General features: G+C 63.3%; 109 protein-coding genes, 1 other RNA gene and 1 riboswitch (2 of these 111 running past the window's edge). Of the genes, 68 read left to right on the plus strand and 42 right to left on the minus strand.

All coding sequences use genetic code 11. The annotated features are described in order from the left end of the window. From uca to epmB, 7 genes are all read right to left on the minus strand, one after another. On the minus strand, positions 1-614 hold the 5' end (the start) of the coding sequence (gene uca / locus RN347_RS06800) for an urea carboxylase (protein WP_311960652.1). It extends 3,010 nt beyond the left edge of the window; 614 of the gene's 3,624 nt are visible here — the first part of the coding sequence; it begins with the start codon at positions 612-614; its stop codon lies beyond the left edge, outside the window. A 77-nt stretch (positions 615-691) separates the two neighbouring features. Continuing rightward, entirely contained in the window at positions 692-1,333 is a 642-nt protein-coding gene (locus RN347_RS06805; protein WP_263584368.1) for an urea amidolyase associated protein UAAP2, read from the minus strand. A gap of 10 nt (positions 1,334-1,343) precedes the next feature. Beyond that, complete coding sequence (locus tag RN347_RS06810) at positions 1,344-2,066, minus strand: urea amidolyase associated protein UAAP1 (protein ID WP_311960653.1); 723 nt, start codon at positions 2,064-2,066, stop codon at positions 1,344-1,346. After that, a complete protein-coding gene (locus RN347_RS06815) occupies positions 2,063-2,857 on the minus strand; it encodes an ABC transporter ATP-binding protein (protein WP_263584366.1) in 795 nt (264 codons plus the stop codon). The genes RN347_RS06810 and RN347_RS06815 overlap by 4 nt, the downstream gene beginning before the upstream one ends. Further along, positions 2,854-3,681, minus strand: a complete 828-nt coding sequence (locus tag RN347_RS06820; RefSeq protein ID WP_263584365.1) for an ABC transporter permease — start codon at positions 3,679-3,681, stop codon at positions 2,854-2,856. Before RN347_RS06820 ends, RN347_RS06815 begins: the two co-directional genes overlap by 4 nt. A gap of 77 nt (positions 3,682-3,758) precedes the next feature. Next, positions 3,759-4,808 carry a putative urea ABC transporter substrate-binding protein gene (locus RN347_RS06825; RefSeq protein ID WP_263584364.1) on the minus strand — a complete coding sequence of 350 codons (1,050 nt, stop codon included), beginning with the start codon at positions 4,806-4,808 and terminating at the stop codon, positions 3,759-3,761. A gap of 126 nt (positions 4,809-4,934) precedes the next feature. Next, positions 4,935-5,051, minus strand: a riboswitch (guanidine-I (ykkC/yxkD leader). Between the two features lie 216 nt (positions 5,052-5,267). Beyond that, a complete protein-coding gene (gene epmB, locus RN347_RS06830) occupies positions 5,268-6,287 on the minus strand; it encodes an EF-P beta-lysylation protein EpmB (RefSeq protein WP_311960654.1) in 1,020 nt (339 codons plus the stop codon). A gap of 123 nt (positions 6,288-6,410) precedes the next feature. On the opposite strand from epmB, the gene efp reads away from it, so the two are divergent. Further along, positions 6,411-6,977: an elongation factor P gene (gene efp, locus RN347_RS06835; RefSeq protein ID WP_263584362.1), complete on the plus strand. Its 567-nt coding sequence runs from the start codon at positions 6,411-6,413 to the stop codon at positions 6,975-6,977. A gap of 83 nt (positions 6,978-7,060) precedes the next feature. Beyond that, positions 7,061-8,041 (plus strand): EF-P lysine aminoacylase EpmA, encoded by a 981-nt coding sequence (gene epmA, locus RN347_RS06840; RefSeq protein ID WP_311960655.1) that lies wholly within the window; start codon positions 7,061-7,063, stop codon positions 8,039-8,041. Positions 8,042-8,045: 4 nt separating this feature from the next. Here epmA and RN347_RS06845 read toward each other — a convergent pair whose 3' ends face one another. Further along, the gene (locus RN347_RS06845; RefSeq protein WP_311960656.1) at positions 8,046-9,596 is read right to left on the minus strand and encodes a DHA2 family efflux MFS transporter permease subunit; all 1,551 of its coding nucleotides are present in this window, start codon (positions 9,594-9,596) and stop codon (positions 8,046-8,048) included. Then, positions 9,593-10,756: an HlyD family secretion protein gene (locus tag RN347_RS06850; protein WP_311960657.1), complete on the minus strand. Its 1,164-nt coding sequence runs from the start codon at positions 10,754-10,756 to the stop codon at positions 9,593-9,595. Before RN347_RS06850 ends, RN347_RS06845 begins: the two co-directional genes overlap by 4 nt. 60 nt (positions 10,757-10,816) lie before the next feature. Between RN347_RS06850 and RN347_RS06855 the strand changes: the two genes are divergently transcribed. Then, on the plus strand, positions 10,817-11,572 hold the full coding sequence (locus tag RN347_RS06855; protein WP_263584358.1) for a TetR/AcrR family transcriptional regulator: 756 nt from the start codon (positions 10,817-10,819) through the stop codon (positions 11,570-11,572). Here RN347_RS06855 and asd read toward each other — a convergent pair. The 3 genes from asd to rsgA are packed head-to-tail and all read right to left on the minus strand — an operon-like array spanning position 11,562 to position 14,355. Then, positions 11,562-12,419: an archaetidylserine decarboxylase gene (asd, locus tag RN347_RS06860; protein ID WP_311960658.1), complete on the minus strand. Its 858-nt coding sequence runs from the start codon at positions 12,417-12,419 to the stop codon at positions 11,562-11,564. The genes RN347_RS06855 and asd overlap by 11 nt on opposite strands. Positions 12,420-12,468: 49 nt before the next feature. Next, positions 12,469-13,311 (minus strand): sulfurtransferase, encoded by an 843-nt coding sequence (locus RN347_RS06865; protein WP_263584356.1) that lies wholly within the window; start codon positions 13,309-13,311, stop codon positions 12,469-12,471. Between the two features lie 12 nt (positions 13,312-13,323). After that, the gene (rsgA, locus tag RN347_RS06870; RefSeq protein ID WP_263584355.1) at positions 13,324-14,355 is read right to left on the minus strand and encodes a small ribosomal subunit biogenesis GTPase RsgA; all 1,032 of its coding nucleotides are present in this window, start codon (positions 14,353-14,355) and stop codon (positions 13,324-13,326) included. Positions 14,356-14,449: 94 nt separating this feature from the next. On the opposite strand from rsgA, the gene orn reads away from it, so the two are divergent. After that, on the plus strand, positions 14,450-15,019 hold the full coding sequence (gene orn, locus RN347_RS06875; RefSeq protein WP_263584354.1) for an oligoribonuclease: 570 nt from the start codon (positions 14,450-14,452) through the stop codon (positions 15,017-15,019). A 1-nt stretch (position 15,020) separates the two neighbouring features. On the opposite strand, the gene queG is transcribed toward orn, so the two are convergent. Next, positions 15,021-16,127: a tRNA epoxyqueuosine(34) reductase QueG gene (gene queG / locus RN347_RS06880; RefSeq protein ID WP_263584353.1), complete on the minus strand. Its 1,107-nt coding sequence runs from the start codon at positions 16,125-16,127 to the stop codon at positions 15,021-15,023. Between the two features lie 177 nt (positions 16,128-16,304). Here queG and RN347_RS06885 point away from each other — a divergent pair, with 177 nt between their 5' ends. The 11 genes from RN347_RS06885 (at position 16,305) to RN347_RS06935 (ending at position 29,514) form a co-directional block, all read left to right on the plus strand. After that, on the plus strand, positions 16,305-17,822 hold the full coding sequence (locus RN347_RS06885; protein WP_311960659.1) for an NAD(P)H-hydrate dehydratase: 1,518 nt from the start codon (positions 16,305-16,307) through the stop codon (positions 17,820-17,822). A 9-nt stretch (positions 17,823-17,831) separates the two neighbouring features. Continuing rightward, entirely contained in the window at positions 17,832-18,290 is a 459-nt protein-coding gene (tsaE, locus tag RN347_RS06890) for a tRNA (adenosine(37)-N6)-threonylcarbamoyltransferase complex ATPase subunit type 1 TsaE (protein ID WP_311960660.1), read from the plus strand. A 31-nt stretch (positions 18,291-18,321) separates the two neighbouring features. Beyond that, positions 18,322-19,779 (plus strand): N-acetylmuramoyl-L-alanine amidase, encoded by a 1,458-nt coding sequence (locus tag RN347_RS06895; RefSeq protein WP_311960661.1) that lies wholly within the window; start codon positions 18,322-18,324, stop codon positions 19,777-19,779. 81 nt (positions 19,780-19,860) lie between these two features. Further along, positions 19,861-21,774 carry a DNA mismatch repair endonuclease MutL gene (mutL, locus tag RN347_RS06900; RefSeq protein WP_311960662.1) on the plus strand — a complete coding sequence of 638 codons (1,914 nt, stop codon included), beginning with the start codon at positions 19,861-19,863 and terminating at the stop codon, positions 21,772-21,774. 24 nt (positions 21,775-21,798) lie between these two features. Further along, on the plus strand, positions 21,799-22,737 hold the full coding sequence (gene miaA / locus RN347_RS06905; RefSeq protein WP_263584348.1) for a tRNA (adenosine(37)-N6)-dimethylallyltransferase MiaA: 939 nt from the start codon (positions 21,799-21,801) through the stop codon (positions 22,735-22,737). Between the two features lie 182 nt (positions 22,738-22,919). Continuing rightward, positions 22,920-23,168: an RNA chaperone Hfq gene (hfq, locus tag RN347_RS06910; protein WP_263584347.1), complete on the plus strand. Its 249-nt coding sequence runs from the start codon at positions 22,920-22,922 to the stop codon at positions 23,166-23,168. 33 nt (positions 23,169-23,201) lie between these two features. Further along, positions 23,202-24,512, plus strand: a complete 1,311-nt coding sequence (gene hflX, locus RN347_RS06915) for a ribosome rescue GTPase HflX (protein WP_311960663.1) — start codon at positions 23,202-23,204, stop codon at positions 24,510-24,512. Positions 24,513-24,632: 120 nt separating this feature from the next. Next, positions 24,633-25,916, plus strand: a complete 1,284-nt coding sequence (gene hflK / locus RN347_RS06920; protein WP_263584345.1) for an FtsH protease activity modulator HflK — start codon at positions 24,633-24,635, stop codon at positions 25,914-25,916. Then, positions 25,917-26,828, plus strand: a complete 912-nt coding sequence (gene hflC / locus RN347_RS06925) for a protease modulator HflC (RefSeq protein WP_263584344.1) — start codon at positions 25,917-25,919, stop codon at positions 26,826-26,828. It begins immediately after the preceding gene. 194 nt (positions 26,829-27,022) lie between these two features. Beyond that, the gene (locus RN347_RS06930; RefSeq protein WP_311960664.1) at positions 27,023-28,216 is read left to right on the plus strand and encodes an ATP phosphoribosyltransferase regulatory subunit; all 1,194 of its coding nucleotides are present in this window, start codon (positions 27,023-27,025) and stop codon (positions 28,214-28,216) included. Next, entirely contained in the window at positions 28,216-29,514 is a 1,299-nt protein-coding gene (locus RN347_RS06935) for an adenylosuccinate synthase (protein WP_263584342.1), read from the plus strand. The genes RN347_RS06930 and RN347_RS06935 overlap by 1 nt, the downstream gene beginning before the upstream one ends. Positions 29,515-29,621: 107 nt before the next feature. Here RN347_RS06935 and cobO read toward each other — a convergent pair whose 3' ends face one another. Next, a complete protein-coding gene (gene cobO / locus RN347_RS06940; protein WP_263584341.1) occupies positions 29,622-30,221 on the minus strand; it encodes a cob(I)yrinic acid a,c-diamide adenosyltransferase in 600 nt (199 codons plus the stop codon). Between the two features lie 172 nt (positions 30,222-30,393). On the opposite strand from cobO, the gene RN347_RS06945 reads away from it, so the two are divergent. The 4 genes from RN347_RS06945 to RN347_RS06960 all read left to right on the plus strand — a co-directional run bounded on the left by RN347_RS06945 (position 30,394) and on the right by RN347_RS06960 (position 36,096). Continuing rightward, the gene (locus RN347_RS06945) at positions 30,394-30,879 is read left to right on the plus strand and encodes a YajQ family cyclic di-GMP-binding protein (RefSeq protein WP_263584340.1); all 486 of its coding nucleotides are present in this window, start codon (positions 30,394-30,396) and stop codon (positions 30,877-30,879) included. A 144-nt stretch (positions 30,880-31,023) separates the two neighbouring features. Continuing rightward, entirely contained in the window at positions 31,024-33,654 is a 2,631-nt protein-coding gene (gene pepN, locus RN347_RS06950; RefSeq protein WP_311960665.1) for an aminopeptidase N, read from the plus strand. Positions 33,655-33,687: 33 nt separating this feature from the next. Continuing rightward, positions 33,688-34,647, plus strand: coding sequence for a lipid kinase YegS (yegS, locus tag RN347_RS06955; protein WP_311960829.1), 960 nt, complete (start codon positions 33,688-33,690; stop codon positions 34,645-34,647). Between the two features lie 60 nt (positions 34,648-34,707). Beyond that, positions 34,708-36,096: a hypothetical protein gene (locus RN347_RS06960; protein ID WP_311960666.1), complete on the plus strand. Its 1,389-nt coding sequence runs from the start codon at positions 34,708-34,710 to the stop codon at positions 36,094-36,096. A gap of 72 nt (positions 36,097-36,168) precedes the next feature. Here the strand turns inward: RN347_RS06960 and RN347_RS06965 are convergent, their stop codons facing one another. Next, positions 36,169-36,372 (minus strand): cold-shock protein, encoded by a 204-nt coding sequence (locus RN347_RS06965; RefSeq protein WP_252107491.1) that lies wholly within the window; start codon positions 36,370-36,372, stop codon positions 36,169-36,171. A gap of 130 nt (positions 36,373-36,502) precedes the next feature. On the opposite strand from RN347_RS06965, the gene RN347_RS06970 reads away from it, so the two are divergent. Beyond that, a complete protein-coding gene (locus tag RN347_RS06970) occupies positions 36,503-37,171 on the plus strand; it encodes a LysE family translocator (RefSeq protein WP_263584337.1) in 669 nt (222 codons plus the stop codon). Positions 37,172-37,190: 19 nt separating this feature from the next. On the opposite strand, the gene RN347_RS06975 is transcribed toward RN347_RS06970, so the two are convergent. After that, entirely contained in the window at positions 37,191-39,155 is a 1,965-nt protein-coding gene (locus RN347_RS06975; RefSeq protein ID WP_311960667.1) for a transglycosylase SLT domain-containing protein, read from the minus strand. Positions 39,156-39,290: 135 nt separating this feature from the next. Between RN347_RS06975 and RN347_RS06980 the strand changes: the two genes are divergently transcribed. The 4 genes from RN347_RS06980 (at position 39,291) to sixA (ending at position 43,354) form a co-directional block, all read left to right on the plus strand. After that, positions 39,291-39,623 carry a YkvA family protein gene (locus tag RN347_RS06980; RefSeq protein ID WP_263584335.1) on the plus strand — a complete coding sequence of 111 codons (333 nt, stop codon included), beginning with the start codon at positions 39,291-39,293 and terminating at the stop codon, positions 39,621-39,623. Between the two features lie 151 nt (positions 39,624-39,774). Continuing rightward, positions 39,775-41,679, plus strand: a complete 1,905-nt coding sequence (gene htpG, locus RN347_RS06985) for a molecular chaperone HtpG (RefSeq protein WP_311960668.1) — start codon at positions 39,775-39,777, stop codon at positions 41,677-41,679. Between the two features lie 135 nt (positions 41,680-41,814). Beyond that, positions 41,815-42,885 carry an NAD(P)H-dependent glycerol-3-phosphate dehydrogenase gene (locus tag RN347_RS06990; RefSeq protein ID WP_311960669.1) on the plus strand — a complete coding sequence of 357 codons (1,071 nt, stop codon included), beginning with the start codon at positions 41,815-41,817 and terminating at the stop codon, positions 42,883-42,885. Beyond that, positions 42,875-43,354 carry a phosphohistidine phosphatase SixA gene (sixA, locus tag RN347_RS06995; protein ID WP_311960670.1) on the plus strand — a complete coding sequence of 160 codons (480 nt, stop codon included), beginning with the start codon at positions 42,875-42,877 and terminating at the stop codon, positions 43,352-43,354. The genes RN347_RS06990 and sixA overlap by 11 nt, the downstream gene beginning before the upstream one ends. 78 nt (positions 43,355-43,432) lie before the next feature. On the opposite strand, the gene gatB is transcribed toward sixA, so the two are convergent. From gatB to gatC, 3 genes are read right to left on the minus strand one after another with little or no spacing between them, the layout of a single operon-like run. Further along, positions 43,433-44,887 (minus strand): Asp-tRNA(Asn)/Glu-tRNA(Gln) amidotransferase subunit GatB, encoded by a 1,455-nt coding sequence (gatB, locus tag RN347_RS07000; RefSeq protein WP_311960671.1) that lies wholly within the window; start codon positions 44,885-44,887, stop codon positions 43,433-43,435. Beyond that, on the minus strand, positions 44,887-46,347 hold the full coding sequence (gatA, locus tag RN347_RS07005) for an Asp-tRNA(Asn)/Glu-tRNA(Gln) amidotransferase subunit GatA (RefSeq protein WP_311960672.1): 1,461 nt from the start codon (positions 46,345-46,347) through the stop codon (positions 44,887-44,889). Before gatA ends, gatB begins: the two co-directional genes overlap by 1 nt. A gap of 59 nt (positions 46,348-46,406) precedes the next feature. After that, positions 46,407-46,694, minus strand: a complete 288-nt coding sequence (gene gatC / locus RN347_RS07010) for an Asp-tRNA(Asn)/Glu-tRNA(Gln) amidotransferase subunit GatC (RefSeq protein ID WP_263584329.1) — start codon at positions 46,692-46,694, stop codon at positions 46,407-46,409. Between the two features lie 226 nt (positions 46,695-46,920). On the opposite strand from gatC, the gene RN347_RS07015 reads away from it, so the two are divergent. Genes RN347_RS07015 through tldD form a run of 7 tightly spaced genes read left to right on the plus strand, consistent with a single transcriptional unit; the run spans position 46,921 to position 56,817 of the window. Continuing rightward, positions 46,921-47,958 carry a rod shape-determining protein gene (locus RN347_RS07015; protein ID WP_018915723.1) on the plus strand — a complete coding sequence of 346 codons (1,038 nt, stop codon included), beginning with the start codon at positions 46,921-46,923 and terminating at the stop codon, positions 47,956-47,958. Positions 47,959-47,981: 23 nt separating this feature from the next. Continuing rightward, positions 47,982-48,923 carry a rod shape-determining protein MreC gene (mreC, locus tag RN347_RS07020; protein ID WP_263584328.1) on the plus strand — a complete coding sequence of 314 codons (942 nt, stop codon included), beginning with the start codon at positions 47,982-47,984 and terminating at the stop codon, positions 48,921-48,923. Continuing rightward, positions 48,916-49,410: a rod shape-determining protein MreD gene (gene mreD, locus RN347_RS07025; RefSeq protein WP_263584327.1), complete on the plus strand. Its 495-nt coding sequence runs from the start codon at positions 48,916-48,918 to the stop codon at positions 49,408-49,410. Before mreC ends, mreD begins: the two co-directional genes overlap by 8 nt. Beyond that, positions 49,407-50,009, plus strand: a complete 603-nt coding sequence (locus RN347_RS07030; RefSeq protein ID WP_263584326.1) for a nucleoside triphosphate pyrophosphatase — start codon at positions 49,407-49,409, stop codon at positions 50,007-50,009. The genes mreD and RN347_RS07030 overlap by 4 nt, the downstream gene beginning before the upstream one ends. 54 nt (positions 50,010-50,063) lie before the next feature. Next, positions 50,064-51,527: a ribonuclease G gene (rng, locus tag RN347_RS07035; protein WP_263584325.1), complete on the plus strand. Its 1,464-nt coding sequence runs from the start codon at positions 50,064-50,066 to the stop codon at positions 51,525-51,527. Then, complete coding sequence (locus RN347_RS07040; RefSeq protein ID WP_311960673.1) at positions 51,527-55,366, plus strand: AsmA-like C-terminal region-containing protein; 3,840 nt, start codon at positions 51,527-51,529, stop codon at positions 55,364-55,366. Before rng ends, RN347_RS07040 begins: the two co-directional genes overlap by 1 nt. Further along, positions 55,366-56,817 (plus strand): metalloprotease TldD, encoded by a 1,452-nt coding sequence (gene tldD / locus RN347_RS07045; protein ID WP_311960674.1) that lies wholly within the window; start codon positions 55,366-55,368, stop codon positions 56,815-56,817. Before RN347_RS07040 ends, tldD begins: the two co-directional genes overlap by 1 nt. A 22-nt stretch (positions 56,818-56,839) precedes the next feature. Here tldD and yjgA read toward each other — a convergent pair whose 3' ends face one another. Further along, positions 56,840-57,370 carry a ribosome biogenesis factor YjgA gene (gene yjgA / locus RN347_RS07050; RefSeq protein WP_263584322.1) on the minus strand — a complete coding sequence of 177 codons (531 nt, stop codon included), beginning with the start codon at positions 57,368-57,370 and terminating at the stop codon, positions 56,840-56,842. Positions 57,371-57,463: 93 nt separating this feature from the next. On the opposite strand from yjgA, the gene pmbA reads away from it, so the two are divergent. Next, positions 57,464-58,804 (plus strand): metalloprotease PmbA, encoded by a 1,341-nt coding sequence (gene pmbA / locus RN347_RS07055; RefSeq protein WP_263584321.1) that lies wholly within the window; start codon positions 57,464-57,466, stop codon positions 58,802-58,804. 74 nt (positions 58,805-58,878) lie between these two features. On the opposite strand, the gene RN347_RS07060 is transcribed toward pmbA, so the two are convergent. From RN347_RS07060 to RN347_RS07110, 11 genes are all read right to left on the minus strand, one after another. Beyond that, on the minus strand, positions 58,879-59,418 hold the full coding sequence (locus RN347_RS07060; protein WP_311960675.1) for a hypothetical protein: 540 nt from the start codon (positions 59,416-59,418) through the stop codon (positions 58,879-58,881). Positions 59,419-59,490: 72 nt separating this feature from the next. Next, positions 59,491-59,760, minus strand: a complete 270-nt coding sequence (locus RN347_RS07065) for an HPr family phosphocarrier protein (RefSeq protein WP_263584319.1) — start codon at positions 59,758-59,760, stop codon at positions 59,491-59,493. 55 nt (positions 59,761-59,815) lie between these two features. After that, the gene (gene rapZ / locus RN347_RS07070) at positions 59,816-60,730 is read right to left on the minus strand and encodes an RNase adapter RapZ (protein ID WP_263584318.1); all 915 of its coding nucleotides are present in this window, start codon (positions 60,728-60,730) and stop codon (positions 59,816-59,818) included. A 96-nt stretch (positions 60,731-60,826) separates the two neighbouring features. Then, positions 60,827-61,297 carry a PTS sugar transporter subunit IIA gene (locus tag RN347_RS07075; RefSeq protein ID WP_263584317.1) on the minus strand — a complete coding sequence of 157 codons (471 nt, stop codon included), beginning with the start codon at positions 61,295-61,297 and terminating at the stop codon, positions 60,827-60,829. 4 nt (positions 61,298-61,301) lie between these two features. Continuing rightward, positions 61,302-61,610, minus strand: coding sequence for a ribosome hibernation-promoting factor, HPF/YfiA family (hpf, locus tag RN347_RS07080; protein ID WP_263584316.1), 309 nt, complete (start codon positions 61,608-61,610; stop codon positions 61,302-61,304). A gap of 81 nt (positions 61,611-61,691) precedes the next feature. After that, positions 61,692-63,104 (minus strand): RNA polymerase factor sigma-54, encoded by a 1,413-nt coding sequence (locus tag RN347_RS07085; protein WP_311960676.1) that lies wholly within the window; start codon positions 63,102-63,104, stop codon positions 61,692-61,694. A 105-nt stretch (positions 63,105-63,209) separates the two neighbouring features. Continuing rightward, complete coding sequence (gene lptB / locus RN347_RS07090) at positions 63,210-63,935, minus strand: LPS export ABC transporter ATP-binding protein (RefSeq protein WP_263587325.1); 726 nt, start codon at positions 63,933-63,935, stop codon at positions 63,210-63,212. A 34-nt stretch (positions 63,936-63,969) separates the two neighbouring features. Beyond that, positions 63,970-64,461, minus strand: a complete 492-nt coding sequence (gene lptA, locus RN347_RS07095) for a lipopolysaccharide transport periplasmic protein LptA (RefSeq protein WP_263584314.1) — start codon at positions 64,459-64,461, stop codon at positions 63,970-63,972. Between the two features lie 2 nt (positions 64,462-64,463). After that, the gene (gene lptC / locus RN347_RS07100) at positions 64,464-65,102 is read right to left on the minus strand and encodes an LPS export ABC transporter periplasmic protein LptC (protein ID WP_311960677.1); all 639 of its coding nucleotides are present in this window, start codon (positions 65,100-65,102) and stop codon (positions 64,464-64,466) included. A gap of 121 nt (positions 65,103-65,223) precedes the next feature. Continuing rightward, positions 65,224-65,754, minus strand: coding sequence for an HAD family hydrolase (locus tag RN347_RS07105; protein ID WP_263584312.1), 531 nt, complete (start codon positions 65,752-65,754; stop codon positions 65,224-65,226). Between the two features lie 36 nt (positions 65,755-65,790). After that, positions 65,791-66,777: a KpsF/GutQ family sugar-phosphate isomerase gene (locus RN347_RS07110; protein ID WP_311960678.1), complete on the minus strand. Its 987-nt coding sequence runs from the start codon at positions 66,775-66,777 to the stop codon at positions 65,791-65,793. A gap of 272 nt (positions 66,778-67,049) precedes the next feature. Between RN347_RS07110 and RN347_RS07115 the strand changes: the two genes are divergently transcribed. The 9 genes from RN347_RS07115 (at position 67,050) to hisD (ending at position 73,859) form a co-directional block, all read left to right on the plus strand. Beyond that, the gene (locus RN347_RS07115) at positions 67,050-67,871 is read left to right on the plus strand and encodes an ABC transporter ATP-binding protein (RefSeq protein WP_263584310.1); all 822 of its coding nucleotides are present in this window, start codon (positions 67,050-67,052) and stop codon (positions 67,869-67,871) included. Next, entirely contained in the window at positions 67,871-68,671 is an 801-nt protein-coding gene (gene mlaE / locus RN347_RS07120) for a lipid asymmetry maintenance ABC transporter permease subunit MlaE (protein WP_311960679.1), read from the plus strand. Before RN347_RS07115 ends, mlaE begins: the two co-directional genes overlap by 1 nt. Before the next feature lie 15 nt (positions 68,672-68,686). Beyond that, positions 68,687-69,151: an outer membrane lipid asymmetry maintenance protein MlaD gene (gene mlaD / locus RN347_RS07125; protein ID WP_311960680.1), complete on the plus strand. Its 465-nt coding sequence runs from the start codon at positions 68,687-68,689 to the stop codon at positions 69,149-69,151. Positions 69,152-69,228: 77 nt separating this feature from the next. Beyond that, complete coding sequence (locus tag RN347_RS07130; RefSeq protein ID WP_263584307.1) at positions 69,229-69,888, plus strand: phospholipid-binding protein MlaC; 660 nt, start codon at positions 69,229-69,231, stop codon at positions 69,886-69,888. After that, complete coding sequence (locus RN347_RS07135; RefSeq protein WP_263584306.1) at positions 69,885-70,223, plus strand: lipid asymmetry maintenance protein MlaB; 339 nt, start codon at positions 69,885-69,887, stop codon at positions 70,221-70,223. The genes RN347_RS07130 and RN347_RS07135 overlap by 4 nt, the downstream gene beginning before the upstream one ends. 103 nt (positions 70,224-70,326) lie before the next feature. After that, positions 70,327-70,578, plus strand: coding sequence for a BolA family protein (locus RN347_RS07140; protein WP_263584305.1), 252 nt, complete (start codon positions 70,327-70,329; stop codon positions 70,576-70,578). A 10-nt stretch (positions 70,579-70,588) separates the two neighbouring features. Continuing rightward, positions 70,589-71,851 (plus strand): UDP-N-acetylglucosamine 1-carboxyvinyltransferase, encoded by a 1,263-nt coding sequence (gene murA / locus RN347_RS07145; protein ID WP_263584304.1) that lies wholly within the window; start codon positions 70,589-70,591, stop codon positions 71,849-71,851. Positions 71,852-71,878: 27 nt separating this feature from the next. Continuing rightward, positions 71,879-72,535: an ATP phosphoribosyltransferase gene (gene hisG, locus RN347_RS07150; RefSeq protein WP_252107526.1), complete on the plus strand. Its 657-nt coding sequence runs from the start codon at positions 71,879-71,881 to the stop codon at positions 72,533-72,535. Between the two features lie 10 nt (positions 72,536-72,545). Beyond that, complete coding sequence (hisD, locus tag RN347_RS07155) at positions 72,546-73,859, plus strand: histidinol dehydrogenase (protein ID WP_311960681.1); 1,314 nt, start codon at positions 72,546-72,548, stop codon at positions 73,857-73,859. A gap of 54 nt (positions 73,860-73,913) precedes the next feature. On the opposite strand, the gene RN347_RS07160 is transcribed toward hisD, so the two are convergent. Then, complete coding sequence (locus RN347_RS07160) at positions 73,914-75,155, minus strand: Do family serine endopeptidase (RefSeq protein WP_311960682.1); 1,242 nt, start codon at positions 75,153-75,155, stop codon at positions 73,914-73,916. Positions 75,156-75,371: 216 nt separating this feature from the next. Between RN347_RS07160 and RN347_RS07165 the strand changes: the two genes are divergently transcribed. Beyond that, a complete protein-coding gene (locus tag RN347_RS07165) occupies positions 75,372-76,133 on the plus strand; it encodes a Nif3-like dinuclear metal center hexameric protein (protein ID WP_311960683.1) in 762 nt (253 codons plus the stop codon). 70 nt (positions 76,134-76,203) lie between these two features. On the opposite strand, the gene RN347_RS07170 is transcribed toward RN347_RS07165, so the two are convergent. Continuing rightward, on the minus strand, positions 76,204-76,719 hold the full coding sequence (locus RN347_RS07170) for a YhcB family protein (RefSeq protein ID WP_263584300.1): 516 nt from the start codon (positions 76,717-76,719) through the stop codon (positions 76,204-76,206). A 220-nt stretch (positions 76,720-76,939) separates the two neighbouring features. On the opposite strand from RN347_RS07170, the gene zapE reads away from it, so the two are divergent. The 5 genes from zapE to RN347_RS07195 all read left to right on the plus strand — a co-directional run bounded on the left by zapE (position 76,940) and on the right by RN347_RS07195 (position 80,536). Beyond that, a complete protein-coding gene (gene zapE / locus RN347_RS07175) occupies positions 76,940-78,121 on the plus strand; it encodes a cell division protein ZapE (RefSeq protein WP_263584299.1) in 1,182 nt (393 codons plus the stop codon). A gap of 227 nt (positions 78,122-78,348) precedes the next feature. Then, positions 78,349-78,777: a 50S ribosomal protein L13 gene (rplM, locus tag RN347_RS07180; protein ID WP_252107532.1), complete on the plus strand. Its 429-nt coding sequence runs from the start codon at positions 78,349-78,351 to the stop codon at positions 78,775-78,777. A 13-nt stretch (positions 78,778-78,790) separates the two neighbouring features. After that, a complete protein-coding gene (gene rpsI / locus RN347_RS07185; RefSeq protein ID WP_252107534.1) occupies positions 78,791-79,180 on the plus strand; it encodes a 30S ribosomal protein S9 in 390 nt (129 codons plus the stop codon). Between the two features lie 204 nt (positions 79,181-79,384). Beyond that, positions 79,385-80,011: a stringent starvation protein SspA gene (gene sspA, locus RN347_RS07190; RefSeq protein ID WP_263584298.1), complete on the plus strand. Its 627-nt coding sequence runs from the start codon at positions 79,385-79,387 to the stop codon at positions 80,009-80,011. 48 nt (positions 80,012-80,059) lie between these two features. Then, a complete protein-coding gene (locus tag RN347_RS07195) occupies positions 80,060-80,536 on the plus strand; it encodes a ClpXP protease specificity-enhancing factor (protein ID WP_263584297.1) in 477 nt (158 codons plus the stop codon). 98 nt (positions 80,537-80,634) lie between these two features. Here the strand turns inward: RN347_RS07195 and RN347_RS07200 are convergent, their stop codons facing one another. Genes RN347_RS07200 through RN347_RS07215 form a run of 4 tightly spaced genes read right to left on the minus strand, consistent with a single transcriptional unit; the run spans position 80,635 to position 83,732 of the window. Beyond that, positions 80,635-81,207, minus strand: coding sequence for a BON domain-containing protein (locus RN347_RS07200; RefSeq protein WP_263584296.1), 573 nt, complete (start codon positions 81,205-81,207; stop codon positions 80,635-80,637). 48 nt (positions 81,208-81,255) lie between these two features. Beyond that, on the minus strand, positions 81,256-81,849 hold the full coding sequence (locus RN347_RS07205; protein ID WP_252107541.1) for a phosphoheptose isomerase: 594 nt from the start codon (positions 81,847-81,849) through the stop codon (positions 81,256-81,258). 19 nt (positions 81,850-81,868) lie between these two features. Then, positions 81,869-82,240: a YraN family protein gene (locus tag RN347_RS07210; protein WP_263584295.1), complete on the minus strand. Its 372-nt coding sequence runs from the start codon at positions 82,238-82,240 to the stop codon at positions 81,869-81,871. Further along, positions 82,230-83,732 carry a penicillin-binding protein activator gene (locus RN347_RS07215; protein WP_311960684.1) on the minus strand — a complete coding sequence of 501 codons (1,503 nt, stop codon included), beginning with the start codon at positions 83,730-83,732 and terminating at the stop codon, positions 82,230-82,232. Before RN347_RS07215 ends, RN347_RS07210 begins: the two co-directional genes overlap by 11 nt. A 128-nt stretch (positions 83,733-83,860) precedes the next feature. Between RN347_RS07215 and rsmI the strand changes: the two genes are divergently transcribed. The 17 genes from rsmI (at position 83,861) to lpxC (ending at position 103,041) form a co-directional block, all read left to right on the plus strand. Next, positions 83,861-84,718: a 16S rRNA (cytidine(1402)-2'-O)-methyltransferase gene (gene rsmI / locus RN347_RS07220; protein WP_311960685.1), complete on the plus strand. Its 858-nt coding sequence runs from the start codon at positions 83,861-83,863 to the stop codon at positions 84,716-84,718. Positions 84,719-84,794: 76 nt separating this feature from the next. Further along, an RNA gene (gene rnpB, locus RN347_RS07225) (RNase P RNA component class A) lies at positions 84,795-85,142 on the plus strand. Positions 85,143-85,187: 45 nt separating this feature from the next. After that, positions 85,188-86,138, plus strand: a complete 951-nt coding sequence (gene rsmH, locus RN347_RS07230) for a 16S rRNA (cytosine(1402)-N(4))-methyltransferase RsmH (protein ID WP_311960686.1) — start codon at positions 85,188-85,190, stop codon at positions 86,136-86,138. Between the two features lie 2 nt (positions 86,139-86,140). Beyond that, entirely contained in the window at positions 86,141-86,473 is a 333-nt protein-coding gene (ftsL, locus tag RN347_RS07235) for a cell division protein FtsL (RefSeq protein ID WP_311960687.1), read from the plus strand. Beyond that, positions 86,470-88,176, plus strand: coding sequence for a penicillin-binding protein 2 (locus RN347_RS07240; protein ID WP_263584290.1), 1,707 nt, complete (start codon positions 86,470-86,472; stop codon positions 88,174-88,176). The genes ftsL and RN347_RS07240 overlap by 4 nt, the downstream gene beginning before the upstream one ends. Before the next feature lie 15 nt (positions 88,177-88,191). Continuing rightward, positions 88,192-89,685, plus strand: coding sequence for a UDP-N-acetylmuramoyl-L-alanyl-D-glutamate--2,6-diaminopimelate ligase (locus RN347_RS07245; RefSeq protein WP_311960688.1), 1,494 nt, complete (start codon positions 88,192-88,194; stop codon positions 89,683-89,685). Then, positions 89,685-91,028 (plus strand): UDP-N-acetylmuramoyl-tripeptide--D-alanyl-D-alanine ligase, encoded by a 1,344-nt coding sequence (gene murF, locus RN347_RS07250; protein ID WP_263584288.1) that lies wholly within the window; start codon positions 89,685-89,687, stop codon positions 91,026-91,028. The genes RN347_RS07245 and murF overlap by 1 nt, the downstream gene beginning before the upstream one ends. 19 nt (positions 91,029-91,047) lie before the next feature. Beyond that, positions 91,048-92,130, plus strand: coding sequence for a phospho-N-acetylmuramoyl-pentapeptide-transferase (mraY, locus tag RN347_RS07255; protein WP_263584287.1), 1,083 nt, complete (start codon positions 91,048-91,050; stop codon positions 92,128-92,130). Between the two features lie 33 nt (positions 92,131-92,163). Next, complete coding sequence (gene murD, locus RN347_RS07260; RefSeq protein WP_311960689.1) at positions 92,164-93,540, plus strand: UDP-N-acetylmuramoyl-L-alanine--D-glutamate ligase; 1,377 nt, start codon at positions 92,164-92,166, stop codon at positions 93,538-93,540. After that, positions 93,537-94,718, plus strand: a complete 1,182-nt coding sequence (ftsW, locus tag RN347_RS07265) for a putative lipid II flippase FtsW (protein WP_263584285.1) — start codon at positions 93,537-93,539, stop codon at positions 94,716-94,718. Before murD ends, ftsW begins: the two co-directional genes overlap by 4 nt. Before the next feature lie 14 nt (positions 94,719-94,732). Beyond that, positions 94,733-95,830: an undecaprenyldiphospho-muramoylpentapeptide beta-N-acetylglucosaminyltransferase gene (gene murG / locus RN347_RS07270; protein WP_409365774.1), complete on the plus strand. Its 1,098-nt coding sequence runs from the start codon at positions 94,733-94,735 to the stop codon at positions 95,828-95,830. 53 nt (positions 95,831-95,883) lie between these two features. Continuing rightward, a complete protein-coding gene (murC, locus tag RN347_RS07275) occupies positions 95,884-97,296 on the plus strand; it encodes a UDP-N-acetylmuramate--L-alanine ligase (RefSeq protein WP_311960831.1) in 1,413 nt (470 codons plus the stop codon). Then, on the plus strand, positions 97,293-98,222 hold the full coding sequence (locus RN347_RS07280; protein WP_263584283.1) for a D-alanine--D-alanine ligase: 930 nt from the start codon (positions 97,293-97,295) through the stop codon (positions 98,220-98,222). The genes murC and RN347_RS07280 overlap by 4 nt, the downstream gene beginning before the upstream one ends. A gap of 22 nt (positions 98,223-98,244) precedes the next feature. Then, positions 98,245-98,958 carry a cell division protein FtsQ/DivIB gene (locus tag RN347_RS07285; RefSeq protein ID WP_311960690.1) on the plus strand — a complete coding sequence of 238 codons (714 nt, stop codon included), beginning with the start codon at positions 98,245-98,247 and terminating at the stop codon, positions 98,956-98,958. A gap of 506 nt (positions 98,959-99,464) precedes the next feature. Beyond that, positions 99,465-100,754: a cell division protein FtsA gene (gene ftsA, locus RN347_RS07290; protein ID WP_263584281.1), complete on the plus strand. Its 1,290-nt coding sequence runs from the start codon at positions 99,465-99,467 to the stop codon at positions 100,752-100,754. A gap of 34 nt (positions 100,755-100,788) precedes the next feature. Further along, positions 100,789-101,964, plus strand: coding sequence for a cell division protein FtsZ (gene ftsZ, locus RN347_RS07295; protein ID WP_263584280.1), 1,176 nt, complete (start codon positions 100,789-100,791; stop codon positions 101,962-101,964). Positions 101,965-102,129: 165 nt separating this feature from the next. Then, on the plus strand, positions 102,130-103,041 hold the full coding sequence (gene lpxC, locus RN347_RS07300; RefSeq protein WP_311960691.1) for a UDP-3-O-acyl-N-acetylglucosamine deacetylase: 912 nt from the start codon (positions 102,130-102,132) through the stop codon (positions 103,039-103,041). Positions 103,042-103,160: 119 nt separating this feature from the next. Here lpxC and RN347_RS07305 read toward each other — a convergent pair whose 3' ends face one another. The 3 genes from RN347_RS07305 to RN347_RS07315 all read right to left on the minus strand — a co-directional run bounded on the left by RN347_RS07305 (position 103,161) and on the right by RN347_RS07315 (position 104,180). Continuing rightward, positions 103,161-103,631: a DciA family protein gene (locus RN347_RS07305; protein ID WP_311960692.1), complete on the minus strand. Its 471-nt coding sequence runs from the start codon at positions 103,629-103,631 to the stop codon at positions 103,161-103,163. A 77-nt stretch (positions 103,632-103,708) separates the two neighbouring features. Continuing rightward, a complete protein-coding gene (locus tag RN347_RS07310; protein ID WP_311960693.1) occupies positions 103,709-103,918 on the minus strand; it encodes a hypothetical protein in 210 nt (69 codons plus the stop codon). Between the two features lie 49 nt (positions 103,919-103,967). Next, positions 103,968-104,180, minus strand: coding sequence for a hypothetical protein (locus RN347_RS07315; protein ID WP_311960694.1), 213 nt, complete (start codon positions 104,178-104,180; stop codon positions 103,968-103,970). Between RN347_RS07315 and secA the strand changes: the two genes are divergently transcribed. The 3 genes from secA (at position 104,179) to RN347_RS07330 (ending at position 109,243) form a co-directional block, all read left to right on the plus strand. Next, positions 104,179-106,917, plus strand: a complete 2,739-nt coding sequence (gene secA / locus RN347_RS07320) for a preprotein translocase subunit SecA (protein WP_263584276.1) — start codon at positions 104,179-104,181, stop codon at positions 106,915-106,917. The two genes, RN347_RS07315 and secA, sit on opposite strands and share 2 nt — an antisense overlap. A 42-nt stretch (positions 106,918-106,959) precedes the next feature. Next, positions 106,960-108,177 (plus strand): bifunctional glutamate N-acetyltransferase/amino-acid acetyltransferase ArgJ, encoded by a 1,218-nt coding sequence (gene argJ / locus RN347_RS07325; protein ID WP_311960695.1) that lies wholly within the window; start codon positions 106,960-106,962, stop codon positions 108,175-108,177. Positions 108,178-108,295: 118 nt separating this feature from the next. Then, positions 108,296-109,243: a Nudix family hydrolase gene (locus RN347_RS07330; RefSeq protein WP_311960832.1), complete on the plus strand. Its 948-nt coding sequence runs from the start codon at positions 108,296-108,298 to the stop codon at positions 109,241-109,243. 85 nt (positions 109,244-109,328) lie between these two features. Here the strand turns inward: RN347_RS07330 and RN347_RS07335 are convergent, their stop codons facing one another. Together RN347_RS07335 and RN347_RS07340 are read right to left on the minus strand one after the other, a co-directional pair. Continuing rightward, positions 109,329-110,231 (minus strand): carbon-nitrogen hydrolase, encoded by a 903-nt coding sequence (locus RN347_RS07335; RefSeq protein WP_263584274.1) that lies wholly within the window; start codon positions 110,229-110,231, stop codon positions 109,329-109,331. Then, positions 110,228-111,298 carry an agmatine deiminase family protein gene (locus tag RN347_RS07340; protein ID WP_311960696.1) on the minus strand — a complete coding sequence of 357 codons (1,071 nt, stop codon included), beginning with the start codon at positions 111,296-111,298 and terminating at the stop codon, positions 110,228-110,230. The genes RN347_RS07335 and RN347_RS07340 overlap by 4 nt, the downstream gene beginning before the upstream one ends. 201 nt (positions 111,299-111,499) lie before the next feature. Between RN347_RS07340 and RN347_RS07345 the strand changes: the two genes are divergently transcribed. After that, positions 111,500-112,156 carry the 5' portion of a lipoprotein-releasing ABC transporter permease subunit gene (locus RN347_RS07345; protein WP_263584272.1) on the plus strand. The gene runs 585 nt beyond the window's last position, so 657 of the gene's 1,242 nt are visible here — the first part of the coding sequence; it begins with the start codon at positions 111,500-111,502; its stop codon lies off the right edge, out of view.

Consider the following 112,156-nt stretch of genomic DNA (forward strand, 5'->3'; position numbering starts at 1 on the left):
GCTTCCAGAAACACGCCGTCGTCGCCGAAGTTGCGCTCACCCAGCCCCTTGACCGACTCAAACGCGCGGGAGAGCTCGGCCGGGTCGCGGCAAACCTGCATGCCGATGCCGCCGCCGCCGGCGGTAGATTTGAGCATTACCGGGTAGCCGATACGCTCGGCGCTGGCGTGTGCCTCATCGAGACTTTTCAGAAGCTTTGATCCCGGCACCAGTGGTACGCCGGCGCGTTCGGCCAGCGCGCGCGCTTCGTGCTTCAAACCGAACTGGCGAATCTGCTCGGCGGTCGGGCCGAGAAACGTAATGCCTGCAGCGTCGCAGGCCTCGATAAAGCGGGTATTTTCGGATAAAAAACCGTAGCCCGGGTGCACCGCTTGGGCGCCGCTCTGGCGGGCGATGGCGATCAGTTTATCGATAGCGAGGTAGGTGTCGGTGGCGCCGCCTTCGCCGAGTGAATATGCCTCATCGGCCTGGTGGACGTACGGGGCATCGCGGTCGGCGTCGGCATATACGACGACGCTCTGGATACCGAGGCGGTGCAGCGTGCGCAAAAGCCGTGTCGCGATGGCGCCGCGGTTGGCGATCAAAACTTTGGTGAAAGAGGTGGCGTGTGTCATGGCGGCCTACCAGCAAGGCGGGTCGTCCCGCGTAAGTTCAGGCGATCCGGGGTCGTCCCCGGGCCTCTCGCTGCGTGTCAGTCTTCCCAGACGATCAGTTCGATCGGGGTAGGGTTGTAGCCGTTGCAGGGGTTGTTGAGCTGCGGGCAGTTGGAGACCAGTACGGTGACGTCCATATTGGCGACCATCTCGACGTACTTGCCCGGAGCGGAAATACCATCCTCGAAGGTCAGCCCACCGTCGGCGGTCACCGGCACGTTCATGAAGAAATTGATGTTGTGGGTGATGTCGCGCTTGGTGAGTCCGAACTCCGGATAGTTGGCGATCGCTTCCATCCAGTTATCGCGGCAGGAGTGCATATGGCGCTTCTCCAGGTCGTAGCGCACCGTGTTGCTTTCGCTCGAACAGGCGCCGCCCAGGGTGTCGTGGCGACCGCAAGTGTCGGCGGTGATGGTCAGCATCACGCGGCCCTCGCTTGAGATCAGACGCGAGCCGGTGGTGAGATAGACCGCCTGCTGTTCACGCACGGTGTCCATCGCGCTGTAGCGCTCTGCGCTGTCCTCGGCGCTGAAAAAGAGCGTGTCGGCGGCTTGGTTGCCTTCGAGATCCAGAATGCGCAGGGTCTGGCCGCGCTTGACGGTGCCGATGTAGTGGTCGCCGGCGTCGATCCGAGTGCGGCTGAGCGCAGTGTCTGGATTCAGGGGACTGTCGGTGATCATGGCGCTCTCCTTATAGGCCGAGATGATAAAGACGGTTGTTGGCGAACCCTCGAGCGTTTTCCGGGCGTGACTGGAAGCACGGGTCGTCGATCGTCGGCGCGGCGGCGGTATCGAGCGCGATATCGACGCCGCGATGCGGGTACTCCTTTGCCGGGTCGAGCGGGTGCGGGCAGGTGTGCAGCAGCACGAGGGTATCCATCTCAAAGCGCAGCGTCACGCGGCTGCCGGGCTGGCAGTGGCCGGACACGTAGCGGAGCCGGCCTTCGTTGTCGCTTTCCACCCGCGAGAAGAGGTTTAGGTTGGCCGCCATGTCGCGCCGGCCCAGCCCGTACTTGGCAAGCTCGACGAGAAAGGCATCCACACCTGTACGAGTCCACTGATTGCGCGCCTTCTGGTAACTTTGGTGTGCCCAGCCCTTGGCCTTCAGGTGTTGCGCCATCAGGTTGCCGCCGACGCTGTCATGCCAGCCCAGCTCGTCTTTCGTGATAGAGGCGAAGATGCGGCCCATGTCGGAGTAAAGGCAGTGGCCCTCGGTCAGCTTGAAGGTGTGCTGGCACTTCAGGGTGTCCGGCAGGTTCAGCCGTTCCAGCAGGTTTTCCGGGTTGTAGCACAGCAGGCCCACGTTCGTGTCGGCGTCGCGGGCGGTCAGCGTCAGCGTCGTGTAGCGGCGCACACGCAGCGACCAGTGATGCCCGCCGGGCAGATGGGTGGTGTAGGCGGGGTCGCTTGTCATAATAGAGTCTCCTCGATATGGGTTTTCACGCCACCTCGCGTCAGTGCCTCGGTAAGGGCCGTGGCCGGGCGCTCGCGCGATATCGGCAGGTCGTAGGTGATGGTGGCGCCATAGGCCTCTGGCGCCTGAGGGTCGTGGCGCGTCTTGTCGAAGACCCAGAGCCGCGTGCCCAGCTCGAAGGCCTCCTTGAGGTCGTGGGTGATCATGAAAATGGTCAGTTTCTGCTCCGCCCAGAGTTTGGTGATCAATGCATGCATGTCCTGGCGGATGCCCGGGTCGAGCGCACCGAAGGGTTCGTCGAGCAGCAGAATGCGCGGGCGCATCATCAGTGCCTGGGCGATCGCCAAGCGCTGTTGCATGCCGCCGGAGAGTTCGTGAGGATACTTGTTAAGAGCGTGGCTCAAGCCCACCTCATCGATCCGTGCGCGGGCGTTTTCGATGGCACGGCGCCGGGCGCGGCCGAAACTCTTGCCAAGCAGAGGCGAGGCCTCGAGCTCCTCGGCCATCATGACGTTACCCAGTACTGTCAAATGCGGAAAAACCGAGTACTTCTGGAACACCACGCCGCGGTCCGGGCCAGGCTCGTTGGGAATCGGGCAGCCATCGAGGGCAAGCTCGCCCTTCGAGGCATTTTCGGTGCCCAGCAGCATCTTGAGAAAGGTGGTCTTGCCACAGCCCGAGGCGCCTACCAGAGTGACGAATTCGCCTTCATCGACCTCGAAGTTGAGGTTCTCGAGCACCACGTGGTGCCCATAGTGTTTTTCCAGTCGCTTGGCGGTTAAAAGACTCATGACTTGTCTCCTTCACCGGCGTGGTACCACGGGAAAACGAGCCTTGAGGTCCATGCCAACAGCTGGTCGAGCACGAAGGCGAGCAGCGTGATCCAGGCGACATAAGGCAGGATGATGTCCATGGAGAGATAGCGGCGTACCAGGAAGATGCGATAGCCCAGCCCTTCCTGCGCGGCGATGGCTTCGGCGGCAATCAGAAACAGCCAGGCGGTGCCGAGCGCCAGGCGCGTGGCGTTGAGAAGCCGCGGTGTCAGCTGCGGCAGAAGAACGCGCAGCAGTACCTGCCAGGAGCTGGCGCCCAGGGTTTGGGCCTTGATCAGCTGTTCATCGGGCAGGCGCAGTGCGTGACCCTGCAGGTCGCGAATCAGAAAGGGCGTGACGCCGATCACGATGAGCGCGATCTTCGAGGCTTCACCGGTCCCGAAGGCGATGAACAGAATCGGCAAAATCGCCATGGGCGGAATCAGCGAAAGCACCGTGACTAGTGGCGAGAGTTTGGCGCGAAGGATCGGCAGCCCGCCGGTCAGAATGCCGATTAGAAGGCCCAGCAGCGCACTGATACCAACGCCGATCAGCAGTCGCTCGAGGCTTGCAAAGGTGTCGGTCCAGAGCGTGATCTCGCCGGTGCGGACGTTCTCGGCGCTCGCCAGGTGGTAGAAGGATTGGGCCATGGTGGCGGGTGCCGGCAGCAATCGATCATTGGGGTTATTCGCCAGGCGCTCGCTCGACAGGCTGATATAGAGCATGGCGAGCAGTGCAAAAGGCACCAGCCCCAGCAGCCAGCGGCCGCCTCGCGGAGGCGTTAAATTGATAAGGCGCTTCATGGCAGTGTCCGTCCAGGGGTGAGTCCAGAGTGGCGGCGGCTTTCAACCCGCCGCCGGGCGGTGCACGTCGGGGCGGCTCAGCGAGCGTCCATGTACGCCTGGGTGAAGGTGGGGTCGAAACGCAGTTGCACGTTGTTTTCATCGCCGAAGACGCCGCTGGGAGTTTCGATGCCGATGATGTCGTAGTCCGGCGCCATTTCGCCCAGCAGCCCGTGGCGGAAACTGAACTCGGCGACCCGCTCCATGTTCTCCAACAGCGCCGGGCTCTCCATCAGCTCGACCGCCTCGGCGGGGTCGGTGTAGAGGTAGGTAGCAGCGAGCTGTTCGCGGTAGCCGTCGAGATCGGTGCCCGCGGCATCGGCCATCGTCGAAAGGGCCGCTTCATCGCCCTGCTCAATGAGCCCCATGACCTCGTACCAGGCGCCGACCAGCGCATGGCCGAGTGCCGGGTTGTCGGCAAGCGTTTGAGTGTTGACCACCATTAGATCCAGGATCTCACCGGGAATTTCCGCCGAGGTATACACCACGCTGGCATCGTTCATGTCGGCGATGGTGCCGAGCTGCGGGTTCCAGGCGACCACCGCCTCGGTAGTCGCGCTGGCGAAGACGCCGACGATATCGGCATCGGCGGTGTTGACGGTTTCGATATCTCGCTCGGTCAGGCCTACACTTTCGAGCGCCCGGGCGAGGAAGTAGTGCGACACGCTGAACTGCACCAGATTAACCTGGCGGCCCTCGATATCGGCCAGGCTGTCGCTGCCCTTGAGCACGATGCCGTCGTTGCCGTCGGAGTAGTCGTTAACGATTAGGGCGGTGGAGTCCACGCCGCTGGCGGCGGGAAGGGTGAGGGCATCCATGTTGGTCATGGCACAGCCGTCAACATTGCCCGAGGTGTACTGATTGATCGATTCGACGTAGTCGTTGATCTGGACGACATCGATCGTAATGCCGTATTCATCCGCCCATTTATCGACGATGCCCTCGACATCGGCGTAGGCCCAAGGCATCCAGCCGGCGTAAATCGACCAGCAGACGCTGAAGCTATCGCGCTCCTGAGCTGCGGCAGGGGGAGAAACGGTGGAGAGCGCAAGTGTGGTCGCCAGCACGGCGGAGGGAAAAGCTGTCAAGCGCAGACGTTTTATGGGAAAAGGGTTTTTTACAGCAGAAGCGGCGGCGATTGAAACGTAGCGGGTCATGAGAGCCTCCAGCGGCTAAATAAAATATCGGGGGCATCGGCGCATTTCTGTGCCTTATCCTCCCGGGCTTTTATCCCGCCGTGTAACCCTGCGCTTGCAGGGTCGATCGCTCTCGGACCAGTCACACCGTCGGGGCGTATCTATGACGGTGCCGGAACCCTAGCGATCCATTGGAAACTCGATTGTGTGGCAGCTGGCTGCCGATACCCCGTATTCAACGCTAAATTCAATACAAGATGCCGGCCATCCTTTTTTTAATCCTTTTAATTCAGATGCTTGAGTTTAGGGTTGCGCTTGTCCTTGGAAGCACTACCCACGCGGTCGCGCTTTGCTGGTGCGTAAAAAAAACGACGGCGCTGTTTTGGTGCAGTCAAGAGCGCATGAAGCGCCTCAAAGCGGCGTCTTGCTCACTTCACCTGGCACCTCGCGAACGAGCCGTGGCATCAAAAAACCGGGTAGGTGGGCGCGCAGTTGAGCCACCAGCGCGCGCGCCTCGTCGTCCGGCACGTCGAAATGCGCCGCGCCTTGCACCGGGTCGAGCACGTGCAGGTAGTAGGGCAGTATGCCTGCCTCGAACAGTCGCTCGGAGAGCGCGGCCAGTACCGGAATATCGTCGTTGACGCCGCGTAGCAGTACGCTTTGATTCAAAAGCGTTACCCCGGCGCGCGTGAGCCGCTTGCAGGCGTCGATCACTGCTTGGTCAATCTCGTTGGCGTGGTTGATGTGCAGCACCATCACTTTTTGCAGGCGCGTGGTCGAGAGCCAAGCGAGCAGGGTGTCATCGATGCGGTCAGGGATCACCACTGGCAGGCGGGTGTGGACACGCAGGCGCTTGAGGTGCGGGATCGCCTCGAGCTCGCCGACAAGCCAGGCGAGCTGACGGTCGCTGGCCGCCAGCGGATCGCCGCCGGAGAGAATCGCCTCATGGATGCTGGCGTCCTGGCGCAGGTAGTCGAGCGCCTCCTGCCACTGAGCGCGAGAAGGGGAGTTCTCGGCGTAGGGGAAGTGGCGGCGAAAGCAGTAGCGGCAGTTGACCGCGCAGGCGGGGCTTGCGATCAAAAGCACTCGGCCCCGGTATTTATGGATCAAGCCGCGGGCGGGGCGGTGCTCGGCTTCCTCCAGCGGGTCCTGAACGAAACCCTCGAACATTCGCGTTTCGTCACCCAGTGGCAATACCTGGCGCAGCAGCGGGTCCGCCGGGGCATTATAGGCCATGCGCGAAAGATACGCCTCGGGCACGCGCACCTCGAACAGCGCGTGGCCCTGGCGGGCGCCGGCCAGCCACCGATCATCCAACCCCAGGCGCTCGAGCAGAACCCTGGGGTCGCGAATCGCGTGTGAGAGCTGGCGCTGCCAAAGGGGGCGGGCATTATCCTGGCCGTCGTCGGTGCGGGCGGTCGGGATCCTCATGTTCTCCTGCAAAAAAGTCCTCCTTCGGGTTATCATGCGCGCACTTGTTCAAGGCATCGCTAAAAAGGTGCCTAACCGCAGCGTCGATATGCGTTATTCAGCAACCGATTAGTGAGAGAGATCATGGCGAACTATTCTACCAACGAATTCAAGGGCGGTTTGAAAGTAATGCTCGACGGCGACCCGTGTTCGATCGTCGACAACGAACTGGTTAAGCCCGGCAAGGGCCAGGCGTTCAACCGCGTGAAGCTGCGTAACCTCATGACCGGCCGCGTCTGGGAGCGTACCTTCAAGTCCGGCGAATCGCTGGAAGGCGCCGACGTCATGGAACTCGAGATGGAGTATCTCTACACCGACGGCGACATGTGGCACTTCATGAAGACCGACGGCTCCTTCGAGCAGTACGCGGTCGAGAAAAAAGCGCTGGGCGACACGGCCAAATGGTTGAAAGAGCAGGTGGCTTATACCGTTACCTTGTGGAATGACAAAGCGATTGCCGTATCGGCCCCCAATTTTATCGAGCTCGAAGTCGTCGAGACCGACCCGGGCCTGAAGGGCGACACCGCCCAGGGCGGTTCCAAGCCGGCCACGCTCTCCTCGGGTGCCGTGGTGCGCGTACCGCTGTTCATCAACCAGGGCGAAGTGTTGAAAGTCGATACCCGCTCCGGCGAGTACGTCTCGCGCGCGTGATGTTACCCGGCTCGTCGTCCATTCGCCGAGCCCCACCTTGAAGCCACGCCGATGCGTGGCTTTTATTTTTTAAGGATACGGCAATGGCCATCGAGTGGCGCCCCAGCGCGGAGATCGAAACGCTCAAGGCGCGTGCGCGCCTGCTGACCCGAGTACGCGCCTTCTTTGCCGAGCGCGGCGTGCTGGAGGTAGAGACGCCCGTACTCGGTCAGGGCGGCAGCACCGACGTGCATCTGGCGTCGCTTTCGACCCGCGCGCTGACCGGCATGGAGTCGCGCACGCTCTGGCTCCAAACCTCGCCGGAGTTTCACATGAAGCGGCTTTTGGCCGCGGGAAGCGGGCCGATCTTTCAGTTGGCGCGAAGCTTTCGCGATGGCGAGGTGGGCGCACGCCATAACGTCGAGTTCACCATGCTCGAGTGGTACCGCCCGGGTTTCACCCTGGTCGATTTGATCGAGGAAACGACCGCGCTGATCAAGGCGCTGCTGCACGCACCCAACCTGCCACTTGCACGTTACGGCTACCGCGCGCTGTTCCAGCGTCACCTTGGCCTGGACCCGTTCACCGCGCCGCTCGATGGGCTGCGCCGGCTGGCCGAGCAGCGCGGCCACATGCCGGCGGGGCATCTGGCGGCAGAGCCACGCGATACGTGTCTGGATCTACTGATGAGCGTGGTGATCGAGCCGACGCTTGGTCGTGACGAAATCAGCGTGGTGATGGACTACCCGGCAAGCCAGGCGGCCCTGGCCCGCCGCCACCAGGATGATGACGGCGAGTGGGTCGCCTCGCGCTTCGAGCTCTACGTAGAGGGCCTGGAGCTTGCCAACGGCTACGACGAGCTGACGGACGCCTCTGAGCAACGCGCGCGATTTATCGAGGATAACGCCGCGCGCGAGCGACTCGGCCTTGCGCCGGTGGCCATCGACGAGCGGCTTCTAGCCGCGCTCGAACACGGCATGCCCGAAGGCGCTGGCGTAGCGCTGGGCATCGACCGGCTGATTCAGCTGGCGCTTGGCAAGCACCGCCTGGAAGAGGTGCTCGCGTTCGCCACGCCCCGCTGCTGAAAGTTCAGGCGCGGATGCGCTTGAGCAGAAATACCAGCGGTACCGTGACGATGTAGACAAGCCCCAGCCAGGTGAAGATGTCGTTGAAGGCGAGCACCTGGGCCTGCTGGGAGACGCGCTGAGCGATCAGTCCGATGGCCGCCTGGTGGGCATCGGCGACGGCGCCCGAGAGCATCGCCTCGTATTTGGCGATTTCGGCCACGACCACCTCGCGGCTGGTATCGATGGCCGGAATCAGCTGATTCCAGTGAAAGTCCTCGCGAATGTCGCGCACCGTATCCATGAGCGCCAGCCCCACGGCGCCGCCGAGGTTGCGCATCACGTTGAACAGCCCGCTGGCGTTGCCGACTTCCTGGGCCGGCAGCGTGCCGAGCGCAATGCGTGAGGCGGGAATGATGCACATGATCAGCCCCATGCCGCGCACGATCTGCGGCAGGCAGAACTGCCAAAAGCCGGACTCCACGGTGAGGTTCGCATTCATCATCGTGCCGACGCCGACCAGCAGAAAGCCCGCGAACAGCAACAAGCGCAGGTCCAGATGGTTGGTGGCCTTACCGACCAGCGGCGCGCAGAAGAACATCGTCACCCCGGTGACGAACATCACCTGGCCGATCTGCAGGCTCGAATAGCCGCGCACGTAGCCGAAGAACAGCGGCATGATGTAGACCAGCCCGTAAAGCGCGATGCCGATGATAAAGCCCATGCCCGCGCCAATGGCGAAGTTGCGGTTGGCGAAGGCGCGCAGGTCGACGATCGGGTGCGCGCTTCTCAGCGTTCGAGTAAAGAACCAGACGCCCGTGACCAAACAGAGCAGGCTGAACAGGACGATCTCGTGGCTGGCGAACCAGTCCTCGCCCGGGCCCTCTTCCAGCACGAACTCCAGTGAGCCGAGAAACAGCGCGATCAGGGCAAGCCCGATCACGTCGAGCCGGCGTGCAAGCGCGTGATTGGGCTTGTCGATATCCAGAAAATTCCAGGCCGCCCAGCACACCAGAATGCCGGGAATCACGTTGGCCAGAAACAGCCAGTGCCAGCTCTGGGTTTCAGTGATGTAGCCGCCGATGGTCGGGCCGATCGATGGCGCCATGGTCACCACCATGCCGATCACCGCCTGCACGCTGCCCATCACCCGCCGCGGGAAGATCGAGAAACTGATCGCTTGGGTGATCGGGATCATCGCCCCGCCCATGAAGCCCTGAATGGCGCGCAGCACGATCAGCTGCTCGATGGAGCCTGCCAGCGCGCAGCCCAGGCTTGCCAGGGTAAATCCCGCACAGGAGAGGGTGAAGGCGACCCGCGTGGAGAGAATGCGCATCAGCATGCCGGACAGCGGAATCATCACGATCTCGGCAATCAGATACGAAGTCTGCACCCAGGAGATCTGATCCTGGCTCGCCGAGAGCCCGGACTGGATCTCGGTGAGCGAACTGGCGACGATCTGGATATCCAGAATCGCCATGAACATGCCGAATACCGCGGCGATGAAGCCGATACGCTGCGGCCAGGGCGGCATGTCGCTGACGCCCTGGCGGCCTGGTGGGGAGGTCGTGCTCATGGTGTCGCTTGAACGTCGGACGGGGCGTTGGTTTTTCGATCGTCGCGCTCGGGATCAAGGTCACGCGTGTCGATCTCGGGCACCACAGAAAGGCCGGCACGTAAAAGGCCGAGTGACTCACGAGGCCCGGTCACGCGAATGCGCACCGGCACGCGCTGCACGATCTTGTTGAAGTTGCCGGTGGCGTTGTCCTGAGGCAGCAGGCTGAATTCGGTGCCGGTGGCCGGCGACAGGCTCTCGACCACGCCTTCGAAGGTGATGTCCGGGTAGGCGTCCAGATGAACGGCGGCAGGTTGGCCCAGGCGGATGCGCTCGAGCTGGGTCTCCTTGTAGTTGGCGCTGACGTAGGCCGACTCGATGGGCACGAGCTGCATCAGCGTCAGCGACGGCTGTGCAAGCGCGCCGGTTTTGACCCGCAGGTTGCCGATGACGCCGTCGCGCGGGGCGGTGAGGCGGGTCTTGTCGAGCTGGTGCTGGGCGTAGGCCAGATCGGCGGCGGCGGCCTCCTGGCTTGCCTCGGCGCGGGTAACGTCGCTTTCGGCCACCGCCAGCTGGCGCTCGGCGGAAACGACGGCGGCGCGGCGGCTGGCCAGGTTGGCCTCGGCCACGCGCAGCGCGCTCTCGTCGTCCTCGCGCTGTTGGCGCGAACCGTAGTTGTTGGCGGCCAGCGACGACGAGCGCGCAAGGTGCGAGCGCGCACGGTCGACGTCGGCCTGGGCGGCATCCACCTGAGTGCGCGCCTGGTCGATGGCGGCTTGCTGCAGCGCCACCTGGCGCTGGGATTGGGCAAACGACGCCGCGGCCACGGCCTGCTGCGCTCGGGCCTGGTTGAGCTGGTCGCGGTAGCTGGCATCGTCGAGCTGCACGAGCAGATCGCCCTGCTCAACGGCCTGGTTCTCGATCACCGCCACATCGACCACCCGCGCCGAAAGCTCCGCGCTCACTGCGACGCTGTCGGTGCGTATGTAAGCGTTGTCGGTGTCGATCATGAACCGGCCCACCTGCCACCAGCCGACGAGCCACCAGCCCAACGCGACCAGCGCGATCAGGCCGATGACCAACAAGAGCCATTGTCGCCCGCGCTTTTTAGGTTTGGCCTGCGCGGTAGGCGCACCGTGGGAAAGGTTGGCGGTATCGCCTTGAACGTCGCCCTGAGCCATGGCTACTCCTGAGTTGGAACGTTTCGGCCGCGTGCCGAAAGGATAAGGATCAATAGTGTAATGAATGCTACACTACATATCCAGCGCTGCGAGATCAGCGCAGTTTTTTTGTCGGTGGCGCCGGGTAGCTTTAATGTGCCGACCAGGCGTCGCGAAAAGAACAAGTCGATGGGAGCGGAAAGGACAGTGGAAGCAGAGGAAAATAGTGATGCCCGGATCCCCCGGGGCGTAGCACGACGTGAGCGGCTGTTGGATGCGGCAAGAGACGTGTTTCTGGAACAGGGGTATGCCGGGGCTAGCGTGAACGACGTGGTGGCCCGCGCCGGCGGGTCGCTCGCCACGCTCTACAAGCAGTTCGGCAGCAAGGAGGGGCTATTCACCGCGGCGATGGAGCGCCATATCGAGACCGCCTGGGCGGTGATCGAGGCGGGGCGGCGCGACCGCCAGGCGCCGGAGCAGGTCCTTTTTGAACTTGGCCGGCGCATGCTGATGCTGGTGTTCGACCCCGGCGTCATTCGGCTGATGCGCGGGCTTGCGTTCGAGGCCGAGCGCGCCCCGGCGCTTGGCGAGCTGTTTCTCGTACGCGGCCCGGACCGTACCCGCGAGGCGCTGGCGGACTATCTAAGTGATCAGGTTGAGCAGGGGAGGTTGGCACTCGAGGCGCCCCGGGAGGCGGCGGGCATTTTCATGGGCATGTTAATGGGCGAGTGGCACATCAATGCGCTGCTCGGCCGGGACCTGGCCATCGACGAGGCGCGCTGCAACGCCCGGGCCCGACACTGCGCAGCGATCTTTCTGGAGGGTGTCAGGCGCTGACCGGCGTGATAGCGGGCGTATCGGCCAAACGCTGGCCCATCTGGACCGGTGTCTCCGGCGCCAGGTCGTCGAAATCGACCGGCTTCTCGAAGCACATCACCACCGTCGAGCCCAGCTTGAACCGCCCCATCTCCTCGCCGCGCTCGAGGGTGATCGGTTGCTCGAAGCGGGTGCGCTGCGGCGTGCCTGCCAGCGGCGTGATCTGGCCCGCCCACACGGTTTCGATCGCGGCCACCACCATCGCGCCGACCAGCACCATCGAAAACGCCCCCTGGGGGCTATCGAAAATGCACACCAGCCGCTCGTTGCGGGCAAACAGATTCGGCACATGGCGAGCCGTGGCCTGATTGACCGAAAAGATGCGCCCGGGCACGTAGATCATCTCGCGAAGCGTGCCGGTCAGGGGCATGTGCACGCGGTGATAGTCGCTTGGCGACAGATACACCGTGGCGAAGCTTCCGCCCATGAACTCTTCGGCAAGTACCGCGTCGCCGCCCAGAAGCGTCTGTGCCGAATAGGTGTGGCCCTTGGCCTGCAAAAGCTGGCCAGCCTGTATCCGCCCGTGGCGCGAAAGCGCGCCGTCCGCAGGGCTCAAGAGGCCGTCACCGAGCGGACGGGCATCCGCTTTGAGCGCGCGGGTAAAGAACGCGTTGAAGTGGGGGTAGGCCGTCGGGTCGGGTTCCAGGGCCTGGCTCATGTCGACGTTGAAGCGCTTGATGAACGCCTTGATCAGCGCGTTCTTGAGCCAGGGCGTTTCGCTTTGGGCGAAGGCGCCGGTCAGCCGCGAGATCGCGTGGTGCGGAAGCGGGTACTGAAGCAGCGAAAAAGCTTTTTGAGATAGCGTCACGTGGCGTTCTTTTCGTCAGAGGATCAAACATCCCGGCGCGGGGCGGGCACTACTTTTCGATCGGCGTGTCGTCGCGGTTGCCCCATTCGCCCCAGGAGCCGGCATAGCCGCGAATGTTGAACCCGAGCGCTTTGCCGACCAGCCAGGTAAAACTGCTGCGGTGGTGGCTCTGGCAGTGGGTGGCGATCTCCATGTCCGGGGTCAGACCCATCGCCTCGAGCTCGGTGACAAGCTCGGCGTAGTCGCGAATGCGAAGCGCGCGTTTTCGGTCCATGGCGTCGACCCAGTCCATGTTCACCGCGCCCGGAATGTGGCCCAGGTGCTTGTTGTTGCCTTTTTCGCCGTCGTACTCGCCCCTGGAGCGCGCGTCCCACACCGCAAAATTTCGATCCTCGAGCTTGCCCTTGATCTCGTCACAGGTGATCAGCACCTGCGGATTGAGAATCTCGGCGTGGTACTCGGAAGGCGTGGGGAGAGTCTGCTGCTGGCTCTCATCGAGGCCTTCGTCGCGCCAGGCGTGAATACCGCCGTTCAAGTACGAGTAGCGGGTGTGGCCGATGAGCTCCAGCGTCCAGAGAAGCCTCGCCGCCCAGCCGCCGCCTTCGTCGTCGTAGGCGATTACGTGGGTATCGCGGGTCAGGCCCAGGGCGCTGAACAGCTGTGAGAGAAAGCCCACGTCCGGCACGTCGTTGGGCACCGGGCCCTCGCCGCGCAGCAGGTAACGAAAGTCGAGATACACCGCGCCCGGCACGTGGCCCTGGCGGTAGCTGTCCGGGTTGGCCGGCACGTCGATGATCAAAAGCCCGGGGGCGTCCAGTTTGGCCGCAAGCTCTCCTGGCTCGACGATCAAGGGCAACACGTTGGCTTCGCTGGATGGGTGTTCAGCACTCATGAACCGCTCCTGTCATTGGGCGCCTGGGGCGCTTAGGCTATCGAGTATGCGCCGGTAGCTGGCAAAACGTTCAGGATGAATCTTGCCTGCCTCGACGGCGTCAAGTAAAGCGCAGCCAGGCTCCTGGCGATGGCGACAGTCGCGAAAGCGGCAGTGGCCGATAAAGGGATGAAACTCGATGAAGCCGTCGGTCACTTCCTGCTCGCTCAGGTGAACGAGCCCGAACTCGCGAATGCCGGGCGAGTCGATCAGCTCGCCATCCTCCACCTCACGGGCGTTCATGGTGTAGAGCCTGGCGGTAGTGGTGGTGTGCGTGCCCTTGCGCGAATCCTCCGAGAGCGCGCCGATCCTGAGCGACTCCTCGGGCAGCAGCAAATCGATCAACGATGACTTGCCTACGCCGCTCTGGCCGACGAACACCGAGGTGCGGCCATTGAGCTGTTCGCGAAGCGCACTCAGGCCTTCGTCCGTGGCCGTCGTGGTGCGTACCACCGGGTAGCCAAGGCCTGCGTAGCGCTCCAGCAGCGCGCCGAGCTCGCCGCCGTCATCGGGTAAAAGGTCGGTCTTGTTGAGCACCAGCACCGGCGCGATGCCGGTCGCCTCGGCGGCGACCAGGTAGCGGTCGATCAGATTGGGGTGAGGGGCGGGCTCGACGGCGAAAACGATCAAAATCTGGTCGATGTTGGCCGCCACCGGCTTCAAGAGCCCGCGGGCGTCCGGGCGCTTGAGCACGCTCTCAGGCTCTACGCGGGCGACCACCACGCCGGAGCCCTCCTGGCCGGCGCGCCAGATCACCCGGTCGCCGGTGACCAGACCTTCGAGATTGGCGCGCAGGTGGCAGCGCACCGGGGTGCCTTCGGCATCGCGGACCTCGAGCGTGCGACCGAAGTGCGCCATCACGCGCCCGGGCTGCTCGGCGCCGTATTCGCCGGCGGCGAGCTTTTCGCTATCGTCGGTTTCGCGCTTTTGCGCCCGGTTGGCGCGCTCGGCCTGGATCTTCTCGACCCGCCAGCGCTGCTGGCGGCTTAATTTACGTTTGCTCATGACCACCTGATGATCGGTACAATGGCGTTAGTGTACCTGTTAACGTGGCGCGGGTAACGACCCCGCCGCCCTGATCCCCGCTTTGGAGAACACCATGCCTGACACGACTGCCCCGCGCCGCGACCTGCTCGTCTGGATCGACCTGGAAATGACCGGACTCGACCCGAACAAGGAGCGCATCATCGAGGTCGCCACGCTCGTCACCGACGCTGACCTGAACGTGGTCGCCGAAGGCCCGGTGATCGCGGTGAATCAGAGTGATCGCCTGCTCGCCGGCATGGACGACTGGAACCAGAAAACCCACGGCGAGTCCGGCCTCGTCTCCCGGGTCAAGGCAAGCCAGGTGGATACCGCCCAGGCCGAGCGCGAGACGCTGGCGTTTTTAAGCCGCTATGTCGAACCCGGCACCTCGCCGATGTGTGGCAACAGCATCCACCAGGACCGGCGCTTTCTGGAACGCGAAATGCCTTCGCTCTGGGCGTTTTTCCACTACCGCAACCTGGACGTCTCTACCGTGAAGGAGCTGGCCAAGCGCTGGAACCCGAAGGCGCTCGAAGGGTTTGGCAAGAAGAACGTACACCTGGCGATGGATGACATCAAGGAGTCGATCGCCGAGCTTGCCCACTACCGCAAGACGTTCTTGAAAGCCGACGCCGGGCAGTAATCTAGACGGCGGAGGCGATGCGCGCGCCGCGCTTTTGTCGCTGCTCGGCGAGCGCCCAGGCGACGTGCTCGCGCACGAGCGCGCTTGGGTAGGCGCGCCGGGCCCTGAGCGCGGCTTCCACCTCACGGCTCCAGGGGGCGTTACCCAGCCCCACCGCCAGGTTTCTCAGCCAGCGCTCGAAGCCGATGCGGCGAATGGCACTGCCGGCGGTCTTGTCGAGAAACTCCTCTTCGCTCCAGGCGAACAGCGAGATCAGCGAGGCGCGGTCCAGGTCGTGGCGGGGGGCGAAGTCCTCCTCCGCGCTCGCCCTGGTAAAGCGGGTGAAAGGGCAGACCAGCTGGCAGTCGTCGCAGCCGTAGACCCGGTTGCCCATTGCGCGGCGAAACTCGAGCGGGATCGCGCCGTGAAGCTCGATGGTCAGATACGAGATGCACTTGTTGGCGTCGATGATCTTGTCATCGACGATGGCGCCGGTAGGGCAGGCCGTCTGGCAGGCGTTGCAGCGCCCGCAGTGCTCGGTGTCGAAAGGCGCATCGACCGGCAGCGGCAGATCCGTGTAGAGCTCGCCAAGAAAAAACAGCGACCCGGCTTTCGGGTTCAACAGCATGGCGTTCTTGCCGAACCAGCCAAGCCCCGCCTTCTGCGCCAATGCCCGCTCCATCACCGGCGCCGAGTCGACGAACGCCCGGTAGCCAAACGCGCCCACCTCCTGCTCGATCTTCTTGGCAAGCGTGGCCAGGCGCTTTCTGATCAGCTTGTGGTAATCGCGGCCCAAAGCGTAGCGCGAGACGTAGGCAAGCCGACCCTGGCCGAGCACCCTGGTGGTTTCGACCTCCGGCGGCAGGTAGTCCATGCGCGCGCTGATCACCCGTCGGGTGCCGGGTTCGAGCTCGGCGGGGCGGGTACGCTTGGTGCCGTGTTTGGCCATGTAGGCCATTTCGCCCTGATAGCCGTTATCGAGCCAGGCCTCGAGATGCGCTTCGTGCTCGCCAAGGTCGGTATCGGTGATGCCGATCTGCTGAAAGCCGAGCTCGCGCCCCCAGGTCTTGATCAGCGACGCCAGACGTTCGAGTTCATCGACAGAGAGTGAAGCGGTGGGTGTCGCCATGGTGGATCAACATAGATGAGTGTGGCAGGTGAATGAAACGGCAAAGCACGGGCGCGCTATGCTACCCCATAAGTCGTTTTGACGACACGGCCATGCGTTTCGATCCATACTGTGTCGATCAATACTGTGGGCCAGACCCCGTTCACCGACCCTTTACCGATAGCATAAGGAGCTTTCGTGTCGATTTCAGGCCAGACGCTCAACCCCGCGCTTACCGTCGAGGCCCTGCGCCCGCTTTACAAGGCCGCCCAGGTGCGCGAGCTCGACCGGCGCACCATCGCCGCCGGCATCGAAAGCTTTGCGCTAATGCAGCGCGCCGCTTCCAGCGCCTGGCACAGCTTTCGCTCGCGCTGGCCCCAGGCGAAAAGCGTCACCGTGGTGTGCGGCAGCGGTAATAACGGCGGCGACGGCCACGTGCTCGCGGCGCTTGCCATGCAGGCCGGGCTCAAGGTGCAGCGCATATCGACCCGCGCACTCGAGTCGCTTGAAAACGACGTTGTCCGCGCCGCCGAGCTTGCCAGCGCCGCCGGTGTAGGCTTTGAGCGCTACCGCGAAGGCATGGCGCTGACCGGCGAGGTGATCGTCGATGCGCTGTTCGGCACCGGGCTTTCGCGTCCGGTCGAAGGCGAGGCGCGCGCGGTGATCGACGACATCAATCGCGCAGGGCAACCGGTACTGGCGCTGGACGTGCCGTCGGGCATCGCGGCGGATACCGGCGCGGTACAGGGCGCCGCGGTGCACGCCCACTGCACGGTGACGTTCATCGGCGACAAGATCGGCCTTCACACCGGCGATGCGCCGGGCTACACCGGCGAAATCGATTTTCGCGCGCTCGGGGTCAAGGCCCAGGCCTTTTTCGATATCGTGCCCGCCGCCTGGCGCCTGGACGAGAGCTGGCTGGCGCCGGCCTTCGCGCCCCGGCCCCGCGCCGGGCACAAGGGCGCTTTCGGCCACGTCCTGGTGATGGGCGGCGCGCCGGGCTTTGGCGGCGCTGCGCTTTTGGCCTCCCAGGCGGCGGCGCGGCTGGGCGCCGGCAAGGTCAGTCTGGCCACCGCCGCCGAGCACGTTAGCGCAAGCCTGACGTGCTGCCCGGAGGTCATGGCCCGCAGCGTGACCGGCGGCGCCGATGCCCTCGCGTTTGCGGGTATGGCGGACGTCATCGTGGTTGGCCCGGGAATGGGCGAGGGCGCCTGGGGGCAGGCGGTGCTGCAGGCTGCGCTCAAGACGGATGCGCCGTTGGTCGTCGATGCCGATGCGCTCAACGTGTTGGCGGCGCGTTGGCCGGGGCTTTCTCGCGACAACTGGGTGCTCACACCGCATCCGGGCGAGGCGGCAAGGCTTTTGGGCTGCTCCACCGCTGAGGTGCAGGCCAACCGGCCGGCGGCTGCCCGCGCGCTGCAGCGAAGCCGGGGCGGAATCGTGGTGCTCAAGGGCGCGGGTAGCCTGATCGCGGGGCCTGGGGGCCTGGTGGTGTGCCCGTTCGGCAACCCCGGTATGGCCTGTGGCGGCATGGGCGATGTGCTCAGCGGCATGCTCGGCACGCTCGTCGCCCAGTTCGACGATCTCGAGCTTGCGACGCGCCTGGGCGTCATGGTGCACGCACTGGCCGGCGACGCGGCGGCAAAAGAGCACGGCGAGCGTGGCTTGCTGGCAAGCGATCTGGCATCCTATGCACGCATTTTGATCAACCCGTGAAGGCCTTCCATGCAGGTGCAGTTGAATGACGAAAACGCCCATGTCGCCTTTGGCGAGGCGCTGGGGCGCGCGCTCGAAGGGCGCGGACGGGTGTATCTCGAAGGCGAGCTGGGCGCGGGGAAAACCACACTCACCCGCGGCATCCTGCGCGCCTATGGCCATCAGGGCGCGGTGAAAAGCCCGACCTACACGCTGGTCGAACCCTACGAGTTCGGCGACCGGCGCGTGTATCATCTCGATTTGTACCGTCTTGGCGACCCCGAAGAGCTCGAGTTCATCGGCGGTCGCGACATTTTAAGTGACGAGGCGCTCTGTTTGATCGAGTGGCCCAGCCGCGGCGCCGGCTGGCTGCCCGGCGCCGACGTGCACATCGAATTGAGCGTGGCCGCCCAGGGACGAACGGCCACGCTGACGGCAAAGAGCCCGTGGGGCGAGCAGGTGCTCGCCAACGTGAAGGCGTTTACGTGATAAACCGCAAAAGTGGTGTGAATCAATGGAAATGAGTAGCCCATTCAAACGTCTGCTCAAGGCAACCGTGCTCGGTACTTTGGCGCTATCGGCGTCCCTTCAGGCCGCGACGGTCGAAAGCATGCGCCTGTGGGCGGCGCCGGACCACGCGCGGCTGGTGTTCGATCTCTCCGGCGCCGCCAGCGCCGACGTCTTTTCGCTGGACAACCCGTCACGGCTGGTCATCGATATCGACGACACTCAGCTTGACACCGACGCCTCGACGCTGCCGCTTAATGACAGCGCCATCGATGCGGTACGTACGGGAAGGCTCGACGGCGGCGGGCTGCGCGTCGTGCTCGAGCTCAACCGCGCGATCACCCCGCGCCACTTCATGCTGGCGCCGAACGATCAGTACGGCCACCGGCTGGTGGTGGATCTGGAGTACCCCGGCGAAAGCGCGGTCGAAAACCCCATCGACCCGATCGAGGCGATGATCCGCGAACAGGAGATCCAGGCTCAGCGCGCCACCGCTCAGGCCCAGGCGATCGCACCGCCGGATGCGCCGGTGGCCGAGCGCGCCCCCACGGCGGTCCAGCCCGCCCAGCCCCATCCGCGTCGCGACATCATCATTGCTGTCGATGCCGGTCACGGGGGCGAAGATCCGGGGGCGATCGGCCCCAGCGGCACCCGCGAAAAGGACGTCGTACTCGATATTGCCAAGCGCCTGGCTGCAGACATCAATGCAACCCAGGGCTTCAAGGCGGTCCTGACCCGCGATAGCGACTACTACATCGGCCTGCGTCAGCGCACCCAGCTCGCCCGCGAGCAGAAAGCGGATTTCTTCGTGTCGATTCACGCCGACGCCTTTTCCAGCCCGCGCCCTCAGGGAAGTTCGGTATTTGCGCTGTCGCAGCGCGGCGCGACCTCGGAAACCGCCCAGTGGCTTGCCGACAGCGAAAACCGCTCGGACCTGATCGGCGGGGTGGACGGGTCGCTGTCGCTGCGCGACAAGGACCAGGTGCTGCGCGGGGTGCTGTTGGATCTGACCATGACCGCAACACTCAACGACTCGCTCGCCATCGGTGGTGAGGTGCTCGACCGGCTCGGGCGGATCAACCGGCTGCACAAGTCGCGCGTCGAGCAGGCAGGCTTTATGGTGCTGAAGTCGCCGGACATCCCGTCGCTTCTGATCGAGACTGGCTTCATCTCCAACCCGGACGAGGAGCGAAAGCTACGCGATCCGACCTACCAGCACACGCTGGCCCAGGCGATCTTTGGCGGCCTGCGCGCCCACTTCGAGCGCAACCCGCCGCCGGCGAGTCTGCTTGCCTGGCAGCGCGACAACCAGCGCGCGCCGACCGGCAACGAGTACCGCATTCAGTCCGGCGATACGCTCTCGACGATCGCGCTTCGCCACGGCGTGCCGGTGAACCAGCTCCGTCAGGTCAACGACCTGAATGGCGACGTCATCCGCGTGGGCCAGGTGCTGCGCATTCCCGGCTCCTGAGAACCTGGCTTGAGAAAATGCAGTGAGAGCGTAAGTTGAGAGCCTGGCGTGAAAACCAGGCTTGAGAACGTGAGGTGATGAGTGTCTGAACAAGGTCGAACCCCGCGGATCCACGTGCTCGACCCGCGGCTTGCCAACCAGATCGCCGCGGGCGAGGTGGTCGAGCGGCCGTCGTCGGTGACCAAGGAACTGATGGAAAACGCCATCGACGCGGGCAGCCGACGCATCGAAATCGAGATCGAGCAGGGCGGCACGCGCCTGGTGCGCGTGCGTGACGACGGCATCGGCATCGGCGAGGAGGATCTGCCGCTGGCGCTGGCCCGTCACGCGACCAGCAAGATCGAGAGCCTCGAGGATCTGGAGGGCGTGAGTTCGCTCGGCTTTCGCGGTGAGGCGCTGGCCTCGATCAGCTCGGTGTCGCGCCTCGAGCTCGTCTCCAACGCCAGCGACGACCCGACCCGCGGCTTTCGCGTCGTCGCCGAAGGGCGCGGCATGGAGGCGCGAGTCGCCCCGGCGCCGCACCCCAAGGGCACCAGCGTGGCGGTGCGCGATCTGTTCTTCAATACCCCCGCCCGGCGCAAGTTTCTGCGCACCGAAAAGACCGAGTTCGCCCACGTCGAGGAGGCGTTTCGCCGCCAGGCGCTGTCGCGCTACGACGTCACCTGGGTGCTGCGGCACAATCAAAAAACCGTCCATCAGCTGCCCGCCGGCGACTCCGCCGCCGCACGGGAGCGGCGCATCGCTTCGCTTCTGGGCAAGAATTTCATCGAGCACGCCCGCTATATCGAACGCGAGGCGGGCGGGCTCAAGATGAGTGGATGGGTGGGGCTGCCCACGCATTCGCGCGCCCAGGCGGATCAGCAGTACTTTTTCGTCAACGGGCGGGTAGTGCGCGACCGGCTGGTGGCCCACGCGGTGCGCCAGGCCTACCGCGACGTGCTCTACAACGGCCGCCACCCGGTGTTCGTGCTCTATCTCGAGCTCGACCCGGACGTGGTCGACGTCAACGTCCATCCGACCAAGTACGAAGTGCGTTTTCGCGACTCGCGCATGGTGCACGACTTTCTCTACTCGAGCCTGCACCACTGCCTGGCGGCTTCGAAGCCCTTTGATGCCAGCGCCGAGGGCGACGAGCCGCCGGCGCCTGAGGCGTCGCCAACGGCCGACGGTAATGCCGCCGCGCCAGATGAGCCCACGCCGCGCTGGCAGCAGCAGGGCATGGCGCTCGGCGAGGGCCCCGCGCGCCACCCCGGCGCCGAGCGCGTGCGCCGCTTCATGCAGGGCTATCAGGCGCTGCACCCGGATCACGAAGAGAGCCTGCTCACGCCGCAGCCGTCTCCCGAGCAGCGCTCTGACTCTTATCAGGTGCGCGAAGCGCCGGTGGCGATGCCGGAGAGCGACCCGACCAGTGCGCCGCCGCTCGGTTTCGCGCTGGGCCAGCTTCACGGTATCTACATTCTGGCTCAGAACGCTCACGGACTGGTGCTGGTGGACATGCACGCCGCCCACGAGCGCATCGTCTATGAGCGCATGAAAGTCCAGATGGCCCGCCAGGGGGTGGATACACAGCCGCTGCTGGTGCCGGTGTCGCTCGCCGCCAGTGGTCAGGAGGTGGCCACCGCGGAGAGCGAGCACGAGGCGATTGCCGCGCTGGGCCTGGAGCTCGACATCGCAGGCCCGGAGACGCTTCTGGTACGCAGCTTGCCGGCACTGCTGAGCGGCGCCGACCCGGAAGGACTGATTCGCGAAGTGCTCGAGGAGCTTTCGAGTTTTGGCCAGAGCCACCAGGTCGAGGCGCGGCTGCACGCGCTTTTATCCACCATGGCCTGCCACGGCAGCGTGCGCGCCAATCGCCGGCTGACCCTCGATGAAATGAACGCGCTGCTGCGCGACATGGAGCGCACCGAACGAAGCGATCAGTGCAATCACGGCCGGCCCACTTGGACACAAATGAGCATGAAGGCGCTGGACAAGCTCTTTTTACGCGGCCAGTAGCCCTCGATACGGAGTCTTTCGGCCATGGTCGACACACGCCCTTTGGCGATTTTTTTGATGGGCCCGACCGCGGCGGGCAAGACCGACACCGCGATCGCTCTACACGAGCGCCTGGGCTGCGAGCTGATCAGCGTCGACTCGGCCATGGTCTATCGCGGCATGGACATCGGCAGCGCCAAACCGAGTCAGCAGGAGCTTGCTCGTGCGCCGCACCGCCTGATCGATATCCGCGAACCGGAAGCGCCCTATTCGGCGGGGGATTTTCGCGACGACGCCCTGAATGAGATGCGACAAATTACCGCGGCGGGGCGCGTGCCGCTGCTGGTCGGCGGCACCATGCTCTACTACAAGCGCCTATTTGAAGGCGTCGCGGATCTGCCCGCCGCGGATGAAACCGTGCGCCGGGAGCTGGACGCGCAGCGCGAGGCGCTGGGTTTGAGCGGCCTTCATGCGATGCTTGAAAAGGTCGACCCGGTCTCCGCCCAGCGCATTCACCCCAACGACCCTCAGAGGCTGTTGCGTGCGCTGGAGGTGCACCGCATTACCGGTCGGCCCATGAGCGCGCTCTGGGCCGAGCAGCGCGTCGAAAACTTTCCATACCGCGTGGTGTCGATAGGTCTCGCGCCCGCCGAGCGCCGCGTTCTGCACGAGCGAATCGCGCGGCGTTTTGAAACAATGTTGTCCGAGGGCTTGATAGACGAGGTGGCCGCCCTCAGAAAGCGAGGTACCTTACACAAGGACCTGCCGGCCATGAAGAGCGTCGGTTACCGGCAGGCCTGGGAGCACCTGGAAGGTGAATACGACGAGCATACGCTTTGCGAGCGCGGCATCATTGCTACTCGCCAGCTCGCTAAACGTCAGCTAACCTGGTTGAGAAGCTGGCCGTCACTTCACTGGATCGATTCAAGCGCTTTGGGTCTTGACGATAAGGTGCTGAAAATCGTGCGCGAAAGCGGTGCTTAGCGTAAGATAGTGTTTTCGTGAGCGCGTTTTTAAAAGCCCTCGACGACATTCGTAACGCCTGGTTTTAATACCCGGTTGTAGCATTTAGTGGTAACACCCAGCCTTTCGGGCAATAAGATTGCGGTAGCGCCCCTGGCGCGCCATTTAACAACCCACTCCAGACAGTTTTAGGGAGAAGCAGCATGTCCAAAGGGCAGTCCCTCCAGGATCCGTACCTGAATATCTTGCGCAAGGAACGTATTCCGGTTTCTATTTTTCTGGTCAACGGTATCAAGCTTCAGGGCCAGATCGAATCCTTCGATCAGTTCGTGATCCTTTTGCGTAATACCGTGAGCCAGATGGTTTACAAACACGCTATTTCCACCGTGGTGCCGTCGCGCAACGTACGTTTGCCGGCCCAGGACCCGGCCGCTCCTGAAGCGGACCTCTAAGCGGTGGATAGCCTGAAAGACATGAGGTATTGATTGTTTTTTGAACGCCCAGACGCCGGTGAAACGGCGGTGCTTGTTCACGTTGACTTTTACGATGAACAGGCCAGAGAAGACCCGGGTGAGTTCCTCGAGCTTGTACGCTCTGCCGGAGCCGAACCCGCGACACTGCTGACGGCCAGCCGGCAGCGTCCTGACCCGCGCACGTTCATCGGGTCGGGCAAGCTCGACGAACTAAGAGCCTTGCTCGCCGCCCATGAGGCGGAGATTGTGATCTTCAATCACAGCCTGGGTCCCTCGCAAGAGCGTAACCTCGAGCACGAGCTCAAGTGCCGCGTGCTCGATCGCACGGGTTTGATTCTCGATATCTTCGCTCAACGAGCCCGTACCCACGAAGGTAAGCTGCAAGTCGAGCTTGCCCAGCTTGAATACATGTCCACGCGCCTGGTGCGCGGCTGGACCCACCTCGAGCGCCAGAAAGGCGGTATCGGTCTTCGCGGACCGGGTGAAACCCAGCTCGAAACCGACCGCCGCCTGCTGCGAGGTCGTATCAAGGCGATTCACAAGCGCCTTGACAAGGTGCGCAGCCAGCGCGAACAGAACCGCCGCGCGCGCTCTCGCGCCGAGATTCACAGCGTTTCGCTGGTCGGCTATACCAACGCCGGCAAGTCAACGCTTTTCAACGTGCTCACCGATGCTAAGGTGTACGCCGCCGATCAGCTTTTCGCCACGCTCGATCCCACCCTGCGCCGTTTGGAAATCGACGACGTCGGGCCGATCGTGATGGCCGATACCGTCGGCTTCATTCGTCATTTGCCGCACAAGCTGGTCGAGGCGTTTCAGGCAACGCTCCAGGAAGCCGCCGAAGCATCACTTTTGATTCACGTGATCGATGCGGCGGATCCGGATCGCGAGCTCAACGTCGAGCAGGTGGACCGCGTGCTCAAGGAGATCGGCGCCGACGACGTGCCGGTGCTCAAGGTGATGAACAAGATCGACCGCTTCGACAGCGCCCCGCGCATCGAGCGCGACGATAGCGGGCGCCCGGAAGTGGTTTGGCTCTCCGCGCAAAATGGCCAGGGTCTCGATCTTTTGCACGAAGCGCTCTCACAGCGCCTGGCCGACGACGTCATCGGATTTTCGCTGACGCTCTCACCGGAGCAGGGTAAGCTTCGAGCGGGCCTTCACGAGCTCAACGCCGTGCGCGAAGAAGCGTTTGATGAGAACGGCCGCTCGGTGTTGGATGTTCGCCTGCCCAGGCGCGATTTCAATCAGCTAATGGCTCAGCTTGGTGAGCGTGCCAATACCTACTTGCCCGAGTCGCTACAAGTGACCGATGAGTGGTAGCGTATCGATAGACGCCACGCAAACGGCACAAGGATTTTTTAAAGCAATAATATTATAAGCACGGCGGCCTCGCTCTCACGCGGGGCCGCGTGCAGGTGAACACCTTAGTGGAGACGAAGTATGGCCTGGAATGAGCCTGGTGGTGGCAACCAGCATGACCCCTGGAGTGGCGGTGGCCGACGCGGTGGCAAGGATGACCGTGGCCCGAACGGGGGAAGTAACGGCGGCAATAATGGGGGCAACAACGGCGGCAACAATAACGGCGGAAACAATCAGGGACCGCCGGATTTGGACGAGGCGCTGAAGAAGTTCCAGCAAAAGCTCAACGGCATGCTCGGCGGTAGCGGCAAGAAAAGCGGCAACGGCGGCGGCCAAAGCGGCGGCGGCAAGCCGCGCAACTCCTTCGCGCTGCCGGGGCTGTTGATCGTACTTGCACTGGCGATTTGGGCGGCCATGGGGTTTTATCTCGTGGATCAGTCCGAGCGCGGCGTCGTGCTTCGCTTTGGTGAGTACCAGGGCATCGTCGAGCCGGGCCTGCAGTGGAACCCGCCCTTGATCGACGACGTGCGTATGGTCAACGTGACCCGCGTGCGTTCGGTATCGCAAACCCAGTCGATGTTGACCCGCGACGAGAACATCGTCGAGGTCGAGATATCCGCTCAGTATCAGGTCTCCAACCCGCGTGATTTCGTGCTCAACGTGCGTAACCCGTCGCTTTCGATCGAAAACGCGCTGGATTCCTCGCTGCGTCACGTCGTGGGCGGTACCGACATGATCGATATCCTGACCTCGGGCCGTGAGATTCTCGGCAGCTCCGTGGCTAGCCGCCTGCAAACCTATCTGGACGCCTACGGTGCCGGTATTCGTCTGCAGACCATCAACATCGAATCGACCTCCGCACCGGCGCCGGTCATCGACGCCTTCGACGACGTCATTCGTGCCCGCGAGGATCGCCAGCGTACGATCAACGAAGGCATGGCCTATGCCAACGCCATTATCCCGGCGGCTCAGGGTCAGGCACAGCGTATCGTCGAGCAGGGCCAGGGCTACCGTGAATCCGTGGTCGCCGAAGCCCAGGGTCAGGCGAACCGCTTCACCGCACTGGTAGGCGAGTATCGGAATGCCCCCGAGATCATGCGTGAGCGTATGTATCTGGACACTCTCGAAGAGGTCTACGGCAACACGCCCAAGGTGCTTTTGGACGTCAGCGACAATGCGCCCTTGATGTACCTGCCGCTGGATCAGCTGCGTAGTGGCAGCGGCGGTGGCAACCGTGCCGCCAGCACCTCGAACCAGAACGATGAACAGATCGACCCGTCGGTGCTCGAAACCCTGCGCAACACTCAGGGCAGCAGCAACAGTTCGTCGTCTAACAATGGCACCATTCGCAGGGAGGGCCGCTAAATGATTAACAACCGATCCCTGCTGATCGTCGGTGGCCTGGCCGCCATCGCCTGGCTTGCCAGTAATACCCTCTACGTAGTGGACGAGACCGAACGTGCGGTGAAGCTGCGCTTTGGTGAGGTCGTCGAGGAGAACATTCAGCCTGGCCTGCACGCGAAAATGCCGATCGCCCAGACGATCCGCAAGTTCGATACCCGGCTTTTGACGCTGGACACCGATACCAGCCGCTACCTGACTCTCGAGCAGAAGGCGGTCATCGTCGACTCCTACGTCAAGTGGCAGGTGGTCAATCCGACCCGCTACTACGAGGCCACCGCCGGCGATGAGATGATGGCGATTCGCCTGATCCAGCCCCGCGTGGACGAGAGCCTGCGTAACGAGTTTGGCCGACTGAACCTTCAGGAAATCATCGCCGAGCGCCGTGATGACCTGATGATCGGTCCGACCGAAGAGCTCGACAACCTCATGCGTGAAGAGCTGGGCGTGGCGATACGCGACATTCGCATCAAGCGAATCGATCTGCCCGACGACGTTTCCGCGGCGGTTTTCCAGCGCATGCGCTCCGAGCGCGAGCGCGAGGCCCGCGAGTGGCGCGCTCAGGGCCAGGAAGAGGCGGAGCGTATTCGCGCCAACGCCGACCGCCGCCGTCAGGTACTGCTCGCTCAGGCCAACGAGCGCGCCGAAACCCTGCGCGGTGAAGGCGATGCGGAAGCCGCGGCGATCTTCTCCCAGGCGTACGGTCAGGACCAGGAGTTCTTCTCCTTCTGGCGCAGTCTGGACGCCTACCGCACGAGCTTCGCCGACGATGGCAACATGCTGGTGCTGGAGCCGGATAGCGACTTCTTCCGCTACCTGCGAAGCCCCGACCAGGACAATGGCGCAAGCCAAAACGCCGGTGCGGGCGACGAATAAGCGTTGGGGGTCGAGCCTCGCCGGCGGATAGTCGGCGGGGTTCACCTGACCGCCAAACGTGGTAGACTTAATTGAACCGGGCGTTCGCCCGGTTTTTTTGTGGCCCTCGTTTGGCGCGGGTGCGTTTTTGGCCAGGGTGCCAACGACGATTTCATCGAGTCCCGGGGCCTTCATCGTCTTGCAGGATTGTTCACATGACCATCGCTGACCGCTGGCTGCTGCCCGACGGCATGGATGAGGTGCTACCGCCTCAGGCAAGCCGTATGGAAGAGCTGCGCCGTACGCTGCTGGATCTCTATTACGTCTGGGGCTACGACCAGGTGATGCCGCCGCCCGTCGAGTTTCTGGACTCGCTGCTGACCGGCACCGGCACCGAGCTCGATCTGCAAACCTTCAAACTGACCGACCAGCTCACCGGGCGCATGATGGGCGCCTCCGCCGACGTGACCCCGCAGGTCGCGCGCATGGACGCCCATTCGCTCAAGCGTCAGGGCCCGGTACGCCTTTGCTACTGCACCAACGTGCTACGCGCCAAGGCCGACCAGCATCAGGGCGGGCGCAGCCCGGTTCAGGTCGGCGTCGAGCTCTTCGGCCACGCCGGGCTCGAGGCGGATAGCGAGATCATCCGGCTGGCACTGGCGAGTCTTTCCGCCGCCGGGGCGAGTGAGATCCACCTGGCACTGGGCCATATCGGCATCTTTCGCGCGCTGGTCGAGGCTGCTGCCCTCGACCGCGACCAGGAGAGCGCGATCTTCGACGCTCTGGCGCTCAAGTCCCCAGGCGAGCTTTCGCGTCAGGTGAGTGCTCACGTCAAGGACCCGGTGCTTTCCGACATGTTTTTGGCGCTGGGCGAGCTTCACGGCGACGCCACGATCCTGGCCGATGCCCGCGAGCGCTTTGCCGGTGCCCCGGCGTCGGTCGCCGCCGCGCTCGATCAGCTCGAAGCGCTCAACCGGACGGTGCTTGCCCACTTCGATGTGGCGCTCTATTTCGATCTGGCGGAACTCAGGGGCTACCAGTACCATACCGGCATGATGTTTGCCGCCTACGTGCCCGGCTACGGCCACGCTCTGGCCAAGGGCGGGCGCTACGATGACACCGGCCGCGCCTTCGGCCGGGCCCGCCCGGCGACCGGCTTTTCGATGGATTTAAAGCAGCTGGCCTCGCTTGCCTCGGCCGCGAAGGAGCCGGGGTTGATCTGGGCGCCGTCAACGGACGACGAGGCGCTACAAGCGGCGATCGAGTCGCTTCGCCAGCAGGGCGAGCGGGTGATTCAAGCGCTGCCCGGGCAGCGCAGTGAACCGGCGGAGCACGATTGTGATCGCCGCCTCGAGTTTATCGACGGTCGTTGGCAGACAACGGCCCTGACACAAGAGACGAGTGCATAATGGGTAAGAATGTCGTAGTCCTGGGCACCCAGTGGGGTGACGAAGGCAAGGGTAAGATCGTGGACCTGCTGACCGAGTCGGCAGCGGCGGTCGTGCGCTTTCAGGGCGGCCACAACGCCGGCCATACGCTGGTCATCGACGGTGAAAAAACCGTCCTGCACCTGATTCCCTCCGGCGTGCTGCGCCCGGGCAAGACCTGCATCATCGGTAACGGCGTGGTGCTATCGCCGGAAGCGCTGATCAAGGAGATCCGCGAGCTCGAGGACAAGGGCGTGCCGGTGCGCGAGCGCCTGCGCCTATCACCGGCCTGCCCCTTGATCCTGCCCTACCACGTGCGCCTGGATCAGGCCCGCGAAAAGGCTCGGGGCGTGGCCAAGATCGGCACCACCGGCCGCGGCATCGGCCCGGCGTATGAGGACAAGGTGGCGCGTCGCGGCCTGCGTCTGGGCGACATGCTCCACCGCGAGCGTTTCGCCTCGAAACTCGGCGAAGTGCTCGATTACCACAACTTCGTGCTGGTGAACTACCACGGTGAAGCGCCGGTCGATTTCCAGGAAGTGCTCGACAGCGCCATGCAGATGGCCGACGAGCTGCGCCCGATGGTCGGCGACACCGTGAGCCAGGTCCACGATCTGCGCAAGGCCGGCGAGAACATACTGTTCGAAGGCGCCCAGGGCTCGCTTCTGGACATCGACCACGGCACCTACCCGTACGTGACCAGCTCCAACACCACCGCCGGCGGCACCGCTACCGGCTCCGGCGTTGGCCCGCTGTATCTCGACTACGTGCTGGGCATCACCAAGGCTTACACCACCCGCGTTGGCTCCGGCCCGTTCCCGACCGAGCTTTTTGACGATCACGGCCGGCATCTTGCCGAGCGCGGCCACGAGTTCGGCGCCACCACCGGCCGGGCGCGCCGCTGCGGCTGGTTCGACGCCGTCGCGCTTCGCCACGCGGTGCAGATCAACTCCGTCTCCGGCATCTGCCTGACCAAGCTCGACGTGCTCGACGGGCTCGAGAACATCCGCGTCTGCGTGGGCTATCGCAGCAAGGATGGCGACGTGCTGGAAAATCCGGTCGATTCCGAAGGCTACGAAGCCGTCGAGCCGGTCTACTTCGATCTGCCGGGCTGGAAGGAGTCGACCCTCGGCGCCAAGAAGGTCGAGGATCTCCCGGCCAACGCGCGGGCTTATATCAGCTATTTGGAAGAGCAGGTGGGCACCAGCATCGACATCATCTCGACCGGCCCGGACCGTAACGAGACCATCGTGCTGCGTAATCCGTTCGATGAGCAGTAACGTCTAAAGCGACGCGCTGAGAAACGCGGGCCCGCCGGGCCCGCTCGAAAACGCCGCCGGTTTTCCGGCGGCGTTTTGCGTTAAGCCGATGAGTCCGACTCAAGGACTCAAAAATCGATGCCGCGGCGCGCTTTCAGGCCGTTATTGAAGGCGTGGCGGGTTTCCTGCATCTCGGTGACGGTGTCCGCCATGGCCACCAGCTCCCGGTGGGCGTTGCGCCCGGTGATGATCACGGTCTGCTCACGGGGGCGATTCTCGAGCGCCTTCTTGACCCGCCCGATCTCCAGATAGCCGAATTTGAGCATGTAGGTGATCTCGTCGAGCACGACGAGGTAGGTCTCGGGGTCGGCCAGCATTTTTTCGGCCTCTTCCCACACTTCAAGGCATGCCTGCGTGTCGGTGTCGCGGTTCTGGGTCTCCCAGGTGAAGCCGGTCGCCATGATGGCGACACGGAGGTTCGGGTCGTCCTCCAGCCGGTTGCGCTCGCCGCACTCCCAGAGCCCCTTGATGAACTGCACCACACCCACCTTGTAGCCGTAGCCCAGCGCCCGGGTCACCGTGCCCCAGGCGGCGGTGGTCTTGCCCTTGCCGTTACCGGTGTTGACCAGAATCAACCCCCGCTCCTCATCGGCGCTGGCCACTTTCTCATCCACGCGGGCCTTGAGTTTCTCCATCGACGCCTTGTGGCGGCTTTCGCGATCGCTCATGTTCGTTTCCTTCGATAGTCAGGCTCGCTCAGGGTAATGGATCGCGGCGGCGTTGGGTATGGCGGTCGCTGCGGCGGTAAGTGTATCGCGGCGAATGGATCACGACCGGCGTATCGCAACCGGCGTCTGGCTGCTCTAGAATGGCGGGCAACCTCTTGTTAAGGAACGCACCATGCCCTCATTTGATATCGTCTCCGAATTCGATCGCCACGAAGCGGCCAACGCGGTGGATCAGGCCAACCGCGAAGTGGGCTCGCGCTTCGACTTCAAGGGGGTCGACGCAAGCTTTGCCCTGGAAGGGGACAACGTGGCGCTGGAGGCCGAAGTGGATTTCCAGCTCAAGCAGATGCTCGACGTACTGCGCGCCCGCCTGATCGCTCGCGGCATCGATGCCCGCTGCATGGAAGAGAAAGACCCGGTGCTCTCCGGCGTCAAGGCGCGTCAGGAAGTGGCGCTCAAGCAGGGCCTGGACGCGGCGCAAACCAAGGATATCGTCAAGCGCATCAAGGCCAGCAAGCTCAAGGTGCAGGCGCAGATCCAGGGCGAAAAAGTGCGCGTCACCGGTAAAAAGCGCGACGACCTGCAGGCCGTCATGGCGCTGTTGCGTGGCGAAGAGGGCCCGGACCTGCCGCTTCAGTTCGACAACTTCCGCGACTAGGGCCCATGAGAGAGGGCTTGTAAGTCCCGACCCGTGCAATTGATTCGCGTCCGGGTCGACCGAGCCGCGCCAACACGAAAGCGCGTCTCGTCTATACTGGATGTTCCAAAAACAGCGATGTGACCCAGCAAGGAGCTATGCAACATGTCCGATCCGCAGCCGGTTTATCTAAGCGACTACCAGCCGCCCGATTACAGCGTGACCCACACCGAGCTGACGTTCGATCTTGACCCTGCTGCTACCCGTGTCAAAGCCCGTCTTTTTATCGAGCGAAGCGCCACCGCCGCTGACAGCGCGCCGCTGGTGCTCGACGGTGAACACCTCAAGCTGATTTCAATGTCGCTCGACGACCGCGTCCTTGCGCCTGACGACTACGCGCTGACTGACGAAACACTCACCATCGCTCAGGTGCCAGCGCAGTTTTGTCTACAAAGCGAGGTCGAGATCGACCCGCAAAGCAATACCGCACTCGAAGGGCTCTACCAGTCCAGCGGCATGTACTGCACCCAGTGTGAAGCCCAGGGCTTTCGCCGAATTACCTTTTACCCGGACCGCCCGGACGTCATGGCCACGTTCAAGGTCACCGTCATCGGCGATGAAACCCGCGAGCCGGTACTGCTTGCCAACGGCAACCCGGTCGAGAAGGGCACTTGTGAAGGCGGGCGCCACTTCGCGGTGTGGGAAGATCCGCACCCCAAGCCGAGCTATCTGTTCGCGCTGGTCGCCGGCGACCTGCACAAGGTGAGCGACAGCTTCACCACCCTGAGCGGCCGTGAAGTGGCCCTCGAGATCTGGGTGGAAGAGGAGAACCTGAACAAGACCGAGCACGCGATGGCCTCCCTGAAGCGCGCCATGGCCTGGGACGAGCAGGCCTACGGGCGCGAGTACGACCTGGATCTGTTCATGATCGTGGCGGTGAACGATTTCAACATGGGCGCGATGGAGAACAAGGGGCTCAATATCTTCAACTCGGCGGCGGTGCTGACCCACCCGGACACCGCCACCGACGCAACCTTTCAAACCGTCGAAAGCATCGTCGCCCACGAGTATTTTCACAACTGGTCCGGCAACCGGGTCACCTGCCGCGACTGGTTTCAGCTCTCGCTCAAGGAGGGTTTCACCGTCTTTCGCGACCAGTGCTTCTCCGCGGACACCAATTCCGCGCCGGTCAAGCGCATTCAGGACGTGTCGTTTTTCCGCACCGCCCAGTTCGCCGAAGACGCCGGCCCCACCGCCCACCCGGTGCGCCCGGACCACTATATCGAGATCACCAACTTCTACACCCTGACGATCTACGAGAAGGGCGCGGAAGTAGTGCGCATGCTGTGTAACCTGATCGGTGAAGAGACGTTTCGCCAGGGCGCGGACCTCTACTTCGAGCGCTTTGACGGCCAGGCCGCCACCATCGAGGATTTCGTCGGCTGCATGGCCGAGGTCTCCGGCCAGGATCTTTCGCAGTTCATGCGCTGGTACGGCCAGGCGGGCACGCCGGAAATCGATGCCTTCGGCGAGTACGACTACGTTCACGGCGAGTACCACCTCACGCTTCGCCAGCGCACGCCGGCAACGCCTGGCCAGACCGACAAACAGCCGCTGCACATTCCGGTGCTGATGGGCCTGGTCGGCACCAAGTCCGGCCAGGATCTGACGCTGACTCTGAACGGTGAGTCGCTTGGCAAGCAGGGCGTGGTGCACTTGACCGAAAACGAGCAGACGTTCGTCTTCGAACACGTGGCCGAGGCGCCGGTGCCGTCGCTTTTACGCAACTTCTCCGCGCCGGTGACGCTGCACTACCCCTACTCCCGCGAGGATCTGGCATTTTTGCTGACCCACGACAGCGACGGCTTCAACCGTTGGGACGCCGGCCAGCGCCTGTCGATGCTGGCGCTGGACGACTTGATCGCCGCGCATCGAAACGGTGTCGAGAAGGTCATGGATACGCGGGTGGTCGAGGCGTTTCGCGCGCTGTTGACCGAGGAGCAAAACGACAAGGCGGTGCTGGCCGAGATGCTCACACTGCCTACCGAAGCCTATATCGCCGAGCAGCAGCGCATCGTCGATGTCGACGCCATCCATAACGCCCGCGAATTCATGCGCCAGTCGCTGGCGCTGGCGCTTCGCGACGAGTTCATCGCCACGTATGAAGCGAACACCCAGGACGAGCCCTACGCGCCGACGCCGGAGCAGATCGCCACGCGCAGTCTGAAGAACGTCGCGCTTGCCTACCTGATGTCGATCGAGGACGAGAAGGGCGTCGCGCTCTGCCTGGCGCAGTTCGAGGCGGGGCTCAATATGACCGATGTGCGCCAGGCCCTGACGCTTTTGGTACACAGCGACCGCGACGATCTGGCGACACCGGCACTCAAGGCGTTCGGCGAGCAGTGGGCGCACGATTCGCTGGTGATGGATCAGTGGTTCACGGTGCAAGTGACGCGCCCGCAGTCCGATGTGCTCGAGCGCGTGCGTTATTTGATGGATCACCCGGCGTTTTCGATCAAAAATCCCAACAAGGTGCGCGCGCTGATCGGCGCGTTTACCCAGAACCGGATCAACTTCCACCGTCTCGACGGCCAGGGGTACCGGCTTTTGGCCGACGTAGTCATCGAGCTCAACCGCCTGAATCCGGAAATCGCCGCGCGTTTGATCACGCCGCTGACGCGCTGGCAGCGTTTTGATGAGCCACGCAAGGTGCTGATGCGCGACGAGCTCAAACGAATCAGCAGGGAGCCGCTCTCCTCCAACGTGTTCGAAGTGGTGGAGAAGGCACTGGCCTGAAAGGGCGAACCAACCATGGAAAGGAAACCGCCGGTGACAGACTCGCAAAAGCGTTACTTACTGATCGTGAACGGTAAATCCTCGGGTGATCCGATGCTTCGCGAGGCGGTCCTGGCCGAGCGGAAGGCGGGAAAAGAGATCACGGTGCGCGCGACCTGGGAAGGCGGTGACGCCGCCGAGTTCGCCGAAAAAGCCGTCGATGACGGTATGACTCACGTGATCGCCGCCGGCGGCGACGGTACGGTCAACGAGGTGGTCAACGGGCTGATGCGCGTGGCTCACGACCGTCGCCCGGCGCTGGGCATCGTGCCGATGGGCAGCGCCAACGACTTCGCCACCTCCGTGGGGCTGCCGTTGGAACCGGGGCCGGCGCTGTCGGCGGCGCTCTCTTTTGAGGGGGCACCGATCGACGTGGTGCGCATGACCGCCGGGCAGGGCAGCGAGGCGGACGTTAGCTACTATATCAACATGACCACCGGCGGCTTCGGCGCCGAAATCACCTCCACCACGCCCAAGATGCTCAAGCGCATGCTGGGAGGCGGGGCCTACTCGCTGATGGGGGCGCTCAAAGCCTGGCGCCACCAGAGCTATCGCGGCACGCTGCACTGGCAGGAGCACGAGCAGAGCGAGTCGCTTTTGCTGTTGGCCCTGGGTAACGGCCGCCAGTCCGGCGGTGGCCAGGTGTTGGCCCCGCGCGCCAGACTTGATGACGGCCGCCTCGACGTGCTGCTGGTCAAGGATTTTTCATCGGTATGGGAGCTGCCCACGCTGATCGGCGAGCTGCAGAATTTTCCCGCCGAGGGGCGCTACGTACGCTACTTTACCGCGACGAAGCTCACGGTGACGACCAGAGCCGACGATGCGCCCTGGCCCTTGACGCTGGACGGCGAGGCCCGCCACCACGAGCGCTTTAGCGTCGAGGTCGTGCCGCTGGCGCTCAGCGTTCTATTACCCGAGGGCTGCACGCTGCTGTCCGCCAATGATCATCCCTGATAACCCATATTGAGCCATCAATAGCGCCATTACACATGGCCACCAAAGGAGAGTCGCCCGATGGTAAATCGCTTGTGGATTCCGCTGCTGGCAAGTCTGGCGCTCGTGCTGAGCGCCTGCGGTGATAGCCAGGAAGAGCCGACCGTCGAGCCGGAATCGACGGACAGTGCCGTCTCCGATGATGAGGTCATCGACAACGAAGAGGCCCCCTTGGCCGCCGAGAACGCCGCCGACATGCCCGATGCCGGTGAAATGGAGGACGACGTCGAAGCGCGCCAGGCCGCTGAGGAGCTCGAACAGGCCGAGGCGCTCGACGCTGAAGGCGCCGAGTCGACGGTCGGCGAAGAGGTGCAGGCCGGTGAAGATACCCTGGCTGCCGACCCGGAAGAGGCGCTCGATGAAGAGAGCGCCATGCCAGGTGAAACCACCCGCTCCGATGTCGATGAAGTGATCGCCGAAACCGAGCGCCGCTTCGAGGAGGCGCAGCGCCAGCTCGAGCAGCAGTTCCAGGAGGTCGAGAACCAGACGCCGGAACTCGACCCCGCGGAGAGTGAAAGCTTCTCCAGCGACTGGGAAGTCGAAAGTAGCCTGCCCGAAAGCGAGCGCCAGAACGAGAACCTGGACGCGACGGATGTCGATGCCCTGATCGAGGATACCGAGCGGCGCTTCGAAGAGGCGCAGCAGCGTCTGAACGAGCAGTTCCAGGAGATGGAGCGCGAGCGTAGCACCGGCGCAACGAACGCCGCGGCGCTGGGCACAAGCGCCCACCAGCCCGGCAGCGGAAGCTCGATGCTCAGTACCGCCGCGATCGCCGGCGCCGCGGCGGTAGCCACCGCGCTCATCGCCAACCGTGGCGGCAACGATAACGATGACGAAGACCGATCCGCCGCGCAACAAAGCGCTGCTCAGAGCGACGTTTCCGAGCAGAGTGTTGATCCGTCATCCAGCGCCTCGATGAGCGATAGCGCAGGGAGCACCAACGCCGACGCAGCGCCTTCGAGCGAGACGGCAAGCGGTGCCGCTCAGCCCGGGCCAGCCGCTACTCCCCAGGAAGCGACGGCGGCCCCGGGCGGCGATACCAGCGCCGGCGATGAGCAGGGTGCTTCCGCTTCGCCCGGCGACGTCACGGCGCAAGCGCCTGCCAATGACGACGGTACCGAGGCGTCGCAAAACGCAACCGCGGCCGAGACTGAAGAAGCCGCCGCCGCGCCGGGTGGCGAAAGCGTAGAGGAGGCTGACGCAGCGAGCGACGACGCTTCGATCGATCAGCGCGCCAATGACGAGAGCGACAATGGCTCGAGTGCTGCTACAGAGGAGCCCGGCGCGCTGGAATCAAACGGAACCGGCGAAGTAGAAGGTGACGAAGTAAACGACGCCGACGCTGAAAATGACGAGGCGCCGCTCGACGAGCAGGAGCGCGATCTCGATGAGCTGAACGCCGCGCAGTGACCCGGCGGCACTTTAGTCGATGTTCAGGCAATAAAAAGGCCCGCCAGGCGGGCCTTTATCTTCGCGCGCCGATCAGGAAACGCGAATGTTGGAAGCCTGAAGGCCTTTCTTACCTTGCGTGACTTCAAAAGTGACTTTTTGACCGTCCTGCAGGGTCTTGAAGCCTTCAGCCTGAATTTCTGAGAAGTGCGCAAAAAGGTCGTCGCCGCCGTCATCCGGAGAGATGAAGCCATAACCTTTCGTGTCGTTGAACCACTTGACGGTACCAGTTGCCATCTTTCGTTTCCTTAACGAGCTTTTAATAATAGATAGGCGCTTTTAGCGCCTACAAAAACACTTTAGAAGTAAAAAAAGGGGGCGTCCAGTGACGACGTCAGGATTCTTTTAACGCAAAGAGCGCCGCTTTATGAGCCCTATTACGCTGGTAGATGCCCAGTTCATTCCCTTTCTGATCGCGATCACGCTGCTCTCGATCACCCCCGGCGTGGACACGCTGCTGGTGATTCGCAATACCGCTCGCGGCGGCGTGCGCGACGGCGTCGTCACCAGCCTTGCGATCTGCTGCGGACTGTTCGTGCACGCCACGATTTCCGCGCTGGGTATCTCGCTCATTCTGTTGCAGTCCGCGATGGCGTTCAATCTGCTCAAGCTCGCCGGGGCTGGATATCTGGTGTGGCTGGGCATCACCAGCCTGCTGGCCGCCAGGCGCGGCGTGGCGTTGCCCGTCGGCGCGCTCGACCAGCCGCACTCGCCGCTGCACTCGCCGGTGCCGCTGTGGAGGCCGATTCGCGAAGGGCTCTTGTCCAACGTGCTCAACCCCAAAACGGTGGTGTTCTACATGGCGTTTTTACCGCAGTTCATCGCCCCCACCGAGCCCGTGCTTTTGAAGTCGCTGTGGCTCGCCGGCGTGCATTTCGTGATTGCCAATGTCTGGCAAATTGGCGTGGTGCTGCTGGTGGGAAGTGCCGGGCGATGGCTGGCCAGCGCTCGCTTTGCGCGAGTGCTCAACGCCACGACTGGCGCGGTGCTGGTGCTCTTCGGCCTGCGCCTGGCGCTCGAGCAGCGCCCGGTCTAGCCGGGCGCTGAGGGTGTGGCTAGCGAAGCGTGAGCAGGGCGCGGTCGTAGCGACTCTGCTGCTCGTTATCGCTCAAGAGCGTCACGCCTTGGCTGTCGCCGCCCCGGGCCAGGCTTTCGAAGATCACCCGATAGCTCAGCACCGCCTGGACGTAGTCGCGGGTTTCGCGAAACGGAATGCTCTCAACGAACAGGTCGAACGACTCCATGCCGCTGCCCAGCCACTGGTCGACCCGGCCGGGGCCGGCGTTGTAGGCCGCCGTCGCCGCCAGGCGGTTGCCGCGATAGCGGTCGAGCTTTTCACGAATATAGGTGCTGCCCAGTCGAATGTTGAGCTCCGGGTCGAGCACCCCGTAAGGCCCCGGGTCGGCCAGGCCCAGCTGGCGGGCCACCTGGGCGGCGGTGCCCGGCATCAGCTGCATCAAGCCGCGGGCACCGGCGGGCGAGAGCGCCACCGGATTGTAGGCGCTTTCGCGACGGGTAATCGCCATTAAAAGGTAAGGGTCGACCCCGGTCTGATTGCCCCAGCGCAGGAAGCTTTCACGGTAGGCCGGCGGGAAGCGCCACTCCAGCGCATCCCACATCTCGCCGGCGATGGTGGTTTGCACCAGCCGCGCGTACCACTGACGCTGGGCGGCGTAGTCTGCCAGCGCCCGGGCCTCCAGCGGGGGCAAGGTGCGCGCGGCGTAAAGCCACTCGCTGTTGGCCAGGCCGTCTTCACCGATACGCAGCAGTGCCTCGGTGCGCTGCACCACCGGAAGGTTTGCGGTGCGCTCGCGCGACACCTCGTCGAAGTAGCTGACCTCGTTGTTCAACCGGTAGGGAATGCCGAGCTTCTCCGCGGCGGCGAAGCCGTAAAAACTGCGGTCCAGCGCTGCCTCGCGATAGCGCGCCTCGGCGGCGTCCCGGTTACCCAACTGCTCGTTGGCCCGAGCCAGCCAGTACTGCCAGCGGCTGCTCTCCTGCTGGGTCGGCGGCATCTGGGCGATCCAGCGCATGACGTCCTGCCACTGGCGATCTTCGAGCGCGCGGCGCACGCGGAGCTCGAGCACTCGCTCGCTGCCAAGCGAAGGCAGCACGCTATCCACCCAGCCAAGCGCGCCGGGTACGCTTCGAACCAGCGCATAAAAGGCGAGTTCTTCCTCGATGACGCGCTGCGCGTCGCTATCGAGCGCCAGCCGGGGCGACAGGCTCTGCCAGGCGCTCAGCGCGGCGGGGGTGTTTTCCTGGGTGTAGCGCTGCATGCCGGCCTGATAGAACGCCGCGCTTGCCGCGCACTGTGGGCCCAAACACGCCGGCGCCTGGGCAATCATCGAGGCGCTGCGGTGGGTGGCCTCCACGGTGTCGATGGCGCTTTGCCACTGCCCGCCGAGCAGGCCGGAAAGGTAGTTCGAAAGTCCGGTGTCACCGGCCTGCCAAGCCAGCATCTTGCGTTCCCACACCGCGCGGTCATCGATCGTACCGTCGGCGCGCAGGCGGTTGAAGAGCGTGTCGCAGGCGTTGGGCTGGGAGCTGCCGGTGCGCCAGAGATCGAGCCCTGCGGCGCGCGCCTCCAAAGGCGCCCGGTCCAGCAGTGCCGTGTAGTAGTAGCATTGGCGGGCGGTGCCGTCCGGCACGCCGTCGGCGATAGCCAACAGGTCGTTGTAACGCCCGGCGTAGCCGTAATTGGCGATTGCCTGGCCGCGCATCCACTCGGAAAGTGGCGAATCGCTGTAGCGCTGGAGAAAGTCCTGAACCTCGCCGGAAGAGACGTTGGGAAGACGCCCGCGCAGGCGATGATACTCGACGTAGCCTTCGAGCACGTGGCCGGCGATGGCGCGCTCGTCGACGCGCTGCCACTGCTGGTCGCGGGCAGCGTTGAGTGCCGCGCTCATTTGGGCGTCCGTTGCCGCCAGGCTCGGCGTGGCAACTCCCTGGGCGGCTAAACCGACGAGCGCGGCGACGCCCAGCGCTTTAAGGCGAAAACGTAATCGCAAAACCGGCATGGCTTCCTCTCTTTAAACGGGTGGCGCTGACTGCTGGGGTATTGAGCGTCTATAGTGGACCATAACGGCGCCGCTTGCCCCTACAATTGGGGGACTTGACGCGTTGACCTGCATTTTTCACAAGGACGAATACTCATGGCACGATGGATGAAAGGGTGGTGGCTTGGGCGCTTGAAAGGCCGTGTTGGGGCGTTCAAGCGTATCGCGCGGGCGTTGAAACTGTTTTTCCCCATGACGCGCGATGTCGTGAGCGGCCGCTACCGTCCGGTGCCCTGGTCGGCGTTTGGCATGATGGCGCTGGCGCTTGGCTATCTGATCATGCCCTTCGATTTGATTCCGGACTTTCTCTTTCTCATCGGCGTCGTCGATGACGCGCTGATCATTGGCTGGCTTCTGGATCGCATCGACCGGCGTTTGATTGGCTATCGGGCGTGGAAGTACGGCGACCCGGAACCGCTGGACACCTGATCCTTGAACCTGAGCCTTGAACCCCGGGCCCTTGCTCGGTATCACCGTGTTCTTGAAATCATTCGGCCTGGCCCCATATTGACGTTCACACGAACGTTTCGCGCTAAAAAAGCGCATTGGTAACGCAGCAATAGGCAATTGAGGGCTACGCATGAGCACGGCAACCCACGAAGAAACGCTTGGTTTTCAAACGGAAGTCAAACAGCTTCTGAACCTGATGATCAACTCCCTGTACTCCAACCGGGAGATCTTTCTCCGCGAGCTGATCTCCAACGCTGCGGATGCCTGCGACAAGCTTCGCTACGCCGCGCTCGATAGCGACGCGCTGTACGAAGGCGACAGCGACCTGCGTATCGAAATCGAGCACGATGCCGCCGCCAACACCGTGACGCTGCGCGACAACGGCATCGGTATGAACCGCGACGACGTGATTTCCAATTTGGGCACCATCGCGCGCTCCGGTACCGCCGAGTTCATGCAACAGCTCACCGGCGAGCAGCAAAAGGACGCCAAGCTGATCGGCCAGTTCGGTGTCGGTTTCTACTCCGGTTTCATCGTCGCCGATGAAGTGGTCGTGCGCACTCGCAAGGCGGGCAGCGAGAAAGGTGAAGGCGTGGAATGGCGCTCGAAGGGCGAGGGCGAGTTCAGCGTCGCCGACCTCGAGCTCGATTTTCACGGCACCGAAATTACCCTGCACCTCAAGGACGATGCCAAGGAGTACGCCGACGACTACCGCTTGAAAGGGCTGGTGCGCAAGTACTCGGATCATATCGAAGTGCCGGTGCGTATGCCGAAGGTCGAAACTGCAAAGGACGATGACGGCAACGAGATCGAAGGTAGCGAAGTCACGACCTGGGAGACCATCAACGAAGCCACCGCGCTTTGGGTGCGTCCGAAATCCGAGGTGAGCGAGGACGAGTACAAGGCGTTCTACAAGCACGTCGCCCATGATTTCAGCGACCCCTTGACCTGGAGCCACAACAAGGTCGAAGGCAAGCTCGAGTACACCAGTCTTCTGTATGTGCCCGGCCGCGCGCCGTTCGACATGTTCGAGCGCGACGGTGCCCGCGGCGTGAAGCTTTACGTACAGCGCGTGTTCATCATGGACGACGCCGAGCAGTTTTTGCCGCTCTACCTGCGCTTCATCAAGGGGGTGCTGGATACTCGCGATTTGTCGCTCAACGTGTCGCGTGAAATTCTTCAGCAGGACCCGAAGGTCGAAAAGATCAAGGGCGCACTCACCAAGCGCGCGCTGGACATGCTCAAGAAGCTCTCGAAAGACAGCGAGCAGTACCAGACGTTCTGGAACACCTTTGGCAGCGTGCTGAAGGAAGGCCCGGGCGAAGATCCCTCCAACCGCGAAAACATTGCCGGTCTTCTGCGCTTCGCTTCGACGCATACCGATACCGCCGCTCAGGATCAGTCGCTGGCCGGCTACATCGAGCGCATGAAGGAAGGTCAGCAGAAAATCTACTACGTGGTCGCGGACAGCTTCAACGCAGCGAAGAACAGCCCGCACCTCGAAATCTTCCGCAAGAAAGGCATCGAAGTCCTGCTGCTGTCGGATCGCATCGACGAGTGGCTGATGAGCCATCTGACCGAGTTCGACGGCAAGTCGTTTGCGGACGTGGCCAAGGGCGAGCTCGACCTTGGCGATGTGGAAGACGAAGAGGAGAAGAAGGCCCAGGAAGAGACCGCCAAATCGAAGGAGGCGCTGGTCAAGCGAGTGAAAGAGGCGCTGGCCGAGGGCGTTCAGGAAGTGAAGATCACCCATCGCCTGACCGACTCCCCGGCCTGCGTGGTGCTGCCCGAGCACGAAATGGGCTACCAGATGCGCCGCATCATGGAGGCCGCCGGCCAGCCGATGCCCGAGGTGAAGCCGATTCTCGAGCTCAACCCGGATCACGCTCTGGTGGCGCGCCTGGAAGGCGCCGAGGGCGAGCAGTTCACCCAGCTGGCCCACATCCTGCTCGACCAGGCCATCATCGCCGAAGGTGGCCATCTCGACGACCCGGCCGCCTACGTCAAGCGGTTGAATAGCGTTCTTACCGCCTGATCAGCGTTTAAGCAATGCGGCCCGCCTTTTGGCGGGCCGTTTTTTTAGCGCTAGAAAACAGGCCGTTATCCAGCGTCCTGGTCAAAGCGATAAGTGATAAAGTAGCTGCATCGCCCGAAAGAGTAGGATGACGTCATGGCTTTGGAGCAGATCAAGGTTGCGGTGCTCGGCGGCGGAAGCTTCGGCACTGCGCTTGCCAGTATCGCCGCCGATAACGGCGCCCAGGTGTGCCAGTGGATGCGCGACGAGGCGCTGGTCGAGCAGATCAACACCGAGCACCGAAACGGGCGCTACCTGCCCGACTACGCAATCAACGAGGCGGTCACCGCCTCGACCAACATCCGCGAAACCGTCGAGGGCGCGGCGCTGGTGCTCGTCGCCATTCCCTCCAGCGCCTTTCGAGACGTCGTGCGTCAGGCCAAACGGTGGCTTACAAAAGAGCAAATTCTCGTCAGCACCACCAAGGGCATCGAGCAGGACAGCTTTTTGCTGATGAGTCAGGTGCTGGAAGAGGAGACGGGTTTTCCCCATATCGGGGTGATCGCCGGCCCCAACCTTGCCTCGGAAATCGCCGACAAGCAGCTGACCGCCACCGTGGTGGCAAGCCAGGACCCGCTGACTCGCACCCGTGTGCAGCAGGCGCTGGGCTGTGGCTACTTTCGCGTTTACGCCAGCAACGACCGCCACGGCGTGGAGCTTGGCGGGGCGCTCAAGAATATTTACGCCATCTCTGCTGGCATGGCCGCCGCGCTTGGCATGGGCGAGAACACCCGCAGCATGCTGATGACCCGGGCGCTGGCGGAAATGGGCCGCTTCGCCGTCGCCCAGGGGGCGAACCCGATGACCTTTCTGGGCCTGGCCGGGGTGGGCGATCTGATCGTGACCTGCTCGTCGAAGCTTTCGCGCAACTATCGCGTGGGCTTTGCCATGGGCGAAGGGCGTACGCTCCAGGAGGCCATCGACGCGCTGGGCCAGGTGGCGGAAGGCGTCAATACGGTCAGGCTCGTGCGCGACAAGGCGCGGGAGATGAACGTCTACATGCCGCTTGCCGAAGGGCTCAACCGGGTGCTGTTCGAAGGCGTGGCGCCCAAGGAGATGGCCGGCATGCTGATGATGAACGAGCACAGCAGCGACGTGGAGTTCGTGCTGCCCCGAGAGGCCGTCCATCGGGCGCACAGCGAAACGGGAGGCGCCCATGGCAAGTGATGCTCGCCTTTTGATCATGCGCCACGGCGAAGCAGGGCCGGGGCAGGTCGACCATGCGCGCACGCTGACCGCCCAGGGCGAGTACGAGGCGGCGCGCATGGCCGGCTGGCTTGCGGCTCAGAACGATCTGGGGGCGGTAAGGCTCTGCGCGAGCCCCTATCGGCGCGCTCAGCAAACCGCCGCCGCGGTGAGCGATGCGCTCGGCGTGCCGGTCGAAACGCTATCGAACATCACGCCAGACGATGCGCCGCGGGCGGTGAGCGACTGGCTCCTGGCGCAGCCGGAAGGCGAAACGATCATGCTCGTAAGCCACATGCCGCTGGTCGGCGCGCTGTGTGGCTATCTGGTCGAGGGGCGCGAAACCCGTGGCCCCGCCTTTGCCACCGGCGCCCTCGCCGAGCTCACGGCGCCGGTATGGGCGGCCGGGGTGGCCCGGCTCGTGCGCTTTATTGAGCCCGGCCAGCTTTAGCAGGGCCGAGCGTCAGATACCCAAACGGCGGCCCGAAGGCCGCCGTTTTGGCGTTAAGCAACTGCCCTGCAAAAGGGATCAAAGCAGCGCGTCGAGCTTCTCTTTCAAGAGACCGTTGACCTGCTGCGGGTTGGCGGTGCCGCGCGAGGCTTTCATCACCTGACCGACGAAGTAGCCGATCATCTTGCCGCGCTTTTCCGGCTCCGCGTCGCGGTACTGCGCGACCTGGGCCGGGTTCTCCGCAATCACCTCGTCGATCATCGCCTCGATGGCACCGGTGTCGGTCACCTGTTTCAGGCCCTTGGCCTCGATCACCTCGTCGGCGTCGCGCCCCTGGCCGTTCCACAGCGCCTGGAAGACCTCCTTGGCAGCCTTGCCATTGATCGTGCCGTCGACCACGCGCTTGATGAGCTGACCCAACTGCTGCGCTGACACCGGGCTTTGCGCAACGCCCAGGTTTTCCCGGTTGAGCGCCCCGGAGAGTTCGCCTTGAACCCAGTTGGCCGCCTGCTTGGCGTCACCGCAGACCTGGTACACTTCCTCGAAAAACTCCGCCATTTCGCGACTGGCAGAGAGCACGTTGGCGTCGTACGCCGACAGCCCCAGCTCGTTTTGAAAGCGCGCGCGCTTGTCGGCGGGTAGTTCCGGCAGCTGACCTTTCAAATGGTCGAGATACGCCTGGTCGAGTACGACCGGCAAAAGGTCCGGGCAGGGGAAGTAGCGGTAGTCGTTGGCTTCCTCTTTTGTCCGCATGCTGCGCGTCTCGTCGCGCTCCGGGTCGAACAGGCGCGTCTCCTGGACCACCTTACCGCCGTCCTCGATCAGCTCGATCTGGCGTTCGATCTCGAAGGCGATGGCGCGCTCGACGAAGCGAAACGAGTTGACGTTCTTGATCTCGGCGCGGGTGCCAAACGCTTCCTGTCCTTTGGGGCGCACGGAGACGTTGACGTCGCAGCGCATCGAGCCTTCCGCCATGTTGCCGTCGGAAATGCCGAGATACGTGACGATCGAGTGGATTGCCTTGAGATACGCCGCTGCCTCTTTCGCGCTTCGCATGTCCGGCTCAGAAACGATCTCCAGAAGCGGGGTGCCGGCGCGGTTCAGGTCGATGCCGGTCATGCCCTGGAAGTCTTCGTGCAGCGACTTGCCTGCGTCCTCTTCCAGGTGCGCGTGGTGGATGCGGATGCGCTTGGTCACCTCGTCATCCAGGGTGATCTCGACCTCGCCCGGGCCCACGATGGGGTGGTACATCTGGCTGGTCTGATAGCCCTTGGGCAAATCCGGATAGAAGTAGTTCTTGCGATCGAACACCGATACTTCGGGAATGCCGGCGTGCACCGCCAGGCCGAACTGAACGGCCATCGCCACGGCCTGCTCGTTGAGCACGGGCAAGCTGCCGGGTAGCCCCAGGTCTACCGCGCTTGCCTGGGTGTTGGGCTCACTGCCGAACGCGGTCGACGCCCCGGAGAAGATCTTGGAGCGGGTAGCGAGCTGAACGTGAACCTCCAGCCCGATGACGGTTTCCCATTGCATTAGGCGTTCTCCTCGGCAAGTGCGGGACGTTGAAGGTGCCAATCGGTGGCCTGCTGGAACTGGTGGGCCACGTTCAGAAGCTGCGCCTCGGCGAAGTGGGTGCCAAGAATCTGAAGCCCGACCGGGCGGCCGTCGACGAAGCCTGCCGGCACGCTCATGCCGGGAATGCCCGCCAGGTTGACGGCGATGGTGTAGATATCCTGCAGATACATCGACACCGGGTCCTTTTTCGCGCCCAGGTCAAACGCCGTGGTCGGCGCGGCCGGGCCCATCAGCACGTCGACGTCCTCGAACGCATCGAGAAAGTCCTGACGGATCAGACGGCGGACTTTCTGCGCCTTGATGTAGTAGGCGTCGAAAAAGCCTTCCGAGAGCGTGTGCGTGCCGATCAAAATGCGCCGCTTCACCTCTTCGCCGAACCCTTCCTGGCGGGTGCGGGTATAAAGGTCGATCAGATCCTTTGGATCTTCACAGCGGTGGCCAAAGCGCACGCCGTCATAGCGCGACAGATTCGACGAGGCTTCTGCCGGGGCGATGACATAGTAGGCGGGAATGGCGTAGTGGGTGTGCGGCAGGCTCACCTCGCGCACGGTCGCGCCGAGCGACTCGTACACCTTCACCGCCTCACGCACCGCGCGCTCGACGTCCGGATTCAGGCCGTCACCGAAGTACTCTTTCGGCAGGCCGATCTTGAGCCCGGAAAGCGGCGCATCGAGCTGCTCGGTGTAGTCCGGCACGCCGCGGGTGGCGCAGGTGGAGTCGCGCACGTCGTGACCGGCGATGACGTTGAGAAGATGCGCGCAATCCTCTGCGCTGCGCGCCATGGGCCCGGCCTGATCGAGGCTCGAGGCGTAGGCGATCATGCCAAAACGCGAAACGCGCCCGTAGGTGGGCTTGAGGCCGGTGATGCCGCAAAACGCGGCGGGCTGGCGAATCGAGCCGCCGGTGTCGGTGCCGAGCGCGGCTGGCACCAGGCCCGCCGCGACCGCCGCTGCACTGCCGCCGGAGCTTCCGCCGGGCACTGCCCGGAGATCCCAGGGGTTTTTCACCGGGCCATAATGGCTGTTCTCGTTGGAGGAGCCCATGGCGAACTCGTCCATGTTGGTCTTGCCAAGGCTTACGGTGCGCGCGGCATTCAGTTTTTCGACCACGGTCGCATCGTAAGGCGCTTCGAAGTTATCCAGCATTTTCGAGCCACAGCTGGTTTTAACGCCTTTGGTGCAGAAGATGTCCTTGAGCGCCAGTGGAATACCGGCAAGCGCGTGGGTGTCGCCCGCGGCGCGCGCCTTGTCGGCGGCTTCGGCGTTATCCAGCGCCTGTTCGGCGGTCACGCTGATAAAGCTGTTGAGCTTGCCGTCGAGCCGCTCGATCCGCTGTAGATAGTGGGCGGTGATCTCTCGGCTCGAGAGCTCGCCGCTTTTCAAGGCGGCCGCCAGCTGGGTTACGGTTTGATTATGCATGACCCAAAAGCTCCGTTCGGGGCGAATATGAAAAGTCGAAAGGGCGGGAGGAGGTGGCCTCACTCCACCACGCGAGGCACCAGGTATAGGCCGTCTTCCACCGCTGGCGCGCAGCGCTGATACTCGTCGCGCTGATTGGAATCGGTGACTTCGTCGGCGCGCAGGCGTTGGGTGGCGTCGAGCGGATGGGCGAGCGGGGCGACGCCGTCGGTATTCACCTGCTGAAGCTGGTCGACCATGTCCAGAATTCGGCTGAGATCGTCCACAAAACGGCCGGCCTGGTCGTCGCTGATCGCCAGCCGCGCCAGGTGCGCGGCCCGGCGCACGTGAGATTCTTCAAGTGCCATGATCGCGGTTTCCTCACAAACGTAATGGAACGTATTTCGCGTTGGGCGGTATACGTACGGTCAACAAGACGCCGTCAATCGACAGAACGTCACTAAAATAGCCGCAAAAGGTACCACACAATCCACACAACGGGCAGGGGAGCGACTCGTGCTTGCTGCCAAGGGGTTGCGGTGATACCGTTTGCATCCGCACAGGGTTCCCGGTCTGCACTAGGTAACAACATCCATGTTCAAACGCTTGAGGGGGCTGTTTTCCAGCGATCTATCGATCGATCTGGGTACGGCCAACACACTGATTTATGTACGCGGTCGCGGCATCGTCCTGGACGAGCCTTCCGTCGTCGCCATTCGCCAATCGGGCAATATGCGTAGCGTCGCCTCCGTCGGCGCCGATGCCAAACGGATGCTGGGCCGCACGCCGGGCAACATCACGGCGATCCGTCCGATGAAGGATGGCGTCATCGCCGACTTCACCGTGACCGAGCAGATGCTCCAGCACTTCATTCGTAAAGTGCATCAAAGCACCTTTTTGACCCCCAGCCCCCGCGTTCTCGTGTGCGTGCCGTGCATGTCGACCCAGGTCGAGCGCCGCGCCATTCGTGAATCCGCCGAAGGCGCGGGCGCCCGCGAAGTGTTTCTGATCGAAGAGCCGATGGCCGCCGCGATCGGCGCTGGACTGCCGGTCGAGGAAGCGCAGGGGTCGATGGTCGTCGATATCGGTGGCGGTACTACCGAAATCGCGATCATCTCGCTCAACGGCGTCGTCTACTCCGAATCCATCCGCGTAGGCGGTGACCGTTTCGATGAGGCGATCACCGCGTACGTGCGCCGCCACTACGGCAGCCTCATCGGTGAAGCTACCGCCGAGCGTATCAAGGAAGAGATCGGCTGCGCCTACCCCGGCGGCGAGCTTCGAGAGATCGACGTTCGCGGGCGTAACCTGGCCGAAGGCATCCCCAGAAGCTTCACGCTCAACTCCCACGAGATTCTCGAGGCACTGCAGGAGACGCTCGGCTCGATCGTCGCCGCGGTCAAAAGCGCGCTCGAGCAGTCACCGCCCGAGCTTGCCTCGGACATCGCCGAGCGCGGCCTGGTGTTGACCGGTGGCGGGGCGCTCTTGCGCGATCTGGACAAGCTGATCGCCGAAGAGACGGGCCTTCCCGTGATCGTCGCCGAAGACCCGCTGACCTGCGTGGCGCGCGGCGGTGGTAAAGCGCTGGAAATGATCGATCAGCATACCTTCGAGCTGCTCTCGAGCGACTGATTCCAGCGGTTTACTGCGAGGGGTTGCCTATTAAACCGCTATTTTCGCACGGCCCCATTCCGGGCTACCGGTTCTTCTTTTGCGTGCTGGCGGCAAGCGCCTTGATGTTTGTCGACCAGCGCTTTACGCGCATGGAAGACGTACGCGCTCAGCTCACCATGGTCGTGGCGCCGGTTCAGTGGGTCGTGAGCCTCCCAAGCGACCTACTGAACTGGGGCTCTTTGGTGCTTTCCGACCAGCAGGCGTTGGTGGATGAAAACCGTCTTCTGCGCGAGCAGATTCTGACGCTTTCACACCGCGGCCAGCGCCTGGCCAACCTGACCTCCGAAAACGCCGAGCTGCGCGAGCTTTTGAGCGCCGCCGAGCGTACCGAAATTCCCTACATGTCGGCGGAGCTTTTGTCGCTCGATAACGACCCGTTCAGCCACCAAATGGTGATCGACCGCGGCCACCGCAACGGCGCCTACGTCGGCCAGCCGGTGATCGACGCCTTCGGGCTGGTCGGCCAGGTGACGGCGGTGTCGGCCTACTCGAGCCGGGTGCTGCTGCTGGCCGATGCCAGCCACGCCTTGCCGGTGCAGGTGAATCGTAACGGGCTGCGCTTCATCGTGCAGGGCACCGGGCGCTACGACAGCGTCAGCGTCCTTCACGTGCCGGACACCGCCGATATCCGCGAAGGCGATCTCTTGACCACCTCGGGGCTTGCCGGGCGCTTTCCGCCGGGCTACCCGGTGGCGCGGGTCACCGAGGTCTATCACGACCCGGGCCAGCCTTTTGCTCAGGTGAGTGCGGTACCGTCGGCGCAGCTGACCCGTTCGCGCCACTTCTTGTTGCTGTTTCCGCCGCCGCTGGAACAGGAGGACGAACCACCGTTGTGGGACGCTTCGATGACGATTTCGCCGGCGGCGATCCACGCCTCGCAGCGCCTTAACGAGGCGGCGTCTTCGGAGGTCCCCAATGGCTAGAGCGCCGGTGATTCCGCTGGTGGTGGTATGGCTGAGCCTGGTGCTCTCGCTGTGCCTGCAGGTCATGCCGCTGGCCGATGGTTGGCAAGCCTTTCGCCCGGACTGGATCGGTTTGATGCTGGTCTACTGGTGCATGCGCGTGCCGGACCGCGTGGGGGTGCTGCACGGTTTCATGATCGGGCTGATGCTGGATCTGATCGAGGGCAGCGTACTGGGGCAGCACGCGCTGGTGTACACCACGCTCGCGTTTCTGGCGGCGCTGGTGTACCCGCGCTTTCGCGCCTACTCGCTGGTTCAGCAGGCGGTGCTGGTGCTGGTGCTGCTAGGGCTCGTGCAGCTCATCGAGCAGTGGCTGCGGGTGCTGACCGGCAATTTCACCATCCATCTCTCGTTTTTGATCTCCGCGCTGATCAGCGGGCTGCTGTGGCCCTGGCTTGCCACCATGCTCCTGGCGCTCGAGCGCCGAGCGGTCAAGGGCGCGTCATGAGTGTTGATGGCGCCCACCGCGCGCCGACGCTGTGTCTGGCCTCTGCCTCGCCTCGGCGCAAGGCGCTTTTGGCCTCCATTGGCGTGGCGGTCGAGGTGCGCGCCAGCAACATCGATGAAACGCCCCTGGAAAACGAGTCGGCCCACGACTACGTCGAGCGCCTGGCCATCGCCAAGGCCCGGGCGTGCTTTGGTGCGACCGGGCTAGCCGTACTTGGCTCCGATACCGCCGTGGTGCTTGATGGCCGCGTGCTGGGCAAGCCTGAAAGCGCTGCTCACGGCCGCGAGATGCTCGCCGCGCTTTCCAGCCGGACCCATCAGGTCATGACCGGGGTCGCCGTGATCGGCCCTGCGGGTACGCTCTCAACGGTGGTCACCACCGAGGTGCGCATGAGAGCGATCAGTGATGCTGAAATCGCGCGCTACTGGGAGACCGGCGAGCCCTGGGACAAGGCCGGGGGCTATGCGATTCAAGGCTTGGCCTCCGTATTCGTCGAGGAAATTCGGGGCAGCCACTCGGCGGTGGTCGGACTTCCGCTTTTCGAGACGGCGGCGTTACTTTCGCGTCAGGGTGTGTCCGTTTGGTCGGCTCGCCTGTAAAGTGGTTGGGACATGGAACCCCCTTGAGGCCAGCGAGCCCATAAGGAAGAGCGCATGAGCGGTGAAGTCCTGATCAATCTGACCCCCATGGAAACCCGCGTGGCGCTGGTCGAAAACGGCGTGCTGCAAGAGGCGCTGATCGAGCGTTCGCGCCGGCGCGGGATCGTAGGCAATATCTACAAAGGCAAGGTGGTGCGGGTTCTGCCTGGAATGCAGGCTGCCTTTGTCGATATTGGCCTCGAGCGCGCCGCCTTCATTCACGCCCACGAAGTGATGGCCGAGGCGGGCGCCGGCGAGCCGCACCCGCCGATCGGGGCACTTCTGCACGAGGGCCAGGCGCTGGTGGTGCAGGTCACCAAGGACCCGATCGGCACCAAGGGTGCGCGGCTGACCACGCATCTGTCGATTCCGTCGCGCTATCTGGTCTACATGCCCGACTCGCCCCACCACGGCGTTTCCCAGCGCATCGAGGACGAAGGCGAGCGCGAGAGGCTGAAGGCACTGCTCGACAGAAGCATCGAAGCACAAAGCCTGGAGATCACCGGCGGCTTCATCGTGCGCACCGCTGCCGAAGGCGTGGGTGACGAGGAGCTCGAAAGCGACATGTACTTTCTGCTGCGCATCTGGCGCAAGGTGAGCGAGCGCAAGGTGAGCGCTACGCCCCCGAGCGTCATTTACGACGACCTGCCGCTGTTCATGCGTATTCTGCGCGACGTCATGCGTGACGACATCGAAAAGGTGCGCATCGACTCGAGAGAGAACTTCGTCAAGCTGGTCGAGTTCGCAGAGGAGTTCATGCCCTACGCGGTGGATCGCATCGAGTACTATCCCGGCGAGCGGCCGATCTTCGATCTCTACAGTGTCGAGGACGAAATTCAAAAGGCGCTGGCGCGCAAGGTGCAGCTCAAGTCCGGCGGCTATCTGGTGATCGACCCGACCGAGGCGATGACCACCATCGACGTCAACACCGGCGGCTACGTGGGCCACCGCAATCTCGAGGAGACCATCTTCAAGACCAACCTCGAGGCGGCCACCGCCATCGCCCGCCAGCTGCGCCTACGAAACCTGGGCGGTATCATCATCATCGACTTCATCGACATGATGGACGTCGAGCACCAGCGCCAGGTGCTCAGAGTGCTGGAGAAGGCGCTGGAGCGCGACAACGCCAAGACCAAGTGCACCGGTGTGACCGAGCTCGGACTGGTACAGCTGACGCGCAAGCGCACCCGTGAAAGCCTCGAGCAAACGCTTTGCGAGGCGTGTTCGACCTGCCACGGACGCGGCACCCTGAAAACGCCGGAAACCGTCTGCTACGAAATCTTTCGCGAGATTCTGCGCGAAGAGCGCGCCTACAGCGCCGATACTTACCGAGTGCTGGCCTCCCAGCCCGTGGTCGACCGGCTGCTCGACGAGGAGTCCGCGGCGGTCGCGGATCTGGAGGCGTTCATCGACAAGACCATTCGCTTTCAGGTCGAGCAGCACTACTCACAGGAACAGTACGATATCGTGCTGATGTAATGACGCCAGTGGCTTATCTTCTACGCGGACTGCTGATGCTGGTAGCCGCGCTCCTTGCCCTGATTGCCGTGGCCCTTTTGGTGCTGCGGCTTTCGTTTAGCCAGGCCGACAGCCTGATTCCTAAGGTCGAGTCCCTGCTCGAGACCCACATCGGCGCGCCGGTCTCCATCGAGCATCTGTCGCTATCGCTCGAGCGAAACGATCTGGTACTGCGTTTGGAGGGGCTTACGGCCAGCACTGACCAGGCGCCGCTTTTAACGCTGCCGAGTGCTTACCTTCGCCTGGACACCTGGGCTTCGCTCAAGGCGTTTGCGCCGATTTTCAGCGATGCCCGGATAAGCGAACTCGACGTTCACCTCTACCAGCTCGACGATGGATCCTGGGGATGGCCCGACCCGGCAACGCTTCCGCTGCTGTTCGCCCAGGAGCCCAGCGTGGATCTCAACCGGATCGACCGCTGGACCGCGCTGGTGCTCAAGCAGCGGCTTTGGCTGCGCGATAGTCAGCTGACCCTGCACGGACGCGAGCAGACCCTGGCGCTGAACGCGCCGCGTTTGCTGCTCGGCGGTAGCGACGAGCTCGCCCGCTTCGAAGGTACGGTCAATATTCTCGATGCAGATACACCCGCTGACCAACGCGCCTTGCCTGCGCTAATCGTGCAGGCGGAAATGCAGCCGGGCCCCGGCGGGCCGAGCGACTTCTCCGCCGCGGTACAGCTGGAGCTTCAGCTCGATCATCTGGTGGCGCTTGGCGACGTGTTCCGCGCCGATCACATGCCTTACATCGAGCAGGCCGGCGGGTCGGTGCGGCTTTGGGGCGAGTGGTTCGGCGGCCGGCTCGATCGGGTGCGCGCCGGCGTCGGTATTCCCCAGCTGACGCTCAGACAGCAAGAGCAGTTCGCCGTTCTGCGCGATATTCAGGCCAGCGGCGAGTGGGAGCGCGACGGCGACGGCGGCGAGGCCTGGCTCAGCGGCGACGCCAAAAGCGTCGAGTGGGCGCAGCCGGACAACGTCAGCGAAGGCCCGGCACTGCCGCGCCATTGGTATTTGACCCACCAGCCTGGCCGCTGGGCACTGCGCACCAGCGCGTTTGAACTGGCCTCGCTGACGGCCTGGCGAGAGTACGCCTTTTTGCCCGAATCGCTGACTCGGGTATTGCAAACGCTTTCGCCCAGCGGCCAGGTGAAGGGGATTGCACTTGGTCAGCGTGACGGCCATTGGGGCGTGGACGTCGCACTCAACGATGTAAGCGTCGAGCCCTGGCAGCAGGCGCCGGGAGGCGGGCCGCTCGATGCCTGGGTACAGGCGCGGGACCGTCGCGGACGGGTAACGTTTTCAAGCGACGGTGACAGCCAGCTCAACTTTCCCGGCGTGTTCGCCGAGCCCATGGCGCTTCGCCACGCCCGCGGTATGGTGGAGTGGGTCTACGACGGGCCCAATACCATGGTCAGCGGCCGCGAGCTCGACATCGATTGGAACGGCGCCGAGATCACCGGGGGCTTTGGTTTGATCAACGGCCAGGGCCGCGGCCAGTTCGGCCTCAATATCGACTTTGCCAACGTCGACGCTATCGCCACGCCGCTGCCCCAGTGGCTCCCGGTGAAGGTGTTGGACGAGGGCCTTCTGGAGTGGCTTTCAAACGACGTGGGCGGGGTCGTGCCCAGCGGCTCGCTGCGGCTAGGGCTTCCTATTGGTGAAAACCGCTCGGGCAACCCGCCCACCGTGGCGTTGGCGCTCGATATCGAGCAGGGTTTCTTGCCGATCGGCGAGGGCTGGCCGATGATCGAGGACGTCGCTGGTCGGCTGAGCTTTAAAGGCCAGACGCTCAGCGCGCGCGTCGACCGCGCCCAGAGCCTGGGGGTCCAGGCGCGCGATGGCGAGGTGACGCTCGAGGATGACCACTTGGCGGTCGACGGCGAACTCGCCAGCAGCGCGGCCTCGATGATCGATTTCATTCAGGCCATACCGGAGGTCGACACGTTGTTTCTAAGCGATGTGCGCGCCAGCGGCGAGGTCGATGGCGACCTGCAGCTCACCCTTGAGCTGGACGAACCCGACACGCTCGCGCTCGACATCACGGCGCGTCCATCGCTTTCGCGGCTAAGTCACGCTGCTTTCGCGCAGGCCCCGCTGACCGACATCGGCGGCGAGCTGAACTGGCAGCAGCGCGGCGAGCGCTTCGCGCTTTTGGGTAACGCCCAGGGGCGACTGCTCGACGGGCCCGTTCGCGCCGACTTCGACGTGCCGGAAAGCGGTATTTCGCTTGGCGGCGTGGTCGATACCGGCGAGCTTTTCACCCTGGCCGGGGTGGACCGTCAGCGCACCAATACGCTGTTGAATGGCCGGGCTGACTGGAACGGTCACATTCGTCTGGAGCCCAGCATCTGGCTTGGGTTTCAAAGCGATCTGGTGGGCGTCGAAAGCCGCTTGCCCGCACCGTTCAACAAATCCCGCGGTACGCCCTGGCCGCTCGAGATCGAAGGCGATGTCGAAAGTGGCGCGCTACATGCTCGCCTGGGCGAGGTGGTCGAGGCTCGGCTGCGGCTAGGTGACGCCGTCGACGGGGCGGTGGCCATTGGCCGCGCCGCGACGCTACCCGAGGTGCCTCCCGGCGGCGGGCTTGCGCTCCAGGCAAATCTTGCACGGCTCAACGTGCTCGACTGGCAGCGTGCGCTCGCCCCGATTGCCGAGGGCGGCAGCCAACGCGATGGGCCGCCGGAAATTCCGCGCTTCGATACCCCGGTGAGTCTGATGCTCGATACGCCGTGTTTGAGCGCCAATCAGCGCTGCCTGGGGGCGCTCAGCCTGTCGGCGCAGCTGGCCGATCAAGCGCTCGATGCCCGTGTTGGCGGCGATATCGTCTCCGGCCGGGTGGCGTATCAGCCAGCGCTTGAGCGGCCTCTGGACATTACCGTGGCCTCGCTCGACGCCGACCGGCTGGTGGGGCTTTCGCTGGGCAGTGAATCTGCTCCGGCGCCGGACTCCTGGCTTGCGGCGGTCGAGACCTCGCCGCCCGAGGTGTTCAGCGCCCCGGCCTGGCTTGGTGATGTGCCCAACGGACGCTTGAGGCTTGCCGAAGTCAGCCTTCATGATCACCGCATCGGCCCGCTCACCGCTTACTGGCAAACCGGGGAGCGACGCTTTGCGCTGTCGCCGGTAGGGCTTACGCTGGGCGAGCTGTCGTTGACCGGCGAGCTTTTCTGGCAGGATCACCAGACCCGGGCGGATATCGCCGTGCGCGGTGGGGACCTTGGCACCGCGCTCGAGGAGCTCGGTCAGCCGGTGCCGATGACTAGTCGCGTGACGCGCGCTAACGCGTCGCTCGAATGGTTGGGGGCGCCCTGGCAGGTCGATCTGGCCCGCGCCACCGGCGAGCTCGATACCGATATTCGTGACGGCCGCTTTTTATCGATGAACTCGCCCTCTGCAAAGCTCGTCGGGCTCTTGAATTTCGACAACCTGCTGCGTCGTTTACGGCTCGATTTTACCGACATCACCGGCGAAGGCATGGCCTTCGATCGTCTCAAAGGCAGTGCAACGGTCGCCGGTGGGCGTTTAACGCTTCGCGAACCCTTGCAAATCGAAGCGCCGGCCGCCACGTTAAGATTCAATGGACATGTTAACCTGCTCCAACGCGAACTCGACCAGCATCTTGGCGTCACACTGCCCGTTAGCCAGACGCTCCCCATCGCCGCGCTCGCGGTGGGCGCGCCGGTGGCGGGCGCGGCGCTGTTCGTTGCCGACCAGCTATTTGGCGAGACGCTAAACCGAGCGACCACTTTACATTTTCGCGTGCAGGGTCCCTGGACCTCGCCGCGCGTTACGCTAAAAGGCCCCTAATGACCGCACACACGAGTGATTTGGATTTTGCCGCCTCTATCCTGTTGACGCCCGGGGGGCTGGATTTACAGGCGTTGGACACCGGGCTCGACGTCGCGCTTGGCGCCGGGGTCGACTACGCGGATCTCTACTTTCAGCGCACCTGGCAGGAGGGCTGGGTGCTGGAAGATGGGCGCGTGAAAGAGGCCAGCTACAATATCGACGGTGGCGTAGGCGTACGTTCTCTAGCCGGTGAGAAGACCGGCTTCGCCTACTCCAATCAGATCAACGCCAACGCCCTGCTGGATACCGGGCGTACCGCGGCGGGCATCGTGCGCAGCGGCCAAAAGCGCGCCGGCCAGCCGGTAGCGATGACTCATGCCGAGCACTTCTATGCCGGGATCGATCCGCTGGCGGGGCTTAGCGCTGAGGAGAAGGTGGCCATGTTGATGGAGGCCGACCGGGTAGCGCGGGCGGCGGATCCGAGTGTCAGCCAGGTCAGCGCTTCGCTTTCCGGCACTTATGAGGTGGTGCTGGTGCGGGCAAGCGACGGCACGCTCGCCGCGGACATTCGTCCGCTGGTGCGCTTCAACGTCAGCGTGATTGCCTCCAAAAACGGCCGCCGCGAGCGCGGCGGCGCCGGCGGCGGTGGGCGCTACTCCATGGCCACGTTAAAAGAGCAGGGCGCGCCGGCGATTTACGCCAGGGAGGCGGTACGCCAGGCGCTGGTCAACCTGGAGGCCATCGATGCCCCAGCGGGTCAGATGCCGGTAGTGCTCGGTGCGGGCTGGCCGGGCATTTTGCTCCACGAAGCCGTCGGCCACGGCCTGGAAGGTGACTTCAACCGCAAGGGCAGCTCGGCGTTTTCCGGGCGCATGGGGCAGCAGGTCGCCGCCCGAGGCGTGACCGTGGTGGACGACGCGACGATCATGGACGGGCGCGGCTCGCTGAGCGTCGACGACGAAGGTACGCCTGGCCAGAATACGCCGTTGATCGAGGACGGTATTCTTACCGGCTACATGCAGGACAAGCTCAACGCACGGCTGATGGGCATGGCGCCGACCGGCAACGCGCGGCGCGAGTCGTTTGCCCACCTACCCATGCCGCGCATGACCAATACGGTGATGCTGGCCGGTCAGGACGACCCGGACGAGATCATCAAAAGCGTCAAGCGCGGCATCTACGCGGTGAGCTTTGGCGGCGGCCAGGTGGATATCACCTCGGGCAAGTTCGTGTTCTCGGCAAGCGAGGCCTACATGATCGAGGACGGCAAAATTACCGCGCCGGTCAAGGGGGCGACGCTGATCGGCAACGGCCCCGAGGCGATGGGGCGAGTGTCGATGATCGGCCACGACATGGCGATGGATACCGGCGTCGGCGTATGCGGCAAGGAAGGCCAGGGCGTGCCGGTTGGCGTGGGTCAGCCCACGCTCAAGCTCGACGAGCTGACCGTGGGCGGCACCCAGTCCTGACGCGCCTGGCGGTGAAAGAGGATTAGAGAACGAGCGTTTCGCGAAGGTGTTTGAAAAGCTTGCGGGCGCTGGCCGGCGGCTTTTCCTGCTCACGCTCCTTTTGAGCGTTGCGAACGAGCTGGCGAATGGCCTGGCGATCCGCGGTGGGGTGCTCCGCCATGAACGCATCGACCGCCGGGTCGCCTTCGTCGATCAGCCGGTCGCGCCACTTTTCGAGGCGGTGAAAGGCGTGATCGCGCTGGTTCTTCTCCGCTTCAATGGCGTCGAACACCGCCTGAATCGCGTTCAGATCCTCCTTGCGCACCAGCTTGCCTACGTACTGCATGTGGCGCCGGCGACCTTCATGGGAGCGAATGCGCGAGGTTTCATCGATGGCGGCGAGCATGTCGTCGGAGAGCGGAAAGCGCGCGCGCTCGGCGGGCCTCATCGCAATCAGCGTTTCGCCCAGCGCCTGCAGCTCGTGCATTTCGCGCTTGAGCTGGGATTTGCTGGGCCGCTCCGGGGCGTCGTCGAGCTCATCGAAAGACTCGACCGCAGGGCGTTTTTTAGGCATACGTCACTCACTTGATAGATTTGTCGCCGGCTAGTATATCAGCTGCGACCCTTACATTGATCCGCCCGCGACAGCGGCGATAAGGAGAACGTTATGGCACAGGCATTCGACGCGGCCGCGCAGCAGCAGGAGCTCGTCGCGCGGGCCGAAGAGGCGCTGGCGCTGGCCAAAAAGCTGGGCGCCGACCAGGCCGAGGTAGGCGCCAGCGTCGACCAGGGACTGTCGGTGAGCGTACGCCTGGGTGAGGTCGAAACCGTCGAGCTTTCCCGGGATCAAGGCATCGCGGTGACGCTTTACGTGGGCAGCCGCAAGGGCAGCGCGTCCTCCAGTGACGCGAGTTCCGCCTCGATCAAGGCGGCAGTCGAGAAGGCGCTGTCGATTGCGCGCTATACCGGTGAGGACCCGGCGGCCGGACTCGCCGAGGCCTCCCTGATGGCCACCCACCTGCCTGATCTCGACGTGCATCACCCCTGGGCGCTGGATACCGAGCGCGCCACGGAGCTCGCGCTTGCCTGCGAGCGCGCCGGGAGCGAGGTGGCCGGCATTCATCAGTCCGAAGGCGCCTCGCTTTCAAGCGGCGAGGGTGTGCGGGTGTACGCCAATAGCCACGGTTTCGTAGGCACGCAAAAGGGCAGCAGTCACTCGCTCTCCTGCATGCTGATCGCCCAGGATGAGCAGGGCATGCAGCGCGATTTTGATTACACCAGCGCCCGCGACCCGCGGGCGCTGAGAGACCCACAAAGCGTGGGGCGCGAAGCGGCCAGGCGTACCCTGCGCCGGCTGGGCGCCAAACGCCCGCCGACCGGCACGTTCCCGGTGCTGTTCGACCCGTCTCTGGCATCCGGGCTGGTGGGGCATCTCATGGGAGCGCTGGCCGGCGGCGCGCTCTACCGCGAGGCCTCTTTTTTGTGCGACAAGCTGGGCGAGCCGCTGTTTCCCGAGTGGTTCAACCTCGAGGAGCGCCCGCTGGAAGTCGGCGCCATGGCAAGCTCGCCCTTCGACGGTGAAGGCGTGCAGACGCGCCACAACCGCTTTATCGAAGATGGGCGCATCGCAAGCTATATGCTCTCGTCCTACAGCGCCCGGCGCCTTGGCATGACCACGACCGGCAATGCGGGCGGGGCGCGCAACATCCGCCTCGAAGCGCCGCAGGAAAGCCTGGAGTCACTGCTGGCGCGCATGGGGCGCGGCGTGCTGGTGACCGAACTGATGGGCCAGGGCGTGAACAGCGTAACCGGCGACTACTCCCGCGGCGCTGCAGGTTTTTGGGTCGAGAACGGCCAGATCCAGTATCCGGTCGAGGAGTTCACCATCGCGGGTAATCTGATGACGATGTTCAAGGGCCTCCAGGCACTGGGCGACGACATCGATACCCGGGGCAGTATCCACACGGGAAGCTGGCTGGTCGACGCCATGACCGTCGCCGGCGACTAAACGCGCAACACGTACGATAGCCCGCGACGGCTCGAACTGCGTCGCGGGTTTTTTTATGGGTAGCGTTTTTCAAATTAGCTTTTGGGGCGGTACTGGGCGTCCAGGTTCAGGCGCTCGAGCAGACGCTCGAACAAAAAGTACTCGGGCCCGGCGAGCGAGCGACTCAGGCAGTCCAGATACTCCCGGCGTGGGTAGCGCCGCCAGCGCGGCAGCTTGTAAGCGTCGAGGTCGATGGCCACCATGCGGCCCTCATGGACCAGAAAATTCTCGGTGTGCAGGCCGCGACAGTGAATGCCCTCGTGATCAAACGCGGCCAGCGCGTCCAGATACTGCTCCTGTAGATTTGGGGAGTCGAGAATGTGGGCCCTGAGCGGCTCACCGTGGACGTTGTCGGTGACCAATCGGTAAGGGCGAGTCTCGACGATGCGCGGCGTGGCGATACCGAGCGCCTCCAGGCGCGCGGCGACCAGGGCGAAGTTGTGCCCAGGGTAGGGGCGAATGCGCGTTAGATAGCGCAGCCGGTCGAAGGCCTTGGGATGAAAGGTTTTGATGAAATGATCGCGGGCCGGGTCGAAATGGACCCGGGAGTACTTGCCGGTCTGAATGAGCTGCATGATGGGGCCCGATAGATGAGCATCGGCCGCTGAGAACCGATCGATGAAAAGGCGTAGCGCCCTGGACGGGGATCAGGCGTCCTCGTCGAAGCGCGCCTCGAACAGCGCCTGTAGGGCGTCCAGCGCCGCCTCGGCGTCGTCGCCCGTGGCCTCTACAACGAGCTCGGTGCCGCAGGGTGCGGCCAGCATCAAAAGTGACATGATATTGGCGGCATCGGCTTTCTGGGTCTGCCGGTAGACGTGCACGCTTGCCTCGAAACGCTGCGCGCAGGTTACGAGTTTGGTGGCGGCGCGAGCGTGCAGGCCGCGCTGATTGGTCAGTGTCAAACGTCTTTCTGGCACCTGTTTCCCTGTTTTCCGCTCGTTGCTTATGGTGGTGCTGATCCCGGCCTCTGCGTTACGCCGTTGATCGGTCGTCAACAGCGTTTGAGCCGCTCGTGGCGTCGAGGCTAAAGTGAAGGCCCAGTTCCCGGTGGCGCACTTGAACACCCCCGCGCGAGGCGAGCAGATCCTGCGCCAGCCGGTCGACCATGTAGACCGAGCGGTGCTGGCCGCCGGTGCAGCCAATCGCGACGGTCATGTAGCTACGCTGGCTATTCTGATAGGCGGGCAGCCACTTCTCGAGCCAATCGAGAATGTCCTGGCGCATATCACCGACCACCGGGTAGCTCTCCAGAAAACCGACGATCGCGTCGTCGCGACCGGTGTGGGGGCGTAGCGTCGGGTCCCAGTAGGGGTTGGGCAGGCAGCGAATGTCGAAGACGATATCGGCGTCCAGCGGCACGCCACGCTTGTAGCCGAAGGACTCGAGCGTGAGCGTAAGCTGGCTTTGGCGCTGGTGCCCCAGCTGGTCGGTGATGCGTCGGCGCAGATCGTGCACCGTGAGCCGCGAAGTGTCGATCATCAGATCCGCCAGCTCGCGAATGCCGAACAGCGTCTGCTCCTCCTGGGAAATCGCCTCTTCCAGCGTCATGTCGCTGTCGCGGGTGAGCGGATGGCGCCGACGAGTGGCGGAGTAGCGCTCGAGCAGCGTGCGCGCGTCGGTGGTCAGATAAATGACCTGAACGCGGGTGCTGCCGTTTTTGATGTCCTGGAGCAGCGCAGGGAAGCGTTCAAGCGCGGTGGGCAGATTGCGTGCATCGATGCTCACCGCCAGGTGCGTGCGCTCACCGTGCTGGCCAAGCTCTTCGACCAGCGAGCCCAAAAGCATTGCCGGCAGGTTGTCGATGGCGTAGTAGCCCAAATCTTCCAGCGCCTGAAGCGCAATGGACTTCCCCGACCCGGAGCGGCCGCTGATGATCACAAGTTGCATCGTGTCTCTCTTCGGTCAGTGAGCGCTCTTATCGGCACACGCCTGTACGTAAGCGCGATTGCGATTGAAGGGCCGGGAAAAGCGAAGGTGGTGGGCTTACCCCTGCGCCTGCTCGCGAATGCGGGCGGTGACCAGCTCTAAAAGCTCGCGCTGGCTTTCACACTTTCGAAACTGCGCGCGGGTCGTGGCGTCGTTCATAATGGTGGCGACCTGGCCCAAAAGCGCCAGATGCGTGTCGTCCGCCTCTTCCGGTACCAGCAGCACGAACACCAGATCCACCGGATCGCCATCGATGGCGTCGAAGTCGACGGGTTCGGCGAGCTTTAGAAAGCCGGCGATCGGCGCGCTGCAGTGCGGACTTCGGGCGTGGGGAATCGCGACCCCATTGCCGATGCCGGTACTGCCAAGGCGCTCACGACCGACCAGCCGGCTGAAAACTTCCTGACTATCCAGGCTCGGTGTGTTTTGAGCGATGAACGTGCTGAAGAACTCCAGCACCCGTTTTTTGCTGCCCCCGGGGACGTCGAACAGCACGCGCTCCGGGGGGAGTATGGTTTCCAGGGTCATCGAATTAACGCACGCCAGCGCCCTGGGCGCGGGCCTGTGCTTTTTCCTTGTGTTTTACCAGTTGGCGGTCGAGCTTGTCGGCCAGGGCGTCGATGGCGGCATACATATCATTGTCCTCGGCTTCGGCGTGTACGTCGGCGCCCGAAGCATGCAGCGTGCAGGCGGCCTGCTGACGCTCCTTTTCGATCGACAGCGTCACCTGCACGGTGGTGATGTTGTCGTAGTGGCGTTCGATACGCTCGAGTTTCTCGTTGACGTAGTCACGCAGGGCGTCTGTCAGTTCCAGGTGATGACCGGTAATGTTCACTTGCATCGACGTACTCCTAATCCAGGACTGTCCTTCGATTGTAACCCTTTTTCCGCCATTGCAAAGCCCTGCCGGCAAGTTTCCCGTTTAACGTAAACGGCGCCGCTCGCTGGAGGAGGGAATGCCCATCGCTTCGCGGTATTTGGCCACGGTGCGCCTGGCCACGTTGATGCCGTTGGCCTCGAGTAGCGTGACCAAATGGCTGTCCGATAGCGGCTTGCCTGGCGTTTCGTCTTGAATCAGTTTTTTGAGCCGGGCGCGGATCGCGGTGCTGGAGTGGCTGTCGCCGCCATCCTGACCGCTCACCTGGCTCGAGAAAAAGTACTTGAGCTCGAATACGCCGCGGGGCGTGTGAATATATTTTTGCGTCGTGACCCGCGAGATCGTCGACTCGTGCATCTCCACCGCTTCGGCGATATCGGCGAGAATCAACGGTTTCATCGCTTCTTCGCCGCGCTCCAGAAAACCGATCTGGCGAGCGATGATTTCGCGGCCAACGCGCAAAAGCGTGTCGTTTCGACTCGACAGGCTCTTGATCAGCCAGCGCGCCTCCTGCAGGTGTTCTTTCAAGAACTGATTGTCCTGGCTCTTGTCGGCGCGTTTGATGAGGCTGGCGTAGTCCGGCTGAACGCGAAGCTTGGGCAGCGCCTCCGGATTGAGCTCGAGATGCCAGCCTTCCTGGTCGTGACGGACCACCAGATCCGGGGTGATGTAGCTTTGGTTGGTGGCACCAAAGGCGCTGCCCGGGCGCGGGTCGAGGCTTCGAATCAGCCGGACGACGTCGTCGAGCTGCTCGTCATCGAGGCTGAGGCGGCGTTTCAACAGGCGCAGGTCGTTCTTGCCCAGCGCTTCCAGAAACTGACGCACCAGGCGCCGGGCCTGCATCAGCAGCGGGGTATCGTCGGCAAGCGCTGCCAGCTGTAGCAGCAGACACTCGCGCAGATCGCGGGCGAACACGCCGGTGGGCTCGAACTGCTGCACGCGCAGCAGCACGTTTTCCACCTCCCGCTGGCTCAGGCCGTCCAGGCCCTGGGCCTTGAGGCCTTCGCGAATGTCGTTAAGCGGCTGGGTCAGGTAGCCGTTGGCATCCAGCGCGTCGATCAGGCTTTCGGCAATGGCATGGTCTCGTGGGCTGGTATCCGTCATCGCCAACTGCCACAACAGATGCCCCTGAAGGCTTTGGCCAGCGGCCTGGCGCTCGAAATCCGGGCCTTCGCCGCTGCCACCGGCGGCCATGTCCTGGTAGGTGTCGGACCATTCGCTGTCGGTGGCAAGCTCCTGGGGGATGCTCTCTTCCCACTCGGTTTCTGGCGTCTCCTGGGTTTTCTCTTCGCCGAATTCGTCTTCCTGCTCTAAAAGCGGGTTGGCGTCGAGCGCCTGCTGGATCTCCTGGCGCAGGTCCAACGTCGAGAGCTGCAGCAGGGCGATCGCCTGCTGCAGCTGCGGTGTCATGGTCAGCTGCGTACCGACGCGCAGCTGTAGAGAAGCTTTCATGACCATCGAAGAACCACTCGTTACTCGTAAAGCTCCACACTAGAGCGAGACGGGGTTCGACGCAAGTGCAATAAATATGCCACTACCCGGAAATTTATGGTTGTCACCGGGTTAGAGACGAAAATCTGCGCCCAGATAGACCTCGCGCACCTTTTGATCGCCAAGGATGGCGTCGGCGTCGCCACTTGCGATGATATGGCCGTCGCCGACGATATAGGCAATGTCGCAGATATCCAGCGTTTCCCGGACGTTGTGGTCGGTGATCAACACGCCGATATGGCGCGCCTTGAGCGCAAGGATGATCGACTTGATCTCGCCGACGGAAATTGGATCCACCCCGGCGAAGGGTTCGTCGAGCAGGATGAAGGCCGGGTCAGTGGCCAGCGACCGGGCGATTTCCACGCGGCGGCGCTCGCCACCGGAGAGGCTCATCCCCAGGTTGTCGCGAATGTGGGTGATGTGAAAATCTTCCAGCAGCTGCTCCAGGCGCGCCTGGCGGGCAGGGCGGTCCAGCTCCTTGCGCGTCTCCAGAATGGCCATGATGTTGTCGGCCACCGAGAGCTTTCTAAAGATCGATGCCTCCTGGGGCAGATAGCCGATGCCGGCGATGGCGCGCTCGTGCATCGGTGCCCGGGTCAAATCCAGCTCGTCGATACCTACGCTTCCGGCATCCGCCTTGACCAGCCCCACGATCATGTAAAACGAGGTCGTCTTGCCCGCCCCGTTAGGGCCAAGCAGGCCCACGACGCTGCCCTGGGTGATCTCCAGATTGATATCCTTGACCACCCGGCGGCGCTTGTAGCTTTTGGCCAGGTGGCGGGCGTGAAGCGTCTTGATCGCTTCAGGTTGGGTGCTCGACACGATGACTCTCCTATTGCGCGGGCTGCAGCGTCATGCGAATGCGCTGGTTGTCACCACCGCTGACGTCGGAGCGCGCCTGAACCACTTCGCGGTCGATAAAATACTCCAGCCGCCCGCCACGAAAGCGGTCGCTGCGCTGGGTGAGCTCGGCCTGATCGATCAGCTCGACCCGGCGCTCGCTGACATGATAAACGATGCGTCGCGCCCAGCCCTCCATGGGCGCCGGCTCATTTTCGAGCTGGTTGCGAAGATAGGCGCGCTCGCCGGTGGCGGTCGCCTGGGAGAGCTCGCCGGCATCGTTGCGCGTGATTTCAACGCGGTCGCCGCGAATCTGCATCTCGCCCTGGCGAATGTTGACGTTGCCGGAATAGACCGCGGTGCCCGCACGCTGGTCGAGGTCGAGCCGGTCGGCTTCCACTTCGACGGGCGCCTGGCTGGTTTGCGCCTGGGCGGTCAGCGGCAGCGCCAGGCTCAGCAGTGCGATTCGTAAATAAGCGTGCATAACTACTCCTGCAAGGTGGAATCCGAAACGGTAGGGTCCTGGGGTGTCGGGTCGGCGGCTTGTTGCGCTTGAACCGGCGGATGCGTGCCGCGCACGTTGTCGCTCAGGCGTACCTGGCTTTCATCGAGCCAGACGTCCATGCGCTCGGCACTCATACGTTGGGGCGGCTGCTGCAAAAGTGCGGGCGCCTCGGTATAGGCGTGGCGCTCGAGACCCTCGTAGTGTAGGCGCTCGGTATCGAGCTGCCAGCCCTCGTCCGGGGCGAGCAGCCGGGCGTTGCCTTCCAGGATCAGTGTCTGGCGCTCGTTTTGCAGCGTGCCATGATCGGCGCTGGCAAGCCATTGACGCTGCTCACTGTCGTAAAGCGTTGCCCGCGGCGCCTCGATTTCGGTCAGCGCGCGCTGGGGCGTATGCACCAGCCGCGGCGTATCGAGGCGCTGAGAGACCCCGCCGGTGTCGTTGAAAAGCGTAAGCCCTGCATTCTCGAGCACGTGGCCGGGCTCTTCGCGCTGTACGTCCGGGTCGACCGCGACCGTCGCCGGGCCGCCCGGGTCCAGCCACACAAGCCAGGCGCCCAGGGCGATGACCAGGGCGGGAAGCCAAAGGCGTTTTTTGATCCGTCTTGCCGTCGAGCCCGGCATCGTGTCACCTCGGGGTCGGTTCAAGGGCGGCTTTCGTCGAGGAGAGCCGGTGAGTCTTGCGCGCGATCATCGCGACCGCAAGGTTATAGACAGGTAGTCATGTTAAAGATAGGTAGTCATGTTAAAGATAGGTATCCATCACCGCGTCCCAGTGGCCCTGGGTCATCAGCAGCGTGTCGCAAATTTCGCGCACCGCGCCGTGGCCGCCGAGCGCATCGGTGATCCAGTCGGCGTGGGTGTGCATATAGTCCGGGGCGTTGGGGACGGTGATGCCGACGCCTGCGCGCTTGATGCACTTGAGATCCGGCAGATCGTCACCGCAGTAGGCCACCTGATCGAGATCCAGTGATAGCCGCGAGCAGAGCGCTTTAAGCGTGGCGAGCTTGTCCTCGACCCCCTGGTGGACGTGGGTAATGCCGAGGGCGGCGGCGCGCTGGCTGACCATGGGAGAGTCGCGGCCGGTAATCAGCGCAACGTGAAAGCCGGCGCGTTTGAGCAGTTTTAGCCCGTGTCCATCCTGGGTGTGAAACGCCTTGATCTCGATGCCGTCGGCCTGGAAATAGAGGCGTCCATCGGTCATGACGCCATCCACGTCGATGGCAAGCAGGCGAACGTTACGAAGGCGGTCGTTGAGAGCGTCGGGGACGGCCATGGGGACTCCGTTATCATCAAGTAAGGTAAACGTTGATCAAATCACGCCGCTAGAGAGCAGGTCGTGCATGTGTAAGGCACCGATCGGGCGCTCGTGTTCATCCACGACCGCCAGCGCCGTGATACGGCTATCTTCCATCAGGCGTACCGCTTCGGCGGCGAGCATGTTGGGCCCCACGCGCTTGCCGGGCCGTGTCATCACCTCGTCGACGCTGACTTCGCGAAGGTCGAAATGCTCGTCCAGGGTGCGGCGCAGATCGCCGTCGGTATAGACACCGGCCAGACGCCCCTGATCGTCCACCACGCAGGTAAAGCCCAGCCCCTGACGGGTGATTTCCAGCAGCGCATCGCGTAGCGGGCTTCCAAGCGCCACCGCCGGCAGGCGATCGCCGCTGTGCATCAAGTCCTTGACGCGCAAAAGCAGGCGCTTGCCAAGACTGCCGCCGGGATGCGATAGCGCGAAATCCTCGGCGGTGAAGCCTCTCGCTTCCAGCAGCGCCACCGCCAGCGCATCGCCCAGTGCAAGGGCGGCGGTGGTCGAACTGGTCGGGGCGAGATCCAGCGGGCACGCCTCGCGGGCAACGCCGCTGTTTAGATGCGCATCGGCGTGAGTGCCAAGCGTAGAGTCCGGCCGGCCGGTCATGCTGATCAAGGGCACACCCAGACGCTTTAATAACGGCAGCAGCGCTGTGACCTCGGCGGTTTCACCGGAGTTGGACAGTGCGATGACCACATCGGCGCGGGTGATCATGCCCAGATCGCCGTGGCTCGCCTCGCCCGGGTGGACGAAAAACGCCGGCGTACCGGTGCTGGCAAGCGTGGCGGCGAGTTTACCGGCGATATGGCCGGATTTCCCCATGCCGGTGACCACGACGCGCCCCTGGCAGGCGAGAATCAGGGCGCAGGCCCGGTCGAAATGTTCGTCCAGCTTCTCCTGGAGCTCGCCAATGGCGGCCTGCTCGATCGAAAGCGTGCGCAGGGCGCTTTCGCGTAAAGCGCCGGGGGTGCCGTGAAACGCGGGCATGAGGGCCTCTTGAATAAAGATGTCGTGGGACAGCGCTCTAGAATAGCATTTTGCGCTGGCGCACTGGTACGGCCATTTTTAACAAGGCGTTAGCGCCTTTGGCGTCAAGGATTTGCGCGTTGGTTAAGGCGGCGACAGGTGGCGTTAAGGTACAATGTTCGCTACTATTCGAAAACACTGTTTTTTTTGAAAGCCGGTCCTGATGAGCCCGCGTTCCTGCGTTTGCGGTTAGTTGGTCAGCTATCCGCCCCAAGAGGAGGGTTTATCCACCCATGACTCCCGCGCCCTTCATCGAAATCGAAAATCTGCATTTCTCTCGCGGTGACCACGACATCTTCCGCGGTGTGAACCTTCGTATTCCGCGCGGTCAGGTCACCGCCATCATGGGGCCAAGCGGTACGGGCAAAACGACGCTTTTAAAGCTCATGGGCGGGCAGCTCACGCCGGACCGTGGACGGATTCTGATCGACGGTCAGGACGTACACCGGCTTTCGCGCAAGGCGCTGTTTACGCTGCGAAAGCGAATGGGCATGCTGTTTCAAAGCGGAGCGCTGTTTTCGGATTTGAACGTATTCGAAAACGTCGCGTTTCCGCTGAGAGTACACACGGACCTCCCTGATGCCATGATTCGCGATCTGGTGCTAATGAAGCTGCAGGCAGTGGGGCTGCGTGGCGCCCGCGAGTTAACCCCTGCCGAGCTCTCCGGCGGAATGGCTCGGCGCGTGGCGCTGGCGCGCGCCATTGCGCTCGACCCGGAGCTGGTGCTCTATGACGAACCTTTCGTTGGTCAGGACCCGATCTCGATGGGCGTGCTGGTCCAGCTCATCAAGCGGCTCAACGAAGCGCTCGCTTTGACGTCGGTGGTAGTGTCTCACGACATCAAGGAGACGCTGAGTATTGCCGACTACCTCTATCTGATCGCCGACGGCCAGGTCGTGTCCGAAGGCACACCGGCCACCTTTGATACCAGCGACGACCCGAGGGTGAGCCAGTTCGTTCACGGCGAGCCGGACGGCCCGGTGCCGTTTCACTACCCGGCGCCGGGATTTTATAGCGACATGCTGGGCCAGACGCACCCCAAAAGGACAGGATGATGCGGTCACTACTAACGCAAGCCAGCCACCGCATCACGCGGTTCGGCCGTAAGGCGTGCGAAACCGTCGAAGCATTGGGCCGGGCCGGCGCGTTTCTCGCCCAGGCAGGCATTGGCGTTCCTTCCAGGGAAGGGTTTTCGCTGTGGCTTCGTCAGATGCACTTCGTGGGCGTGCTGTCACTGGCCATCGTGCTCGTCTCCGGGCTTTTTATCGGCATGGTGCTGGCGCTGCAGGGCTATACTATTCTGGTCGACTTCGGCGCCGAGCAGGCGCTGGGGCAAATGGTGGCACTGTCACTGCTGCGCGAGTTGGCCCCGGTCGTAGCGGCCTTGCTCTTTGCCGGACGCGCAGGCTCGGCACTGACCGCCGAAATCGGCCTGATGAAGGCGACCGAGCAGCTCACCAGCATGGAGATGATCGGGGTCGACCCGCTCAAGCGCGTGGTCGCGCCCAGACTTTGGGCCGGGTTCGTTGCACTGCCCATTTTGACCGTTGGATTCAGCGTCGTGGGCATTTACGGCGGCTATCTTGTCGGTGTCGAGTGGCTGGGCGTGTTCGAGGGCTCCTATTGGAGCAACATGCAGGCCAGCGTCTCTTTCATCGTCGATGTAGGCAACGGCATGATCAAGAGTCTGGTGTTCGCCTTGGTGGTGACCTGGATTGCGGTGTTCCAGGGGTATGACCTGGTGCCTACTTCCGAGGGGATTTCCCGCGCCACTACCCGCACCGTCGTGTACTCGTCTCTGGCGGTGTTGGGGCTCGATTTTGTACTTACCGCCGTGATGTTCGGCGGCCTTTGATAGCGGAGCACGTTGATGAAACGCAGTAAAACCATGGAGTTAGGCGTGGGTTTGTTCATGCTTGCGGGCATTGTCGGGCTGGTGTTCCTGGGCCTTCGGGTCAGCGGGCTGTCGCTGTCGGCGCCAACGCAAACCTTTCAGCTTCAAGCCAACTTTTCCAATATCGGCGGTCTAAAGCCCCGAGCCCGTGTGACCATGGCTGGCGTCACCGTTGGCCGGGTCGAATCCATCGATCTCGACACCGAGTGGTACGACGCCCGCGTCGTGCTGAGTCTGGACAGCGAGCTGGAAGGCCAGCTCTCCCAGGACTCGACCGCGGCGATTTTGACCGCAGGGCTTCTGGGCGAGCAGTACATCGGGCTTAGCGTCGGCGGTTCGCCCGAGATGCTCGAGGATGGCGGCGTGATTCGCGACACCCAGTCGGCGCTGGTGCTCGAGGAGCTCATTCAACAGTTCGTATCCAACATGGCGGGCAGCTAGCGGCTGAACCGTATAGATAGGTCAATATTCACCAGATCGACACTCACAAGACCCACACTCACAAAGAGGTAAGTGCCATGCAAGCGATCCAACACCCGCTCCGTTACTGGCTGACCGCGCTGCTGGCGGCGGTGGCCTTTGCTCTGCCGCTGACCGCAAGCGCCCAAAGCCAGTCGCCAGAGGCGATGATTCGTGACAACGTCACAAGTTTCATGTCGCGCCTGGAAGGGCGTAAGGACTACTACGCCAGCAATATCAACGAGCTCAAGGACGTCGTCGACGATACCCTCGACGAAGTGGCGGACTTTCGCTACATCGGCGCAAGCGTCATGGGCAGCTACTTCCAGAACGCTACGCCGGACCAGCGCAGCCGTTTCGCCCAGGTGTTTCGTCAAACGCTGATCGACACCTACGCCAAGGGCCTGGTCACCTACGACTATGAGGACCTGCGCGTACTCGACAACCAGCGCGGTCAGCGCTACGAGGACCAGGCCAGCGTCGATATGGAAGTCGTCGCCACCAACGGCCAGGTCTATCCGGTCAGCTACAGCCTGCGGCTTGCCAACGGCGAATGGAAGGTCGTCAACGTCATCGTTAACGGCATCAACCTGGGGCTGACGTTCCGCAACCAGTTCGACCAGGCGATGCGCCAGCAAAATCGCGACTACGATGCGGTCATTCGCAACTGGGCACCGGAAGTAGGCGTCGACGAGCTCGAGCGCGGAGGCGATGCGTGAGCCAGCTGTTGCAGCATGGCGGCGTCACTCTCAGCCATTCAAACGAGGTGCTCGTGGTTGAAGGCGACTTGACCATGAACGTGGCGGCCCGAGTGGCCGCTGCGGGCACGCAGTGGCTCGAAAACGAGGCGACCTCCCGGGTCGCCTTCGATTTATCCGGCGTACAGGTGGCCGCGAGCGTGGCGATCAGCGTGCTGCTCGAGTGGCTTCGGACCTGCCGCGAGCGCGGGCTCGATGTCGAGCGAATTACGCTTTCTGCGCCTTTGATGCGGCTCGCCGTTCTGGCCGAGCTCGACGAATTGGTTGCTCATCCTCACCACGCGCTGACCGACTAATCCCCGCCCATCGCCAAGCGCGGCGCTTTTCTTTATGATGTCGGCTCCGTTTTCGACGACCGATGTTCAATTCACCGACGTCCCCAGAGGAGTTTTCTGTCTCATGCAACCCAACGAGGTAAAAGCGCTGCTTGAATCCCGCATCGACGGATGTGACTTTCATATTCAGGGGGAAGGTTGCAACTTTCAGGTGGTTGCCGTGGGGGAAGCCTTTGAAGGGCTTTCACCGGTCAAGCGTCAGCAGCTTGTCTATCAGGCACTGAGCGACGAAATCGCCTCCGGCGCGCTGCACGCGATCAGTATCAAAACCTATACTCCGGCGCAGTGGCAAACCGCGCCGGAAAACGCCCAATAAGAGGCGGAGCATGGATAAACTCCTGATTACCGGCAACGGCCGCGCCGACGGTGAAGTGTGGGCGAGCGGCGCGAAAAACGCGGCACTCCCCATTCTTTGCGCCAGCCTTCTATCGAAAGGGCCGGTCGTGATCGGCAACCTGCCGCACCTGCAGGACATCACCACGACCCTCGAACTGCTGGGCCGCATGGGCGTTGAGCCGGTGATGGGCGAGCGTTTGAGCATTCAGCTCGACGGCTCCCAGGTCACCGAGTGCCACGCGCCGTATGAGCTGGTCAAGAAAATGCGCGCCTCGATTCTGGTGCTCGGCCCGCTGCTTGCCCACTTTGGCCAGGCCGATGTGTCGTTACCCGGCGGCTGTGCGATCGGCTCGCGCCCGGTGGATCTGCATATCCGCGGGCTGGAGGCGATGGGCGCCTCCATTCGCGTCGAAGCCGGCTACATTCGCGCAAGCGTCGATGGCCGCCTCAAGGGCGCGACCATCTACTTCGATACCGTGACCGTCACCGGTACCGAAAATCTGCTCATGGCGGCCACGCTCGCCGAAGGTAAAACGGTGCTGGAAAACGCGGCCCGCGAGCCGGAAGTGGTGGATCTGGCCGAGTGCCTGATCAAGATGGGCGCCAACATCAAGGGGCACGGCACCGACACCATCGTCATCGAAGGGGTCGAGTCGCTTCACGGCTGTGAGCACGACGTCATGCCGGATCGCATCGAAACCGGGACGTTTCTGGTCGCGGCGGCGATGACTGGCGGACGGGTGAAGGTGACGCGCACGCGGGCCGACATTCTGGAGGCGGTGCTCGCCAAGCTCGAGGAGGCGGGGGCCGATATCACCTGCGGCGAAGACTGGATCGAGCTCGACATGCACGGCAAGCGCCCGAAAGCGGTCAATATTCGCACCGCGCCGTATCCAGCGTTTCCCACCGACATGCAGGCGCAGTTCGTGGCCATGAACGCCGTGGCCGAAGGCCACTCGCGGGTGGTGGAAACCATCTTTGAAAACCGCTTCATGCACGTTCAGGAACTCAACCGCATGGGCGCCAACATCGCGCTCGAGGGCAACGCGGCGCTGATCACCGGGGTAGACCGGCTCTCTGGCGCGCCGGTGATGGCCACCGACCTTCGCGCCTCAGCCTCTCTCGTGATTGCGGCGATGATGGCCGAAGGCGAGACGTTGGTAGACCGCATCTACCATATCGATCGCGGCTACGAGTGTATCGAAGAAAAAATGCAGTTGCTGGGGGCGAAGATTCGCCGCATTCCCGGCTAGCCACGCGACCAACCACTGGCCTAATCCATGAGTAAGCAACTGATTCTGGCGCTCTCCAAGGGGCGCATTCTGGAAGAGACGCTGCCGCTTCTGGCCGACGCCGGCATTACGCCGGCGGAGGATCTCGGCAAAAGCCGCAAGCTGTTATTCGATACCAACCTGAGCGATGTCAAACTGGTCGTCATTCGCGCCACCGATGTGCCTACCTACGTCCAGCTCGGTGCGGCAGATCTGGGGATCGCCGGCAAGGACGTGCTGCTCGAACACGGCGCCGAAGGCCTTTACGAGCCTGTTGATCTCGACATTGCCCGATGCAAGCTGATGACCGCCGGTGTCACCGGGCAGGCGCCCTTGAAAGCGCGTCGCCGGGTCGCCACCAAGTTCGTCAACGTGGCCCGGCGCTACTACGCCGAGCAGGGCATTCAGGCCGAGGTGATCAAGCTTTATGGCGCCATGGAGCTTGCGCCGCTGATGAACCTCGCCGATGAGATCGTCGATATCGTCGACACCGGTAACACGCTACGCGCCAATGGTATGGAGCCGCGAGAGCTGATCGCCGAAATCAGCACGCGGCTGGTGGTCAACAAGGCTGCCATGACCATGAAGCACGATCGCATCAAACCCTTGCTTTCACGGCTGCAGGACGCGGTTTCAAAGCGCCAGGCAGCGTCTGCCCAATCCTGAGAGGTGTTCGATGAGTGATAAAGCGGCCTTGATCCACCGGCTCTCCACGGCCGACGGCGCGTTTGATGCAAGGCTCGACGCGCTGCTCGATTGGGAGGGGGTTTCCAACGAAGAGGTTCAGGCGCGGGTGAGCGCCATTCTTGCCGATGTCAAAGCGCGCGGCGATCAGGCGGTGATCGAGGCGACCAATCGCTTCGATCGCCTCAGTGTTGCCAGCATGTCCGAACTCTGCCTGACACCAGAGAGGCTCAAGGCCGCCTTCGATGGCCTGCCTTCGGATCAGCGTGAGGCGTTAAACGTCGCTGCCGAGCGCATTCGGCGCTACCACGAGCATCAAAAGCCCAGCGGCTGGCAGTATGAAGAGCCGGACGGCACGGTGTTAGGGCAAAAGGTGACGCCGCTCGATCGCGCCGGTATCTACGTGCCCGGTGGCAAGGCGGCGTACCCCTCGTCGGTGTTGATGAACGCTCTTCCCGCCCATGTGGCAGGTGTCGGCGAGATCGTCATGGTCGTGCCGACGCCGGACGGTGTGCTCAACGAGCTGGTGCTCGCGGCGGCGCATCTGGCCGGGGTGGACTACGTCTTCACCATCGGCGGCGCCCAAGCGGTAGCGGCGCTCGCATTTGGTACCGAAAGTGTGCCGCGGGTCGACAAGATCGTCGGGCCGGGCAACATTTACGTGGCCACCGCCAAGCGCGCGGTGTTTGGTCAGGTCGGCATCGACATGATTGCCGGGCCCTCGGAGATTCTCGTGGTCTCGGACGGGCAGACCGACCCGGAGTGGCTGGCGATGGATCTCTTCTCTCAGGCCGAGCACGACGAGGACGCCCAGGCGATTCTCGTTAGCTGGGACGCCGAGCACCTCGACGCCGTCGAGCGCGCCATCGAGCGGCTTTTGCCCACGCTCGAGCGCGAGGCGATCGTGCGCGCGTCGCTCGCCCGGCGCGGCGCGCTGATTTTGTGCCAAAACGAGGAAGAAGCGCTGGCGCTGGTCAATCGCGTCGCCCCCGAACACCTGGAGCTGTCGGTGGCCGAGCCCGAGCGGCTTGCCGAGCACGTGCGTCACGCCGGTGCGATCTTCATGGGCCGCTATACCGCCGAGGCGCTGGGCGACTACTGCGCCGGGCCGAATCACGTGCTGCCCACCTCGGGCACCGCGCGGTTCTCGTCGCCTTTGGGCGTGTTCGACTTCCAAAAGCGCTCGTCGATCATCCACTGCTCTGCCGAAGGCGCCTCGGCGCTTGGCAAAACGGCCTCCGTGCTTGCCCGGGGCGAGTCGCTCACCGCCCACGCCCGCTCGGCGGAATACCGTATTCGCGATTGAGCGTCGGTAAGGGCTACCCTGAGATTTTTGGCAGCGCCTGGCGCTGCCTTTTTTTCAGGACTCGGCGCGCCGGTCGAGCGTCATTTCGGTCGGCGTGGGGCGCTCGCCCACTTCCAGCGTTAATTCGATACGCTCACCGTTGCGTACCACGGTGAGCGGAAGCGTGGTGCCCGGTGCGATCGAGGCGATGTCGCTCATGGTCGCGCGGGCATCCAGAATGGCCTGGTTGTCGATGGAGAGCAGCACATCGCCGGGCTGAAGGCCCGCCTGGGCCGCCGGGCCGCCGCTCACCACGCCTGCCACGATGACGCCCTGCGGGGTGCGCAGCCCAAACGATGCCGCCAGCTCCCGCGACAGCGCCTGCGCCTCGATACCCAGCCACCCGCGAATGACCCGACCGCGCGTCACCAGCTCGTTCAAAATGCTGTGGGCCAGGTTCGCCGGAATGGCGAAGCCGATGCCCTGAGACCCGCCGGAGCGTGAAAAAATCGCCGTGTTGATGCCGACCAGGGCGCCTTCGGCGTTGACCAGCGCGCCGCCGGAGTTGCCCGGGTTGATCGCCGCGTCGGTTTGAATGAAGTCCTCGTAGGCGTTGAGCCCCAGATGGCTGCGGCCGGTGGCGCTGATGATGCCCATGGTGACCGTCTGCCCCACGCCGAAGGGATTGCCAATCGCCAGCGCCACGTCGCCCACGGCGACTTCCTGGGAGTCGCTTAGCTCGATCACCGGAAGATCGTCCAGGTCGATACGCAGTACCGCCAGATCGCTTTCCGGGTCGGTGCCGACCACGTCGGCCAGGGTTTCGCGCCCGTCGCGCAGCGCCACCTGGATCTGGTCGGCGTCGTTGATGACGTGGTGGTTGGTCAGTACGTAGCCGTCCTGACTAATGATCACCCCGGAGCCCAGGCTCGACAGCATGCGCTGGTGCGCGGTCGGGTCATCGCCGCGGAAAAACTGTTGAAAGAAGGGGTCGGACATCAGGGGGTGCTGGTCGCGCTCGACGATGCGCGACGAGTAGATGTTGACCACCGCCGGGGCGGCCTGGTCCACCGCGTCGGCGTAGCTTGCCGGGCCCTGGGTGCGGTCGAGCGGAGCGGCCTGGCGAATTTCCGGGCGCGGACGCTCTGGTGCCTCAATACTATTCTGCGAGGTCGGCACCATCGCCTGCGGCGGCGCGGGCTCGGGTGTCGATCGAAACGGGTTGGGCAGATGATTCGGAAAAACGAAGAGTAAAAACGCCGCTAAAAGGACGCCGGTCACGATAGGCCACACATAGGGCAGCACGTAGCGGTGCATGCGGTACATCCTCAGCCGTTGGCGATCACTGGGTCTCGATGGGAGCCGCGTGCCGGTTCGCGGTAACGCGGCGCGGGCTTTACACTATAACGTTTTGCAGCAACATCACGTTTTGCAGCAACATCGAGTTCTGCAATGACATAAAGCTCTGCAATAACCGTTAGGGTAACACTTTTGCCCACCTTCCTCAGTAGCTTAGCTCTAAAAGGAGACGACGTGGTTAACCGCGACCAGCTAGCCAGCGCCCTCGACCATCAGCTTCGCGCCTCGCGCTTCAAGGATTACACCGTCAACGGCCTTCAGGTGCAGGGGCGTGAGTCCATCACCCGCCTCATGACCGGCGTCACCGCAAACCAGGCACTGCTCGACGAGGCCGTGGCCTGGCAGGCCGACGCGGTGCTGGTGCATCACGGCTACTTCTGGAAAAACGAGCCGGTGGCGCTGACCGGCATGAAGTACCGGCGCATCAAGACGCTGCTCGATCACGACATCAACCTGCTGGCCTATCATTTGCCGCTGGATGCCCACGCGGATCTCGGCAACAACGTCGAGCTCGCTCGGCGGCTGGGTTGGAAGGTGGAAGGGTGTCTCGACGGCGAGCTGGGCGAGGGGCTTTTGTACGCCGGTCGGCTACCCGAGGCGCAGTCGATTCAAACGCTTGCAGCCAGCGTCGAAGCCGTACTCGAGCGTGCGCCCACGGTGATCGAAGCGCCCAACGTGGCGAGTATCGAGCGCATCGCCTGGTGTACCGGCGGCGCCCAGGACATGATCACTCAGGCGTTTGATGCGGGGGCTCAGGCGTTCGTCTCCGGCGAGATCTCCGAGCGAACCACCCACCTGGCTCGGGAGATGGGAATTCACTATCTGGCCGCTGGCCATCACGCCACCGAGCGCTACGGCGTTCAGGCGCTCGGTGAGTGGTTGGCCGACGAGTACGGGCTGACCCACCGCTTCGTGGATATCGATAACCCGGCGTGATTCTTGCGCCTTCAAACGAAAAAGCGAGGACTCGACGCCCTCGCTTTTTGGGTGGTGATGCGCCAGTCCATCAATAACGCGGCGGCTGATCCACGGCGGGTTCCTTGGCCCTGGAGTCCTTGAGGCCGTACTCTTCGGAGAGCGTACCGCCCTTGCCGTCGGCGTAGTCGCGCGGCGTTGGCGGGGTCTCTGAGGTTTGCGGAGTCTTTGACGTCGCTTCAGCCGGCGCCGGTGCGGCGGGCTTTGCAGGTTTGGCCGGGGCGGTAGTCTTGCTCGCCTGAACGGTCTCGTCGAAGGGGGCGGCCGGAGTGTGGGCGAGCTCCCACTGCTCGGTGTTGGTGTCGAGCTTGTCCTCAAGCTCATCGGCCTGATGTCGAATCGCCTCCAGGCATTGGCGAACCTCGCCAACATGGCGCCCCTGGGCCTTTTTCAGCTCGGCAATCTGATGCTCGCGCTCCAGAAGCGTTTGTTTCAGTGATGCCCGATGGCGTTCCCCTTTGCTCATGAGGCGATAGCACAAAAGGCCGATCAAAAAGCCAATGACCAGGCCGATGAGCACGAATAACAAGGGTGAGTTTGCTTCCACAGTTTTCTCCCTAAAACCAGGTTGGATCAGTTCAAGCGCAGCGCTCGCGCAAACTTCATTATAGGCGCCTGTAGGCCTTGTGGGTCAATGCGCCGATGCGCCAGGGCGTCATCGTGCGTATAATCAGCCGAATTTACAGCGCGTTGCATCGCGCTTGCCCACTACACCGCCTTGCGGCAGTTCCTTGACTGGCCGCGCTTTAAACCGGGAGAGTGTTTGAATGTCATCGAAAGCCGCCTCGGCAAAGGTTTCCGCCACGCATCCGTCCACGCCCATGGCGCGCTACAAAAGTGATCTCGAGCGCGATGATTTTCAATACGATGCCGCCCAGGAGAAAGCAGTCGAGCACCTGCAGCGCCTCTACGACGACCTGTTGGCCACCCCCTCGACCACGCCCAAGACCGTGGTCGCCAACAAGGGATTCAAGGCGCGCATGGCTGGGTTCGTCGGCAAGAAGAAAACCCCGGATGAGGCGCCGATGCCGCGGGTCAGTGGGCTCTACTTCTGGGGCGGCGTGGGGCGTGGCAAAACCTACCTGGTCGATACCTTCTATGAGGCGCTGCCGTTTTCCGAGAAGATGCGCACCCACTTTCACCGCTTCATGCAGCGGGTGCACAACGAGCTCAATCACTACAAGGGCGAGAAGAACCCGCTGGAGCTGATCGCCGGCAAGTTCGCGTCTGAAGCGCGAGTGATCTGCTTTGACGAGTTCTTCGTCAAGGACATCACCGATGCGATGATTCTGGCTAACCTGCTGGAGGCGCTGTTCAAGCGCGGCGTCGTACTGGTGGCGACCTCCAACATCGTGCCGGATGACCTCTACAAGGATGGCCTGCAGCGCGCGCGCTTTCTCCCCGCCATCGATCTGCTCAACCGCCACTGCGAGGTGGTCAACGTCGACTCCGGCGTCGATTATCGCCTGCGCGCACTACAGCGTGCCGAGATCTTTCATACCCCCTGCGACGAGGCCGCCGAAAAAGAGCTTGCGCGAAGCTTCAGGGAAATTGCCGGTCAAAGCGGAGAGGAGGGCGCGCCGCTCGAGGTCAACCACCGCGTGCTCAAAACACGCCGGCTCTATGAAGGGACCGCCTGGTTCGAGTTTCGCGAGCTTTGTGACGGCCCGCGTAGCCAGAACGACTACATCGAGCTCGCCCGGGAGTTTCACACCGTGCTGGTGTCGAACGTGCCCCAAATGAGCGCTAAAACAGAAGACCAGGCGCGGCGTTTCATCAATATGGTCGATGAGTTCTACGACCGCGGAGTAAAGCTTTTGATGTCGGCCCAGGTGTCGGTGGAGTCGCTTTACACCGATGGCAAGCTCGCTTTCGAGTTCGAGCGAACGCTCTCAAGGCTTCAGGAGATGCAGTCTCAGGAGTACCTGGCGCTGGCGCACAAGCCCTGACTTTTGGGCCCGGGCTCATGAACCAGGATTCACAAGCGCTGGCGCGGTGACGATGGTGCCCGGAGAAAAATTCGCCCGGGCGCTTAACTTGTCGCTACTGCTCATGTAGAATGCCGCCTCGCTAACCGTTACTGGCCGCGTTTGACGGGTCGTAACTAAAAAAAATAGGGATGGTGCACGGCCCTGGGCCGCGTTACCCAATACACTTTATCTGGTGAATTTCATCCATGAAGACGTTCAGTGCTAAGCCGCAGTCCGTCCAGCGCGACTGGTATGTTGTCGATGCCACGGACAAAACGCTCGGTCGTCTGGCTACCGAAATCGCTCGCCGCCTGCGTGGCAAGCATAAGCCCGAATTCACGCCTCACGTTGACACCGGCGACTACATCGTCGTGATCAACGCCGAGAAGATTCAGGTCACTGGCAAGAAAGCCACTGACAAGAATTACTACCGTCACACCGGTTACCCGGGCGGTCTGCGTTCCATGACCTTCAACCAGCTCAAGGATCATGCGCCGGAGCGTATCATCGAGTTTGCCGTCAAGGGCATGCTGCCGAAAGGTCCGCTGGGCCGCGCCATGCACTCCAAGCTCAAAGTGTACGCGGGAACCGAGCATCCCCACGCCGCCCAACAGCCGCTTGAACTGAACATTTAAGGAAATCTTCGCCATGTCACAGCAATACTACGGTACCGGGCGCCGCAAGACTTCCACCGCTCGTGTGTTCCTCAAGCCGGGTTCCGGCAACATCACCGTTAACAACCGCGCGCTTGACGAGTTCTTTGGTCGCGTTACCGGTCGTATGGTGGTTCGCCAGCCGCTCGAGCTGACCGAAACGCTGAACCAGTTCGACGTCTACGTGACTGTCGAAGGCGGCGGTGGCTCTGCCCAGGCCGGCGCCATTCGTCACGGCATCACCCGCGCGCTGATGGAGTACAACGAAGACTTCCGTCCTGCGCTGCGTGCCGCCGGCTACGTGACTCGCGATGCGCGTCAGGTCGAGCGTAAGAAAGTCGGTCTGCGTAAAGCACGTCGTCGTCCGCAGTTCTCCAAGCGTTAATTTTTTTACGCGCTTCGAAGAAAACGCCCAGGCCCTTGGCCTGGGCGTTTTTTGTGTCAGGTCGTTGCGTTGACGCCACCCGGGTCCAAACCGCGCTGAAAATGTTAAGGTGCCTTGGGCGCTTTGGGATGGCGCGGGGCCGTATCCCCCAGGCGGGCGCTGACATGTTATTATTGTCTATTGTTTTGATGCGAGGATGCTTTCATGGGTGTTGTGGCCAAGCGGTCTTCTATGATTTTTTACTCCGGTAATGACGATCATTTTAGCCATCGAGTGCGCATTGTTCTGGCTGAAAAAGGGGTCGCCGTCGACATCGTTGACGTTAGCGACGATCAGCCGCCGCAGGAATTAGCCGATCTCAACCCCTATAACAGCGTACCCACGCTTTTGGATCGCGATCTGGTGCTGTACGAGTCCAAGGTGATGATGGAGTACCTGGACGAGCGTTTCCCGCATCCGCCGCTTCTGCCCGTTTATCCGGTTGCCCGCGCTCAGAGCCGGCTCTGGATGCACCGCATCGAGCGCGAGTGGTGCCCGATGCTCGACCAGATCCGCACCGGCGGCAAGAAAGAGGCCGAGAAGGCGCGTAAGGAGCTTCGTGAAAGTCTGATCGGTATCTCGCCGATCTTCGAGGATATGCCTTTCTTCATGAGTGAAGAGTTCACCCTGGTGGACTGCTGCCTTGCACCGATCCTTTGGCGTTTGCCGGAGCTCAACATCGAGCTTCCGGAAAAGCAGGTCAAGCCGCTGATGGATTACATGGCGCGCGTATTCGAGCGCGATGCGTTCAAGGCTGCCCTGAACGAGCGCGAAAAAGAGATGCGCGCGTAAATGCTTTTGGTCCCGCTCGCGGGGCGTTATGGAAACAAGGGGAGTCTTATGAAGTCGAGCCGTCCCTATATTGCCCGGGCGCTGTACCAGTGGCTTCTGGACAACGAGCTGACCCCGCACCTGGTGGTCGATGCGACCCAGCCCGGCGTCGAGGTGCCGCGTCAATTCGTGCAAAACGGTCAGATCGTGTTGAACGTCGCCCCAACGGCGGTGCGCGATCTGTTCATGGAGAACGAGGCCATCGGCTTCAGCGCACGCTTTGGTGGCCAGCCGATGCAGGTCATGGTGCCGATTGAGGCGCTGATCGCCATTTACGCCCGTGAAAACGGCGCGGGCATGGTGTTTGGTCAGGAGCCGGAACTCGACAGCGACGATGAGGAGCTCGAAACCTCGGAGATCGATGAGAGCGAAAGCACTGGCCCGCAGCTAAGCGTCACCGGCCCTGCCGACGAAAGTCAGGGCGATGCGCCGAGTAAGGAGAAGGGCAAGGCCAAAAAGAAGCCAACGCTTCGCGTCGTCAAATAGCCGCACCCTTCGCACGAAAAAGCCCCGCACACGGTCCGTGTGCGGGGCTTTTTCGTGGCTTGTGATCGCGCCAATGATTCAGGCCTTCAAGGCGCCGATCAGTCGATGTAGTCGAATACCTTGACGATGCGCTGGATACCGCTGACGGCAGAGGCTGCATTGACGATGCGATCCGCTTCCTGGCGCGTCACCATGCCCATCAGGTAGACGCTGGCGTTCTCGGTGGTCACCTTGAGCTTCGATGAATCGATGTGCTCGTTGGTGGCCAGGTGGCTTACCACGTTGGTGGTCAGCCAGGTATCGGTCAAACGCTGGCTCGTGGGCAGGTTGGCGGCGATCGAGAGCTGGTTGTGTACCTGGTTGACGCCACGCAAGCCGCCGGTCACCTCACCCGCCATGGTGCGTAGCTCTTCGCTCGGCACCTGGCCGACCAGCAGCACCGTGCCGTTATAGCTGTGGGCGCGAATGCGCGCGTCGCCCAGACGGGCGTCCGCCTGATCGAGAGCGCGCTCGATCTGGCGCTCGATGGTGGCGTCGACCGCCTCGACGTCGTCGCTGCGCTGGGCGTAGTTGGACGGGTTGGACGCCGAGTTGTTGGCGCAGCCGGCCAGCAGCACCGCGCTGCAGGCGGTGATCAGGCAAAAGGAACGAAATGCGTTGCGAAGGGCCATCGCCGACTCCTGAAAATATGAATAAAAAAGATCGTATGAGCGGTGGGCCTAAGCGCCGCCGCCGAATAGCTGCTCGTCGATGAGATCGCACAGGCAGTGGATCGCCAGCAGATGTACCTCCTGGATGCGCGCGGTCGAGGTGGCCGGCACGCGGATTTCACAGTCGTCCTGGCCCAAAAGCGAGGCCATGTCGCCGCCGTCGCGCCCGGTCAGCGCGACCACCGCCATGTCGCGATCATGAGCCGCCTGGATCGCCTGGACGATGTTGGCAGAATTACCGCTGGTCGAAATTGCCAGCAGTATATCGCCTGGTTGGCCCAGCGCCCGAATCTGCTTGGAGAAGACTTCGTTGTAGCTATAGTCGTTGGCGATCGAGGTGAGCGTGGAGGTGTCGGTGGTCAGCGCCAGCGCCGGAAGGCTCGGGCGTTCACGCTCGAAGCGGTTTAAAAGCTCTGCCGAGAAGTGCTGGCTATCGCCGGCGCTGCCGCCATTGCCGCAGGCAAGAATCTTGCCCTCGTTGACCAGGCACTGAACCATCATTTGGCTGGCGACTTCGATGAACGGCGGCAGCACTTCGCTGGCGTAGGTTTTGGTATCAATGCTTGAATTGAAGTGGCTCAAAATTCGGGATTGAAAGTCCATGAGGGCTTCCTGGTATAAGTCAGTATGCGTCAAACGCCGCCTTCTCCCAATGAAACTCGAGAGCAGGTGGATGACCGGTGATCGCTAGAATATCAAAACGACAGGGTGTCGAGACAGCCGTGCGCGCTAAATAGAGCGACGCCGCCCGAATCAGGCGGCGCTGCTTTTGTGCCGTGATGGTTTCGAGCGGGTGGCCGCTTCGCGTCGTGGCGCGGTGCTTGACCTCGACAAATACCAGCGTGTCGCCATCTCGCATGATCAAATCGAGCTCGCCGCCCTTGATCTGGTAGTTCGCGCTGACAAGTGTCAAGCCTCGCTCTTCGAGCCACCGAGCCGCAAGCTGCTCGGTGGCGGCACCGCGACGGCGCGCGGTTTGCGGCTTATTCGTCACCCAAAAGTCCCGGCGACAGAATCGGCGCGGGGCGGCCGTTCTGGAAGCGCGCCCAGGGCAGTTCGCGGTAAATACGTCCGTCGCCGGCGATCGACAGCGTGCCGGTGCTGCCGTTGAAGCCTTGAAGGGAGGAGAGATCGGACAGGTGCGTAGCAAGCTCGAGCGCATCGACGCCCATCGCCTGAAGGCGGAACAGCGAGGCGTCGCCTTCGCCGTGAAGCGCCTGGTAGCTCGAGTAGAAGGGCAGCGCTTCGGCTCCGCCCACCGCAGCGTCCGGAATTTGCCACGGGATGTCGACGAACATCACGTCATCGAGATCCTGATTCAAGCGCCGCTCCTGGGTGCCTTCGTGCAGGTGCGAGGTGGCGTAGATCGGCAGCTTCTGAGCGTAATAGAAGTCCATCATCGGCGGCACCTGGCGGGCGTACTCGGGCAACGCGAGCAAGAATAGCCCATCGGTGTCACCCAGCTGAGCGCGACCGCCGCTGACGTTCAGTGCCGTTTCCACCGCGCTTGAGACGTCGTTGCTCGGGTTATAGCGCACGGCGTTGGGTACTTCGCCGCCCAGTTGGTGGAACTCGTTCCAGAAGGCCTCGCCCACGCGGCGGCCCCAGTCGTTGTCCGGCACCATGACCGCTACCTGGCGGCGACCGTCCTGATAGGCGCGCCGCGCTACCTGGCGGGCTTCGTCTTCAGCGGACAAGCCGTACTGGAAAAGGCCCGCGGCCTGGTTTTGTGCGCTGCTGCCGTAGTTCAGCGCCAGCGTCGGAAGCGGAACGCTCGCGCGCTGCTCGAGTTGGGTAACGTCTTCCTTGTCCAGCGGGCCGACGATCAACTGGGCGTTCATTTGCTGGGCGCGGCTGTAAAGCTCGTCCGTGGAGTACTGCGAGGAGTCGATGAAGGTCAGCTCGACGCCCTGGCCGCGAACCTTGTTGTGCTCGCGCATGGCGTTACTGATGGTGTCGGCAACGCTACTGAGTGGTCCGGACTGGGGTAGTGCGACCATGATTCGGCGAATGTCTTCGCCCTCCAGTGCCGGCAGGGTGGCCTGAACACGGCCCGGCTCGTCCATTGCCTGGCGGGCCCACTGTGCCCGCTCGCGCAGGGTTTGCTGCTCATTACCCTGCATCGGTAGCTCGTCATCCAGCACTTGCGTTGCGCGCAGTACCGCGCGTGGGTCGTCGAGTGCCCGAGCGAGTTCAGAGTAAAGCAGTGCCCAGCGTACCCGGTCGCGCTCGGACAGGCTCGCCTCGTCCACCGCAGCAGCGGCGTCGAACGCCGCTTCACGCTGGCCCTGGCCTGCCAGAATGGTGGCGGCTTCGAGCCGGCTCAGCGAGGCCTGCTCGGGGCCCTGTTGTTCGGCCTGGCTCAACAGCCGCCCGGCGTCTTCGTCGGATATGCGGTCGACACCGCCGGGCTGTTGAATGGCACAGCCGCTAATCAGTAAAGCCGTAAAGGCGGTGGCGAGCAGGCCACGGAGTGAACGTTTCATGTATGCTTCCTTGGTTTTTTCGTTGGCGCTGTTTAAAGCCGAGGACGAGTCCCTTAATCCTTGCACAAGCATAGCGCACCATCAGCGATAGCTATCGGTCAATCCAGAATAGTCAATCAGGAGCCAATATGAGCTACCAGCCTCCGGGCACATTGTACGTGGTTGCCACGCCAATTGGGAATTTGGAGGACCTGACGCCGCGTGCCGCCCGGATTCTTGAAAGCGTATCGCGCATCGCCGCCGAGGACACCCGGCACAGCGCAAGGCTTTTAAGTCACTTGGGGATCAGCAAGCCTCTGCTGTCGCTTCACGAGCACAACGAAGCGCACCGGGTAGACACGCTCGACGCCTATCTCGAAGCCGGCGAAAGTATCGCCTTGATCAGCGATGCCGGAACGCCCCTGATCAGTGACCCGGGGTTCATTCTGGTAAGAGCGCTGCGTTCGCGCAACCGCCATATCGTCCCCATTCCCGGGGTGTGTGCGCTGACGGCCGCGCTTAGCGGGGCGGGGCTACCCACCGACCGCTTCATCTTCGCCGGTTTTTTGCCCGCCAAGGCCGGCGCCCGGCGCCAGGTGTTGGAGAACTACCAAAAGCGCGAAGAGACGCTGGTGTTCTACGAATCCCCTCACCGGATAACGGCCACCCTCGAGGCGCTCGCCGAGCAGATGCCAGAGCGTCCCATCGTGCTGGCCCGTGAGCTGACCAAAACGTTCGAGACCTTCTTGCAGGGGGTGGCATCAGAGCTTCTCGATATTCTGGCCGCGGACCCCAATCAGGCGCGCGGCGAGTTCGTGGTCATGATCGGCGGCGCGCCGGCAGCACGCGAGGTGCGCGAGCAGAGCATCGACGACGAAACGCTTTTGAAAACGCTGCTCGATGAGGGCGTGGGCGTGAAGCAGGGCGCGGCGATTGCAGCGAACCTTCTGGGCGGGCGCAAGAAAGAGTGGTACGCGCGGCTTCAAATGATGAAACCCGACTCATAAGGTAGGTAAGGGCCTTGAAACGCGTAATGAAAACCGAGCATTGAGGCGCGGGCAGGGCGCTGGTATGCTTGCCGCCGGAGTTGGCCAGACAGTCGCCGCTGCGCGTGCGCAGGGGAGGAAAGTCCGGGCTCCATAGGGCAGAGTGCCAGGTAACGCCTGGGCGGCGCGAGCCGACGGAAAGTGCAGCAGAGAGTAGACCGCCGGTTCCTTGTGGACCGGTAAGGGTGAAAGGGTGCGGTAAGAGCGCACCGCGCGCCTGGCAACAGTGCGTGGCAAGGTAAACCCCACTCGGAGCAAGACCAAATAGGGACCCATTGGCGTGGCCCGCGCTGGGTCCGGGTAGGTTGCTTGAGCGCTTTGGCGACAAAGCGCCTAGAGGAATGACTGTCCACGACAGAACCCGGCTTATCGGCCGACTCCCCATTTCCATAAAAGGCCCGTCAGGGCCTTTCAACACAGCGTGCGTAACATGTCCTCTGTAAGCCAGCCCGTTTCCGACTTTCGCCACACCAGCGTGTTGCTGGACGGCGCGGTCGATACCCTCGTTCATCAAACCGACGGTGTCTATCTGGACGGGACCTTTGGCCGCGGTGGCCATTCGCGCCTGATTCTTTCACGCCTCGATGAGAGCGGCCGGCTTCTGGCCATGGACCGCGACCCGCAGGCGATCGCTGCCGCCGCCGAGATCGACGACCCACGCTTTGCGATCACCCGGCGCGAGTTCGCTCGCCTTGGCGAGTACGCCAAAGAGCTCGGCCTTCACGGCAAGCTCGCCGGCATACTGTTGGATGTCGGCGTGTCGTCGCCACAGCTCGACGACCCGGAGCGCGGTTTTAGCTTCATGCGAAACGGCCCGCTCGACATGCGCATGGATCCGACCCAGGGCGAAAGCGCAGCGGATTTTCTGGCGCGCGCCAGCGAAGCCGATATCGCTCACGTGTTCAAGGCTCTCGGCGAGGAGCGCTTTGGCAAGCGTTTGGCGCGTGCGGTCGTGACCCGCCGCGCGGAAAAACCCTTTACCCATACTCTCGATCTGGCCGAGGTGCTCAAGGCCGCCCACCCCGCCTGGGAGAAAGGGCGCCACCCCGCGACCAAGGCCTTCCAGGGGCTGCGGATTCACTTGAACGGCGAGCTCGATCAGCTCGACGCCGCGCTCGAGGCGGCGCTCGAGGCGCTGGCGCCGGGTGGGCACCTGGTGGTGATCAGCTTTCACTCGCTCGAGGACCGCCGGGTCAAACGCTTCATTCGCCACCACGTGCGCGGCGATAACGATCTGCCCCGCGGCGTGCCGATTCGTGACGACCAGATCAATCGGCGGCTCGAGGCGCTCAACAAGGGCGTGCGGCCAAGCGAGGACGAGGTAGCGCAGAATCCGCGCGCGCGAAGCGCCGTCATGCGGGCGGCCAAAAAGCGAGGCTAGCCATGCTGGATCGAATCGATTACTGGTGGTCTGTCATGCGCAGCGAATGGCCGTTCAAGCTGCGCCTGCGCGTGTGGCCGCTGATCATTGCCGCGCTGTTTCTGGCCTGTCTGCTGACCGCCCTGGCCGTGGTGGTGACCACCCACATGACGCGTACTCAGTTCGCCCAGCTCCAGCGTTTGGAGCAGGAGAAGAACCAGCTGCAAACCGAATGGGGCCAGCTGCTGCTCGAAGAGGGCGCCTGGTCGACGCCGGCCCGGGTCGAGCAGATCGCCACCGAGCGTCTTGAAATGCGCATTCCCGATGTAGACGATGTCGAGGTGATTCGGCCATGAATCAACGCCGCCGGGGAGGCTCGTCCCGACAGCACCCCGTAGCGCCGCCGCTGGCGGGCGGGCGCTTTCTGTTCATTTTGATTCTGGTGGCGCTGGCCGCCTGCGTGCTGGTCGGGCGCATCACGCTTTTACAGGTCATCGATCGGCCCTTTTTGCAAAGCCAGGGCGATGCGCGCACGCTGCGCCACGAAGTGATCCCTTCCCACCGCGGCATGATCACCGATCGAAACGGCGAGCCGCTGGCGATCTCGACGCCCGTAGTGACGCTTTGGGCCAACCCTCAGGAGCTGCCATCGGATGGCATTCAGCGCGTCATGCTCGCCCAGGCACTGGGGATGAGCCTTGATGATTTCGAGGCGCGCGTCGAGCGTTACGATAGCCGCGAGTTCATGTATCTTCGCCGCCAGATGACGCCGGAGGCGGCCCAGCGCATTCTCGATCTGCGCACCCCCGGCGTGTATCAGCAGCGCGAGTACAAGCGCTACTATCCGGCCGGCGAAGTCGCCGCCCAGCTTCTGGGCGTGACCAATGTCGACGATGTGGGCCAGGAAGGCCTCGAGCTTGCTTATCAGCCCTTTTTGGCTGGCCACCCGGGCCAGCGCCGCGTGCTCAACGACCGGCGCGGACGGCTGGTGCGCGAGCTTGGTGTGATCAGCGACGCTCAGCCCGGCGGCGAGCTGACCCTCTCCATCGACCAGCGCATCCAGTACATGGCCTATCGCGAACTGCGCGCGGCAGTGGCGGAGAACGAAGCCGACGGCGGCGTGCTGGTGACCATGGACGTGCGCACCGGCGAAGTGCTGGCGATGGCCAACCTGCCATCCTACAACCCCAACAACCGCGCCGGGCTCGACCCTCGGGGGCTTCGCAACCAGGCGCTGGTCGACGTGTTCGAACCCGGCTCGGTCATGAAGCCTTTGGCCATGGCGGCGGTGCTGGAGAGTGGCGTGGTGGATCGTGACGTGGTGATCGACACCTCACCTGGCTGGATGCGTATCGACCGCTTCACCATTCGCGACGTCAGCAACCACGGCAAGCTCACTCTGGCCGGCATTCTGGAGAAATCTTCCAACATCGGGATGTCGAAGCTCGCGCTCCAGCTCGACGACACCGCGATCTGGGAAAAATATAACCAGCTTGGCTTTGGCCAGAGCCCGGGCACCGGCTTTCCCGGCGAGTCCACGGGCAGCCTGCCGGCGCCGGTGCGCTGGTCGCGCAGCGAGCGCGCCGCGCTCTCCTACGGGTACGGGCTTTCGGCCTCGGCGGTGCAGCTCGCCAGCGCCTATACCGCGCTTGCCAACGACGGCGTGCGCATGCCGCCTTCGATTCTGCGCCTCTCCGAGCCGCCCCAGGGCATTCCGGCGATTCAGCCAAGCGTTGCCAACGATCTGCTCGACATTCTGGAAAGCTCCGTCGGGCCTGATTCCGGCGGGCGCCGTGCCCGGGTCGAAGGGTATCGGGTCGGCGGCAAGACCGGCACGGTGCGCAAGACCGGCCAGCAGGGCTATGCCGAAAACGCTTACCGCAGTGTGTTCGCCGGCATTGCGCCAATTTCCGACCCGCGCATCGTCACGGTAGTGATGATCGATCATCCGCGGGCCGGGCAGTTCTATGGCGGCGCGGTCGCCGCGCCGGTTTTCTCCAGCGTCACCGGTAACGCCTTGCGCCTGCTCGACGTGCCGCCCGATTACGAAGTGCAATAGCGTAAAGGAGACAAGATGACGTCCAGCCCCGCCCGCCTTTGGGAGGCGTTGACCAAAGGATGGCCGCCTCAGCAGCTGCCATCGGCGCTGCCGGCGCTTGCCGATGAGTTTTGCATTACCAGCGACTCCCGCGCGATCAAAAGCGGCGACGTATTCGTCGCGGTGCCTGGCAGCGCCCGGGATGGCCGCGAGTTTATCGACGCAGCGCTCGAGCAGGGCGCGGCACTGGTACTCGCCCAGGCCGATGGCCCGAGCGTGCATCTGGAAGGCCAGGTGCTGCATCTTCCGCATCTGTCGCGCCGGCTGGGTGAGTTCGGTCGAGCGCTCTTTGCCGTACCCGGCGGGCTCGACCTCATTGGCGTGACCGGCACCAACGGCAAAAGCTCGGTGACCCACTACATTGCCGCACTCAGCGAGCAGCTGAACACACCAGCGGGGGTGATCGGTACGCTCGGCACCGGTCGGCTCGACCGTTTGAGCGATAGCGGCCTCACCACCCCCGGGCCGCTGGCGCTCCAGCACGCGCTATCAAAGCTTGCCCAAAGCGGCGCCCGGCGTGTGGCGCTGGAGGCCTCGTCCCACGCGCTCGATCAGGGGCGCCTCGACGGCTGTCCAATCAGCGTCGGCGTGTTCACCAACCTGAGCCGCGATCATCTGGATTATCACGGCAGCATGGCCGCCTACGCGGCGTCCAAAGCCAAACTTTTTCGTCGCTCCGAGATTACTCTCGCCGTGGTCAACGCCGCAGACCCGCTGACCCGGCTCATGCTGGCCGGGCTTGAAAAAGGCGTGCGCGTGCTGGCGGTGGGTGAGGATCAGGCTTGCACGCTGCGCGTCGTGGGCTGGCATCCTCACGCGCTGGGGCAGAACGCACTGATTGCTACGCCGGACGGCGAAAAGACGCTCGAACTCGGCCTGATGGGGCGATTCAACCTCGACAACGTGCTGCTCGCCATCGCCACGCTCTATGGTTTGGGCGAGCCGCTGGAGGCGCTGTTCGACGCCGCCGGCCGGCTTGCGCCGGTGCCCGGTCGCATGGCGCTGCTCAAGGAGCAGGGCGCCCCGAGCGTGGTCGTCGACTACGCCCATACCCCGGATGCCCTCGGCGCCGCCCTCGGCGCGCTTGGCGAACATCTGGGCGATGCCGGCAAGCTTTGGTGCGTCTTCGGCTGCGGCGGCGAGCGCGATACCGGCAAGCGCGCGGAAATGGCGCGCGTCGCTGAATCTCTCGCCGATCACTGCGTCATCACCGATGACAATCCGCGCGGCGAGCCCGCCGACGTCATCCGCCGAATGATCATCGAAGGCTTTAGCGAGAACGCCTCGTTTCGCGAGGTGGGCGATCGTCGCGCCGCCATTGCGGAGGTGGTCGCCCAGGCCAGCCCCCAGGATGTCGTTTTGATCGCCGGTAAAGGGCACGAGCCTTACCAGGAGATCGACGGCGTGCGTCATGCTTACCGCGACGATCTCGAGGTGCAAAAGGCGCTGGCCGCTCGAGGCGTGCGCTGATGCAGTGGAGCTCACAGCGAGTCGCCAAGGCGCTCAACGTCACGCTTGCCGATGACTTTCCGGCGTGCTCGTTTTCGGGCGTCACTACCGATACGCGCCAAGTCATTCCTGGCGCGCTTTTCGTAGCGCTCAGAGGCGAGCGTTTCGACGGCCATGACTTTCTGGCGCAAGCGCTGGAGCAGGGCGCCGCGGCGGCGCTGGTCGAGACACCCATCGAGAGCGCGCTGCCCCAGATCGTCTGCGCCGACACGCGCCTGGCGCTGGGGCTTTTGGGTCGCGCGCAGCGCCAGCAATTTGCCCATCCTCTGGTGGCCGTCACTGGCAACAGCGGCAAGACCACGGTCAAGGAGATGACGGCAGCGCTGCTTGCTCCGCTCGGCCCGGTGCTGGCAACCCAAGGCAATCTGAACAACGACTTTGGCGCGCCGCTGACGCTTCTGCGCCTGGCCCCCGAGCATCGGGCAGCGGTGGTGGAACTCGGCGCCAATCATCTGGGTGAGATCGCCTGGACCAGCCGGCTCGCCGCGCCGGAGGTTGCCATCATCACCAACGTGACCGGCGCGCACGTCGGCGAATTTGGCGGCCTGGGGCAGATCGCCCAAGCCAAAAGCGAAATTCTGCTCGGGCTCTCGCCCGCGGGTATTGCCGTGCTTAACGCCGAGGATCACTACTTCTTGACCTGGGCGGCGCTCGCTCCTGGGCCGGTGGTGAGCTACGCCGTCGAGGCCGAGGCGGATGTCTGCGCCCGGGCTCTTTCCTGCGACTCGCAAGGGCGGTATGCTTTCACGCTTGTTCAAAACGGTGCTTCGCTTGGCGAGGTGCAGCTCAAGCTTGCCGGCAAGCACAACGTCAGCAATGCCCTGGCCGCCGCCGCCGCCGCGCTTGCCGTGGGAGTGGCACCCAAACGCGTCGTCGAGGCGCTGTGCGCTTTTGCGCCGCTGAAAGGGCGGCTTAGTGTCATGGGAGGGCCAAGCGGCACGACGCTTCTGGACGACACCTACAACGCCAACCCGGGGGCGATGAAGGTCGCACTCGAGACGCTCATGCGCTTTCCCGGCCCACACTGGTTTGCCATGGGGGCGATGGGCGAGCTTGGCGAAGAAAGCGAGGCGCTTCACATTGAGGTTGGCCGCTTTGCGCGAGCGCTGGGGGTCGATACGCTGCTGACCTGCGGCGACGCCGCGCGTGCAGCGAGCGATGCCTTTGGTCGCGGGCACCACTTCGACGACCACGAGACGCTTGCGCGTCATCTTATTAATACGCTGCCGCCCAACGCCACGCTGTTGGTGAAAGGGTCACGCAGTGCGGGCATGGAACGCGTCATCGCCGCGCTGCTCGGTTGAAACAGGGTAAACGCCGTTCATGTTACTTCATCTGGCGAACTTTTTAGCTCAATACCAAAGCGCCTTTCAGGTTTTCAACTACCTCACGCTTCGCATCATTCTTGCCGCCATCACCGCGCTGATGATCTGCCTGTGGCTTGGCCCCTGGGTCATTCGCCGGCTCGTCGAGGGCCAGATCGGCCAGGCGGTGCGCGACGATGGTCCACAGTCGCACCTCTCCAAGGCCGGTACGCCCACCATGGGCGGGGTCATGATTTTGATGTCGATCGCCATCAGCACGCTGGTGTGGGGCGATCTGACCAACTACTACGTGTGGGTAGTGCTGGCGGTGACGCTGGGTTTCGGCGCAATTGGTTGGGTCGATGACTACCGCAAGGTCGTGGAAAAAAATCCTCGGGGCTTGCCCGCGCGCTGGAAATATTTCTGGCAGTCGGTGGTGGGCCTGGGCGCGGCCCTGATTCTCTATCTCAATGCCACCAGCGCCGCCGAGACCAGCCTGTTACTGCCGCTGGTCAAGGATTTTGCGCTGCCGCTGGGGCTTTTCTATATCGTGCTGACCTATTTCGTCATCGTCGGCAGCTCCAACGCGGTCAACCTGACCGATGGCCTGGATGGTTTGGCGATCATGCCGACGGTGCTCGTCGCCATGGGGCTGGCGGTGTTTGCGTATGCCAGCGGCAACGCGGTGTTCGCCAACTATCTGCATATTCCCTTCATTCTCGGCACCGGTGAAATCGCGGTGTTCTGCGCCACCATCGCCGGTGCCGGGCTTGGCTTTTTGTGGTTCAACACCTATCCCGCCCAGGTTTTCATGGGCGACGTAGGGGCGCTTGCGCTGGGCGCGGCGCTGGGCGTGGTCGCGGTGATCGTGCGCCAGGAGATCGTGCTGTTCATCATGGGCGGGATCTTCGTGGTCGAAACGCTCTCGGTCATCCTGCAGGTGGGCTCGTTCAAGCTCACCGGCCGGCGCATTTTCCGCATGGCGCCGCTTCATCACCACTACGAGCTCAAGGGCTGGCCGGAGCCGCGCGTGATCGTGCGCTTCTGGATCATTACCGTGGTGCTGGTGCTGTTGGGGCTTGCCACCCTCAAGGTGCGCTAGCCTCGGGTGGGGTGCAACGTAAGGAGCCAACCCATGCATATTCCCGAGGGAGTGACCGCAGTGATCGGCCTGGGCGTGTCGGGGCGGGCGATTTGCCGCCACCTGACGCGCCTGGGGCGCTCCTTTGCGATGCTCGATACCCGCGCTGCGCCGCCCAGGCTTGAGGCCTTCAAGGCCGAGTACCCGGACGTTGCCATCTACTGCGGCCCGCTCGACGCGGTCGATTTCAGCCGCGCCTTCGAGGTGGTGATAAGCCCCGGGGTCGACCCGCTCACACCGGGTCTGGAAGGGCTTCTGGACGAGCACAACCCGGCGACCAACGAGCCCAGGCTTGTCGGGGAAATCGCGCTGTTCAAGCGAGCGGTAAAAGCACCGGTTGCCGCCATTACCGGCGCCAATGCCAAATCCACCGTGACGACGCTGCTGGGCGAGATGGCGCATGCATCCAACGTGGCCGCCGCGGTGGGGGGCAATCTGGGCACTGCGGCGCTCGATCTGCTGGAAGCCCATCCCGATGCCGAGCTTTACATTCTCGAGCTTTCGAGTTTTCAGCTCGAAACCACGCCGCGTTTGGGCGCGGCGGCGGTGGCGTTTTTAAACCTGAGCGAAGATCATCTCGATCGTCACGCCACCCTCGAGCGCTACCGCCAGGCGAAGGCGCGTATTTTCATCCATGCAGGACTTGCCGTCGTCAACGCCGACGACCCGCTTACCTGGCCTGATGACACCGCCGTGCCGGTCGTGCGCTTTACTGGCCACGCCCCGGGTCAAGAAGAGTGGGGGCTTGTCACCTTCGTGGGCCAACAGTGGCTCGCCAGAGGCGCTGATCGCGTGATGCGTGTTGATGCGCTCGGCATGGCCGGACGGCACAACTATATGAACGCGCTGGCGGCGCTGGCGCTTGGCGAGGCGCTGGGATTTTCCCGCGCGGCGATGCGTACGGTGCTCGAAACGTTCAAGGGCTTGCCGCATCGTAGCGAAGTGGTCGACACCTTGAACGGGGTGCGCTTCGTTAATGACTCCAAGGGCACCAACGTCGGCGCCACGCTTGCCGCCATCGAAGGGATCGGCGCCACGCTCGAAGGCCGGCTGGTGCTGCTGGCCGGCGGCGTCGGCAAGGGCGCGGATTTCACGTTGCTAGCCGCTCCCCTGGCGCGCTACGCCCGCCAGGTGCTGGTGTTCGGCGCTGATGCCCAGCGCCTCAAGGCCGCCCTGACCCCGACGGTAGCGGTTCGCGAAGTAGAGACGCTTGAGCAGGCGCTGGAAGCCGCGCTGGAGGTGGCCAGGCCCGGCGACTGTGTGCTGCTGTCACCGGCCTGCGCGAGTCTGGATCAGTTCGCCAACTATGAGGCGCGCGGTGAGGCGTTTCGCCAATGGGTGTTACGACAACGCAGTGAGGTGAACGCATGACCCGGCGCCAGCGCTTCTTGAAGGCGATCAGTACGAAAAATCTACCCTGCGACGTATGGCTGATCGTGGCCGTGGTCACCCTTGCCGGGCTTGGCTGGATCATGGTCAGCTCCGCCTCCGTTGGGCTTTTGGAAAACAGCTTCTACTATTCGCGCCAGCACGCCCTTTTCCTGCTGGTCTCGGGGTCGGCGTGTCTGTTCATGCTCTGCGTACCGCTGGAGGCCTGGCGCCAGAACGCCTCGCTGATCCTGATGGCCAGCATTTTCATGCTCGTTCTGGTGTTGCTGGTGGGCCAGGAAGTCAACGGCAGCAAGCGCTGGATTTCGCTGCCCGGCCCCTTGCCGAGTCTGCAGATCTCTGAGCTTGGCAAGGTGGGGCTGATCTTTTACATGGCGGCGTTCATGTCTCGCTTCACGTATGAGCTTCGCACTCGCGCGTTCAGCATGTGGCGGCCGATCGCGGTGCTTGCCGTACCCGCGGGGCTGCTGTTTTTGGCGCCGGACTTCGGCGGCATGGTGGTCTACACCGTTTGCGTGATCGGGATGCTGATGATGAGCGGCGCCTCGATGGTGCTGTTGATCGGCAGCGGCGGCGTGCTCGCCTTCGGCGCGGTGATGATGGTCGTGATGGAACCCTACCGCTTGGCGCGCTGGACGAGCTTTCTCGACCCCTGGGCGGATCAGTTCGCCACCGGCTACCAGCTGACCCAGGCGCTGATCGCCTTCGGTCGCGGCCACATTTCCGGCACCGGCCTTGGCAACAGCGTGCAAAAACTCCACTACCTGCCCGAGGCGCACACCGACTTCATCTTCGCGGTCATCGCCGAGGAGCTCGGTATGATCGGCGCGGTCTGCGTGGTGGCGCTGTTCACCCTGTTCGTTACCCGTGCCATGCTCATTGGCCGAAAGGCAGAGCTTGCCGGCCACCTTTTCGGCGCCTATGTGAGCTACGGCATCGGCTTCATCATCGCCGCCCAGGCGTTCATCAACATGGCGGTGAGTTCAGGGCTTTTGCCCACCAAGGGGCTGACGCTCCCGCTGATTAGCTACGGCGGCTCGAGCCTTCTGGTCACCGGTATGATGATCGGGCTTTTGCTGCGCGTGGATGCGGAAACCCGTCACCGCCCGCGGCGCGCCTCTACCCCTTATAAATCTCGCTTCGAGCCGCGTTTATCTTGAGTAAGGAGTCGTTTGTGACGACGAACGCACGTCGACGCATGTTAATCATGGCCGGCGGGACCGGCGGCCACGTCATTCCCGCGCTGTCGCTGGCCCGGGCGCTCATGGCCCAGCACGTGGACGTGGAGTGGCTGGGCAGCCCCCGCGGTATCGAAAACCGCCTGGTGCCGGAGGCGGGCATCCCGCTCAATACCGTGGCGATCAGCGGGCTTCGCGGCAACGGGGCGGCGGGCTGGCTCAAGGCGCCTTTCAACTTGAGCCGCGCCGTGCTGGATGCCCGCCGCGTCATCAAACGCCTCAAGCCGGACGTCGTCGTGGGCCTGGGCGGCTTTGCCAGTGGCCCAGGGGGGCTTGCGGCCAAGCTCTGTGGCGTACCGCTGGTGATCCACGAGCAAAACGCCGTGGCGGGGCTGACCAATCGCGTATTATCACGGCTAGCCAACAAGACCTACGCCGCCTTCGACAACGCCTTCGGCCCCCGGGCCGAGGTGATCGGCAACCCCGTGCGTAGTGACATCGCCGCACTGGGCGAAACGCCGCGCACCGATGTCGAGCTCAGCACGCGCCCGCTCAGAATGCTGGTGGTGGGTGGCTCGCTCGGCGCCGTCGCACTCAACGAGCGCCTGCCGGTAGCGCTGGCCGCACTCGGCGAAGGCGATCGCCCGGAGGTGTGGCACCAGGCGGGGCAGGAGCGCGACGCGGCGACGCGCGAGAGCTACCAAACGCTTGGAGTGCCGGCGCGGGTCGAGGCGTTCATCGACGATATGGCGGCGGCCTACGACTGGGCAGATCTGGTCGTATGCCGCGCCGGCGCCTTGACCGTAGCGGAGCTCGCCGCCGCGGCCAAACCGGCGCTGTTAGTGCCGTTTCCCTTCGCCGTGGACGATCATCAGCGCGTCAACGCCGAAGTGCTCGTCGAGGCGGGTGCGGCGCGCTGCGTGGTGCAAAGTGAGCTGACCCCGGAGCGGCTGACCGCGCTTTTGGACGAGCTATTGACCCGTGACACCCTGGTCGAGATGGCCGCTTGCGCGCGCCAAGCGGCGCATCTGGACGCTTTGGAGCGTTTGACGGCAGGATGCCTTTCGTTAGTGAAGCAAGGAGATTCGGCGTGACCGATTTGACAACCGATAAGCCATCGCACAGCGTGCGTCCCAGCGGCCCCGGTATGCGGCGCATCAAGCGTCTACACTTCGTCGGCATTGGCGGGGCGGGCATGTGCGGTATCGCCGAAGTGCTCGCCAATCAGGGCTATGTGGTCAGCGGCAGCGACATGCTCGTATCGCCTGTTATTGATCGCCTACGCAGCTGTGGGGTCGAGGTCTTCATCGGCCACGCCGAGCTCAATGTTCAGGGCGCCGACGTCGTGGTGGTGTCGAGTGCCATCGACGAGACCAACCCGGAAATCCGCTGGGCCCACGAGCATCGGGTGCCGGTGGTGCGCCGCGCCGAAATGCTCGCCGAGCTGATGCGCTTTCGCCACGGCATCGCGGTGGCCGGTACCCACGGCAAGACCACGACGACGAGCCTGACCGCGACGCTTTTGGCCGAGGGCGGGCTCGACCCGACCTTCGTGATCGGCGGCAAGCTCACCAGCGCCGGGGCCAACGCTCGCCTTGGCGAAGGCGACTACCTGGTGGCGGAGGCGGACGAGTCCGACGCGTCGTTCTTGCACCTTCAGCCGATGGTGTCGATCGTCACCAACATCGACGCCGACCACATGGCGACCTACGGCAACGACTTCGAGCGGCTCAAGACCACATTTATCGAGTTTCTGCACAATCTGCCGTTTTATGGCCTTGCCGTGCTCTGCACTGACGACGCCCACGTCAAGGGCCTGTGTGAACAGGTGAAGCGCCAGTTCGTGACCTACGGCTTCAACGAAGAAGCGGACTACCGTATTACCGATTTCAGCCAGCGCGAGGGCGAGGTGAGCTTCACCGCGCAAAGGCCCGACGGCGCCGTCCCGCTTGACGTGCGCCTGGCGATGCCTGGGCGCCACAATGCGCAAAACGCCATGGCCGCCATCGTGGTGGCCACCGACGCTGGCGTCAGCGACGAGGCGATTCTTGCGGGCCTGGCAAGCTTCGCCGGGGTCGGGCGGCGCTTTCAGGTACACGGTCACTTTCCCGCGCCGAATCAGACCGGCGAGGTCATGCTGGTGGACGACTACGGCCATCACCCGCGAGAAGTCGATATGGTGATTCAGGCGGTGCGCGCGGGCTGGCCCAAACGGCGGCTGGTGATGCTGTACCAACCTCATCGCTATAGCCGCACACGCGACTTGTTCGAGGACTTCGTGCGCGTGCTCTCCCAGGTCGATACGCTGGTGCTTCTGGACGTTTACAGCGCCGGGGAGGCAGTGATTCCCGGTGCGGAAGGGCGTACGCTTGCCGGCTCCATTCGCCAGCGTGGTGAGGTCGACCCGCTGTTCGTCGAGCACAAACACGAGCTTGCAGCGCTTTTGAAACGGGTGCTTCGCCCGGACGACATCTTGATTACCCAGGGCGCCGGGGACGTCGGCGGTATTTCGCTGGCGCTGGCGAAGGCCGGGCTTGCGTTGGATGAGGTTGAGCTATGAGCGTAACGGCAGCGGGCAGCGCGGCTGAGAACGTGGTGGTGGTGCTGGGCGGCACGTCCGGCGAGCGCGAAGTGTCGCTGAAAAGTGGCGCGGCGATCCTGGAGGCGCTCAAGCGTCAGGGCATCAACGCCCAGGGGTACGACCCGCGTGAGGGCGGACTCGCCGGGCTCGAGGCGCTGGCGCCCTCAAAGGTGTTCATCGCGCTTCACGGGCGCGGTGGCGAGGACGGCACCTTGCAAGGGGCGCTGGAGCTTTTGAACATTCCGTACACCGGCAGTGGCGTGCTCGCCTCGGCGCTCGGTATGGACAAGGAGCGCACCAAGCAGGTATGGCGCGCCCAGGGCCTGCCGACGCCGGAGAGCATCACGCTAAGTGACGCCGCCGACTGGTCGGCGGTCGTCGACACGCTGGGTCTGCCCATGATCGTCAAGCCCGTGCATGAGGGCTCGACGCTGGGAATCAGCATCGTCAAAAGCGAGGCCGAGCTAAAAGCCGCCTACACGGAAGCGGCTCGCTTTGACGCCCAGGTGATGGCCGAGCGCTTCATCGCCGGTGAGGAGTACACCGTCGCGATTCTGGGCGATCAAGCGCTGCCCGCCATTCGTGTAGAGGTCCCCGGCGGGTTTTACGACTACGAAGCCAAGTACCACTCGAACACCACGCTTTATCATTTGCCCTGCGGGCTGAGCGAGGAGGGCGAGCAGGCGTTGGCGGCGCTGTGTCAAAAAGCGTTTCGCGCCATGGGCGGCCGTGGCTGGGGGCGCATCGATGTGATGCGCGATAAGGACGGCGCGTTCTGGCTCATCGAGGTCAACACCGTGCCCGGCATGACCGACCACAGCCTCGTGCCCCAAGCGGCGGCTCACGCCGGCATTGGCTTCGATGAGCTGGTCGTCAACATTCTCCAGACCGCCGTCGTCCGGTGAGCAATCCCGGTGATAGGACCTTATGAAAAAGCGTAACGCCTGGCTTGGAGTTGTTCTGCTCGCGCTGCTGCTCGGTGGCGGGGGCAGGGCGCTGTGGCTGTGGCTCGACCGTCCCATCGAGCGCGTCTCGATTCGCGGTGAGTGGGAGTACGTCAGCGCCGACTACCTGCGCACCCAGTTGGCGCCGCTGGTACAAAACGCCACCTGGCTATCGGCGGATCTTGGTGAGCTGCGTGAACGCGCGCTCACCATCGGCTGGCTTTTCGAGGTGCGTATTTCGCGGGAGTGGCCCAACGCGCTGGTGTTCGAGCTCATCGAGCAGCAACCGATCGCGCGCTGGAACGACGATTTCCTGCTCAACCCCGAAGGCGAGCCCTTCGCGTTCGCGCCGCTCGCGGTACCGCCGAACCTTCCTGACCTCGCGGGGCCGGTGGGCAGCAGCGAGGAAGTGCTCGACTACTATCAGCGCCTGACGAATCACTTCGCGACATTGTCACTGTCGTTATCTCAGCTTCGTCTCGAGCCGCGCGGGGCCTGGCGGCTACAGCTCGATAACGGCGCGTGGGTGATGCTCGGGCGGCGCGAACACGGCACGCGCCTGGCGCGGCTCACTGCCTCCTGGCAGCGCGAGCTTTCGCGTCAGGGTGACCAGATTCGCTATATTGACTTGCGCTATCCCAATGGCGTAGCGGTCGCCTGGCACGGCGAAACCGAATTCGACGATAGCGAAGAGTAATGACTCCCTCGCCATTAACCGTGGTCGACGTTTACTTAAAAGTGAGCGTTTGCCAACAAGGAAAAGCCATCACTGGGGTTTAAATTCTTCGCCAAGCCCATTATCGTGGGCGGGAGCAGTCGTATAATGGTGGGCGTTTCTATATGATGGCTTTCGACCGTCTCTTCTAGCGCGTTTTGGACAGTCAAGCGATTCAAGGCGATAGATGATCGAATCAGGGCGGCTTTAACGGGGGATGCGTTCAAGCCCGCTTTTTATAAAAGCATGTATAAATAAACATGTGTTGGCGTCGATGTACAGTGCATTTTAGAGAAAAGCCGTGATAGTGATGACGATTTGTTTTTAACAAGGCGTTCATAAACGCGGCGCTTTTTGGATTTAACGGATCAGGCCGACGCCCCTGCTCGTTTCATCCGATCCATGTTGATGTTCATTGGTAGATAAGCGGTTGCCGACCATCGATCGTTTATCGGTTAAAAGATTACTATAAGGAGATAACCCGACTCATGGCAGGCTCACCCAACGCATCCAATATGGTTGTCGGGCTGGACATCGGAACGTCCAAGGTCGTCGCGATCGTCGGTCAACCCACCGACGATGGCGGCATCGAAATTGCGGGTATAGGTTCTCACCCTTCACGGGGAATGAAGCGCGGCGTCGTGATCAATATCGAATCGACGGTTCAGTCGATTCAGCGTGCGGTCGAAGAAGCCGAGCTCATGGCTGGCTGCGATATCCATTCGGTCTACGTCGGCGTCGCCGGCAGTCATATTAGCTCGATGAATTCAGATGGCGTCGTCGCGATCAAGGAACGCGAAGTCACTCCTTCTGACATTGATCGTGTTATCGACTCGGCCCGTGCCCGGGCCATTTCCGAGGGGCAGCGGGTGTTACACGTGCTGCCCCAGGAATTCTCCATCGATGCCCAGGGCGGTATTCGCGAGCCGCTGGGCATGTCTGGTGTGCGCCTGGAGGCGCAGGTGCACCTGGTCACCGCGGCCTTGAACGCGGTGCAGAATATCGAAAAGTGCGTGCGCCGCTGCGGGCTGGAAGTCGACGCCATCATTTTGGAGCAGTTGGCCTCCAGCATGGCGGTACTGACCGAAGACGAGCGCGAGTTGGGCGTTTGCATGGTGGATATCGGTGGGGGAACGACCGATATGGCCATCTTCAGTGAAGGCGCGATTCGCCATACGGCGGTCATTCCCATCGCGGGTGACCAGGTCACCAACGATATTGCGATGGCGCTTCGAACGCCGACGCAGCACGCCGAAGAGATCAAGGTCAAGTACGCTTGCGCGCTGACCCAGCTGGCCGCAAGCGATGAAATGATCAAGGTGCCCAGTGTAGGCGATCGAGCGTCGCGCGATCTTTCGCGCCAGGCACTGGCCGAGGTGGTCGAGCCGCGCTACGAAGAGCTCTTTACACTGGTACGCGATGAATTACGCCGTAGTGGCTACGAAGACATGGTGGCCGCCGGGGTCGTGTTGACCGGCGGCACATCGCGCATGGAAGGGGTGAGCGAGCTGGCAGAGGAGATTTTCCACATGCCGGTACGTATCGCCTGCCCGCAGAACGTGCGGGGGCTTGCGGACGTGGTTCGCAATCCCATCTATGCGACAGGCGTCGGGCTTTTGCACTATGCACTGCAGGAGTCCCGCCACGGACAGGGTCTTGAGAGCCATGGTCGGGCCAACGCACCCCACAAGGGGCGCGGTGAGCACGTCCAGCGTGATAGCAGGGACGATCATTCGGCGCTAGCGAAAATCAAAGGCTGGTTCAAAGGAAATTTCTGACAGGGCCGCAAGCGCGGTTCAGGAGACGGGGCTTATGTTCGAATTGGTAGATAACGCACCCTCGAGCAGTGCGGTCATCAAGGTAGTGGGTGTGGGCGGCGGCGGTGGTAACGCCGTCAACCACATGGTGGAAAGCAACATCGAAGGCGTCGAGTTCATCTGCGCCAACACCGACGCGCAGGCGCTCAAGCGCGTTTCCGCCAAAACGGTATTGCAGCTGGGCGGCGAGATCACCAAGGGCCTGGGCGCCGGTGCGAACCCGGAAGTCGGGCGCCAGGCCGCCATGGAAGATCGCGAGCGGATCGCGGAGCTTCTGGAAGGTGCCGATATGGTGTTCATCACCGCCGGCATGGGCGGTGGTACCGGTACCGGCGGTGCGCCTGTGGTGGCTCAGGTCGCCAAGGAGCTGGGGATTCTAACGGTGGCGGTGGTCACACGCCCCTTCCCGTTTGAAGGCCCCAAGCGTATGCGCGCTGCGGAAGAGGGCATGAAGGAGCTTTCCGAGCACGTCGATTCGCTGATCACTATCCCCAACGAGAAGCTTCTATCGGTACTGGGCAAGAACGCTACGCTATTGACCGCCTTTAGTGCGGCCAACGACGTGCTGCTCGGCGCCGTTCAGGGCATCGCCGAGCTGATCACCAGCCCCGGTATCATCAACGTCGATTTCGCCGACGTGCGCACGGTCATGTCCGAAATGGGCATGGCGATGATGGGTACCGGCGGGGCCACCGGTGAGAACCGCGCTCGTGAAGCCGCTGAAAAGGCGATTCGCAGTCCGCTGCTCGAGGATATCGACCTGCACGGCGCTCGCGGCATTCTGGTCAACATCACCGCGGGCCCGGATCTGTCGATTGGCGAGTTCAACGACGTCGGTGCGACGGTTCAGGAGTTCGCTTCTCAGGAAGCGACCATCGTGGTGGGAACCTCCATCGACATGGAAATGTCCGATGAGCTGCGCGTGACCGTGGTCGCTGCGGGCCTCGATGGCACCAAACCCAAACAGGCCGCCCGCGAGCCGGCTCGCCGTGCCACTTCCGAGCCTGCCGACTACCGCAAGATGCAGCAGCCGACGGTGACGCGTCAGCAGTCCGCGGCTCGCGCCGAAGCGCAGGAGTCTTCACCCAAGCCGCGCGCCGAGAAACGTCGTTCGGCCGAGTCTGACGACTATCTGGACATCCCCGCGTTTTTGCGCCGCCAAGCGGACTGATTTAAACGACCGTCGGTTTTACCCCAGCGGGCGAGCGTTTTAACCGAGAAATATTGGTTAAAACGCTCGTTTGCTGTTAAAGTAAACACTGTTCGATAACTTCCCTTTTTACGGTCGGCGTCGGTTTCTTGACGAAGACCCCGTTATCAGAGTTTTACCACGCCCATGATCAGACAACGTACATTACAAAACGTGATTCGCGCTACCGGAGTGGGTCTGCACTCGGGTAAAAAAGTCCATCTGGCGCTGCGCCCGGCGCCCGCGAACACCGGTATCGTATTCGTTCGAACCGATCTGGACCCCGTGGTACACGTGCCCGCTCGCGCCGAGCTGGTCGAGGACACCCGTCTATGCACCGCGCTTTCGCAAAACGGCGTCAAGGTCGCGACCGTCGAGCATTTGATGTCGGCGTTTGCCGGTCTCGGTATCGATAACGCCTACGTCGATGTGAGCGCCGCCGAAATTCCGATCATGGACGGCAGTGCCAGCCCTTTCGTATTTTTGATTCAGTCCGCTGGCATCCTCGAGCAGGACGCCGCCAAGAAGTTCATCCGCATCAAGGAGCGGATCGCGGTTCGGGATGGCGACAAGGAAGCGGTATTTTTGCCCCATCAGGGGTTCAAGGTGTCGTTCTCCATCGATTTCGATCACCCGGTGTTCGAGCAGCAGCATCAGGACGCGCTGATCGACTTCTCAACGACCTCCTTCGTCAAGGAAGTATCGCGGGCGCGTACCTTTGGCTTCATGCGCGACCTGGAGTTTTTGCGCTCCAATAACCTGGCACTCGGCGGAAGCCTCGATAACGCCATCGTGGTCGATGACTACCGAATCGTGAATGAGGGCGGTTTGCGCTACGAGGACGAGTTCGTTAAGCACAAGGTGCTGGACGCGATCGGCGATCTCTACCAGCTGGGCTTTAGCCTGATCGGCGAGTTCCGCGGCGTTAAATCCGGTCACGCGCTGAACAACCAGCTTTGTCGCGAGCTGCTCGCTCGCCCCGAAGCTTATGAAATCGTCACGTTCGAAGACGAAAAGGACGTGGCGCCGATCTCCTACGCCGCGCCGGCCATGGCCTGATTCTTCAGACCAGACGCTGAGCCCTGAAGTATGAGGGTTGGCGTTTTAAAGCGGGGCGCGGTTGAAAACGCCATCGGCTCCCCCATTTATAAAGCACCGCTTTGCGGTGCTTTATGCGTTCAGGAAGATGGGTTCTTGCGTGCAGCGTGGGAAGCCAGGCGCTTGAGCGCCCCTCTTAGGCGGCTGTCCTGAGTATCTTCGGCGCACTGGGTGAGCGTTTCACTCGCTTTTTGCGAAAGCGCCCGGGTATTGCGTGGCGGCGCGACGATCGGGCGAACCGGGCGTACCTTGAAGTGAAAGCCGGTAACGGCTTCGAACCCGGGCAGCTGATGCAGCAGTTGTAAAAGTCGGTGCTGCTCGAATCTAAGCCAGGCAAGCCAGCTTGCCTGGCCGCTGATCAGGGTCAGACGGGCGTCGCTGAAGCCGCCGACAAAAATGTGCTCACGCATCTCTTCAGGCAGGTGGGCGCGCAGGTGGCGCTGGGCCTGATCGATCAGCCGCGACTGACGCATCAAGTTGCTAATGTCGGAAGAGCTTTTAAGCACCTGGCCGATGGGCTGTGCGCGGGAACGCTTAACCTTTATACTCATACGCTTAATTCCAGAAAACCGGATCCGTGCGCTTTCGGGCCGCCAGTTGCGAGCGGCCGGGGCGTTATCGAAAGAGCCTAACACGCCAGGGAGTCGACACCCAGCATGTCATCCATGTCCGCGCCTAGCCCCCGGATAGCCCTGCGGCGCGCTCGCCGCAGCGGGCTTGCGCGCTGGTGGCTGGCGGGGCTTCTGGTCAGTTGCCTGCTACCGGTGTCGCTATCACCGCTATCCGCCGTCAAGTCAAGCGAGCGCGCGGCGACGATCTGTCTTTGGGTGCCTGCCATTCTGCGGGTTCAGTCGCAGCGTTTGGCCCGTCGGCGTCGAGTTCGCTCCCTATTGCGTCGTGTCAAAAAAATCACCGCGCGCGTAGAAAAGCGTCGTTTGATCGCCTCTCGTTTGGCCTTGCCCCGGGTCGCCGCCCGCGACGTATTGATTCCGCGCGGCCCGCCCGCCGCCCAGCATCACTTCCGTCTTTACCGTTTCGCTTGAAACAGCTTTTTTTAAGGGTGCTCCGCTGGTGCGCTTGAAATGATTTGGAAACTTCATGATTAACACATTATTGCGCAAGGCCATTGGCTCCAAGAACGACCGCGACGTGAAACGCATGACGAAAAGCGTGCAGGACGTCAACAAGCTCGAAGCCGAGATCGAGGCGCTGGACGACGCCGCGCTACAGGCGCAGACCGGCGAGCTACGTACGCGCCTGGAGTCCGGCGAATCGCTGGACAAGCTGTTGCCCCACGCCTTTGCGGTCGTGCGCGAGGCGAGTAAGCGCGTCATGGGCATGCGCCACTTCGATGTTCAGATGGTCGGTGGCATGACGCTTCACCGCGGGCGCATTGCGGAAATGAAAACCGGCGAGGGCAAGACGCTGGTGGCGACGCTGGCGGTCTATCTCAACGCGCTGCCCGCCAAGGGCGTGCACGTGGTCACGGTCAACGACTACCTGGCCCGGCGTGACGCCGAGTGGATGCGCCCGCTCTACGAATTTCTCGGATTGACCGTGGGCGTCATCTTCTCGGGCCAGACCGGTGAAGAGAAGCGTCACGCCTACAAGTGCGATATCACCTACGGCACCAACAACGAGTTCGGTTTCGACTACCTGCGCGACAACATGGCGTTCTCGCTGGAAGAGAAGGTGCAGCGCGACCTGCACTTCGCCATTGTCGACGAGGTCGATTCCATCCTGATCGACGAGGCGCGCACGCCCTTGATCATCTCCGGCGCGGTAGACGAGAACACCGAGCTCTACAACGTGGTCAACGGCCTGGCGCAGCACCTCGAGCGTGGCGAAGTGAGCGAGGACGACGAAACGCCGGTCAGCGGCGATTTCGTGCTCGACGAGAAGCAAAAGCAGGTCGAGCTTACCGAGCAGGGCCACAACAAGGTCGAGGAGATGATGCGCTCCCAGGGCCTGCTGGGCGAACACGACTCGCTCTACGCCGCCCAGAACCTGAATCTTCTCCAGCACATGCACTCGGCGCTGCGCGCGCGCAATCTCTACCAGCGTGACGTGGACTACATCGTCGTCGAAGGCCAGGTGGTCATCGTCGACGAGCATACCGGGCGCAGCATGCCGGGCCGGCGCTGGTCCGAAGGCTTGCACCAGGCCGTGGAGGCGAAAGAGGGCGTGACCGTGCAGCGTGAGAGCCAGACGCTTGCCTCCACGACCTTTCAGAACTACTTCCGTCTCTACGAGAAGCTCGCCGGCATGACCGGCACCGCCGATACCGAAGCCTTCGAGTTCCGTCAGATCTATGGCCTCGACGTGGTGGTCATCCCGACCAACCGGCCGCTTGCGCGCAAGGACTTGAACGACCTGGTCTATCTCAGCGGCGAAGAGAAGTTCGAAGCGATCATCAAGGACGTCCAAAAGGTGACCGAAGCGGGTCGCCCGGTGCTGGTGGGTACCGCTTCGATCGAGACCTCCGAGTACCTGGCCCAGCTGATGCGAAACGCCGGCATGCAGTTCAACGTACTCAATGCCAAGCAGCACCAGAGCGAGGCCGAGATCATCGCTCAGGCCGGTCGTCCCGGGGCCGTCACCATCGCCACCAACATGGCCGGACGCGGTACCGACATCATGCTCGGCGGCAACTGGGAAGCGGATGTCGCCAAGCTCGACAACCCTGACGAGGGGCAGATCGCCGCGCTCAAGGCCGACTGGCAACAGCGCCACGATGCGGTGCTCGAGGCGGGCGGGCTGCACGTGATCGGCTCCGAGCGCCACGAGTCGCGGCGCATCGACAACCAGCTTCGCGGCCGCGCCGGTCGTCAGGGCGACCCGGGCTCCACGCGCTTCTTCCTGTCACTGGAAGATAGTCTCATGCGTTTGTTCGGCTCCGACCGGGTCAAGCGCCTGATGCAGGCACTGGGACTCGAGCGCGGTGAGGCGATCGAGCACAAGATGGTGTCGAACGCCGTCGAGCGGGCGCAGAAGAAGGTCGAAGGACGCAACTTCGACATTCGTAAGCAGCTTCTGGAGTACGACGACGTCGCCAACGATCAGCGCCGGGTAATCTACGAGCAGCGCAATGACGTGCTGGCCGCCAATGAGGTATCCGAGGCGGTGATCGGCATTCGTGAAGAGGTGATGGAGAGCACCATCAGCGACTACGTACCGCCCCAAAGCCTGGCCGAACAGTGGGATCTTCCCGGGCTCGAAGCGCACCTGAAAACCGAGTTCAACCTCGACGCGCCGGTCACCCAGTGGGCTGCCGAGGACGATCGCTTCAGCGAAGAGAAGCTCAGAGAGCGCCTGCAGACCATGCACCGCGAAGCGTATGACGCCAAGATCGCCGCCGCCGGTCAGGCGCTGATCCAGCGCTTCGAGAAGCAGGTCATGCTCCAGGTCCTCGATACCCGCTGGAAAGAGCACCTGCAATCGATGGATCACTTGCGCCGGGGTATTCACCTGCGCGGCTACGCCCAGAAAAACCCCAAACAGGAGTACAAGCGCGAAGCCTTCGAGCTCTTCCAGCAGCTTCTGATCAACATCAAGGAAGACGTGACGCGTATCCTGAGCCACGTGCAGGTGCGCCAGCCCGAAGAGGTAGACGCTCTCGAGCAGAAGCGCCGTGAAGACGCCGCGCGCGAAAAGGCAGCCGCCTCCGAGGCCCAGCGCGCCGCGGACTCAGGCGGCGCCGAGGCCCCGGCTTCACGCCTGGACGGCGGTAGCGAAGCCGCCCCGCAGCGGCGCGAAGCGCCGAAGGTCGGGCGTAACGACCCGTGCACCTGCGGCTCTGGCAAGAAGTACAAGCAGTGCTGTGGCAAGCTTCAATGACGCGCGCCCTACGCGCACCGATAGACGTTACAGGAGAAGAGCATGGCGGTGGGTCACTGTCCGTTTCCAACGATGGCGCCTCTTGAAGGGGTACGCCTGGGCTCCGCCATGGCGGGGATCAAAAAGCCCCAGCGTCGCGATCTGGTGGTCATCGAGCTTCCAGCCACCGCCGTAACGGCGGCGGTGTTTACCCAAAATGCGTTTTGCGCTGCGCCGGTCATTACCGCCAAATCGCATCTGGCGGCAACGCCGTCCTCACGCTACTGGGTCATCAATACCGGCAACGCCAACGCCGGTACCGGCGAAAAGGGGCTTGAAGACGCCAGGCGCACCTGTGAGGCAGCGGCCGAGCAGGCCGGTGTCTCCAGCGAGCAGGTGCTGCCGTTCTCCACCGGCGTGATCGGCGAGCCGCTGCCCATGGAGCGGCTGCTGGCGGGGCTCCCTGACGCGTTTAAAGCGCTATCCAGTGATAGCGAGGCCTGGAAGCTTGCCGGTGAGGGGATACTGACCACCGATACCCGCGCCAAGGGCGCCACGGCCACCGCCGAGATCGATGGCGAGCGCTTTAGTATCAACGGCATCACCAAAGGCTCGGGCATGATCAAGCCCAACATGGCCACGATGCTTGGGTTCGTGGTGACCGATGTCCGTATCGAGCAGTCGCTTTTACAGCGGCTTTTGCGCGAAACCGTGGACCGCTCCTTCAACGCGATCACGGTGGATAGCGACACCTCGACCAACGACGCCTGCATGCTCGCCGCGACCAACACCGGCGTCTGCATTGAAACCGACGAGCAGATCGCGGTGTTTCGCCAGGCGCTACAGGGCGTGATGACCGAGCTTGCCCAATCGATCATTCGCGACGGCGAAGGGGCCACCAAGTTCGTCACTCTGGACGTTGAAGGCGCAATGACCCGCCAGGAAGCGCTGGACGTCGGCTTCACCGTGGCGCACTCGCCGCTGGTAAAGACCGCGCTTTATGCCAGTGACGCCAACTGGGGGCGGATTCTCGCCGCCGTCGGGCGCGCGCCGGTCGATGACTTCGATGTCAGCCGCGTGGTGATCGATCTGGGTGATGTGCGTCTGGTCGAAAACGGCGGCCGGGCAGCGAGCTACTCTGAGCAGGCGGGCAGTCGGGTGATGAAGGGGGAGGAGATTACCATTCGTATCGATCTGGGCCGGGGCGAGACGCGCGCAACCGTCTGGACCTCGGATCTGTCGCACGACTACGTCTCCATCAACGCCGACTACCGAAGCTAGGCGCGCCGCCTTTTTAAAGCCGTTTCTGGACAAGAGCGCTGGTACAAGGCTTCGCTCTTTGTAGTCAAGTGCCCGGCTCGCCGGGCGCTCCAATGTGGAAAAGAACGTCATGAATGTAATGGTAAAACGACGGGTTCACGTCGCCGCGGCCGCCATCGTTAGCGCCGATAAAAAGCACGTACTGATCGCTCGCCGGCCCTCCAACGTGGATCACGGCGGGTTATGGGAGTTTCCCGGCGGCAAGCTCGCACCCTACGAAACCGGGCTCGAGGGCTTGAAGCGCGAGCTCCATGAAGAGCTCGGTGTCGAGATCCGCCGCGCCCAGCCGCTCATTCGCGTTCACCACGAGTACAGCGACAAGCATATCCTGCTCGACGTTTGGCAGGTGCACGAATTTGCCGGCGAGCCGTTCGGGCGTGAAGGCCAGGCGGTTCGCTGGGTCGCGATGGAGGATCTGGTCGGTTATCCCTTCCCGGCGGCCAATCTGCCCATCTTGCGCGCGGTGATGCTGCCCAAGGAGTACCTGATCACCGGCGAGGAGCCGGACGATGAGCGCTTTGAAAGCCTTCTGCGCCGCGCGCTCGACGAGGACGGCGTTCGCCTCGTTCAACTGCGTGCGAAGGGCCTTGCGCGCGATGCCTACGTACAGCGCGCGCAAACGGCGCTGGCGCTGTGCCGCGAGTTCGGCGCCAGACTTCTGCTCAACGGCGAGCCCGAGCTTCTGGAGCAGGTCGACGCCGACGGCATTCACCTGACCAGCCAGCGCCTGATGGAGCTTGAGCGGCGCCCGATCGGCGAGGGCAAGTGGCTTTCTGCCTCGACCCACAATCAAACTCAGCTCGACAAGGCGGCCACGCTTGGTTGCGATTTCGTCACGCTGTCGCCGCTTCGCACCACGCCGTCGCACCCGGATGTGGCCCCCATGGGCTGGCACGACTTTCAGCAGCTCGTCGAGCGCGCCGGCATGCCGGTATTCGCGCTGGGCGGGATGACGCGTTTCGATGCCAACCACGCCCGCGCCGTTGGCGCCCAGGGCATCGCCTCGATTCGCGATTTCTGGAAATAGACGCCAACGTCGAACCCGTTCTGGCTTGAACGAAAACGCCGGCGCTCAATGCGCCGGCGTTTTCGTATTGAGTGAAGAGGGCGTATCAGTCGCGATAGCGCCGCGTCAGATCGCCGTAGCCGTCCACGCGGCGGTCGCGCAGGTAGGGCCAGATGCGCCGGGTGCGCTCGCTTTTTTCCATGTCGAGAGTGACCACCAGCTGCTCGGTCTCGTCGCTGGCGTGGGCCAGAAGCTCGCCCTGAGGGCCGCAGACGAAGCTGCCGCCCCAGAAGTCGATGCCCGAGCCGACGCCGGAGTGGTCCGGCTCGAAGCCGACCCGGTTGGCGACCAGCACCGGCAGGCCGTTGGCCACGCCGTGGGCACGCTGAACCAGCGTCCACGCTTCCTTCTGGCGGGCCTGTTCCTGCTCGTCGTCGGTCTTGTCCCAGCCGATCGCGGTGGGGTAGAGCAGCAGCTCTGCACCGGAGAGCGCCATCAGCCGCGCCGCTTCCGGATACCACTGATCCCAGCACACCAGCACGCCGAGCCGGCCGACCGAGGTATCGATCGGTGTGAAGCCTTCGCCCCGGCGCTCATCGACGTCGCCCGGGGTGAAGTAGAACTTCTCATAAAAGCCCGGATCGTCGGGAATGTGCATCTTGCGGTACTGGCCGACGCGGCCACGCGCGCCGTCGAAAACCACCGCGGTGTTGTGATAGAGCCCCGCGGCGCGCTTTTCGAAAATCGAGCCGACCAGCACGATGTCGAGCTCGCGGGCGAGCGCTTCCAGGCGCTGGCTCGTCGGCCCATCCAGCGGCTCGGCCAGGTCAAAAAGCGCCGGGTCCTCGTACTGACAGAAGTAGTGGGTGGCGTGAAGCTCCTGGAGCAGCACAAGCTTCGCCCCGCGCCCGGCGGCGGCGCGTACGCCCTCTTCGGAGGCCGCAAGGCTCTTCTCCTTGTCCGGCCAGGCGTTTTGCTGAATGACGGCGACGGTCAGTTCTCGGCTCATGAGGCCTCCTTGAAACGGGCAGGGTTGAGCGTGCCCTTGGGTAGCTGCATGGTCAGGCAGTGCAGGCTGCCGTGCTGGCGAATCACGCTGTGACACTCGATGGGAACGATCCGGCGCTCGGGAAACGCCTGAGCCAGGGCGTTGAGCGCCTCCAGATCCGCCGGGTCGGCGTAGGTCGGCACGAGCACGGCGCCGTTGATGATGGTGAAGTTGGCGTAGGTCGCGGGCAGCCGGTGGCCGTCGTCCGGGTCGAGCGCCGTGGCAGGCCAGGGCAGGGCGATCAAGCGGTAGGGCTCGCCGTTTGGCTGGCGCAACGCCTTGAGCTCGGCCTCCATCGATTTTAGCGCCGCATGGTGCGGGTCTAACTCGTCGTCGCAGCGCACGTAGGCGATGGTGTCAACGCTGCAAAAGCGCGCCAGGGTGTCGATGTGGCTGTCGGTGTCGTCGCCTTCGAGATAGCCGTTTTCGAGCCACAGAATGCGCTCGACGCCAAAGTCTGCCTTGAGCGCTTGCTCAACCTCTGCCTGGGAAAGCGTTGGATTACGGTTCGGGTTCAAAAGGCACGCTTTGGTCGTCAGTAACGTTCCCTGGCCATCGGTTTCGATACCGCCCCCTTCGAGCACCAGCGCCCGTGGCAGCACCTGACAGGCCCAGACGTTCTGCGCCTCGAGCGCGCGTGTCAGGGCGTTGTCTCGGCGAGCAGGAAACTTGCCGCCCCAGCCCGTGAAGGTGTAATCGAGCAGCGCCATGTCACCGTCTTCCGCCATAACGCCAAGCGGGCCATGATCTCGCGCCCAGGTATCGTCGGTGTCGGCCTCGACAAGAAGCAGCCGCTCGCGGGGTACGCCAAGGGTCGCAAAGCGGGACTCCAGGCGCGCACACGTGGCGGCGTCCGGCACGCTTACGATAACGCGCTGATAGCGCGCAGCGGCCAGCACGATGCGCTCCATCGTTGCCTCGATGCGCTCTAAAAGCGGCTGCCAGTCGCCGTCGGCGCGCGGCCAGGTGAGCTGCAGGCCGTCCTGAGGGTGCCATTCCGGCAGCAAACGGTAAGGGAAAGTTGCCAAGGATGAGTGCTCTCGTTGCCAGGGAAAACGCCGGCGTCGAGACCGGCCAAAAGGCGCAATGTAGGGGGTCACCGGGCAAGTTGCAAGCCAGCCGTGCCCGGCCAGGCGGGTGAGAAGGTTTGTATTTACAAGGCGCGTTTACCCATGCAGGGCGTTGAAAAAAACCGTACCATGGGCGCCAGTTAACCAAGGGATGACGCCATGCTTGATCGTTTGCCTTTTCTGGTGGGGCTGCGCTACGTGCGCGCTAAACGCCGGAACCACTTTATTTCGTTTATTTCGCTGATTTCCATGCTGGGGCTCACACTCGGCGTGACCGTGCTGATTCTGGTGCTGTCAGTGATGAACGGCTTCGACTACGAACTGCGCAACCGCATTCTGGGCATGGTGCCGCACACCAAGATCGAATACCGCCCGGGGCTCGTGGAATGGGAGGCACTGGCCGATCGGCTGATCGAGCGCGACCGGGTGATCGGCGTCGCCCCCTACGTCGAGCAGCAGGGCATGTTCTCGGCCAGCGGGCGCAATCAGGGCGCGATGGTGACCGGCATCGACCCGGCCTGGGAAGACCAGGTGTCGATCATCGGTGATCACATGCGCGAAGGCGAGCTTTCTGATCTGGCGCCGGACTCCTGGAACGTGGTGCTCGGCTCGATGCTGGCCAACCGGCTGGGAGTAGGCGTCGGCGACCGTGTCACGCTGTTGGTGCCCGAGGCCTCGATCACCCCCGCGGGTGTGTTTCCACGGCTCAAGCGCTTTACCGTTAGCGGCATCTTTAGCGTCGGCGCCGATCTCGACGGAAGTCTTGCCTACGCCAATATTTCGGATATGCAGACGCTGGCGCGGCTGGGCGACGCC

This window comes from Halomonas sp. PAMB 3264, from assembly GCF_031954245.1.
GTDB lineage: Bacteria > Pseudomonadota > Gammaproteobacteria > Pseudomonadales > Halomonadaceae > Vreelandella.

Excerpts from the sequence above, each read along its gene's own strand:
- RN347_RS06805 (WP_263584368.1), bottom strand. The coding sequence starts at position 1,333 with ATGATCACCGACAGTCCCCTGAATCCAGACACTGCGCTCAGCCGCACT.
- RN347_RS06810 (WP_311960653.1), bottom strand. The coding sequence starts at position 2,066 with ATGACAAGCGACCCCGCCTACACCACCCATCTGCCCGGCGGGCATCAC.
- RN347_RS06815 (WP_263584366.1), bottom strand. The coding sequence starts at position 2,857 with ATGAGTCTTTTAACCGCCAAGCGACTGGAAAAACACTATGGGCACCAC.
- RN347_RS06820 (WP_263584365.1), bottom strand. The coding sequence starts at position 3,681 with ATGAAGCGCCTTATCAATTTAACGCCTCCGCGAGGCGGCCGCTGGCTG.
- epmB (WP_311960654.1), bottom strand. The coding sequence starts at position 6,287 with ATGAGGATCCCGACCGCCCGCACCGACGACGGCCAGGATAATGCCCGC.
- efp (WP_263584362.1), top strand. The coding sequence starts at position 6,411 with ATGGCGAACTATTCTACCAACGAATTCAAGGGCGGTTTGAAAGTAATG.
- epmA (WP_311960655.1), top strand. The coding sequence starts at position 7,061 with ATGGCCATCGAGTGGCGCCCCAGCGCGGAGATCGAAACGCTCAAGGCG.
- RN347_RS06845 (WP_311960656.1), bottom strand. The coding sequence starts at position 9,596 with ATGAGCACGACCTCCCCACCAGGCCGCCAGGGCGTCAGCGACATGCCG.
- RN347_RS06850 (WP_311960657.1), bottom strand. The coding sequence starts at position 10,756 with ATGGCTCAGGGCGACGTTCAAGGCGATACCGCCAACCTTTCCCACGGT.
- RN347_RS06855 (WP_263584358.1), top strand. The coding sequence starts at position 10,817 with ATGAATGCTACACTACATATCCAGCGCTGCGAGATCAGCGCAGTTTTT.
- RN347_RS06865 (WP_263584356.1), bottom strand. The coding sequence starts at position 13,311 with ATGAGTGCTGAACACCCATCCAGCGAAGCCAACGTGTTGCCCTTGATC.
- rsgA (WP_263584355.1), bottom strand. The coding sequence starts at position 14,355 with ATGAGCAAACGTAAATTAAGCCGCCAGCAGCGCTGGCGGGTCGAGAAG.
- orn (WP_263584354.1), top strand. The coding sequence starts at position 14,450 with ATGCCTGACACGACTGCCCCGCGCCGCGACCTGCTCGTCTGGATCGAC.
- queG (WP_263584353.1), bottom strand. The coding sequence starts at position 16,127 with ATGGCGACACCCACCGCTTCACTCTCTGTCGATGAACTCGAACGTCTG.
- tsaE (WP_311960660.1), top strand. The coding sequence starts at position 17,832 with ATGCAGGTGCAGTTGAATGACGAAAACGCCCATGTCGCCTTTGGCGAG.
- RN347_RS06895 (WP_311960661.1), top strand. The coding sequence starts at position 18,322 with ATGAGTAGCCCATTCAAACGTCTGCTCAAGGCAACCGTGCTCGGTACT.
- miaA (WP_263584348.1), top strand. The coding sequence starts at position 21,799 with ATGGTCGACACACGCCCTTTGGCGATTTTTTTGATGGGCCCGACCGCG.
- hfq (WP_263584347.1), top strand. The coding sequence starts at position 22,920 with ATGTCCAAAGGGCAGTCCCTCCAGGATCCGTACCTGAATATCTTGCGC.
- hflK (WP_263584345.1), top strand. The coding sequence starts at position 24,633 with ATGGCCTGGAATGAGCCTGGTGGTGGCAACCAGCATGACCCCTGGAGT.
- hflC (WP_263584344.1), top strand. The coding sequence starts at position 25,917 with ATGATTAACAACCGATCCCTGCTGATCGTCGGTGGCCTGGCCGCCATC.
- RN347_RS06930 (WP_311960664.1), top strand. The coding sequence starts at position 27,023 with ATGACCATCGCTGACCGCTGGCTGCTGCCCGACGGCATGGATGAGGTG.
- RN347_RS06935 (WP_263584342.1), top strand. The coding sequence starts at position 28,216 with ATGGGTAAGAATGTCGTAGTCCTGGGCACCCAGTGGGGTGACGAAGGC.
- cobO (WP_263584341.1), bottom strand. The coding sequence starts at position 30,221 with ATGAGCGATCGCGAAAGCCGCCACAAGGCGTCGATGGAGAAACTCAAG.
- RN347_RS06945 (WP_263584340.1), top strand. The coding sequence starts at position 30,394 with ATGCCCTCATTTGATATCGTCTCCGAATTCGATCGCCACGAAGCGGCC.
- pepN (WP_311960665.1), top strand. The coding sequence starts at position 31,024 with ATGTCCGATCCGCAGCCGGTTTATCTAAGCGACTACCAGCCGCCCGAT.
- RN347_RS06960 (WP_311960666.1), top strand. The coding sequence starts at position 34,708 with ATGGTAAATCGCTTGTGGATTCCGCTGCTGGCAAGTCTGGCGCTCGTG.
- RN347_RS06965 (WP_252107491.1), bottom strand. The coding sequence starts at position 36,372 with ATGGCAACTGGTACCGTCAAGTGGTTCAACGACACGAAAGGTTATGGC.
- RN347_RS06970 (WP_263584337.1), top strand. The coding sequence starts at position 36,503 with ATGAGCCCTATTACGCTGGTAGATGCCCAGTTCATTCCCTTTCTGATC.
- RN347_RS06975 (WP_311960667.1), bottom strand. The coding sequence starts at position 39,155 with ATGCCGGTTTTGCGATTACGTTTTCGCCTTAAAGCGCTGGGCGTCGCC.
- RN347_RS06980 (WP_263584335.1), top strand. The coding sequence starts at position 39,291 with ATGGCACGATGGATGAAAGGGTGGTGGCTTGGGCGCTTGAAAGGCCGT.
- htpG (WP_311960668.1), top strand. The coding sequence starts at position 39,775 with ATGAGCACGGCAACCCACGAAGAAACGCTTGGTTTTCAAACGGAAGTC.
- RN347_RS06990 (WP_311960669.1), top strand. The coding sequence starts at position 41,815 with ATGGCTTTGGAGCAGATCAAGGTTGCGGTGCTCGGCGGCGGAAGCTTC.
- sixA (WP_311960670.1), top strand. The coding sequence starts at position 42,875 with ATGGCAAGTGATGCTCGCCTTTTGATCATGCGCCACGGCGAAGCAGGG.
- gatB (WP_311960671.1), bottom strand. The coding sequence starts at position 44,887 with ATGCAATGGGAAACCGTCATCGGGCTGGAGGTTCACGTTCAGCTCGCT.
- gatA (WP_311960672.1), bottom strand. The coding sequence starts at position 46,347 with ATGCATAATCAAACCGTAACCCAGCTGGCGGCCGCCTTGAAAAGCGGC.
- gatC (WP_263584329.1), bottom strand. The coding sequence starts at position 46,694 with ATGGCACTTGAAGAATCTCACGTGCGCCGGGCCGCGCACCTGGCGCGG.
- RN347_RS07015 (WP_018915723.1), top strand. The coding sequence starts at position 46,921 with ATGTTCAAACGCTTGAGGGGGCTGTTTTCCAGCGATCTATCGATCGAT.
- mreD (WP_263584327.1), top strand. The coding sequence starts at position 48,916 with ATGGCTAGAGCGCCGGTGATTCCGCTGGTGGTGGTATGGCTGAGCCTG.
- RN347_RS07030 (WP_263584326.1), top strand. The coding sequence starts at position 49,407 with ATGAGTGTTGATGGCGCCCACCGCGCGCCGACGCTGTGTCTGGCCTCT.
- rng (WP_263584325.1), top strand. The coding sequence starts at position 50,064 with ATGAGCGGTGAAGTCCTGATCAATCTGACCCCCATGGAAACCCGCGTG.
- RN347_RS07040 (WP_311960673.1), top strand. The coding sequence starts at position 51,527 with ATGACGCCAGTGGCTTATCTTCTACGCGGACTGCTGATGCTGGTAGCC.
- tldD (WP_311960674.1), top strand. The coding sequence starts at position 55,366 with ATGACCGCACACACGAGTGATTTGGATTTTGCCGCCTCTATCCTGTTG.
- yjgA (WP_263584322.1), bottom strand. The coding sequence starts at position 57,370 with ATGCCTAAAAAACGCCCTGCGGTCGAGTCTTTCGATGAGCTCGACGAC.
- pmbA (WP_263584321.1), top strand. The coding sequence starts at position 57,464 with ATGGCACAGGCATTCGACGCGGCCGCGCAGCAGCAGGAGCTCGTCGCG.
- RN347_RS07060 (WP_311960675.1), bottom strand. The coding sequence starts at position 59,418 with ATGCAGCTCATTCAGACCGGCAAGTACTCCCGGGTCCATTTCGACCCG.
- rapZ (WP_263584318.1), bottom strand. The coding sequence starts at position 60,730 with ATGCAACTTGTGATCATCAGCGGCCGCTCCGGGTCGGGGAAGTCCATT.
- RN347_RS07075 (WP_263584317.1), bottom strand. The coding sequence starts at position 61,297 with ATGACCCTGGAAACCATACTCCCCCCGGAGCGCGTGCTGTTCGACGTC.
- hpf (WP_263584316.1), bottom strand. The coding sequence starts at position 61,610 with ATGCAAGTGAACATTACCGGTCATCACCTGGAACTGACAGACGCCCTG.
- RN347_RS07085 (WP_311960676.1), bottom strand. The coding sequence starts at position 63,104 with ATGGTCATGAAAGCTTCTCTACAGCTGCGCGTCGGTACGCAGCTGACC.
- lptA (WP_263584314.1), bottom strand. The coding sequence starts at position 64,461 with ATGCACGCTTATTTACGAATCGCACTGCTGAGCCTGGCGCTGCCGCTG.
- lptC (WP_311960677.1), bottom strand. The coding sequence starts at position 65,102 with ATGCCGGGCTCGACGGCAAGACGGATCAAAAAACGCCTTTGGCTTCCC.
- RN347_RS07105 (WP_263584312.1), bottom strand. The coding sequence starts at position 65,754 with ATGGCCGTCCCCGACGCTCTCAACGACCGCCTTCGTAACGTTCGCCTG.
- RN347_RS07110 (WP_311960678.1), bottom strand. The coding sequence starts at position 66,777 with ATGCCCGCGTTTCACGGCACCCCCGGCGCTTTACGCGAAAGCGCCCTG.
- RN347_RS07115 (WP_263584310.1), top strand. The coding sequence starts at position 67,050 with ATGACTCCCGCGCCCTTCATCGAAATCGAAAATCTGCATTTCTCTCGC.
- mlaE (WP_311960679.1), top strand. The coding sequence starts at position 67,871 with ATGCGGTCACTACTAACGCAAGCCAGCCACCGCATCACGCGGTTCGGC.
- mlaD (WP_311960680.1), top strand. The coding sequence starts at position 68,687 with ATGAAACGCAGTAAAACCATGGAGTTAGGCGTGGGTTTGTTCATGCTT.
- RN347_RS07130 (WP_263584307.1), top strand. The coding sequence starts at position 69,229 with ATGCAAGCGATCCAACACCCGCTCCGTTACTGGCTGACCGCGCTGCTG.
- RN347_RS07140 (WP_263584305.1), top strand. The coding sequence starts at position 70,327 with ATGCAACCCAACGAGGTAAAAGCGCTGCTTGAATCCCGCATCGACGGA.
- murA (WP_263584304.1), top strand. The coding sequence starts at position 70,589 with ATGGATAAACTCCTGATTACCGGCAACGGCCGCGCCGACGGTGAAGTG.
- hisG (WP_252107526.1), top strand. The coding sequence starts at position 71,879 with ATGAGTAAGCAACTGATTCTGGCGCTCTCCAAGGGGCGCATTCTGGAA.
- hisD (WP_311960681.1), top strand. The coding sequence starts at position 72,546 with ATGAGTGATAAAGCGGCCTTGATCCACCGGCTCTCCACGGCCGACGGC.
- RN347_RS07160 (WP_311960682.1), bottom strand. The coding sequence starts at position 75,155 with ATGCACCGCTACGTGCTGCCCTATGTGTGGCCTATCGTGACCGGCGTC.
- zapE (WP_263584299.1), top strand. The coding sequence starts at position 76,940 with ATGTCATCGAAAGCCGCCTCGGCAAAGGTTTCCGCCACGCATCCGTCC.
- rplM (WP_252107532.1), top strand. The coding sequence starts at position 78,349 with ATGAAGACGTTCAGTGCTAAGCCGCAGTCCGTCCAGCGCGACTGGTAT.
- rpsI (WP_252107534.1), top strand. The coding sequence starts at position 78,791 with ATGTCACAGCAATACTACGGTACCGGGCGCCGCAAGACTTCCACCGCT.
- sspA (WP_263584298.1), top strand. The coding sequence starts at position 79,385 with ATGGGTGTTGTGGCCAAGCGGTCTTCTATGATTTTTTACTCCGGTAAT.
- RN347_RS07195 (WP_263584297.1), top strand. The coding sequence starts at position 80,060 with ATGAAGTCGAGCCGTCCCTATATTGCCCGGGCGCTGTACCAGTGGCTT.
- RN347_RS07200 (WP_263584296.1), bottom strand. The coding sequence starts at position 81,207 with ATGGCCCTTCGCAACGCATTTCGTTCCTTTTGCCTGATCACCGCCTGC.
- RN347_RS07205 (WP_252107541.1), bottom strand. The coding sequence starts at position 81,849 with ATGGACTTTCAATCCCGAATTTTGAGCCACTTCAATTCAAGCATTGAT.
- RN347_RS07215 (WP_311960684.1), bottom strand. The coding sequence starts at position 83,732 with ATGAAACGTTCACTCCGTGGCCTGCTCGCCACCGCCTTTACGGCTTTA.
- rsmI (WP_311960685.1), top strand. The coding sequence starts at position 83,861 with ATGAGCTACCAGCCTCCGGGCACATTGTACGTGGTTGCCACGCCAATT.
- rsmH (WP_311960686.1), top strand. The coding sequence starts at position 85,188 with ATGTCCTCTGTAAGCCAGCCCGTTTCCGACTTTCGCCACACCAGCGTG.
- ftsL (WP_311960687.1), top strand. The coding sequence starts at position 86,141 with ATGCTGGATCGAATCGATTACTGGTGGTCTGTCATGCGCAGCGAATGG.
- RN347_RS07240 (WP_263584290.1), top strand. The coding sequence starts at position 86,470 with ATGAATCAACGCCGCCGGGGAGGCTCGTCCCGACAGCACCCCGTAGCG.
- RN347_RS07245 (WP_311960688.1), top strand. The coding sequence starts at position 88,192 with ATGACGTCCAGCCCCGCCCGCCTTTGGGAGGCGTTGACCAAAGGATGG.
- murF (WP_263584288.1), top strand. The coding sequence starts at position 89,685 with ATGCAGTGGAGCTCACAGCGAGTCGCCAAGGCGCTCAACGTCACGCTT.
- mraY (WP_263584287.1), top strand. The coding sequence starts at position 91,048 with ATGTTACTTCATCTGGCGAACTTTTTAGCTCAATACCAAAGCGCCTTT.
- murD (WP_311960689.1), top strand. The coding sequence starts at position 92,164 with ATGCATATTCCCGAGGGAGTGACCGCAGTGATCGGCCTGGGCGTGTCG.
- ftsW (WP_263584285.1), top strand. The coding sequence starts at position 93,537 with ATGACCCGGCGCCAGCGCTTCTTGAAGGCGATCAGTACGAAAAATCTA.
- murC (WP_311960831.1), top strand. The coding sequence starts at position 95,884 with ATGCGGCGCATCAAGCGTCTACACTTCGTCGGCATTGGCGGGGCGGGC.
- RN347_RS07280 (WP_263584283.1), top strand. The coding sequence starts at position 97,293 with ATGAGCGTAACGGCAGCGGGCAGCGCGGCTGAGAACGTGGTGGTGGTG.
- RN347_RS07285 (WP_311960690.1), top strand. The coding sequence starts at position 98,245 with ATGAAAAAGCGTAACGCCTGGCTTGGAGTTGTTCTGCTCGCGCTGCTG.
- ftsA (WP_263584281.1), top strand. The coding sequence starts at position 99,465 with ATGGCAGGCTCACCCAACGCATCCAATATGGTTGTCGGGCTGGACATC.
- ftsZ (WP_263584280.1), top strand. The coding sequence starts at position 100,789 with ATGTTCGAATTGGTAGATAACGCACCCTCGAGCAGTGCGGTCATCAAG.
- lpxC (WP_311960691.1), top strand. The coding sequence starts at position 102,130 with ATGATCAGACAACGTACATTACAAAACGTGATTCGCGCTACCGGAGTG.
- RN347_RS07305 (WP_311960692.1), bottom strand. The coding sequence starts at position 103,631 with ATGAGTATAAAGGTTAAGCGTTCCCGCGCACAGCCCATCGGCCAGGTG.
- RN347_RS07310 (WP_311960693.1), bottom strand. The coding sequence starts at position 103,918 with ATGGCAGGCACCCAAAGACAGATCGTCGCCGCGCGCTCGCTTGACTTG.
- secA (WP_263584276.1), top strand. The coding sequence starts at position 104,179 with ATGATTAACACATTATTGCGCAAGGCCATTGGCTCCAAGAACGACCGC.
- RN347_RS07315 (WP_311960694.1), bottom strand. The coding sequence starts at position 104,180 with ATGAAGTTTCCAAATCATTTCAAGCGCACCAGCGGAGCACCCTTAAAA.
- argJ (WP_311960695.1), top strand. The coding sequence starts at position 106,960 with ATGGCGGTGGGTCACTGTCCGTTTCCAACGATGGCGCCTCTTGAAGGG.
- RN347_RS07330 (WP_311960832.1), top strand. The coding sequence starts at position 108,296 with ATGGTAAAACGACGGGTTCACGTCGCCGCGGCCGCCATCGTTAGCGCC.
- RN347_RS07335 (WP_263584274.1), bottom strand. The coding sequence starts at position 110,231 with ATGAGCCGAGAACTGACCGTCGCCGTCATTCAGCAAAACGCCTGGCCG.